Origin of the sequence: Citrobacter sp. RHB36-C18 (assembly GCF_013814485.1) — a bacterium.
Taxonomy (GTDB): Bacteria; Pseudomonadota; Gammaproteobacteria; order Enterobacterales; family Enterobacteriaceae; genus Citrobacter; species Citrobacter braakii.
The window spans coordinates 2013812-2129154 of sequence record NZ_CP057125.1 but is presented as its reverse complement, the minus strand read 5'-3'; the positions used below and the strand labels follow the sequence as shown (position 1 = coordinate 2129154).

At 52.1% G+C, this 115343-nt stretch carries 114 protein-coding genes and 1 pseudogene (1 of these 115 cut by a window edge); 71 read left to right on the top strand and 44 right to left on the bottom strand.

Features of this window, described 5'->3' with window-relative positions; all coding sequences use genetic code 11:
- Positions 1-1686 carry the 3' portion of a nitrate/nitrite two-component system sensor histidine kinase NarX gene (narX, locus tag HVZ52_RS10125; RefSeq protein ID WP_016156734.1) on the top strand. The gene continues 111 nt to the left of window position 1, outside the view, so only the last 1686 of its 1797 coding nucleotides appear in the window; its start codon lies off the left edge, out of view; the stop codon is at positions 1684-1686.
- Positions 1679-2329 (top strand): two-component system response regulator NarL, encoded by a 651-nt coding sequence (gene narL / locus HVZ52_RS10120; RefSeq protein WP_003020756.1) that lies wholly within the window; start codon positions 1679-1681, stop codon positions 2327-2329. Before narX ends, narL begins: the two co-directional genes overlap by 8 nt.
- Before the next feature lie 21 nt (positions 2330-2350).
- On the opposite strand, the gene HVZ52_RS10115 is transcribed toward narL, so the two are convergent.
- The gene (locus tag HVZ52_RS10115; RefSeq protein WP_181599197.1) at positions 2351-3736 is read right to left on the bottom strand and encodes a YchO/YchP family invasin; all 1386 of its coding nucleotides are present in this window, start codon (positions 3734-3736) and stop codon (positions 2351-2353) included.
- 176 nt (positions 3737-3912) lie between these two features.
- Between HVZ52_RS10115 and HVZ52_RS10110 the strand changes: the two genes are divergently transcribed.
- Together HVZ52_RS10110 and HVZ52_RS10105 are read left to right on the top strand one after the other, a co-directional pair.
- Positions 3913-4266 (top strand): DsrE/DsrF/TusD sulfur relay family protein, encoded by a 354-nt coding sequence (locus tag HVZ52_RS10110; RefSeq protein WP_016156736.1) that lies wholly within the window; start codon positions 3913-3915, stop codon positions 4264-4266.
- 262 nt (positions 4267-4528) lie between these two features.
- The gene (locus HVZ52_RS10105; protein ID WP_003833405.1) at positions 4529-4774 is read left to right on the top strand and encodes a DUF1883 domain-containing protein; all 246 of its coding nucleotides are present in this window, start codon (positions 4529-4531) and stop codon (positions 4772-4774) included.
- Positions 4775-4828: 54 nt separating this feature from the next.
- On the opposite strand, the gene HVZ52_RS10100 is transcribed toward HVZ52_RS10105, so the two are convergent.
- A complete protein-coding gene (locus HVZ52_RS10100; protein ID WP_016156738.1) occupies positions 4829-5524 on the bottom strand; it encodes a gamma-glutamylcyclotransferase in 696 nt (231 codons plus the stop codon).
- Positions 5525-5720: 196 nt separating this feature from the next.
- Positions 5721-5951, bottom strand: a complete 231-nt coding sequence (gene chaB, locus HVZ52_RS10095; protein ID WP_016153288.1) for a putative cation transport regulator ChaB — start codon at positions 5949-5951, stop codon at positions 5721-5723.
- A 275-nt stretch (positions 5952-6226) separates the two neighbouring features.
- Between chaB and chaA the strand changes: the two genes are divergently transcribed.
- Positions 6227-7327 (top strand): sodium-potassium/proton antiporter ChaA, encoded by a 1101-nt coding sequence (gene chaA, locus HVZ52_RS10090; RefSeq protein ID WP_016153289.1) that lies wholly within the window; start codon positions 6227-6229, stop codon positions 7325-7327.
- Positions 7328-7479: 152 nt separating this feature from the next.
- On the opposite strand, the gene kdsA is transcribed toward chaA, so the two are convergent.
- From kdsA to hemA, 6 genes are read right to left on the bottom strand one after another with little or no spacing between them, the layout of a single operon-like run.
- On the bottom strand, positions 7480-8334 hold the full coding sequence (gene kdsA / locus HVZ52_RS10085) for a 3-deoxy-8-phosphooctulonate synthase (RefSeq protein WP_016156739.1): 855 nt from the start codon (positions 8332-8334) through the stop codon (positions 7480-7482).
- A 35-nt stretch (positions 8335-8369) separates the two neighbouring features.
- Positions 8370-9179 carry an invasion regulator SirB1 gene (gene sirB1, locus HVZ52_RS10080; protein ID WP_003020775.1) on the bottom strand — a complete coding sequence of 270 codons (810 nt, stop codon included), beginning with the start codon at positions 9177-9179 and terminating at the stop codon, positions 8370-8372.
- A gap of 2 nt (positions 9180-9181) precedes the next feature.
- Positions 9182-9574 (bottom strand): invasion regulator SirB2, encoded by a 393-nt coding sequence (gene sirB2 / locus HVZ52_RS10075; protein ID WP_181599196.1) that lies wholly within the window; start codon positions 9572-9574, stop codon positions 9182-9184.
- Positions 9571-10404, bottom strand: a complete 834-nt coding sequence (gene prmC / locus HVZ52_RS10070; protein ID WP_181599195.1) for a peptide chain release factor N(5)-glutamine methyltransferase — start codon at positions 10402-10404, stop codon at positions 9571-9573. The genes sirB2 and prmC overlap by 4 nt, the downstream gene beginning before the upstream one ends.
- Positions 10404-11486, bottom strand: coding sequence for a peptide chain release factor 1 (prfA, locus tag HVZ52_RS10065; RefSeq protein ID WP_016153293.1), 1083 nt, complete (start codon positions 11484-11486; stop codon positions 10404-10406). Before prfA ends, prmC begins: the two co-directional genes overlap by 1 nt.
- Positions 11487-11527: 41 nt before the next feature.
- Positions 11528-12784: a glutamyl-tRNA reductase gene (gene hemA / locus HVZ52_RS10060; protein WP_016153294.1), complete on the bottom strand. Its 1257-nt coding sequence runs from the start codon at positions 12782-12784 to the stop codon at positions 11528-11530.
- A gap of 211 nt (positions 12785-12995) precedes the next feature.
- On the opposite strand from hemA, the gene lolB reads away from it, so the two are divergent.
- The 4 genes from lolB (at position 12996) to dauA (ending at position 17439) form a co-directional block, all read left to right on the top strand.
- On the top strand, positions 12996-13619 hold the full coding sequence (lolB, locus tag HVZ52_RS10055) for a lipoprotein insertase outer membrane protein LolB (RefSeq protein WP_181599194.1): 624 nt from the start codon (positions 12996-12998) through the stop codon (positions 13617-13619).
- Positions 13616-14467 (top strand): 4-(cytidine 5'-diphospho)-2-C-methyl-D-erythritol kinase, encoded by an 852-nt coding sequence (gene ispE / locus HVZ52_RS10050; protein WP_047498056.1) that lies wholly within the window; start codon positions 13616-13618, stop codon positions 14465-14467. Before lolB ends, ispE begins: the two co-directional genes overlap by 4 nt.
- A gap of 217 nt (positions 14468-14684) precedes the next feature.
- Positions 14685-15632 (top strand): ribose-phosphate diphosphokinase, encoded by a 948-nt coding sequence (prs, locus tag HVZ52_RS10045; RefSeq protein ID WP_001518537.1) that lies wholly within the window; start codon positions 14685-14687, stop codon positions 15630-15632.
- 151 nt (positions 15633-15783) lie between these two features.
- A complete protein-coding gene (gene dauA / locus HVZ52_RS10040; protein ID WP_233592884.1) occupies positions 15784-17439 on the top strand; it encodes a C4-dicarboxylic acid transporter DauA in 1656 nt (551 codons plus the stop codon).
- Between the two features lie 97 nt (positions 17440-17536).
- On the opposite strand, the gene HVZ52_RS10035 is transcribed toward dauA, so the two are convergent.
- Together HVZ52_RS10035 and HVZ52_RS10030 are read right to left on the bottom strand one after the other, a co-directional pair.
- Complete coding sequence (locus tag HVZ52_RS10035) at positions 17537-19000, bottom strand: aspartate aminotransferase family protein (RefSeq protein ID WP_181599192.1); 1464 nt, start codon at positions 18998-19000, stop codon at positions 17537-17539.
- 15 nt (positions 19001-19015) lie between these two features.
- Positions 19016-20401 carry a diaminobutyrate--2-oxoglutarate transaminase gene (locus HVZ52_RS10030; protein WP_019076946.1) on the bottom strand — a complete coding sequence of 462 codons (1386 nt, stop codon included), beginning with the start codon at positions 20399-20401 and terminating at the stop codon, positions 19016-19018.
- Positions 20402-21012: 611 nt separating this feature from the next.
- Here HVZ52_RS10030 and lysC point away from each other — a divergent pair.
- Positions 21013-22374 (top strand): lysine-sensitive aspartokinase 3, encoded by a 1362-nt coding sequence (gene lysC / locus HVZ52_RS10025; protein WP_181599191.1) that lies wholly within the window; start codon positions 21013-21015, stop codon positions 22372-22374.
- Positions 22375-22498: 124 nt separating this feature from the next.
- On the opposite strand, the gene ychH is transcribed toward lysC, so the two are convergent.
- On the bottom strand, positions 22499-22780 hold the full coding sequence (gene ychH / locus HVZ52_RS10020; protein ID WP_016153301.1) for a stress-induced protein YchH: 282 nt from the start codon (positions 22778-22780) through the stop codon (positions 22499-22501).
- Positions 22781-23054: 274 nt separating this feature from the next.
- Here ychH and pth point away from each other — a divergent pair, with 274 nt between their 5' ends.
- Both pth and ychF read left to right on the top strand, forming a co-directional pair.
- Positions 23055-23639 carry an aminoacyl-tRNA hydrolase gene (gene pth, locus HVZ52_RS10015; protein WP_046275292.1) on the top strand — a complete coding sequence of 195 codons (585 nt, stop codon included), beginning with the start codon at positions 23055-23057 and terminating at the stop codon, positions 23637-23639.
- A gap of 115 nt (positions 23640-23754) precedes the next feature.
- Complete coding sequence (gene ychF / locus HVZ52_RS10010) at positions 23755-24849, top strand: redox-regulated ATPase YchF (protein WP_181599190.1); 1095 nt, start codon at positions 23755-23757, stop codon at positions 24847-24849.
- 390 nt (positions 24850-25239) lie between these two features.
- On the opposite strand, the gene HVZ52_RS10005 is transcribed toward ychF, so the two are convergent.
- On the bottom strand, positions 25240-26289 hold the full coding sequence (locus tag HVZ52_RS10005; RefSeq protein WP_049042868.1) for an alpha/beta hydrolase: 1050 nt from the start codon (positions 26287-26289) through the stop codon (positions 25240-25242).
- Positions 26290-26508: 219 nt separating this feature from the next.
- Between HVZ52_RS10005 and HVZ52_RS10000 the strand changes: the two genes are divergently transcribed.
- The 12 genes from HVZ52_RS10000 (at position 26509) to HVZ52_RS09945 (ending at position 37134) form a co-directional block, all read left to right on the top strand.
- Positions 26509-27189, top strand: coding sequence for a heavy metal response regulator transcription factor (locus tag HVZ52_RS10000; protein WP_149380788.1), 681 nt, complete (start codon positions 26509-26511; stop codon positions 27187-27189).
- A 15-nt stretch (positions 27190-27204) separates the two neighbouring features.
- Positions 27205-28674, top strand: a complete 1470-nt coding sequence (locus HVZ52_RS09995; protein ID WP_181599189.1) for a heavy metal sensor histidine kinase — start codon at positions 27205-27207, stop codon at positions 28672-28674.
- A 100-nt stretch (positions 28675-28774) separates the two neighbouring features.
- Positions 28775-29395, top strand: a complete 621-nt coding sequence (locus HVZ52_RS09990) for a flavodoxin (RefSeq protein ID WP_221774855.1) — start codon at positions 28775-28777, stop codon at positions 29393-29395.
- Between the two features lie 51 nt (positions 29396-29446).
- Positions 29447-30094 carry a DUF4405 domain-containing protein gene (locus tag HVZ52_RS09985; protein WP_094761156.1) on the top strand — a complete coding sequence of 216 codons (648 nt, stop codon included), beginning with the start codon at positions 29447-29449 and terminating at the stop codon, positions 30092-30094.
- A 107-nt stretch (positions 30095-30201) separates the two neighbouring features.
- A complete protein-coding gene (locus tag HVZ52_RS09980) occupies positions 30202-30681 on the top strand; it encodes a cupin domain-containing protein (protein ID WP_047497910.1) in 480 nt (159 codons plus the stop codon).
- Positions 30659-31420: a carboxymuconolactone decarboxylase family protein gene (locus tag HVZ52_RS09975; protein WP_101700528.1), complete on the top strand. Its 762-nt coding sequence runs from the start codon at positions 30659-30661 to the stop codon at positions 31418-31420. The genes HVZ52_RS09980 and HVZ52_RS09975 overlap by 23 nt, the downstream gene beginning before the upstream one ends.
- 135 nt (positions 31421-31555) lie before the next feature.
- Positions 31556-32620, top strand: coding sequence for an alpha/beta fold hydrolase (locus tag HVZ52_RS09970; RefSeq protein WP_181599188.1), 1065 nt, complete (start codon positions 31556-31558; stop codon positions 32618-32620).
- A 365-nt stretch (positions 32621-32985) separates the two neighbouring features.
- On the top strand, positions 32986-33633 hold the full coding sequence (locus HVZ52_RS09965) for a thermostable hemolysin (protein ID WP_181599187.1): 648 nt from the start codon (positions 32986-32988) through the stop codon (positions 33631-33633).
- Positions 33623-35059, top strand: a complete 1437-nt coding sequence (locus HVZ52_RS09960) for an AMP-dependent synthetase/ligase (protein WP_080859787.1) — start codon at positions 33623-33625, stop codon at positions 35057-35059. Before HVZ52_RS09965 ends, HVZ52_RS09960 begins: the two co-directional genes overlap by 11 nt.
- 2 nt (positions 35060-35061) lie before the next feature.
- Complete coding sequence (locus tag HVZ52_RS09955) at positions 35062-35727, top strand: iron-containing redox enzyme family protein (protein WP_047389842.1); 666 nt, start codon at positions 35062-35064, stop codon at positions 35725-35727.
- Entirely contained in the window at positions 35705-36520 is an 816-nt protein-coding gene (locus HVZ52_RS09950; RefSeq protein ID WP_249417952.1) for an SDR family oxidoreductase, read from the top strand. Before HVZ52_RS09955 ends, HVZ52_RS09950 begins: the two co-directional genes overlap by 23 nt.
- Entirely contained in the window at positions 36517-37134 is a 618-nt protein-coding gene (locus tag HVZ52_RS09945; RefSeq protein WP_153646304.1) for a TRAP transporter TatT component family protein, read from the top strand. The genes HVZ52_RS09950 and HVZ52_RS09945 overlap by 4 nt, the downstream gene beginning before the upstream one ends.
- Positions 37135-37535: 401 nt before the next feature.
- Here the strand turns inward: HVZ52_RS09945 and HVZ52_RS09935 are convergent.
- Positions 37536-37748: pseudogene (locus HVZ52_RS09935) on the bottom strand (LacI family DNA-binding transcriptional regulator); the annotation flags it as partial.
- Between the two features lie 395 nt (positions 37749-38143).
- Here HVZ52_RS09935 and HVZ52_RS09930 point away from each other — a divergent pair.
- On the top strand, positions 38144-38995 hold the full coding sequence (locus HVZ52_RS09930) for an aldo/keto reductase (RefSeq protein ID WP_142417387.1): 852 nt from the start codon (positions 38144-38146) through the stop codon (positions 38993-38995).
- Between the two features lie 26 nt (positions 38996-39021).
- Positions 39022-40011 (top strand): aldo/keto reductase, encoded by a 990-nt coding sequence (locus HVZ52_RS09925; RefSeq protein ID WP_181599186.1) that lies wholly within the window; start codon positions 39022-39024, stop codon positions 40009-40011.
- Positions 40012-40035: 24 nt separating this feature from the next.
- Here HVZ52_RS09925 and HVZ52_RS09920 read toward each other — a convergent pair whose 3' ends face one another.
- Positions 40036-40929 carry a LysR family transcriptional regulator gene (locus tag HVZ52_RS09920; protein ID WP_016156764.1) on the bottom strand — a complete coding sequence of 298 codons (894 nt, stop codon included), beginning with the start codon at positions 40927-40929 and terminating at the stop codon, positions 40036-40038.
- 148 nt (positions 40930-41077) lie between these two features.
- On the opposite strand from HVZ52_RS09920, the gene HVZ52_RS09915 reads away from it, so the two are divergent.
- Positions 41078-41869: an SDR family oxidoreductase gene (locus tag HVZ52_RS09915; RefSeq protein WP_181599185.1), complete on the top strand. Its 792-nt coding sequence runs from the start codon at positions 41078-41080 to the stop codon at positions 41867-41869.
- 142 nt (positions 41870-42011) lie between these two features.
- Here the strand turns inward: HVZ52_RS09915 and HVZ52_RS09910 are convergent, their stop codons facing one another.
- The 5 genes from HVZ52_RS09910 to ycgZ all read right to left on the bottom strand — a co-directional run bounded on the left by HVZ52_RS09910 (position 42012) and on the right by ycgZ (position 43789).
- Positions 42012-42563, bottom strand: a complete 552-nt coding sequence (locus HVZ52_RS09910; RefSeq protein ID WP_047358277.1) for a LuxR C-terminal-related transcriptional regulator — start codon at positions 42561-42563, stop codon at positions 42012-42014.
- On the bottom strand, positions 42563-42808 hold the full coding sequence (locus HVZ52_RS09905) for a hypothetical protein (protein WP_016156767.1): 246 nt from the start codon (positions 42806-42808) through the stop codon (positions 42563-42565). The genes HVZ52_RS09910 and HVZ52_RS09905 overlap by 1 nt, the downstream gene beginning before the upstream one ends.
- A gap of 128 nt (positions 42809-42936) precedes the next feature.
- Positions 42937-43203 (bottom strand): biofilm development regulator YmgB/AriR family protein, encoded by a 267-nt coding sequence (locus HVZ52_RS09900; protein WP_016153343.1) that lies wholly within the window; start codon positions 43201-43203, stop codon positions 42937-42939.
- A gap of 34 nt (positions 43204-43237) precedes the next feature.
- Positions 43238-43510: a hypothetical protein gene (locus HVZ52_RS09895; RefSeq protein ID WP_053390184.1), complete on the bottom strand. Its 273-nt coding sequence runs from the start codon at positions 43508-43510 to the stop codon at positions 43238-43240.
- A 42-nt stretch (positions 43511-43552) separates the two neighbouring features.
- Positions 43553-43789 carry a regulatory protein YcgZ gene (gene ycgZ, locus HVZ52_RS09890; protein ID WP_016153345.1) on the bottom strand — a complete coding sequence of 79 codons (237 nt, stop codon included), beginning with the start codon at positions 43787-43789 and terminating at the stop codon, positions 43553-43555.
- A 318-nt stretch (positions 43790-44107) separates the two neighbouring features.
- Between ycgZ and HVZ52_RS09885 the strand changes: the two genes are divergently transcribed.
- The 17 genes from HVZ52_RS09885 to HVZ52_RS09805 all read left to right on the top strand — a co-directional run bounded on the left by HVZ52_RS09885 (position 44108) and on the right by HVZ52_RS09805 (position 64796).
- Entirely contained in the window at positions 44108-45319 is a 1212-nt protein-coding gene (locus HVZ52_RS09885) for a diguanylate phosphodiesterase (RefSeq protein WP_101700537.1), read from the top strand.
- Positions 45320-45540: 221 nt separating this feature from the next.
- Positions 45541-46272 (top strand): MerR family transcriptional regulator, encoded by a 732-nt coding sequence (locus HVZ52_RS09880; protein WP_032931597.1) that lies wholly within the window; start codon positions 45541-45543, stop codon positions 46270-46272.
- Positions 46273-46599: 327 nt separating this feature from the next.
- On the top strand, positions 46600-47130 hold the full coding sequence (locus HVZ52_RS09875) for a spore coat protein U domain-containing protein (RefSeq protein WP_016153348.1): 531 nt from the start codon (positions 46600-46602) through the stop codon (positions 47128-47130).
- 14 nt (positions 47131-47144) lie between these two features.
- A complete protein-coding gene (locus HVZ52_RS09870) occupies positions 47145-47867 on the top strand; it encodes a molecular chaperone (RefSeq protein ID WP_016156769.1) in 723 nt (240 codons plus the stop codon).
- 55 nt (positions 47868-47922) lie between these two features.
- On the top strand, positions 47923-50208 hold the full coding sequence (locus HVZ52_RS09865; RefSeq protein ID WP_181599184.1) for a fimbria/pilus outer membrane usher protein: 2286 nt from the start codon (positions 47923-47925) through the stop codon (positions 50206-50208).
- A 13-nt stretch (positions 50209-50221) separates the two neighbouring features.
- A complete protein-coding gene (locus tag HVZ52_RS09860; protein WP_016153351.1) occupies positions 50222-51190 on the top strand; it encodes a spore coat protein U domain-containing protein in 969 nt (322 codons plus the stop codon).
- Positions 51191-51511: 321 nt separating this feature from the next.
- A complete protein-coding gene (locus tag HVZ52_RS09855; protein WP_016153352.1) occupies positions 51512-52786 on the top strand; it encodes a Glu/Leu/Phe/Val dehydrogenase in 1275 nt (424 codons plus the stop codon).
- Positions 52787-53111: 325 nt separating this feature from the next.
- On the top strand, positions 53112-54182 hold the full coding sequence (gene dhaK / locus HVZ52_RS09850) for a dihydroxyacetone kinase subunit DhaK (RefSeq protein WP_016153353.1): 1071 nt from the start codon (positions 53112-53114) through the stop codon (positions 54180-54182).
- An 11-nt stretch (positions 54183-54193) separates the two neighbouring features.
- Complete coding sequence (gene dhaL / locus HVZ52_RS09845) at positions 54194-54826, top strand: dihydroxyacetone kinase subunit DhaL (protein WP_016153354.1); 633 nt, start codon at positions 54194-54196, stop codon at positions 54824-54826.
- Between the two features lie 10 nt (positions 54827-54836).
- Entirely contained in the window at positions 54837-56267 is a 1431-nt protein-coding gene (dhaM, locus tag HVZ52_RS09840; protein ID WP_016156772.1) for a dihydroxyacetone kinase phosphoryl donor subunit DhaM, read from the top strand.
- Positions 56268-56438: 171 nt separating this feature from the next.
- Positions 56439-58151, top strand: a complete 1713-nt coding sequence (locus tag HVZ52_RS09835) for an alpha,alpha-trehalase (protein WP_016153356.1) — start codon at positions 56439-56441, stop codon at positions 58149-58151.
- A gap of 208 nt (positions 58152-58359) precedes the next feature.
- A complete protein-coding gene (locus HVZ52_RS09830; protein WP_016156773.1) occupies positions 58360-59382 on the top strand; it encodes an ABC transporter substrate-binding protein in 1023 nt (340 codons plus the stop codon).
- The gene (locus HVZ52_RS09825) at positions 59382-60368 is read left to right on the top strand and encodes an iron ABC transporter permease (RefSeq protein ID WP_016156774.1); all 987 of its coding nucleotides are present in this window, start codon (positions 59382-59384) and stop codon (positions 60366-60368) included. The genes HVZ52_RS09830 and HVZ52_RS09825 overlap by 1 nt, the downstream gene beginning before the upstream one ends.
- The gene (locus HVZ52_RS09820; RefSeq protein ID WP_046275011.1) at positions 60365-61126 is read left to right on the top strand and encodes an ABC transporter ATP-binding protein; all 762 of its coding nucleotides are present in this window, start codon (positions 60365-60367) and stop codon (positions 61124-61126) included. The genes HVZ52_RS09825 and HVZ52_RS09820 overlap by 4 nt, the downstream gene beginning before the upstream one ends.
- A gap of 9 nt (positions 61127-61135) precedes the next feature.
- Positions 61136-61948 (top strand): class I SAM-dependent methyltransferase, encoded by an 813-nt coding sequence (locus HVZ52_RS09815; protein ID WP_103283751.1) that lies wholly within the window; start codon positions 61136-61138, stop codon positions 61946-61948.
- Complete coding sequence (gene modD / locus HVZ52_RS09810; RefSeq protein WP_016153361.1) at positions 61945-62802, top strand: ModD protein; 858 nt, start codon at positions 61945-61947, stop codon at positions 62800-62802. The genes HVZ52_RS09815 and modD overlap by 4 nt, the downstream gene beginning before the upstream one ends.
- A gap of 23 nt (positions 62803-62825) precedes the next feature.
- Positions 62826-64796, top strand: a complete 1971-nt coding sequence (locus HVZ52_RS09805; RefSeq protein WP_181599183.1) for a TonB-dependent receptor — start codon at positions 62826-62828, stop codon at positions 64794-64796.
- Positions 64797-64837: 41 nt separating this feature from the next.
- On the opposite strand, the gene HVZ52_RS09800 is transcribed toward HVZ52_RS09805, so the two are convergent.
- Complete coding sequence (locus HVZ52_RS09800) at positions 64838-65092, bottom strand: GlsB/YeaQ/YmgE family stress response membrane protein (RefSeq protein WP_016153363.1); 255 nt, start codon at positions 65090-65092, stop codon at positions 64838-64840.
- A gap of 200 nt (positions 65093-65292) precedes the next feature.
- Between HVZ52_RS09800 and ycgR the strand changes: the two genes are divergently transcribed.
- Positions 65293-66027 (top strand): flagellar brake protein YcgR, encoded by a 735-nt coding sequence (gene ycgR, locus HVZ52_RS09795; protein WP_016153364.1) that lies wholly within the window; start codon positions 65293-65295, stop codon positions 66025-66027.
- An 11-nt stretch (positions 66028-66038) separates the two neighbouring features.
- On the opposite strand, the gene emtA is transcribed toward ycgR, so the two are convergent.
- Positions 66039-66650 (bottom strand): membrane-bound lytic murein transglycosylase EmtA, encoded by a 612-nt coding sequence (gene emtA / locus HVZ52_RS09790; RefSeq protein ID WP_080859670.1) that lies wholly within the window; start codon positions 66648-66650, stop codon positions 66039-66041.
- A gap of 98 nt (positions 66651-66748) precedes the next feature.
- Here emtA and ldcA point away from each other — a divergent pair, with 98 nt between their 5' ends.
- A complete protein-coding gene (gene ldcA / locus HVZ52_RS09785) occupies positions 66749-67663 on the top strand; it encodes a muramoyltetrapeptide carboxypeptidase (protein ID WP_019076960.1) in 915 nt (304 codons plus the stop codon).
- A 97-nt stretch (positions 67664-67760) separates the two neighbouring features.
- A complete protein-coding gene (locus HVZ52_RS09780) occupies positions 67761-69500 on the top strand; it encodes a potassium/proton antiporter (RefSeq protein WP_181599182.1) in 1740 nt (579 codons plus the stop codon).
- A gap of 107 nt (positions 69501-69607) precedes the next feature.
- On the opposite strand, the gene dadX is transcribed toward HVZ52_RS09780, so the two are convergent.
- Positions 69608-70678, bottom strand: coding sequence for a catabolic alanine racemase DadX (dadX, locus tag HVZ52_RS09775; protein ID WP_016156782.1), 1071 nt, complete (start codon positions 70676-70678; stop codon positions 69608-69610).
- Positions 70679-70690: 12 nt separating this feature from the next.
- Positions 70691-71989, bottom strand: coding sequence for a D-amino acid dehydrogenase (locus tag HVZ52_RS09770; RefSeq protein ID WP_046275019.1), 1299 nt, complete (start codon positions 71987-71989; stop codon positions 70691-70693).
- A gap of 322 nt (positions 71990-72311) precedes the next feature.
- Here HVZ52_RS09770 and HVZ52_RS09765 point away from each other — a divergent pair, with 322 nt between their 5' ends.
- The gene (locus tag HVZ52_RS09765) at positions 72312-73844 is read left to right on the top strand and encodes a SpoVR family protein (protein ID WP_003833557.1); all 1533 of its coding nucleotides are present in this window, start codon (positions 72312-72314) and stop codon (positions 73842-73844) included.
- Positions 73845-73922: 78 nt separating this feature from the next.
- Here the strand turns inward: HVZ52_RS09765 and fadR are convergent, their stop codons facing one another.
- Positions 73923-74642 carry a fatty acid metabolism transcriptional regulator FadR gene (gene fadR, locus HVZ52_RS09760; RefSeq protein WP_016153370.1) on the bottom strand — a complete coding sequence of 240 codons (720 nt, stop codon included), beginning with the start codon at positions 74640-74642 and terminating at the stop codon, positions 73923-73925.
- A 236-nt stretch (positions 74643-74878) separates the two neighbouring features.
- Between fadR and nhaB the strand changes: the two genes are divergently transcribed.
- From nhaB to HVZ52_RS09745, 3 genes are all read left to right on the top strand, one after another.
- On the top strand, positions 74879-76423 hold the full coding sequence (gene nhaB, locus HVZ52_RS09755; RefSeq protein ID WP_029139569.1) for a Na(+)/H(+) antiporter NhaB: 1545 nt from the start codon (positions 74879-74881) through the stop codon (positions 76421-76423).
- 141 nt (positions 76424-76564) lie between these two features.
- A complete protein-coding gene (gene dsbB, locus HVZ52_RS09750; RefSeq protein ID WP_003844060.1) occupies positions 76565-77095 on the top strand; it encodes a disulfide bond formation protein DsbB in 531 nt (176 codons plus the stop codon).
- Positions 77096-77205: 110 nt separating this feature from the next.
- Complete coding sequence (locus HVZ52_RS09745; protein ID WP_016153372.1) at positions 77206-77547, top strand: DUF1971 domain-containing protein; 342 nt, start codon at positions 77206-77208, stop codon at positions 77545-77547.
- Positions 77548-77576: 29 nt separating this feature from the next.
- Here the strand turns inward: HVZ52_RS09745 and HVZ52_RS09740 are convergent, their stop codons facing one another.
- From HVZ52_RS09740 to HVZ52_RS09730, 3 genes are all read right to left on the bottom strand, one after another.
- On the bottom strand, positions 77577-78023 hold the full coding sequence (locus tag HVZ52_RS09740; RefSeq protein ID WP_016153373.1) for a YcgN family cysteine cluster protein: 447 nt from the start codon (positions 78021-78023) through the stop codon (positions 77577-77579).
- A gap of 92 nt (positions 78024-78115) precedes the next feature.
- Positions 78116-78775: a fumarylacetoacetate hydrolase family protein gene (locus HVZ52_RS09735; RefSeq protein ID WP_016156786.1), complete on the bottom strand. Its 660-nt coding sequence runs from the start codon at positions 78773-78775 to the stop codon at positions 78116-78118.
- Positions 78776-78844: 69 nt separating this feature from the next.
- Positions 78845-79138, bottom strand: coding sequence for a YcgL domain-containing protein (locus tag HVZ52_RS09730; RefSeq protein WP_016153375.1), 294 nt, complete (start codon positions 79136-79138; stop codon positions 78845-78847).
- Between the two features lie 126 nt (positions 79139-79264).
- On the opposite strand from HVZ52_RS09730, the gene minC reads away from it, so the two are divergent.
- Genes minC through minE form a run of 3 tightly spaced genes read left to right on the top strand, consistent with a single transcriptional unit; the run spans position 79265 to position 81078 of the window.
- Positions 79265-79972, top strand: a complete 708-nt coding sequence (minC, locus tag HVZ52_RS09725) for a septum site-determining protein MinC (RefSeq protein WP_016153376.1) — start codon at positions 79265-79267, stop codon at positions 79970-79972.
- A 23-nt stretch (positions 79973-79995) separates the two neighbouring features.
- Positions 79996-80808, top strand: a complete 813-nt coding sequence (gene minD, locus HVZ52_RS09720; RefSeq protein ID WP_003020956.1) for a septum site-determining protein MinD — start codon at positions 79996-79998, stop codon at positions 80806-80808.
- 3 nt (positions 80809-80811) lie between these two features.
- Positions 80812-81078 (top strand): cell division topological specificity factor MinE, encoded by a 267-nt coding sequence (gene minE, locus HVZ52_RS09715; protein ID WP_001185666.1) that lies wholly within the window; start codon positions 80812-80814, stop codon positions 81076-81078.
- Between the two features lie 85 nt (positions 81079-81163).
- Here minE and HVZ52_RS09710 read toward each other — a convergent pair whose 3' ends face one another.
- Entirely contained in the window at positions 81164-82081 is a 918-nt protein-coding gene (locus tag HVZ52_RS09710) for a LysR family transcriptional regulator (RefSeq protein WP_016153377.1), read from the bottom strand.
- Positions 82082-82184: 103 nt separating this feature from the next.
- Here HVZ52_RS09710 and HVZ52_RS09705 point away from each other — a divergent pair, with 103 nt between their 5' ends.
- The 4 genes from HVZ52_RS09705 (at position 82185) to HVZ52_RS09690 (ending at position 87330) form a co-directional block, all read left to right on the top strand.
- Complete coding sequence (locus tag HVZ52_RS09705; RefSeq protein WP_181500326.1) at positions 82185-83267, top strand: tartrate dehydrogenase; 1083 nt, start codon at positions 82185-82187, stop codon at positions 83265-83267.
- Positions 83268-83522: 255 nt separating this feature from the next.
- Positions 83523-85124, top strand: a complete 1602-nt coding sequence (locus HVZ52_RS09700) for a BCCT family transporter (RefSeq protein ID WP_049269112.1) — start codon at positions 83523-83525, stop codon at positions 85122-85124.
- Between the two features lie 45 nt (positions 85125-85169).
- Positions 85170-86294 (top strand): carnitine monooxygenase, oxygenase subunit YeaW, encoded by a 1125-nt coding sequence (gene yeaW, locus HVZ52_RS09695; protein ID WP_003833746.1) that lies wholly within the window; start codon positions 85170-85172, stop codon positions 86292-86294.
- Positions 86295-86364: 70 nt separating this feature from the next.
- Positions 86365-87330, top strand: a complete 966-nt coding sequence (locus HVZ52_RS09690; protein WP_181599181.1) for a PDR/VanB family oxidoreductase — start codon at positions 86365-86367, stop codon at positions 87328-87330.
- A 49-nt stretch (positions 87331-87379) separates the two neighbouring features.
- Here HVZ52_RS09690 and rnd read toward each other — a convergent pair whose 3' ends face one another.
- The 5 genes from rnd to HVZ52_RS09665 all read right to left on the bottom strand — a co-directional run bounded on the left by rnd (position 87380) and on the right by HVZ52_RS09665 (position 93813).
- Entirely contained in the window at positions 87380-88495 is a 1116-nt protein-coding gene (gene rnd, locus HVZ52_RS09685) for a ribonuclease D (protein ID WP_181599285.1), read from the bottom strand.
- A gap of 84 nt (positions 88496-88579) precedes the next feature.
- Positions 88580-90265 carry a long-chain-fatty-acid--CoA ligase FadD gene (fadD, locus tag HVZ52_RS09680; protein WP_131346197.1) on the bottom strand — a complete coding sequence of 562 codons (1686 nt, stop codon included), beginning with the start codon at positions 90263-90265 and terminating at the stop codon, positions 88580-88582.
- A 204-nt stretch (positions 90266-90469) separates the two neighbouring features.
- A complete protein-coding gene (locus HVZ52_RS09675; RefSeq protein ID WP_053389065.1) occupies positions 90470-91054 on the bottom strand; it encodes a Slp family lipoprotein in 585 nt (194 codons plus the stop codon).
- A gap of 94 nt (positions 91055-91148) precedes the next feature.
- The gene (tsaB, locus tag HVZ52_RS09670; protein ID WP_094761103.1) at positions 91149-91844 is read right to left on the bottom strand and encodes a tRNA (adenosine(37)-N6)-threonylcarbamoyltransferase complex dimerization subunit type 1 TsaB; all 696 of its coding nucleotides are present in this window, start codon (positions 91842-91844) and stop codon (positions 91149-91151) included.
- Positions 91845-91902: 58 nt separating this feature from the next.
- The gene (locus HVZ52_RS09665) at positions 91903-93813 is read right to left on the bottom strand and encodes an ATP-dependent DNA helicase (RefSeq protein ID WP_016153386.1); all 1911 of its coding nucleotides are present in this window, start codon (positions 93811-93813) and stop codon (positions 91903-91905) included.
- Between the two features lie 141 nt (positions 93814-93954).
- On the opposite strand from HVZ52_RS09665, the gene HVZ52_RS09660 reads away from it, so the two are divergent.
- Entirely contained in the window at positions 93955-94299 is a 345-nt protein-coding gene (locus HVZ52_RS09660; RefSeq protein ID WP_016153387.1) for a RidA family protein, read from the top strand.
- A gap of 6 nt (positions 94300-94305) precedes the next feature.
- Here HVZ52_RS09660 and HVZ52_RS09655 read toward each other — a convergent pair whose 3' ends face one another.
- Positions 94306-94485 carry a YoaH family protein gene (locus tag HVZ52_RS09655; RefSeq protein WP_016153388.1) on the bottom strand — a complete coding sequence of 60 codons (180 nt, stop codon included), beginning with the start codon at positions 94483-94485 and terminating at the stop codon, positions 94306-94308.
- 83 nt (positions 94486-94568) lie between these two features.
- On the opposite strand from HVZ52_RS09655, the gene pabB reads away from it, so the two are divergent.
- The 4 genes from pabB to HVZ52_RS09635 all read left to right on the top strand — a co-directional run bounded on the left by pabB (position 94569) and on the right by HVZ52_RS09635 (position 99792).
- On the top strand, positions 94569-95930 hold the full coding sequence (pabB, locus tag HVZ52_RS09650) for an aminodeoxychorismate synthase component 1 (protein WP_047416605.1): 1362 nt from the start codon (positions 94569-94571) through the stop codon (positions 95928-95930).
- Positions 95931-95933: 3 nt separating this feature from the next.
- A complete protein-coding gene (locus HVZ52_RS09645) occupies positions 95934-96512 on the top strand; it encodes a CoA pyrophosphatase (RefSeq protein ID WP_016153390.1) in 579 nt (192 codons plus the stop codon).
- Between the two features lie 183 nt (positions 96513-96695).
- The gene (gene sdaA / locus HVZ52_RS09640; RefSeq protein WP_016153391.1) at positions 96696-98060 is read left to right on the top strand and encodes an L-serine ammonia-lyase; all 1365 of its coding nucleotides are present in this window, start codon (positions 96696-96698) and stop codon (positions 98058-98060) included.
- Positions 98061-98190: 130 nt separating this feature from the next.
- Positions 98191-99792 (top strand): EAL domain-containing protein, encoded by a 1602-nt coding sequence (locus HVZ52_RS09635; protein ID WP_019076975.1) that lies wholly within the window; start codon positions 98191-98193, stop codon positions 99790-99792.
- Positions 99793-99798: 6 nt separating this feature from the next.
- On the opposite strand, the gene yoaE is transcribed toward HVZ52_RS09635, so the two are convergent.
- Positions 99799-101358, bottom strand: a complete 1560-nt coding sequence (gene yoaE, locus HVZ52_RS09630) for a CNNM family cation transport protein YoaE (RefSeq protein WP_016153393.1) — start codon at positions 101356-101358, stop codon at positions 99799-99801.
- Between the two features lie 459 nt (positions 101359-101817).
- Here yoaE and manX point away from each other — a divergent pair, with 459 nt between their 5' ends.
- The 5 genes from manX to mntP all read left to right on the top strand — a co-directional run bounded on the left by manX (position 101818) and on the right by mntP (position 106022).
- Entirely contained in the window at positions 101818-102780 is a 963-nt protein-coding gene (gene manX, locus HVZ52_RS09625) for a PTS mannose transporter subunit IIAB (RefSeq protein WP_019076976.1), read from the top strand.
- A 58-nt stretch (positions 102781-102838) separates the two neighbouring features.
- Positions 102839-103639 (top strand): PTS mannose transporter subunit IIC, encoded by an 801-nt coding sequence (manY, locus tag HVZ52_RS09620; RefSeq protein WP_016153395.1) that lies wholly within the window; start codon positions 102839-102841, stop codon positions 103637-103639.
- A 12-nt stretch (positions 103640-103651) separates the two neighbouring features.
- Positions 103652-104503: a PTS mannose transporter subunit IID gene (locus tag HVZ52_RS09615; RefSeq protein WP_016153396.1), complete on the top strand. Its 852-nt coding sequence runs from the start codon at positions 103652-103654 to the stop codon at positions 104501-104503.
- A gap of 60 nt (positions 104504-104563) precedes the next feature.
- The gene (locus HVZ52_RS09610) at positions 104564-105022 is read left to right on the top strand and encodes a DUF986 family protein (RefSeq protein WP_016153397.1); all 459 of its coding nucleotides are present in this window, start codon (positions 104564-104566) and stop codon (positions 105020-105022) included.
- Between the two features lie 433 nt (positions 105023-105455).
- Positions 105456-106022: a manganese efflux pump MntP gene (gene mntP, locus HVZ52_RS09605; RefSeq protein WP_047358296.1), complete on the top strand. Its 567-nt coding sequence runs from the start codon at positions 105456-105458 to the stop codon at positions 106020-106022.
- On the opposite strand, the gene rlmA is transcribed toward mntP, so the two are convergent.
- From rlmA to mgrB, 6 genes are all read right to left on the bottom strand, one after another.
- On the bottom strand, positions 106019-106828 hold the full coding sequence (gene rlmA, locus HVZ52_RS09600) for a 23S rRNA (guanine(745)-N(1))-methyltransferase (protein WP_181599180.1): 810 nt from the start codon (positions 106826-106828) through the stop codon (positions 106019-106021). The two genes, mntP and rlmA, sit on opposite strands and share 4 nt — an antisense overlap.
- Positions 106829-106891: 63 nt before the next feature.
- On the bottom strand, positions 106892-108637 hold the full coding sequence (gene ftsI, locus HVZ52_RS09595) for a peptidoglycan glycosyltransferase FtsI (RefSeq protein ID WP_065554706.1): 1746 nt from the start codon (positions 108635-108637) through the stop codon (positions 106892-106894).
- A 219-nt stretch (positions 108638-108856) separates the two neighbouring features.
- A complete protein-coding gene (gene cspE, locus HVZ52_RS09590) occupies positions 108857-109066 on the bottom strand; it encodes a transcription antiterminator/RNA stability regulator CspE (protein ID WP_001062678.1) in 210 nt (69 codons plus the stop codon).
- Between the two features lie 12 nt (positions 109067-109078).
- Positions 109079-109222, bottom strand: a complete 144-nt coding sequence (locus HVZ52_RS09585; RefSeq protein ID WP_006684179.1) for a DUF2627 domain-containing protein — start codon at positions 109220-109222, stop codon at positions 109079-109081.
- A gap of 636 nt (positions 109223-109858) precedes the next feature.
- Positions 109859-110143 (bottom strand): YebO family protein, encoded by a 285-nt coding sequence (locus tag HVZ52_RS09580; RefSeq protein ID WP_047358298.1) that lies wholly within the window; start codon positions 110141-110143, stop codon positions 109859-109861.
- Between the two features lie 74 nt (positions 110144-110217).
- Positions 110218-110361, bottom strand: coding sequence for a PhoP/PhoQ regulator MgrB (mgrB, locus tag HVZ52_RS09575; protein ID WP_016153402.1), 144 nt, complete (start codon positions 110359-110361; stop codon positions 110218-110220).
- 164 nt (positions 110362-110525) lie between these two features.
- Here mgrB and HVZ52_RS09570 point away from each other — a divergent pair, with 164 nt between their 5' ends.
- Positions 110526-110765 (top strand): YobH family protein, encoded by a 240-nt coding sequence (locus HVZ52_RS09570; protein ID WP_016153403.1) that lies wholly within the window; start codon positions 110526-110528, stop codon positions 110763-110765.
- A 112-nt stretch (positions 110766-110877) separates the two neighbouring features.
- On the opposite strand, the gene kdgR is transcribed toward HVZ52_RS09570, so the two are convergent.
- Positions 110878-111669, bottom strand: coding sequence for a DNA-binding transcriptional regulator KdgR (gene kdgR / locus HVZ52_RS09565; RefSeq protein ID WP_016156798.1), 792 nt, complete (start codon positions 111667-111669; stop codon positions 110878-110880).
- Between the two features lie 174 nt (positions 111670-111843).
- Between kdgR and HVZ52_RS09560 the strand changes: the two genes are divergently transcribed.
- The gene (locus HVZ52_RS09560) at positions 111844-113217 is read left to right on the top strand and encodes an MFS transporter (RefSeq protein ID WP_181599179.1); all 1374 of its coding nucleotides are present in this window, start codon (positions 111844-111846) and stop codon (positions 113215-113217) included.
- A 49-nt stretch (positions 113218-113266) separates the two neighbouring features.
- Here the strand turns inward: HVZ52_RS09560 and icd are convergent, their stop codons facing one another.
- Complete coding sequence (gene icd / locus HVZ52_RS09555) at positions 113267-114517, bottom strand: NADP-dependent isocitrate dehydrogenase (RefSeq protein ID WP_003841892.1); 1251 nt, start codon at positions 114515-114517, stop codon at positions 113267-113269.
- Positions 114518-114719: 202 nt separating this feature from the next.
- On the opposite strand from icd, the gene rluE reads away from it, so the two are divergent.
- Positions 114720-115343 (top strand): 23S rRNA pseudouridine(2457) synthase RluE, encoded by a 624-nt coding sequence (rluE, locus tag HVZ52_RS09550; RefSeq protein WP_016153406.1) that lies wholly within the window; start codon positions 114720-114722, stop codon positions 115341-115343.

The window sequence follows — 115343 nt, the reverse complement described above, 5'->3', positions numbered from 1 at the left end:
CAGGGCGTTCAGGGTAGCGCGCATGCAATCAACAAAGCGGGATCGCTACGCATGCAAAGCTATCGCCTGCTGGCGGCCATACCGCTGGACGCCAACGATCAACCACTGCTGGATGAAATGGAGCAAACGGCGTTTAGCCCGGAATTGACGCGTGCCGCGCAGCGTGACGGACAACAGGCGCAGTTAAAAGCCTTACAGGATTACTGGCACACCAAACTGGCACCGGGGCTTGCGCATGCGCAAACGCCCGATGCGGTAGCGCAGGATGTCAGGCGCTTTGTGGGCGGACTGGATAAGCTGGTCACCGCCTTTGACCATACCACCGAGTTACGCATTGAACGCGTCGTCTTGCTGCATCGCCTGATGGCCGTATTTATGGCGTTGCTGCTGGTCTTCACCATTATCTGGCTGCGCGTGCGCCTGTTACAGCCGTGGAAACAACTGCTGGCGATGGCGCGAGCCGTCAGTCAACGTGATTTTACCCAACGCGCACATATCAGTGGGCGTAATGAGATGGCAGCTCTGGGCTCGGCGCTGAATAATATGTCGGAAGAACTGGCCGAAAGTTACGCGGTGCTGGAACAGCGGGTACAGGAGAAAACGGCGGGTCTGGAGCACAAAAATCAGATCCTCTCTTTCCTGTGGCAAGCCAACCGCCGTCTGCACTCTCAGGTGCCGTTGTGCGAACGCCTCTCTCCGGTACTGAACGGTCTGCAAAATTTGACCCTGCTGCATGATATTGAACTGCGGGTCTATGACCTGGAAGATGAAGATAATCATCAGGAATTTACCTGCCAGTCCAATGTCAGCTGTGATGAGAAAGGCTGCCATTTGTGTCCGCGCGGTACGCTACCCGCCATTGACGGCGGTATCACACTGAAATGGCGGCTAACCGACGCCCATACTCAGTATGGTATCCTGCTCGCGACTTTGCCGTACGGACGCCATCTCAGCCACGATCAGCAGCAACTGGTTGATACCCTGGTTGAGCAACTGACCGCAACGCTTGCACTCGACAGGCATCAGGAGCGTCAGCAGCAGTTGATCGTGATGGAAGAGCGTGCCACCATTGCGCGCGAACTTCATGATTCTATTGCACAATCGCTCTCCTGTATGAAGATGCAGGTGAGCTGTTTGCAGATGCAGGGCGATGCGCTTTCAGATAACTGCCGCGAGCTGCTCAGTCAGATTCGTAACGAGCTAAACGCCTCCTGGGCGCAACTGCGCGAGCTGTTAACGACCTTCCGTTTACAGCTGACGGAACCTGGATTGAGACCGGCGCTGGAAGCCAGCTGTCAGGAATACAGCGCACGTTTTGGCTTTACGGTTAAGCTGGATTATCAGTTGCCACCGCGTCTGGTCCCTTCGCATCAGGCGATTCACCTGCTACAAATTGCGCGCGAAGCCCTGAGCAACGCCCTCAAACACTCTCAGGCCGATGAAGTGGTCGTGACGGTGGTGCAAAATGGTAAGCAGGTCAAACTTACAGTGCAAGATAACGGCTGCGGCGTACCGGAAAACGCCGAACGCAGTAACCACTACGGCATGATAATCATGCGCGACCGTGCGCAGAGCTTGCGCGGCGATTGCCGTGTACGCCGTCGCGAGACAGGCGGTACTGAAGTTGCTGTCACTTTTATTCCCGAAACAAACTTCACAGAAGTCCAAGGAGATACCCATGAGTAATCTGGAACCGGCAACCATCCTGTTGATCGACGATCATCCGATGCTGCGAACCGGTGTAAAACAGCTTGTCAGCATGGCGCCCGATATCACCGTTGTCGGCGAAGCCAGCAATGGTGAGCAGGGTATCGAGCTGGCAGAATCCCTTGATCCCGATCTGATCCTTCTTGATCTCAACATGCCCGGCATGAACGGTCTGGAAACACTCGACAAGCTGCGTGAGAAATCACTGTCAGGCCGTATCGTCGTGTTTAGCGTATCCAATCATGAAGAAGACGTGGTTACTGCACTGAAGCGCGGTGCCGACGGTTATCTGCTGAAAGATATGGAGCCGGAAGATTTGCTGAAAGCATTGCAGCAAGCGGCTGCCGGTGAAATGGTGCTGAGCGAAGCCTTAACGCCGGTTCTGGCCGCCAGCCTACGCGCCAATCGTGCAACGTCCGACCGTGATGTTACCCAACTGACGCCGCGCGAACGCGATATTCTTAAGCTCATCGCCCAGGGCCTGCCTAACAAGATGATCGCTCGCCGCCTTGACATCACCGAAAGCACGGTAAAAGTTCACGTGAAGCATATGCTGAAGAAAATGAAGCTCAAATCACGTGTTGAAGCCGCGGTATGGGTGCACCAGGAACGTATTTTCTGATAACGCGCGTATGCGTCATTGTTAACGAGGATCATTTTCCGAAACGGTAGTAAACGGTTCGGTCAGTGATAGCGTGATCTCATTGGAAGAGACACGCTGGCCCTGCTCATCTTCTACCACCACAGACAACCGCCAGCGGTTCGTCGCACCTTCTCTGCTGTCCCACTTCGGCATAATAATCGTCCAGCCCTGCGCGCTTCGGTTATTGCTGCCAGCCGTTAAGCTCAACGCCTGAGTATCGCCCTGCCACGTCAGGTGGCGGATCCCATGCAAACTACGCACCTGCAGCTTCAGCGCCACCGTCTCTCCCGGTTTGAGATCCCAGGGTGGCGTGGCCAAAAATACCGACAGCGTTTTACGCTGGCGATACTCCAACGTCGGCAAATTGTTACGCTGCGGATCGTCATAACGACTGCCGCGCAGTGAACGGCTGTTCACCACCTCACTGACCATCAACTGTTTTTTTAACGGCACGCCAAAACGGTAACTAAGCGTTAAGCCGAGGTTATTCTGGCTAATGCCGCTTTCACCCTGCTTATGCTGCGCTGTCACCGTGATCAGCGGCACCGGTGTATAGCTCAGCCCGAGGTTCACCGCCACCGGATTGTGATACCCGGTTCCCGAATGAAATAGATCCACCCGGTCGCCAAAATACTGTTCCACGCTGACGCTGGTATTGAGGTGTTGATAGAACGGCATCCGCATTTGCGCGGTCAGATCGTAGCCGCGGGCCATCCGTTGTTGCTGGGTTGCAAAACGATCCTGCCAGGAAGACAACGGTTGATAATAGTTAGCGGATAAGCGCAAATATTCGCCCCACGCCTCCGCGCCGAGGCCTCCCCGGGGCAGATTTTCATCCAGTAAGTTGTCATAAAAGGTGTTGTAACCCAGTAACCAACCGTCGCGTACCCAACGTTGCCCAATCCCCGCATTACTGACTAAGCCATCGTCCTGTTGCGTCACTCCTAGCTGGCTCCAGGTAAGATAACGTTGGTTATCCTGCCACGGCACAAACCAGCTTCCCCGACTCCCGGTAAAACTGCCTTCGTTATCCACCTGCAACCCGATGCTGGCGTTTCCCCAGGGAGAAAGCCAGGATTCCAGTTGCTGATTCACCTGTTCGCTGACCGTATCTCGCACCTGGCCAAACGCGAACTGCTTCGCCTGTTCACCGGTATCAAGCCCGTTATCAGTCATGCTGGCTTCACCAAACGCTTTGACCATTTCGGCAAAATGCTTTTCGCCTGCCCGCGACTCCGGGGCCATACCAAGATCGGGCAAGCCATCACTATTGTTATCGAAAGGGTTTTCAGCCTGGTGCACAAAGGACGACTGCGCGTTAGCAGTACCGCCTGCCAGCGGCAAGAGTGCGAATACAGCAAGAGAAGAACAGATAATACGGCTCAAATCGTTAGTGGTTTCTTACATCAATTAGCCACAGTGGCATACTTATCTTAAACCATAACGTTTTTCAGCGTTGATTTTCAGCCCCTCCCCCTTTTTTCGGCATTATCCTGGCATTGAGAAATAGGTGTAACATACGTGTCGGTTATTAACGCTCACATGCAGTAACAGGAGTAAAAATGCAAAAGATAGTGATCGTCGCGAACGGAGCGGCTTATGGAAGCGAATCGTTATTTAACAGCCTGCGTCTGGCTATCGCCCTACGCGAACAGGAAGCCGGTCTCGACCTGCGTCTGTTTTTAATGTCTGACGCCGTAACCGCAGGATTACGTGGTCAGAAACCCGCGGAGGGCTACAATATTCAGCAAATGCTGGAGATCCTGACAGCGCAAAATGTTCCGGTAAAACTATGCAAAACCTGCACCGATGGTCGTGGGATCACGGCGCTGCCGTTAATTGATGGAGTGGCCGTCGGCACGCTGGTAGAACTGGCTCAATGGACGCTGGCTGCAGATAAAGTGTTGACCTTCTGATACACCGTTTTCAGGCAAGCGCACTGAAAGTGTCGATAATTTCCGGATTTAATATTTGATGGGCGCGGTTTCGTTGAACGTTAGCACGCCCGTTCAACCCTTTTGAGGTGTTTTGTCACTTTTGTTTAATCGTTATGCCATTTTTTGATCAAAATCAGCATCCTGTTGCTCCCCCTTTGGTGTTATGCAATGAGTGAAATGTGAACAACATCACGCAGCACTTTCGACAGAAAGTACGTTGTTTTCAAGAACGGGGTGAAAAATGGCATTAGTGAAGGCAAGTTTAAAGTTATTTGGTGGCGATACGGTGGTTGTGCGCTGTTCCGAGCGCTGTCACATCCATCTGATGAGCGAAAAAAATCACGTCAAAGACACGCAGTCCGACATCTTAAGCGTGCAGGATCGTGATAACGCATGGTTGACCGTGCCCTATACCGGCGTCTGGAACGTGCTGATCGACAGCCACAGTCAGTCGCTTGAGCATTCGATAAGTTATATTGCAGCCTAAGCGTGACATGCCCGAAAAGCACCTGGCTTTCGGGCATATAATTCCACGCCGGGTTCAGGCAAACCCTGGCCGCATAACGCCTTCCGGCAGGTTCTCTCCCAACAATCGTTTGACCGTGATCACCAGATCATTAAGACAATCATCCTGCATCCCCAGCTTGACCAGCTCTTGTTCCAGCGAGAACAGATACTGGGCATTAGTGCCTAAAGGTCCGCTGGCCGCGGCAATAAGCGGCGCGATCACCTGCGCGCGCGTGTCTGACTCAAACAGCGGATGGCGCGGATCCATAATAAACACCAGCGCGTTCACCGTACGGCCGTCATCAAGCGCCAGCTGGCACCAGGTCGGCAGATAGCATCCGGTGATCATTTCTCGCTTCCACAACAGAGAAAGCTCTTGTTCCAGCGACGCGTCCGGCAAGCGGTAGGCCACACCGGTGGTGCGTCCGCCCTCTTTCAGGGCCAGCATGCGTCCTGGCTGACACGCCGTTCCTCGCCCCGCCGTCAGGCGCAGACAAAATGCACGGTGCCAGCCGACTAATGTCCCGGTACAGGACTCTTCAAACTCTAAGGCCGGGTTCCACATCAACGATCCATAACCGAAGATCCACACCGGTCCATCATCTGGTCGACAAGCGAGCGTGGCGGCCAGTGAGGCTGCACGTTGTTCCGCTGACCAGAGTAGTGATTCTTCAATAGCACCAAATGCCGTCTTACAGTCGGCATTCAATAAAAAATCACGCGTTAACACCTTACACCTCCGCCACTGCTGCTTCCCTGCGACAACTTTTTTGACGCCTTCCGGGCTTTTTTACTGCTCATTTTGAAACCAATAGCTGGACAATAGGCAATTCACCGCTCGCTTGCAAGCCAGTAACCGCGCGGCGTAGCACGATTCGCTAACGCCTGATGCAAGCGAGTTTATAAAGGCATTATAATTGATACTGTTACGTCTTTTTATGCCATTTACCATCATCACCTTTTTGGTAATCATTTTTAACCGCGGCCCACGCCACCTTATGTGCAGTCTCTTCTCGGGTGGCATCGTCACGGCGGTCAGATTTGTCTTTATACTGTTCCCAGGCGCTGTTGAAAGCTTCTTTATAAATGTCCTGAGCATGGGCTGGCAGAACGTGCTGCACGCTGTCAGGCAGATCGCTTTTAGATTTATAGGGCATTGTGAACTCCTCTTTTTAGGCTAAACCTTAAGTGTGGTTAACAATGCGGCGAGACGCCAATAATGGACATTTTTAGAAATTTTCTTTACCTAACCTTCTGTTAATTAAACAGTCTATAAACAAGAAATTGGTTTTTGGCCGCTTTAAGAGGGAAAACAGGTGATGTAGTAAAATTTCGTAAAATGTCACCTATAAAACCACGTTTTCTGTTATTTTTTACATTCTTTAATACTTTTTATAATTATAAATACCTGCAGAGATGGAGAATTAATTCAATGACACAAGCACATGAGGCGGTAAAAACCCGCCACAAGGAGACCTCTCTCGTCTTCCCGATTTTGGCGCTGGTAGTACTGTTCTTCTGGGGGAGCAGTCAGTCACTACCAGTGGTCATCGGTATTAATGCGCTGGCCCTTATTGGTATATTAAGCAGCGCATTCAGCGTTGTCCGTCATGCGGACGTATTAGCGCATCGACTTGGCGAACCCTACGGGTCGCTGATCCTCAGTTTGTCCGTTGTTATTCTTGAAGTCAGCTTAATCTCCGCATTAATGGCAACCGGCGATGCCGCACCTACGCTCATGCGCGATACGCTGTATTCAATCATTATGATCGTAACCGGGGGTCTGGTCGGTTTTTCATTACTGTTAGGTGGCCGTAAATTTGCCACTCAGTATATGAACCTATTTGGTATTAAGCAGTATTTAATCGCCCTGTTCCCACTGGCCATTATTGTACTGGTATTCCCGATGGCGTTGCCGGGGGCAAATTTCACTACCGCGCAGGCGCTGTTGGTGGCGTTAATTTCTGCGGCGATGTACGGCGTATTTTTGCTGATTCAAACTAAAACGCACCAAAGTCTGTTCATTTACGAGCATGAAGACGAGGGTGACGACGATGACCCGCATCACGGTAAGCCGTCAGCGCACAGCAATCTGTGGCACGCCGCCTGGCTTATCATTCATCTGATCGCTGTTATCGCCGTGACCAAGATGAACGCCAGCCCGCTTGAGACCTTGCTGACTGAACTGAATGCGCCAGTCGCATTTACGGGTTTCCTGGTCGCGTTACTGATCCTCTCGCCTGAAGGACTGGGCGCACTGAAAGCGGTTCTGAGCAATCAGGTACAGCGGGCAATGAATTTATTCTTCGGTTCGGTGTTAGCCACAATTTCGCTGACCGTACCGGTGGTGACGCTGATTGCATGGGCAACCGGGAATGATTTGATGTTTGCGCTGGGGGCGCCAGAGATGATTGTGATGGTTTCATCACTGGTTCTGTGTCAGATCTCTTTCTCCACCGGACGCACCAATGTGCTTAACGGTGCAGCGCATCTGGCACTGTTTATCGCCTATCTGATGACAATATTTGCCTGAGTATTATTTTAGACGTACCCCACGGTCCTCTTCAGGGCCGTTTTCTTTTCTGTCGATATAACACAATCGATGGCGCGTCTGGTGCCTGACGACGACCTTGACACCCTTTTCAAATAGCAGGCCGGAGGGAAATTCCGGCCTGTCACACTCTCTTAGTTCTCGGTATCCAGCTCGTCGAAGCTTTTCACCAGGTCATCAATCGCTTTAATCTGCGTCAGGAACTGTTCAAGCTTCGCCAGCGGCAGCGCGGATGGGCCATCGCATTTCGCATTGGCTGGATCCGGATGCGCTTCAATAAACAGACCTGCCAGACCAACGGCCATACCGGCACGCGCCAGTTCGGTAACCTGCGCACGACGACCGCCGCTTGCTGCGCCAAACGGATCGCGGCACTGCAGCGCATGAGTAACGTCAAAAATCACCGGTGAGTTGCCGGAGACTTTCTTCATCACGCTGAAGCCCAGCATGTCCACAACCAGGTTGTCATAACCAAAGTTCGCACCACGGTCACACAGAATAACCTTATCGTTGCCGCCTTCATGGAATTTATCCACGATGTTGCCCATCTGAGCCGGGCTGATGAACTGCGGTTTCTTCACGTTGATAACGGCACCGGTTTTCGCCATTGCTTCCACCAGATCGGTCTGACGAGCAAGGAATGCCGGAAGCTGAATCACATCCACCACATCAGCAACAGGCTGTGCCTGGCTGGCTTCGTGAACGTCGGTGATCACTTTTACGCCAAAAGTCTGTTTCAGTTCCTGGAAGATTTTCATCCCTTCTTCAAGGCCCGGTCCACGGTAAGAGTGGATGGAAGAACGGTTGGCTTTATCAAAGGAGGCTTTAAACACGTAAGGGATACCCAGCTTTTGAGTAACGGTTACGTAGTGCTCACAAATGCGCATCGCCAGATCGCGGGATTCCAGCACGTTCATTCCGCCAAACAGCACGAACGGCAGGTCATTTGCCACGTTGATGTCGCCAATGCTAACCACTTTTTGTTTCATAGGATCGCCTTAAACGGTAGGTAAAGTGTGATTAATCAATGCAATACAATTTGTTTGTGCGAAATAGTATTAATTTGCGCACGAATCATTTCGCTGATCGGGTCTTCCGGACACTGTTCAACGAAATAACTTAAATCTGTCAGCGCAACATGTTCGCACTCGAGCTGCGCGTATATTAAACCACGATCGCGAATTTCATACGGATCTTCAGGATTAAACTGCAATAGTGCTTCACTGGCACGCAGCGCCAGCTCCATTTGCCGCTCTTCCATCAGTGATGATTTCAGCGTGTCGAGCAGTTTGCGGATCACTTCCGCGTTATCCGCCTCATCCAGGTCTTCGTTAAACAGCTCCGCGACCGGGCTGATATTCCCCTTCAACCACACTTCCAGCGTGTGCTCATTTAACGTTTCGCCATTGAATGGATTGATTAGCCACATTTCGCCATCGAGCGACTCAATACGAAGGATCAGTTGCGTCGGGAAAATCACCGGTACCAGCGGCAGCTCCAGTCTGTTGGCAATCCACAATAAGATTGCCCCCAGAGACACGGCGCTGCCCTGCCGATTTTTCAGTACCTGGTCAAGCCAGAGTGCATCAGAAAGACGATAGACGCCGTGGGTATCCGTAAATCCCCATTCGCCGTAAAAAAGTGCCAGCAGTTTTTCCAGTTGCTCATCCTGAGACAGGAGCTGGCTAATTTCTTCTTGCGCCAGACTGACCAGACGTTCCAGTTCGTCGTAGACAGTTTGTGTTGGAAAATCCAGACGGATAGACTCCGACGCCAGGATCATCCCATCACACAATGGCGCTTTATTAAATTCGAAATCAGCTAACGACCTCATGCTTACCCCAGTAACGGTATTTTTGTGGTGGCGAGTTTAATGATGATGTACAGCACCACCAGCGCCGGCGGAAATGCGACTAATCGCGCCTGCTGACTGCGCGCCCGACGATAATCGAGCGCAATAAAACCCAAAACGATGTAAATGATAACCCCAAACAGCTTTTCAGTCAGCCATGTCCCGTGCTCAGTGAATGGCAGGATGTGCGCTTTAACCATTAGCGCCACGCCGCTGAGTAATAAAACGGTATCCACAACCGGTGGCACAATGCGCGTCCAGCGTGCGCAGGCAAGACGCGAGTCGGTGTAACGCCACCAAAAACGCAGCGTCAGCAAGCCAACGGAAAGCGCAATACTGATGAGATGAATGTTGAGTAACACACTGAAGGTACTCATGATGGGGTGCGTCCAAGCGTAATTCGCTCGTTGCCGCCATAATCACGGCAGGTTTCAACCGTCTGGTAACCCGCACGAGTAAAGACGTCCCGGACGGCCTGCCCCTGCTGCCAGCCATGTTCCAGCAACAGATAGCCGCCGGGCGTTAACACGCGCTGAGACTGGTCAATGATATGCACAATATCCGCCAGCCCCCGATCGCCCGCCACCAGTGCCGACAGAGGTTCAAAGCGTACATCGCCTTGCGCCAGGTGCGGATCCTGTTCGTCGATATACGGCGGATTACTGACAATCATGTCAAACTGCTGTCCCTGCAAAGCGCTGAACCAGTTGCTTTGCAGCACGCAAACATTGTCGATGCCCAGATGCTGTTTGTTGCGAGTGGCCAGCGCAACAGCATCCGGCATGCGGTCAACCGCCGTTACCGCGCAATCCGGACGTTCGGTTGCCAATGCCAGCGCAATGGCGCCCGTGCCGGTTCCCAAATCGAGAATGCGGCACGCTGACGCCGGCAGGCGAGCCAGCGCCTGTTCCACCAGACACTCAGTATCCGGACGAGGGATAAGCGTAGCCGGAGACACAAACAGCGGCAGCGACCAGAACTCCCGCACGCCGGTTAAATGCGCCACCGGCTCACCCCGCTGACGGCGCTCCAGTAATGTGTCGAGCTGTTGACGCTGCGCCTCGGTTAATACCGTTTCACCAAAAGCCAAAATAAAGGTGCGTCCCTTACCGGTAACAAACTCGAGCAAAATCTCGGCGTCACGGCGCGGGCTTTCACTTGCCTGTAATTGGCTTATCGCTTCACGCAGCCAGTGCTGATAATCCATTAATCCTGCTCGGACAACGCCGCCAGTTGGTCGGCCTGGTATTCCTGGACAATTGGCTCAATGAGCATATCCAGTTTGCCTTCCATCGCTTCATCCAGACGGTAGAGCGTCAGGTTAATGCGGTGATCGGTCACGCGACCCTGCGGGAAGTTATAGGTACGGTTGCGATCGCTGCGATCGCCACTGCCCAACAGATTGCGACGCTCAGAGGCTTCGGCCTGTTGACGTCTTGCCACTTCGGCGGCACGAATTCGCGCCCCCAGCACCGACATCGCTTTCGCTTTGTTTTTATGCTGCGAACGTTCGTCCTGGCATTCCACTACGATACCGGTCGGCAAGTGGGTAATACGGATTGCGGAGTCGGTGGTGTTAACGTGCTGCCCCCCTGCGCCTGATGAGCGGAAGGTATCAATACGCAGATCGGCCGGGTTGATGTCCGGCAGTTCGGCATCTGGTAGTTCCGGCATGACCGCGACCGTACAGGCAGAAGTGTGAATACGGCCCTGTGACTCCGTCGCAGGTACGCGCTGCACACGATGCCCACCGGACTCAAATTTCAGTCGACCGTACACGCCTTCGCCGCTAATTTTGGCAATGACTTCTTTAAACCCGCCATGTTCGCCTTCGCTGGCGCTCATGATCTCTACCCGCCAGCGACGCGATTCAGCGTAACGGCTGTACATGCGGAACAGATCGCCGGCAAACAGCGCGGCCTCATCACCACCGGTTCCCGCACGCACTTCGAGGAAGGCGTTACGTTCGTCATCAGGATCTTTAGGCAACAGCAGAACCTGCAGATGTTGCTCCAGCTGCTCGCATTTATCTTTTGCTTCACGCAGTTCATCCTGCGCCATTTCACGCATTTCAGGATCGTCGAGCATCATCTGAGCCGTCTCGATATCTTCCTGAACCTGTTGCCAGTCCGTAAAACAGCGAGATACATCGCTTAATTGCGCATATTCGCGCGACAGTGCACGAAAGCGTTCCTGGTCTGCGATAGTACCCGCATCCCCGAGCAGCGCCTGAACTTCTTCATGGCGTTCATGCAGGGCTTCCAGTTTGGCAACGATAGAAGGCTTCATAGGCGTAAATGCACCCTGTAAAAAATAAGATTGGTGTGCTGCTACTCCAGCCCGAGGCTGTCGCGCAGAATATTCAGGCGTTCACTATCCCCGTCACGGGCGGCCTGTTGAAGTGATTTGGTTGGTGCATGGATCAAGCGGTTGGTCAGTTTCCAGGCCAGATCCTGCATAATGGCTTGCGCATCACCACCCTGTTGAAGAGCGGCCAACGCTTTGGCAGTCAGTTCATCACGGATCTGTTCTGACTGACTGCGATACTCGCGGATAGTTTCACTTGCGCCCTGAGCGCGTAGCCAGGCCATAAATTCGCTGGTTTCCTGCGCCACAATGGTTTCGGCTTCCACGGCCGCCGCTTTGCGCTGGGCCAGGTTATGCGAAATGATGCTTTGCAGGTCGTCAACGCTGTACAGATAGGCGTTGGACAACTTACCCACTTCCGGCTCGACATCGCGCGGTACGGCGATATCCACCAGCAGCATAGGTTGATTACGGCGATTTTTAAGCGCGCGCTCCACCATTCCTTTGCCGATAATCGGCAGCGGGCTGGCGGTAGAACTGATAATAATATCGGCATCCTGTAAACGCGCGTCGATATCACTCAGCGAAATCACTTCGGCGCCGACTTCATCCGCCAGCACCTGCGCACGCTCGCGGGTACGGTTGGCGATGATCATCTTCTTCACTTGATGCTCACGCAGGTGGCGCGCCACCAGCTCAATGGTTTCGCCTGCGCCCACTAACAGCACGGTCACCGTGGAGAGCGATTCAAATATTTGCCGCGCCAGCGTACAGGCGGCAAAAGCCACGGACACGGCGCTGGCACCGATGTCTGTTTCTGTACGTACACGTTTAGCGACAGAGAATGATTTCTGGAACATGCGCTCCAGCGCACTGGCGTTCAGGTGACCTTTTTGCGAATCCGCAAAAGCTTTTTTCACCTGCCCCAGAATCTGCGGTTCACCAAGCACCAGCGAATCCAGACCGCTGGCAACACGCATCAAATGACTGACGGCGTCGTTGTCCTGGTGCCAGTACAGGCTATTGCGCAAGTCTTCTTCATTAAGATTATGGTAATCGCACAGCCAGCGAACCAGCGCTTCTTGCAGGTTATCCTGCTCTTCAACGCTGAGATACAGTTCCGTACGGTTACACGTCGACAGCACCACCCCGCCCTGCACCATTGGCTGCGCAAGCAGGCTGTCCAGCGCCTGATCGAGCGTATCCGGCGAAAACGTTACGCGTTCTCGCAGCGATACAGGTGCCGTTTTATGGTTAATACCAAGCGCTAAAAGGGTCATGTGTGCGGGAATAGTACCAGCGTTGATAAGGTTAGACTGGGTGCATCATACAGGATGCGTGCGGTCAATAAAAGAGACTGCCCCCTTTTGGAGTAATAGCTTACTGCACAAATTTGAGCGATTTAAGATAACTTGAACGTAGACGATGTATGATGGCGGCGCTAGCATTAAGAGTTATAACTGCAACGTATCTCAAGGATTTGTCATCATTATGACCCTGCCTGATTTTCGCCTGATTCGCCTGCTGCCGCTCGCGGCCCTGGCTCTTACCGCCTGTACGCTCAATGCGCCGAAAGGTCCCGGCAAAAGCCCTGACTCTCCACAGTGGCGCCAGCACCAGCAGGAAGTACGCGCCCTGAACCAATATCAGACGCGCGGTGCGTTTGCGTATATTTCCGATCAACAGAAAGTCTATGCCCGCTTTTTCTGGCAACAAACCGGACAGGATCGCTACCGTCTCCTGCTGACCAATCCCCTGGGCAGCACTGAACTGGAACTCAATGCCCAGCCGGGCAACGTCGAACTTGTCGATAACAAAGGCAAGCACTACACCGCTGACGACGCCGAAGAGATGATTGGTAAGCTGACCGGCATGCCTATTCCATTGAACAGCCTGCGCCAGTGGATCCTTGGCCTGCCGGGAGACGCCAGCGATTACAAACTCGACGACCAGTATCGTCTGAGTGAAGTGAACTACAGCAAAGACGGTAAAAACTGGAAAGTGGTCTATAGCGCCTACGACAGCAAAATTAAGCCTGCGATGCCGGCAAACATGGAACTGTCCGACGGCGATCAGCGTATTAAGCTGAAAATGGATAACTGGGCTGTGAAATGATGACCCACTGGCCCTCTCCGGCAAAACTGAATCTGTTTTTATACATCACCGGGCAGCGTGCGGACGGTTATCACACTTTGCAAACGCTATTCCAGTTTCTTGATTATGGCGACACGTTAGGTATTGCGCTGCGTGGCGACGGCGAAATCCGCCTGTTAACGCCGGTGGAAGGCGTTGCACATGAAGACAATCTCATTGTCCGTGCGGCGCGCTTGCTGATGAAGGCGGCGTCTGAAAGCGATCGCCTTCCCAAAGGGAGTGGCGCCGATATCAGTATCGAAAAACGCCTGCCGATGGGCGGCGGTCTTGGCGGAGGTTCGTCTAATGCAGCTACCGTCCTGGTGGCGCTGAATCACCTTTGGCAGTGCGGACTTTCGGTTGATGAACTGGCAGGACTCGGCTTAACGCTGGGGGCGGACGTTCCCGTATTCGTGCGCGGCCATGCGGCCTTTGCCGAAGGCGTAGGTGAAATTCTGACGCCGGTCGAGCCAGAGGAAAAATGGTATCTGGTCGCCCACCCGGGAGTCAGTATTCCGACGCCGGTGATTTTTAAAGATCCCGACCTCCCGCGCAACACGCCAAAAAGGTCAATAAAAACGTTACTAAAATGTGAATTCAGCAATGATTGCGAGGTTATCGCAAGAAAACGTTTTCGCGAGGTTGATGCGGCGCTTTCCTGGCTGTTAGAATACGCGCCGTCGCGCCTGACTGGTACAGGGGCTTGTGTCTTTGCTGAATTTGACACTGAGTCTCGTGCTCGCCAGGTTCTTGAGCAAGCCCCGGAATGGCTCAAAGGCTTTGTGGCGAAAGGTGTCAACCTCTCCCCATTGCACAGAGCGTTACTCTAAATCGTTCGGGTTTCAGGAAGATGGCGAAATATGCCAGCACACATGAAACGTGAAAGATGACGAGTAAGCCGGGCAAGCTGAGTTGCGGTGACAACGTCACCCTGTTCCAGACGTTGCATCGCGCTCTTTAATACACCGCATGGAGAGGATACTGCCTGGCCCGCACAGTTTTCGGCAGATTCTTTCCACCAATGGACGCATGCCTGAGGTTCTTCTCGTGCCTGATATGAAGCTTTTTGCTGGTAACGCCACCCCGGAACTAGCACAACGTATTGCCAACCGCCTGTACACTTCACTCGGCGACGCCGCTGTAGGTCGCTTTAGCGACGGCGAAGTCAGCGTACAAATTAATGAAAATGTACGCGGTGGTGATATTTTCATCATCCAGTCCACTTGTGCCCCTACTAACGACAACCTGATGGAATTGGTCGTTATGGTTGATGCGCTGCGCCGTGCTTCCGCAGGCCGTATCACCGCCGTTATTCCTTACTTCGGCTATGCACGTCAGGATCGTCGCGTACGTTCCGCTCGTGTACCGATTACTGCTAAAGTCGTCGCTGATTTCCTGTCCAGCGTTGGCGTTGACCGCGTCCTCACCGTTGACCTGCATGCTGAACAGATCCAGGGCTTCTTTGACGTACCGGTTGATAACGTATTCGGTAGCCCGATCCTGTTAGAAGACATGCTGCAGCTGAATCTGGACAACCCGATTGTGGTTTCTCCGGACATCGGTGGCGTCGTGCGTGCCCGCGCTATCGCTAAACTGCTGAACGATACCGACATGGCTATCATCGACAAACGACGCCCGCGCGCGAACGTTTCTCAGGTGATGCACATTATTGGTGACGTTGCAGGTCGTGACTGCGTGCTGGTTGATGATATGATCGATACCGGCGGTACGCTGTGTAAAGCAGCAGAAGCACTGAAAGAACGTGGTGCAAAACGCGTATTTGCTTACGCTACCCACCCGATCTTCTCAGGTAATGCGGCAAACAACCTGCGCAATTCAGTGATTGATGAAGTCGTTGTCTGTGACACTATTCCACTGACTGACGAAATCAAAGCACTGCCAAACGTGCGTACATTGACCCTGTCGGGTATGCTGGCCGAAGCGATTCGTCGTATCAGCAACGAAGAATCCATCTCTGCTATGTTCGAGCATTAATCGAGCCCGGCTCAAAAACCCGCTGCGGCGGGTTTTTTTATCTGCAACATCTATTTGTATGACTTATGCCTCCTTCACCTGCCATTTAGTTGACAGATGATGCGCTCATGGATGAAACATTATTGTGAACAGATTATTTTCCTCACATGTGATGCCTTTCCGCGCCCTCATCGACGCTTGTTGGAAAGAAAAATATACCGCTTCTCGCTTTACCCGCGACCTGATCGCCGGGATAACCGTTGGGATCATTGCCATTCCGCTGGCGATGGCCCTGGCAATAGGCAGTGGCGTGGCGCCGCAGTACGGCTTGTATACCTCAGCCGTGGCTGGGATTGTTATCGCCCTTACCGGGGGTTCACGTTTTAGCGTATCTGGACCAACCGCCGCCTTCGTGGTGATTCTGTATCCGGTGTCGCAACAGTTTGGGCTGGCAGGCCTGCTGGTCGCAACGCTAATGTCCGGGATATTCCTGATCCTTTTCGGCCTCGCCCGTTTTGGTCGCCTGATCGAATATATCCCGGTATCCGTTACGTTAGGTTTTACATCGGGTATTGGTATCACCATCGGTACCATGCAGATTAAAGATTTTCTCGGTCTGCAAATGGCCCATGTCCCGGAGCACTACCTGCAAAAGGTCGGCGCGCTGTTTATGGCCCTGCCAACCCTCAACGTTGGCGATGCCGCAATTGGCGTGGTGACGCTGGGGATCCTGATTTTCTGGCCGCGTCTGGGGATCCGACTGCCGGGCCACCTTCCTGCGCTGCTGGCAGGCTGTGCGGTAATGGGGATTGTGAACCTGACCGGCGGCCATGTCGCCACCATCGGTTCTCAGTTCCACTACATTCTGGCTGATGGCTCGCAGGGTAACGGTATCCCGCAGTTGCTGCCGCAACTGGTATTACCGTGGGACATGCCGGAGTCAAACTTTACCCTAAGCTGGAGTTCGTTACAGGCGCTGTTACCGGCCGCCTTCTCCATGGCGATGCTCGGGGCGATTGAATCTCTACTGTGCGCCGTCGTGCTCGATGGGATGACCGGCACCAAGCATAAAGCCAACAGTGAGCTGATTGGCCAGGGCCTGGGTAACATCGTGGCACCGTTCTTCGGTGGTATCACCGCCACGGCGGCAATTGCCCGTTCTGCGGCAAACGTCCGCGCCGGGGCGACCTCACCAATTTCAGCGGTCATCCACGCGATTCTGGTGATCCTTGCCCTGCTGGTGCTTGCGCCGCTGCTTTCCTGGTTACCGCTTTCCGCCATGGCCGCCCTGCTGCTGATGGTGGCATGGAACATGAGTGAAGCGCATAAAGTGGTGGATCTGCTGCGTCATGCGCCAAAAGACGACATCATTGTCATGCTTATGTGTATGTCGCTGACGGTGCTATTCGACATGGTGATCGCCATCAGCGTCGGTATCGTTCTCGCCTCCCTGCTGTTTATGCGTCGTATCGCGCGCATGACGCGTCTGGCGCCGGTCAACGTAGACGTACCTGACGATGTGTTGGTGCTGCGCGTTATTGGCCCACTTTTCTTTGCCGCTGCGGAGGGATTATTTACCGATCTCGAATCGCGTATTGCAGGTAAACGTATTGTGGTCTTGAAGTGGGACGCGGTCCCGGTACTGGATGCCGGTGGTCTGGACGCTTTCCAGCGTTTTGTAAAACGCCTCCCGGAAGGGTGTGAACTGCGGATCAGTAATCTGGAATTCCAGCCGTTACGTACCATGGCGCGCGCGGGCATTCAGCCGATTGCCGGACGCCTGACGTTCTTCCCGAATAAAGACGCCGCACTGGCAGATATCAACTGACGTGTAGCCCAGCCAGGCGAAGCGCCGCCGGACTACAAATGACAGGCAAAAAAATGGCTCCCGTGTGTGGGAGCCATTTTTATAATCAGCTTATTGCTTACGCGTTCAGCAGTTGCTCAGCTGTCGCTTTCACGCTTGCCAGCAGGACTTTGACATCCTCCAGACACACCGTTGGGTTCAGTAGCGTCAGCTTCAGGCAGGTTACGCCATCTGCTTCGGTCACGCCCACATTGGCGCTACCAGAAGCCAGCAGAACGTCGCCAATACGCTGGTTCAACAGCGCAACGAACGCCATGTCGTCACTGTGCGGACGGAAACGGAACAGCACGCTTGCCAGCTGCGGCTCCATCACCAGTTCCAGATGCGGCTGAGTTTTCACAAACGCAGCCACATCACGCGCCAGCGTTACGCCGTTATCAATGATTTCGGCATACTGCTTTTTGCCCAGCGCTTCGAGCCCCATCCACAGCTTCAGTGCGTCAAAACGGCGCGTGGTCTGCAGCGATTTCGACACCAGATTCGGTACGCCCGCCTCTTCATCAAAATCAGAGTTCAGGTACGCCGCCTGGTAACGCATCAGCTCGTAATGACGCGCGTCTTTCAGCAGGAACGCGCCGCAGCTGATGGTCTGGAAGAACTGTTTGTGGAAGTCCAGCGTCACGGAATCCGCCAGTTCAAGGCCGTTCAGGAAGTGACGATACTGCTCAGAAAGCAGTAACGCCCCGCCCCATGCTGCATCCACATGCATCCAGATCTGGTGTTCTGCCGCCAGCGCCGCAATGTCCGCTAACGGATCGATTGCGCCCGCATCGGTAGTACCAGCAGTGGCGACAATCGCCATCACCTGTTCGCCGTTGGCTTTCGCCTGGGCCAGCTTGTCTTTCAGGTCAGCCAGCTCCATGCGTGAGAACGCATCGGTCTTCACCTGGGTGACGGAACGGTAACCCAGCCCCATCAGCGCCATGTTCTTCTGCACAGAGAAGTGCGCGCTTTCAGAGCAAAATACTTTGATTTTGCTCAGGTCGCCGGTCAGACCATTCTGCTGAATGGAATGCCCCTGGCGGGCAAAGAAGGCGTCGCGCGCCAGCATCAGGCCCATCAGGTTGCTTTGGGTGCCGCCGCTAGTGAACACGCCCGCGTCGCCTGCCGCATAGCCCACCTGCTCACGCAACCATTCGATCAGTTTGATCTCAATGATGGTCGCCGACGGGCTCTGATCCCAGGAGTCCATACTCTGGTTGGTGGCGTTGATCAACACTTCTGCCGCCTGGCTAATCACCAGGCTCGGGCAGTGCAGGTGCGCCACGCACTGCGCATGGTGAACCAACAAGCTGTCTTTCAGAAAGTATTCAACCGCACGCTCAATAGCGGCCTGGTTGCCCAGGCCCTGAGACGTAAAATTCAGGTTGATACGTTCGCGCAGTTGCTCAACGGTTTTGCCCTGATACATCTCAGGCTGCTTCAACCATTCAACGACCGCTTGCGTACTCTGCTCGATCGCGTCCTGGTAGGCAGCAATGCTTTGTGCCGAGCCGGACAGAATCGGATTTACGTCTGACATTCGATCCAACTCCGTTTAAACCGGCTTCACGCCAGCGCCCAGTAGGGCATTTTCGAATTTATCGAGGAAAATCTCCAGCTCTGCGTTGGTGATCAACAGAGACGGCAGCAGACGCAGTACACAACCGTTACGGCCGCCACGCTCAAGAATCAGGCCGTTTTCGAAACATTTTTTCTGCAGCAGCGCGGAAAGCTCGCCATCGGCCGGGTAGCAGCCCATGTGATCCTGCGCTTCGTTCGGCTTAACGATTTCCAGACCAATCATCAGGCCCAGACCACGTACCTGGCCGATAACCGGGTAACGTTTCTGCAGGTCAGTCAGTTTGCCTTTCAGCCACTCGCCCTGGGCAGCAACTTTATCGGCAATCTTGTCGTCTTTGAGGATTTTCAGCGTTGTCAGACCGGTCGCCATCGCCAGTTGGTTGCCGCGGAAGGTGCCAGTGTGATGGCCCGGAGCCCACGCATCGAACTGCTTTTTAATGCCCAGTACCGCCAGTGGCAGACCGCCGCCAACCGCTTTGGACATCACGATGATATCCGGCTCAATACCGGCGTGTTCGAAGGCGAACAGTTTACCCGTGCGCGCGAAGCCAGCCTGCACTTCATCGATAATCAGCAGAATGCCGTGTTCCTGGGTCACTTTACGAATACGCTGCAGCCACTCGATCGGAGCCGGGTTTACCCCGCCTTCGCCCTGCACCGCTTCGAGGATCACGGCAGCCGGTTTACGCACGCCGCTCTCAACGTCGTTGATCAGGTTTTCGAAGTAGTAGGTCAATGCTTTGACGCCAGCGTCACCGCCGATACCCAGCGGGCAACGGTACTGATGCGGATACGGCATAAACTGCACTTCCGCCATCATGTTGCTGACGGCTTCTTTCGGCGACAGGTTGCCGGTCACGGACAGCGCGCCGTGGGTCATCCCGTGGTAGCCACCGGAGAAGCTGATGATGCTGGAACGGCCGGTAACTTTCTTCGCCAGCTTCAGCGCCGCTTCAACGGCATCGGCACCGGACGGCCCGGTGAACTGCAGGCAATACTCTTTGCCCTGGCCCGGTAATAAAGAAAGTAAATACGATGAGAATTCATCTTTTAACGGTGTGGTAAGGTCAAGCGTATGTAACGGTAAGCCGCTTGTGATGACACTTTGAATGCTCTGCAGCACTTCAGGATGATTATGACCAAGCGCCAGGGTTCCGGCACCTGCCAGGCAATCAAGATATTGATTATTTTCTACGTCAGTAATCCAGACGCCCTGCGCTTTAGCAATCGCTAATGGCAGTTTACGTGGATAGCTGCGGACATTAGATTCAAACTCAGCCTGTCTTGCTAAAAAGGTATCATTGCTCTGTGGTAATGAATTAGCACTTAAAGTATCAATACGGACTTTATCCGTCATCATATCACTCCTACAACCAGGTGTAGATTAACGCCTGATTGAATAAATGGTTATAAGGGTTACCTGTAAAAAAGCGCGGCTAATATATGTTGTTTTAGCCCTGGACTCAATCATTTATTTTTCAACACATTTAGCGGGTGTTTTTTCTTTATAATTCAAAGTGTAACAGCCACCCTTCATTACGAAATCCTAAAGAAATATATCTATTTAATTAACAATTACCGTAGCCAATTGCAACGCATACGATGTTATAAAAACCATGTAATTTTCATGTTTTTATTATTTTTTTACACGTTTTTACCATTAATAATGTACGCGTTTTCTTGTTACGACATGATTTTTCACTTATTTGTCGATAAATCGAATAAAAAAGTCGATCCCTAAATATAAATCACTTAGTATGGCGCGCTTATTTGCAGGCTATGTAAATAAAATTAATGCGCAGCACCCGGTAACGCGTACAGGCGACACGCGTTTTCGACAACAGGAATTCCCTGGGTTGTCAGCAGAAATGTTCGCGGGCGGACATTTCGTAAGGCGAACACCGTTTCCCCTTATGCCGAGAATGAAAATTTTCTAGCCATACTTTTATGGCGCCCTGATATGAGATTGTTATGACTCGCATTTATCCACCATCCGTCGTTGCCAAATTTGGCGGCACCAGCGTCGCTGATTTTGATGCGATGAACCGAAGCGCCAGCATTGTCCTTGCTGATCAAGATGTCCGTTTAGTCGTACTGTCTGCTTCAGCAGGCGTTACAAACTTACTGGTCGAGCTTTCTGAAGGTCTGGAAACGCATCAACAATTAGATAAGCTTGAGACCTTACGCGCCATCCAATACAACATTATTTCCCGCCTGAAGCAGCCGTCCGTTATCAGCACGGAAATCGATAATCTTCTCAACAACATCCGCCATCTTGCACAAACGGCGACCGTTTCACCGTCTGATGCGCTAAGCGATGAATTGGTCAGTCACGGCGAGCTGATGTCCTCTTTACTGTTTACTGAAGTCTTACGTGAACGGCATGCCGAGGCCGGGTGGTTTGACGCCCGCAGCGTGATGCGTACCAACTCGAGTTTCGGCTGCGCCGAACCCGAACTCAGTACCCTGCACCACCTGGTGGAGACTCACCTGCGCCCTCGTCTTGAGCAAGCGATTATGGTGACCCAGGGGTTTATCGGCCGGGATGCCGCAGGGCATACCACTACGCTGGGACGCGGTGGTAGTGATTACACGGCGACGCTTCTCGGTGAGGCGCTTCACGCCGCACGCGTGGACATCTGGACCGATGTCGCAGGGATCTACACCACCGATCCGCGCATTGCGCCGCGGGCCAAACGGATTGACCACATCTCATTTTCCGAGGCCAGCGATATGGCCGCCTTCGGTGCGAAGGTCCTCCACCCGGCTGCGCTGCTTCCGGCAATGCGTAAAAGCATTCCGGTCTTTGTTGGCTCAAGTAAGGATACGGCTGCCGGTGGTACGCTGGTGCATAACACCACCGACAACCCACCTCGCTATCGTGCGCTTGCCGTGCGCCGTAAACAGACGCTGTTGCGATTACATAGTCTGGAGACACAACCGTCCGGTTCTTTCCTGGCGCAGTCCTTCGCCATTTTAGCTCGCCACGCGGTCACGGTGGATTTGGTTACAACTTCAGAGAACAGTATTGCGCTGGCGCTGGACGCGACTCACGCAACCTCAGGTGAAGATCATATACTGACCAGCGCATTGTTTACCGCATTGTCCTCCCACTGTCGTGTGGAAGTGGAAACCGGACTGGCATTGGTGACTTTGGTGGGGAATCGGCTGACTCAGGCGGCGGGAGTTTGCAAAGACGTTTTTGCCTGGCTTGAAGGGCAAACGGTGCGAATGATTTGCCACGGAGCGTCAAATGACAACCTGTGTTTCCTGTTGCCCGCTGAAGACGCGGATAGCGCGGTTAAAACGTTACATTATCGGTTATTCGAATAACGTTTCTTATATTCCGCAGCGAATATAAAAGTGCGTTCTATGCAAGGATAATGAACAAGCAGAGTCCTGGTTTTTCAACCAGGACTTTGTATTCAAACCGCAGCCCTCTCTGCCGGGAAACGATTTAGTTATGACGATGAGTGGTATCACCGCGACGACAGCGTTTGTCATAATGGCGTACCCACCAGTAACGGTCACTGATTTGCTCGTGCCCGCCCACTCTGGCTCCCGCCAACCACAGAACACCACCTACAAAAATACTGAGCACGGCACCATGTGCGAAAAACTGTGGCAGATTAAATTGCGGCAATTGGTTTAAAATAGAGTAACCAACCCCCCCCACCATCACCACCAACCCTAAAGCCATGAGCACGTTACCGAGTAACGAAGCGTTTTTGCGTTTCATGTGTCACCTCCGGAACTTTGGGTTGCTACAGGGAATACCCCTAATCCTTATGTGTAAAGTATAGACAACACTGCCGTTCGCAAGTGCGGGAGCGATCACAATTACAAACACTCGCGCAACAAAACTTTACAAATAAGCTACTGAACATACTCAATTTCTAATAGTCCATTTGTGCAATTATTCAGTTTTTGGCGATTAGAACGCAGTTTTTTGTCAAGAGCAGCGTCAGACAGTAAACTACACGTCGTTTATGGAAACACTCAGGACAAAACACGTGACGATTAAATTGATTGTCGGCCTGGCGAACCCCGGCGCAGAGTATGCGGCAACGCGACATAACGCAGGCGCATGGTATGTCGATTTACTGGCAGAGAGATTACGCGCGCCCCTGCGTGATGAGCCGAAATTCTTCGGCTACACCTCCAGAGTAACGCTCGAAGGGGAAGATGTCCGTTTGCTGGTACCGACCACATTTATGAATCTCAGCGGCAAGGCAGTGAGTGCGATGGCCAGTTTTTATCGTATCAACCCCGATGAAATTTTGGTCGCGCACGACGAATTAGACCTGCCGCCTGGCGTGGCAAAATTTAAGCTCGGTGGCGGTCATGGCGGACATAATGGCCTGAAAGACATCATCAGCAAGTTGGGCAATAACCCCAACTTTCATCGTTTACGCGTGGGAATTGGTCATCCGGGTGATAAAAACAAAGTTGTCGGATTTGTTTTAGGCAAACCGCCTGTTTCAGAACAGAAGTTAATTGATGAAGCAATTGACGAAGCGGCACGTTGTACCGAGATTTTATTCAAAGATGGCCTGACCAAGGCAACGAGCCGGTTACACACCTTTAAAGCGCAATAAGCAGCGATGTGCGGCATTTTTCTCGCGTGCTGTGTATAATAGGCAGAGTTATTTACTTTTCTACAATCTGTTTTCCATAACAGGTTGAATATCAAAAGATTAAGGTGATTTAAACATGGGATTCAAATGCGGTATCGTCGGTTTGCCAAACGTAGGCAAATCCACCCTGTTCAACGCGCTCACAAAAGCGGGTATTGAAGCGGCAAACTTCCCGTTCTGTACTATCGAGCCGAACACAGGTGTTGTCCCGATGCCCGATCCGCGTCTGGATCAGTTGGCCGAAATCGTCAAACCGCAGCGTATCCTGCCAACAACGATGGAATTCGTCGACATTGCCGGTCTGGTAAAAGGCGCGTCCAAAGGCGAAGGTCTGGGTAACCAGTTCCTGACGAACATCCGTGAAACCGAAGCTATCGGCCACGTGGTTCGCTGCTTTGAAAACGACAACATCATCCACGTTAATAACAAAGTGGATCCGGCTGACGACATTGAGGTCATCAATACCGAACTGGCGCTGTCTGACCTGGATACCTGTGAGCGCGCTATCCATCGCGTACAGAAGAAGGCCAAAGGCGGCGATAAAGACGCTAAAGCGGAACTGGCTGCACTGGAAAAATGCCTGCCACAGCTGGAAAACGCTGGCATGCTGCGTGCGTTGAAAACGCTGACCGATGAAGACAAAGCGGCTATCAAATACCTGAGCTTCCTGACGCTGAAGCCAACCATGTATATCGCCAACGTTAACGAAGACGGTTTTGAAAACAACCCATACCTCGATAAAGTGCGTGAAATCGCCGCAGTTGAAGGCTCCGTGGTTGTTGCAGTTTGCGCTGCCGTTGAAGCTGACATCGCAGAACTCGATGATGCTGACCGTGAAGAATTCATGGCTGAAATGGGTCTGGAAGAACCGGGTCTGAACCGCGTAATCCGCGCTGGTTACGAACTGCTGAACCTGCAGACCTACTTCACCGCTGGCGTGAAAGAAGTTCGTGCATGGACAATTCCTGTTGGCGCAACGGCTCCGCAGGCCGCGGGTAAAATTCATACTGACTTCGAGAAAGGCTTTATCCGCGCACAAACCATCGCTTTTGAAGATTTCATCACCTATAAAGGTGAACAAGGCGCGAAAGAAGCCGGTAAGATGCGTGCAGAAGGTAAAGATTACATCGTTAAAGATGGCGATGTGATGAACTTCCTGTTCAACGTCTAAATAAAACTTCTCGTCTCATGAGGTTTCATCAAATCTCATGAATATCGAAAAAGTCTATAAAATCCACGCAATTGCGTGGATTTTTTCATTTCATAGAGTGTGAATCCATCTCGTAACGAGACAGTACAAACAAGAGCTCGTTATGCTCACCGGAATTCAATGCGGTAATGCTAAACCTAAAGTTGGCCTGGACCACGAAGTAAAACCTTACAGGCAAAAAATAATCCTCAGATGTCCCTGCCGTTTTATGAATTTCATTCATAGCGGCTATTTAATGTGCGTAATTATCTTTCCTCCCGACTTCGTTAGTCTTGGTCACATGCGGACACACTCATTATGTCCTGATATGACCAGCCTGAGTGGCTGGCCAAAGGTATCGTCTGATAGGGGTTAAATACTCTTATCGAAGAAGACGTCCAGCTTTTGCAAAGCCTTGTCGACGTACTCAGGAACCCAATACGTCTCGATATGGGTAGCGCCATCGATCAGGAAGAGTTCTTTGTCTTTTGTACCGGTGGCTTTCGCAAACGCATCTTCCGTCATATAGAGCGTGTCGGCTTTTGTACCAGCAATCATCAGCAGCGGTTTATTGATGAGATTGATATGGTCCGTAACGTCAAAACTCATCAAATCTAACAGGCTACTTGTCGTGTATTTAAACGTAGAGTTCGGGTGCGCGTGAGTTTTCCAGTAGTACTCATAGCCCTGTCGATATAAGGCAAAAGGCAACTTAGCGATCTGTTCATCAGTCAGATTGGCATCACCGGAGTACAGGACTTCGCCTCCGGAAGCTTCCTGAGCACGTGCGTCAGAAGCCTGCTGAAGACGCTGCTGAATAGTATCCAGCTGTGAGTCCTGAAAACCGTTGCGGCGCACCAGGCCTGAATTAAACATGCTGATGGTTGCAATCGATTTAAACCGTTGATCCGTTTCGGCCGCAACAAGTGAATAACCGCCACCTCCGCAAATACCCAGCAGACCGAGGCGGGAAGTATCCACTCCCGGATACTGGCTGATGTAGTCAGCCATGCCGTGGATATCCTCGATGCGATTAGCGGGTTTATCCACGCTGCGAGGCATCCCACCGCTCGCGCCCTGATAAGCCGCGTCGGCAGTAATCGTGATGTAGCCCTGCTCGGCGAGACGCTGGGCATACAAGCCTGCGACCTGCTCTTTTACGCCGCCATTCGGATGTGCAACCACCACGGCAGGGTATTTTTTGGCGGGATCGTAGTTAGCAGGGGTATAGACATTCGCAGCTATCTGAATGCCATGCAGATCGTACTTCACCGGATGAATGTTGACCTTGCCTTTGACGTTCTCAGTGATGGCACCGTCATAGGCCAGGGTGAATGGATTTTTTTTGTAATCAGCCGCATTGACTGAGGCGGCCCCGGTTATTGCCGTGAGCAGTATTGCAGTTAACAGATTGAATTTCATGGTCTCTCCCGATGAGTTTCAGGCTTGCGGATTTAAATGTGCAGACTCAGGTTAAAGAGAGAGGCCTGTCAGCATCGTGACAGGTAAATAACATTTTTGTCAGCAAGCAGGCTGAGATGGCTTCATGTTTCTGACAATGCTGTCAGGTAAGCGTCAGCTTTATGTTGGCAATCAAGAGGCAGAATAAGCCCGATTGAACAGTTAAGAGGAAATCCCGTTATGCGCCTGTTGCTAGTCGAAGATGAAGAAAAAACGTCAACCTATCTCAACCGTGCGTTGAGTGAATCCGGATTTACGGTAGATGTCTCTGCAGATGGCGCTGAAGGTCTTCATTACGCGCTGGAGCTTGACTACGACGCGATAATCCTTGATGTGATGCTGCCGGGGATGGATGGCTACCGGGTACTCGAGGGGCTGCGAGCCGTCAAACAAACGCCGGTACTAATGCTCTCGGCCCGCGGTTCGGTCGACGAGCGCGTCAAAGGGCTTCGGCTTGGCGCGGATGATTATCTCCCCAAGCCCTTCTCTCTTATCGAACTAGTGGCGCGCATTCAGGCTCTGGTGCGTCGCCGCTCCACGGATGGCGCAGACATCACTCAACTGCAAATTCACGATCTGCATCTCGACCTGCTGGCCCGCCGCGTATTTCGCGCCGGAACGCGACTGGAGTTGACCGCAAAAGAGTTTTCCCTGTTGAGTCTTCTCGCCCGGCATCAGGGGGAGATTCTGTCAAAAATGATGATTGCTGAGCAGATATGGGACATGAATTTTGACAGCGATGCCAATGTGGTTGAAGTCGCCATTAAACGTCTGCGAGCCAAAGTGGATACCCCGTTCGACGTCAAACTGTTACATACCGTTCGTGGCATGGGGTATGTCCTCGAAGTCCGGTCGGAATAAATGAAGAGGCTCAGCATGCCTAAACGTTCCATCTCCGTTCACCTGGCGCTGATGTTTGCCTTATCCGCGCTGCTGATTGTGTCCATTATCGGTATCTTGCTCAGAAGCTCCTTACATGACTCTTTGCAAAAGCAGATGCACAACGAACTGTTGTTCCGGGAATCATTAATGAGTCCGTGGATCGCCGCACGAACCTCGGCTGACGGCTGGTCGACGTTGGCTAATAAATTTACTCTGCTAACCAATTCTGAAGGTGAGCGCGTTCGCTACTGGATAGTGAGCGATAACCCGCGCTTTAGCATGGGGGGAATACCACCGGTGGGCGTTCAGTGGTCTTCTTTGCAGGAGGGATTTAATAAAGTGCCCGGCGCATCGGAAGGTGCATGCTCACTGTTCCTGTTAGTGAAAACCATCCCCGCCAACGGTGAAAGGCCTGAGCTGCGCTATGTGGTTGCCATCGACTCTACGCCGTATATGGGCACACTTGATGCGTTCACACGAACGCTGCTGATTATTGCCGCGCTGGGCGTACTGATTGTCGCCTTACTGGGATACGTTGTTTCACGGATTGGCCTGCGTCCGGTGGGCATGCTCAGTCAGCAGGCACAACACCTTGCACCAGGTGACCATGGCCAGCGCCTGAATACCTGCGCGTTGCCCGAAGAACTGCAGCAACTGGCATCATCATTTAACGGTGTGTTAGAGCGTCAGGAAATCGCCTGGCGACAGCTCGAGAGCTTTAATGCCGATGTTGCGCATGAACTTCGTACCCCGCTGACTAACCTGATCGGTCAGACGCAACTCGGGCTATCACGCCGACGTTCACAAGATGAACTGGAAGAGTTATTGGGTTCCAATCTGGAAGAGCTTGAACGCATGACGTCGATAGTTAACGACATGCTGTTCCTGTCTCATGCGCACGCAGGTGAACATGCTTCCCAGCTTACGCAGGTGTCCCTGCGAGAAGAAACCCTGAAAACAGCGGAATATGTTGAACCCTCTTTTGCTGAAAAACAGCTTTCGCTGGAGGTTGAGGGCGACGTCACGGCGCATATCGACAGGCGGCTGTTTCACCGTTCACTGGCTAATTTGCTGGAAAATAGCGCCAGGCATTCCCCCTCCAATAGCACGGTTACGGTGCGCTTAAGCGAAAAAGGCAATCAAGCTTGTGTAGACGTTTCTAACCCTGGCGACCCGATAGCGCCTGAGCACTTACACCGGCTTTTCGAACGGTTCTATCGTGTTGACACCTCCCGAGCCAGGAGTGATACCCATCATGGGCTGGGCCTGTCGATTGTCCGTGCCGTCGCCATTATGCACCGGGGAGATGTCTTTGCCCGTAGCGAGAACGGTATCAATACCTTTGGCCTGACGTTTGCTAAACAGCCTGACGCTATCCGAACCGGGAGACTGATTTCAGAGACAAAATCGGGATCTCCGCGCGCAAAGACTTCTGACAAAATTGTCAGAGAGTCGTCAGTCTGATGTCAGGCTATCTGCGCCAGAATCACTGCTGATACTCACCACGGCTGATTGAAGGAATGAAACAGTGAGAATGAAAAAGGTATTTAGCGGGTTTCTGGCGATGATGGTCATGGGGCTTCTGGGGCAGCCCGCGTTCGCATCAGAGGATTCATCCGCACACGCCCGCACGCTGATTATCTACTTTTCACAGCCAGAGGAGATGAAACCTGGTGCCGTGGATGGTTTTTCCGGGGCCAGCGTATTACAAAAAAATACGCCGGAGACCGGCAGCACGCAGTTTATTGCGCAACTGATTCAGAAGCAGACTCACGGCGACCTGTTTCGCATTGAAACCGCCACTCCCTACCCTCGCCAGCATGATGCACTTTTGCGCGTTGCCGAAAAGGAACAGCAAACGAAAGCCAGACCCTCGCTAAAAACGCCGCTCCCTGACCTGAGCGATTACGACACCATTTACGTCGGCTACCCCATCTGGTGGTATACCATGCCAATGGTGATATACAGCCTCTTTGAGCAAAATGACTTTGCAGGCAAAACGGTCGTTCCCTTTACCACCCATGGTGGCAGCAGGTTAGCCGACTCCCTGCGAGAAATTGCTCGCATGCAGCCACAGGCCAAATTAGTCACTCGTGCGCTCGCGATCTCGCGCAACGATATTTCAGCTCCTGACGTACCCGCGCAGGTTGAGCAATGGGTAAAACAAGTCCAGCCACAGCGTTAATCCCTCGACATGAAGAAAATTTATATTTTCCAGGTCATGCAGGATGCGCTGATGACGTTACTTCTGTTGGTATTGATGGGATTTCACCTTCACGGTGAAATCGTGCATGAATGGGCGGGTATTATTTTTACGCTGCTCATCATGCTGCATTTATATCTTAACCGGCATCGCTTGTGGTCACTGTCGCCCAATATTCCGTTAACCATGCTGGTAGTTAACAGAATCATTAATGCAGTGACATTCGTTGTCATTCTGACCGCGATTGTCTCGGGCATGATGCTGTCCCGACATATCCTTCTGGACCAGGCGTTCCACAACCCGGCGAGTTGGGTCAGGAAAGTACACATGACGTCGGTCCACTGGGGAATGCTCATTCTGGCGCTGCATATCGGGTTGCACTGGAAAATGCTGGCAACCTTTTTCTGCCGGGTCCTGAACATCTCCAGCAATTCATTCTTTGCAAATGTCATGATGCCAGGAGTTTTTTCGCTAATCGCACTACTGGGATTGTACGAATTACTGAACCAGGACTATCTCGATTATTTGTTGATAAAGGTCGATTTCTCCTTTTTCGATTACGATGAATCTGCCCTACTTTTTTATCTACGCTACCTGGCCATCATTGTTTTATTTTCATTAATGACACGGTTTTCGCTTTGGTGCCTTATTTTTAGAAAAGACAAAGCAGCGTCACCATAATAAGGGTTAACTGACAGAATTGTCAGGCTGGCGTCAGTCTGACGACATCTCCCCCTGATTAGAATCATTGCAGACCCTCTCCATCATTGTAGATAAGGACGCTTTGCATGATCAGACATTTACGTTACCTCGGGCTGTTACTGCCCCTCTTTACGTTTTCATCCTGGGCGGCGGAGCAAAATCCCGCTGTCCATATCGCCACCGCCGGAAGCCAGAATGCGGTGTACGGGCCAGCAGAGAACTTTACCGGTCGCGTCCGGGTTGATCCTCTCTTCAAACCAGATAACGAAATTAGCGTTTCCGGGGCTTATGTCACCTTTGAGCCAGGTGCTCGTTCCGCCTGGCATACGCATCCGGCAGGCCAGCGGCTGATTGTGACCTCGGGAGTTGGGCTTACCCAACAAGAAGGCCAGCCGGTGCAGGTCATCCGCGCTGGCGACGTTGTCTCTTGCCCGGCGGGCGTCAAACACTGGCACGGGGCGGCACCCGGCAGCGCAATGACGCACCTGGCGATAACCGGGATTGTGGATGGCAAAAGCGTTAACTGGATGGAGAAAGTGACAGATGAACAATACCACGCCCATTAAGGCATTAACGGCAGCGGTACTGCTGACCTTTGGTTTGGGTCTCACGGCACATGCTGCGCCCGTCAATAAAGGAGCCTCAGAAATGAACCACGAACAAACGGTTTCAGATACGCTGTCAGCTCGCCAGCAAGCCATCCCGTTGATTGCGGCATCAATGGCCAGCAGTCAGATGGATAAGCTGAATGCGGCACTGAATCAGGGGCTTGATGCAGGACTCACGATAAACGAGACCAAAGAGATTCTCGTCCAGCTCTATGCCTATACGGGATTTCCCCGTAGCCTGAACGCGCTGAATGAACTGATGAAAGTCGTCGAAGCACGTAAACAACGTGGCGTTGAAGACGTTGAAGGTAAAGAGCCGGTCGCCGCCATCCCTGTCGGAGATGAGCTTCGCCGTGTCGGTACCGCAAACCAGACTAAAATCTCCGGCGCCCCCGTCCAGGGACCTCTGTTTGATTTTGCCCCGGTCATTAATCAATTCCTACAAACGCATCTGTTCGGCGACATTTTCGCCCGCGATAACCTCGACTGGCAAAGCCGCGAGCTGGCAACGGTTGGCGCATTAGCCGCCACGCCGGGCGTTGAAGCTCAGCTGTTATCGCATACGCGAGCCAGCATGCGAGTCGGCCTGACGGCAGCGCAACTGCGCCAACTGGCACAGGTTCTGCGTGAACATGGCGAAGAAGATGCAGCTACGCGGGCGGAACAGGCGCTGCAACAAGCGTTAGCAAACAGTTAGGCGTTGGTTTGAGACGATACGGTGCTAATCCTCCGCATTCATGAGTCTGCCAAATAAGGGCAATCAAAGGTGCTTAATAATTCACGCTGACAACTCAGATATGATCGAACGGCAAACATAACAGAGGATGTAATCTTGAAAACTGTCTTAAAAACGCTGGCCATCTGCGCGATGGCGGGTGGCATGGTGGCTCAGTCGGTATACGCCGAGCCGCTGGTCATTCAGGAACAGGGTAGCTTTTCTGCTGGTGGTACTATCATCACCGCACCAGGGAAATTTGACGCGAAAACGCCGCTGGATTCTGCGGGTCAAACCTGGCATGGCGATCATGCGTATGTGTTCTACCAAATTCCGGAGAATCCGCATAAATACCCTATCGTCATGCTGCACGGCGCAGGTCAGTTCTCCCGCACCTGGGAAACCACCCCGGATGGTCGCGAAGGGTTCCAGAACATATTCCTGCGTCGTGGATTCTCAACTTATCTTGTCGATCAGCCACGTCGGGGCAGCGCCGGGCGCACGACGGTAGAAGGTACGGTTACGCCTAAACCGGATGAACAGATGTGGTTTAACCAGTTCCGCGTTGGCGTGTGGCCGGAGTATTTTCAGGGCGTTCAGTTTTCTCACGACAAAGAAGCCCTGAATCAGTATTTCCGTCAGATGACCCCAAATACCGGGCCGTTTGATATCAATGTTATCTCCGATGCGATGTCCGCCGTCGTGGATAAATCCGGCCCGGCTATCCTTTTCACCCACTCCCAGGGTGGCGGACCAGGCTGGTACACGGCGATGAAAAATGACAAGGTCAAAGCCATTGTCGCCTTCGAGCCTGGTAGCAGCTTTGTCTTCCCGGAGAAAGAGCTCCCTGCCCCAATGCCAAGCGCGTTCGACACGCTGAAGGGTGAACCGGTGCCGATGGAGCAGTTAATGGCACTGACTAAAATTCCGATTCTGATTATTTACGGCGATAACATCCCTGATAAACCTGTCGCCATGCCCGCGCAAGACAGCTGGCGCGTGCGTCTGGCAATGGCTCGCGAGTGGCGTGACGTGGTGAACAAGCATGGCGGGGATGTCACTGTGACGCATCTGCCTGAGGAAGGAATCAAAGGGAATACCCACTTCCCGTTCTCGGATCTGAATAACGTGCAGATTGCTGATATGGTGAGTAAATTCCTGGAGGAAAAAGATCTACAATAGGAAGAGCTAGTATTGAGCCTTCATTATTGAGGGCTCAATACAATCATCTGTTATATCAAAAAAAAATAAAATGGGGGAGCGAAAGTCTGCTATAAGGGAGAGGCGGAATTTTGCTTCCCGCTAATTTCACATTATATTAAGGATAGCATCCCAGTTGGTGTTCTTTCACCATATACCCGAGCATAAATACCGGTATTTACTTCTAAAAAAGGGGCATGTCGTAAAGCCGTTAACGAAAGTGATGAATTATAGATAGAAAACCTTAAAGTTTTATTAAATTTGGAAAATTTAAATAATCAGTCATCTTAAGGTTAACATAATAATATCTCCCCATTATTGATAGGACATCTGTGAGAGGTCTTATCATGCGAATAATCTCGCCTTACACATTAAAATGGCTACATGGCGGAAGCGAACATAATGATATTTCTGCATTAATACGCGAAAACTATCATCAGGTTTACCATGCTTCACTTTCCCGCTGTATGCCCTGGCTTCTTGGTATGTATGACGCCAACGGTGAACTTAAAGCCGCATGCGGCGTCCAGGTGGCATCTCATGGAACGTTATACCTGGAACAATACCTTGATACTCCAATTGAAACGACATTATCGTCGCGGCTGGAACTGCCTGTTCCGCGTGAAGCAATTGTCGAAATCGGCAATTTCAGCGCGCGTGATGGTGCCAGCGCGCGGATTATGTATGCCGCCCTCTGTCTGTTGCTTAATCAATATCACTACGGATGGATCGTGTTTACTGGTACGAAGAAAATCCGCAACACCTTCTACCGTCTGAATCTACATCCCATTCAGTTGATGTCTGCTGATCCTGGCAGACTGGGCGATGCGGCCCTGGAATGGGGTGAGTACTACCAATATGATCCACAAATAATGGCAGGAGAACTGACTGGCGGATACACAGCGCTGAGTCAGAACACCATGCTGTTAGCCCTGTTTACGCCATTACCAGATGCCCCATGGACTGATCTTTCAGGAGGACGCCATGTTTCTTAACGCGCTTGAGCAGCAGGCTCGTCTACATCCCGATAGCGTAGCCCTGCAAGGAGAAACCCGGTTCTGGAGCTGGCGGCAATATCATGAAACCGTGATTGACACCGCAACACGATTACAGTCACTCGGAGTTAAATGTCTGGCGCTGGAAGCCGACAACAGCCCGGAGTGGGCGATCATCGATCTCGCCTGTCTGGCTTGTGGGATCATTATTATCCCTGTCCCCGCCTTCTTCACCGACGCACAAAAAGAGTGGGTACGCGCATCGGCATCGGTTGATGCGCAAATCGGCGGCGAGTTGATGGTCGGCTGGCTGAGGCATGATTTCCCATTCGGCAGACTGCAAACTCGCCAGATTACTGCTCCAACGCCCCTGCCTGCCGGGACGGCCAAAATAACGTATACCTCTGGCACTACAGGTGAACCTAAAGGCGTCTGTCTGAGCCAGGAAGGGATGTTCTGGACTGCACAAACGCTGGCCAGGGCCCTGCAGAATATCAATTCGCAAAAGCATCTGGTCACACTACCGCTCAGCATTCTGCTGGAGAATTTGTGCGGAATCTATATCCCTATGTTGCTGGGCGCACAGACAGTGGTACTGCCCTCTGCACAGATTGGATTCGCAGGTTCCAGCCAGTTTAATCCCTCTCAGTTTTTCCACGTGTTGATGAAATGGCATCCACAAAGTCTGGTGTTGGTGCCAGAACTGTTACGGGCGCTGCTCCACCTGCACCAGCAGATCCCCGAAAGCACGCAATCCTTGCGCTTTATCGCCGTCGGCGGTGGAAAAATCTCAACCCAGTTGTTGGCATTGGCGGGACAAAGCGGTCTACCGGTATTTGAAGGGTACGGCCTTTCGGAATGTGGTTCCGTTGTGGCACTGAATCTGCCTGATGCGGCAAAAGCGGGCAGCGTCGGCAAACCGTTACCGGGTATCAAGGTATCGGTTGATGCCAGTCAGCAACTGTATGTAAACAGCCCGGCCAATGCGCTGGGCTATCTGGGGACTGAACCAGCCTCGCAGAATGTTGCGACTGGCGATCTCGGCAAAGTGGATGAAGAAGGATTTATATATCTTCATGGGCGTCTAAAAAATATTCAGATAAATGCTTTTGGTCGCAATTTCTCGCCAGAATGGCCGGAAGCTGAAGCAATGGCATGTTCGGCGGTCCGACGTATTGTGATCTTCGGCGAGGGATTGCGACGCAATGTTGCCCTGGTTGATGTCTTTGACGGTCAACAGGAACTGGCCCGTGAGCAACTTCAGGCCCTCTCCGCTCGCTTGCCTGACTATGCCCGGTTCCATCGACTGCTTTTTACTTCAGTCCTGTCATCTCCCGATATGTTTACCGCCAATGGGCGTCCCCGGCGGAGCGCCATCTGGCACTCCCTGAAACAAGATATTCTCACCTGCAGTGAGGAGGAATAATCATGAGTTTTTATCAGGAACTGCAAAAACAAACCGCTGAGGACCGTCAGCGGTTACTGGCATCGCCAATCATCGCCCGCTGCCAGCAAGGCGATATTTCCCGCGCAATGTATATCCACTTTCTGACACAGGCATATTACCACGTCAGCCATACCGTGCCGCTGCTGATGTGCGCCGGCAGTCGTCTTGCTGCTTCACGTGAAGCAGTGCGAGGAGCCATTGCCGAATATATTGATGAAGAGTACGGACATCAGGAATGGATCCTCAATGATATTCGCACCTGTGGTGGCGACGCGGAAAAAGTCAGAAATGGAACGCCTGGGCTACCAATCGAAATGATGATCGCTTACCTCTACTATCGTATTGAACGAATCAATCCAATGAGCCTCTTTGGCATGGTCCAGGTACTGGAAGGTACCAGCGTGTCGATAGCATCAGCCGTTGCCGCACAAGTTGAGCATACGCTGGCGCTACCTGAGCAGGCTACCACTTATCTGCGTTCACATGGCGAGCTTGATCAGGGACATTTGCGATTTTTTGCATCTCTGATGGATACCATCACCGATAAGGACGATCAGACTGCCATTATCCACACCGCCCGTCGTGTTTATAACTTGTATGGGCAGATGCTTGAGCAACTGGGAAATGACGCAAATGAACCTGCATGACAAGACGGTTTTACTCACCGGCGCAAGCGGGGGTATCGGTCAATCGCTGGCACTGTCGCTGGCGAAAAAAGGGGCACGGCTTTGCCTTGTCGGGCGCAACGAACAGGCAATGAAGCTTCTGCAACAGACACTTCCCTATGCGGAGCGGCACAGCATTGCGCTAATGCGTAATTATTCTGATGATGAAATCAACGCGCTGGCCGCACGATTTAGCCAGGATGTTGGGCTGGATATCCTGATAAACAATGCGGGAAGTAGTCGCTTTGCGTTGTTTGAACAGCAATCTTTTGACGATATTCGTGAGCAGATCCGCGCCAACATTGAGATCCCGGCCTTACTCACCCGTGCTTTAATGCAAAAGATGAATACACCAGGGATCGTGCTCAATATAGGGTCTATCTTTGGGGAAATTGGTCATCCAGCCTGGAGCGTTTACAGTGCGACCAAAGCAGCGACACACCGTTTTTCTGAAGCATTAGGGCGTGAATTACAGGGTAGCGGCATCACGGTACTGTATGCCGCTCCGCGTTCAACAGAAACCTTGCTGAACAACGAACATGTGTATGCCCTGAATCAGAAACTCGGCAACAGTAGCGATTCCCCCGACTTTGTTGCCGCGCGACTCACCCGTCTACTTGAAACTGAACAGAAACGCTACCGCTTTGGCGTGATGGAACGCCTGTTTGTCAAAATCAATGCCTGGTTTCCCACCGTCATCGATGGGGCATTAGGAAAGAAATTACCTGTGATTCAGTTATTTGCCAGAAAACCGCTCAAGGGAGAACATAAATGAGAATTCTACATGTACTCATTATTGCGACAGTGATACCTGTCTCTGCAATGGCGAATACGACGCTGGAAGATTTACAGCATGAGTGGTCCATTTGCCAATATCAGACGTTAGCCGCGAAAAAAGAGAGTTGTTTCAGTGCGCTCAGCCAAAAGACCCACAATGCTATTCAAGCTCACAATACCGATGCACCGTTGTTAATCTGGTCAGGTATCATTGACAGCAGTTGGGCTGGCGCCAAAGGCGGTCTTGGCGCGCTGAGCCTTGTTAAACAGGCGCGCAGTAATCTGGAAAAAGCCATTGAGATTGATCCAGGCGCATTGCAGGGGTCAGCCTGGACTAGCCTCGGTGCGCTGTATTATCAGGTACCAGGCTGGCCGATTGGTTTTGGTGATAAAGAAAAAGCCGAAGAAATGTTAAAGAAAGCGCTGGCGATCAATCCTGACGGTATTGACCCTAACTATTTTTATGGTGACTTTCTATTGCAGGAGAAAAAAAACCAGGACGCGAAGCGCTATCTGGATAAAGCACTGAAAGCTCCGGCGCGCCCAGGACGAGAGATTGCTGATAATGGACGCCGTCGTGATATTGCGAAGGATCTGGCCAGTATTAAGTAAAAAACCAGTACCCGCAGAATATACTGTGCCGCCCACTGTTCCCTGTGAACGGTACAGATATTCCCTTTTTCCTTTGACGAGAATAGCCATCACTGTGGTGATGCCTTCGTCTTTTTCAGGCTTGTCATCCACACCCAGCCCACCTATTGTAGGCGTCATTTCAGCACCGTCTGGCAGACTCTCAATTTTCTGACAGCATAGCGGACACCAAATATGATGGGCGCTATCCATGAAATTGTTAACTACAGTGCGTAAAAAAGCCCTAATTATCTCGTTGAGTTCAAAATCAAAATGGTTGAACGCTCAGATCGACCAGAGATCTCCGTGGCGAAACTCGCTCGTGAGCATGGAATCAACGATAATCGGCTGTTCAAGTGGCCAAATGAACTGTGCCACTACAGATTGACCAGGTTCGGCAACACGACGGCGATGAGGCCTGAACATTTGCCGCTCAGTTGAATCGCGCTTTTACTGGGCACATAACACAGGAAATCCATTGCATCACGTACCGCCTGACGCGTTTCAGGCACTACGCTGGGATGATTGTTAAGCACCCGCGATACAGTAGCCGTTGATACTCCTGCTTTTTTTGCAACATCTTTAATGGAAGCCATGATGATGAAATGTGTCCTCTAAAAAGTAATGTCACTATAAAGTGTGATAGAGGTCAAAGATGTAAGCCAGTTCACATGTTGTTGCGTTACATGAAACCCAGTTCGCGCTCTCACTTCCATTGGCGTTAGCGCCGCAAAAAATTCAATCCCCGCGAGTTTGCTGATTTACGAGGTATTATAGGGTCTGAGGTGCGACGGGCAGCTGCATGGACTGTCTCCCGACGGATAAATGCCTTTCCTTAGTGTTTAAAACGTTCATTTCTTACACAAAGCCGCCCATCAGCCCTCCTCAAAATTAATGAACACATCTAATAAACCCTAGTTAATTACCCCATCTAATCGAATAAATAACTTTGCGTTATGCTTTTCCTCGACAACAGCCAAAGGATAACGTCATGCAAACTGTAAAACTGAACAACGGTATTGAAATGCCCCTGCTGGGCTTTGGTGTGTTTCAAATGTCTGATGCCGCTGAATGCGAAAGAGCCGTGATTGATGCGATCGATACGGGATACCGCCTGATCGATACCGCCGCGTCTTACCAGAATGAAACCCAGGTCGGGAACGCTCTGAAACAAAGCGGTATCGACCGTAACGAACTCTTTGTAACGACCAAGCTGTGGCTGCAGGATACTAATTACGAAGGCGCTAAAGCCCAGTTCGAACGCTCCCTGAATCGTCTGCAACTTGATTATGTTGACCTGTATCTGATTCACCAGCCTTACGGTGATGTTCATGGGGCATGGCGTGCCATGGAAGAATTACAACAGGAAGGAAAAATTCGCGCCATTGGCGTCAGCAACTTCCATCCTGACAGACTGGCCGACCTTATCGCCTTCAACAACGTTGCCCCTGCGGTAAACCAGATTGAAGTTAACCCCTTCAACCAGCAACTGCATGCCGTTCCCTGGAATCAAAGCCGTGGCATTCAGCCGGAAGCCTGGGCTCCGTTTGCTGAAGGGAAAAATGGTCTGTTCCAGCATCCCGTATTAACGGCAATTGGTCAGAAGTACGGCAAAAGCGTGGGTCAGGTTGTTCTGCGTTGGATCTTCCAGCGAGGCATCATTTCACTGGCGAAATCGGTGCGCAAAGAACGCATGGCAGAGAACATTAACATTCTCGATTTTGAACTCAGTTCTGAAGATATGCTGCAGATTGCTGCCCTCGACACTGCAACCAGCGCCTTCTTCTCTCACCGCGATCCGGCGATGGTGGAATGGCTGACCGGCCGCAAACTTGATGTTTAAGTCGCGATAAAAGAGGTATTCATTCAATGCAAAAACGTTATCTGGGTAAATCCCGACTCGAAGTATCCGCGCTTGGGCTCGGCTGCATGGGCTTAAGCCATGGCTACGGTCCGGCGACCGATACCCGTCAGGCTATCGAGCTCATTCGCGCTGCGGTTGAACGTGGCGTCACCTTCTTCGATACCGCTGAAGTGTATGGCCCCTTTCTTAATGAAGAGGTTGTAGGCGAAGCCTTAAAACCGTTTCGTGACCGTGTGGTTATTGCCACCAAGTTTGGTTTTACCTTCGGTGCGGACAACAAGCAGCAGATTTTAAACAGCCGTCCGGAGCATATCCGTGAAGCCGTGGAAGGATCATTACGCCGCCTTAAGACTGATGTCATTGATCTGCTGTATCAACACCGTGTCGACCCGGATGTCCCCATTGAAGATGTCGCGGGAACTGTGAAAGACCTGATAGCGGAAGGCAAAGTCAAACATTTCGGTCTGTCCGAAGCGGGCGCACAAACCATTCGTCGTGCACATGCCGTACAACCGGTCACTGCGCTGCAAAGCGAATACTCTCTGTGGTGGCGCGAACCTGAGCAGGAAATCCTGCCGTTACTGGAGGAACTGGGTATTGGTTTCGTTCCCTTCAGCCCATTAGGCAAAGGCTTCCTGACGGGATCGATTAAGCCAGGAACCACTTTTGGCAAGGATGATTATCGCAGCACCGTGCCGCGTTTCGCCGAGCAGGCGATTGAAGCCAATGAAAAGCTGGTCACCTTGCTGGGTGAACTGGCGGCAGAGAAAGGCGTGACGTCTGCGCAAATCGCGCTGGCATGGCTGCTGGCACAAAAGCCGTGGATTGTTCCTATCCCTGGTACCACCAAACTACACCGGCTGGAGGAAAACCTGGGGGCTGCCGACATCATTCTTTCGCAGAAGGATACGCAGCAGATAACCCAGGCGCTGGAAACGATTAACATCGTCGGTGAACGTTACTCTCCTGAGCACCTGGCCCGCGTAGGCCGTTAATACCCGAACGGGTCTACGGACCCGTTATTGGGCGTAGCGAAGTGCATCGATCATCAGCGCAAATGCGGGCGGGTGCTGCTTACGGCTCGGGTAGTAGAGATAATAGCCGGGAAAAGATGGACACCAGTCCTGCAGAACCTGAATAAGCTCTCCTGACTTGATATAATCCTGCACTCTGTCTTCAGGCATACAGGCAATGCCAAAACCGGATAAAGCAGCATCAATCCTTTCTGCCTGCTGGTTAAACGTTACCTGCCCTTCCACTCTGACCCGTAACGGTTTCCCTTCCTTCTCAAACTCCCAGTGATAAAGCCCACCGGCAGTCGGCAGGCGCATATTGATGCACCGATGATTTTGTAGCTCGTGCGGCGTTTCAGGTGCAGGGTTTGCCGCGAAGTAAGACGGTGCTCCCACCACGGCCATGCGCATGTCCGGGCCAATTCTTACAGCAACCATATCCTTATCCACGCTTTCGCCCAGGCGGATCCCGGCATCAAAACGGCCCTCAACAATATCGACAAAGCCGTTATCAACCACCAGTTCGAGATTAATTTCCGGATATTCCCTGAGGAAAGGTTTTAACTTTGGCCATACCAGACTTCGCGCGGCATGCTCCCCAGCAGATAAGCGGATATTGCCGGAGGCAGTGCCGTTCAGTTGAACCAGCGATTCCAGCTCCTGTTCAAGATCGGCAATACGCGGTTCAAGGCAGGCAATAATTCGCTCACCGGCTTCCGTAGGGGCAACGCTTCGGGTCGTACGGGTCAGAAGGCGGATATTGAGCCTTTCCTCCAGCGCCTTCATCGCATGGCTGAGTGCAGACTGAGAAACACCCAGTTTGCCCGCTGCTTTGGTAAAACTTCGCTCCCTTGCCACCACCAGAAAGATTTGCAGTTCGTTGAAGTTTTCTTTAAGCATCGGCGATTTCCTTATGGTGGCATTCCCTTCATCGCGCACTCATGAAGGGTGTTCATAGACACAATCATTTTAGCCCTATTACTGACAATAATGATAATTGATATTCTGACTGTAGAGAAAATAAGTCTGAATTATCAGAAGGTTTATCATGAAAATACTCATTGCAGGCGCGACCGGAAGTATTGGTCTTCATGTCGTGAATACCGCTATCGAAATGGGTCATCAGCCCGTGGCGCTGGTCAGAAATAAACGGAAAGTAAAATTACTTCCGCGTGGAACGGATGTTTTTTACGGCGATGTTTCAATGCCTGAAACACTTACCGATTTGCCGAAAGATATTGATGCCATCATCTTCACTCTCGGTTCCGATGGCCAGGGGCGTATTGGCGCCAGAGCGATAGATTACGGCGGTGTGCGTAACATTTTACGACTCTTCAGGGATAAACCTGTACGCATCGGTTTAATGACCACGATTGGCGTGACTGAACGACTCAGTACCTGGAATCAACGCACTGAGGTTCATGACTGGAAAAGACGTGCCGAACGTCTGGTCAGAGCGAGTGGTCACCCGTATACCATCGTCAGACCCGGCTGGTTTGATTACAACAATGATGATGAACACAGAATCGTTTTGCTCCAGGGGGATCGTCGCCATGCAGGAACACCAGAAGATGGTGTGATATCAAGGCAGCAAATCGCCCAGATTCTGGTCAGTGCCCTGACTATCGAGGCGGCAAAAAATAAAACGTTTGAGCTGGTGGCCGAACGAGGCGAAGCACCGCGGGATCTTACTCCACTGTTTGCAGACCTGCAGGCTGATGATCCACAAAAAAATGATGGCGTTTTAGATATAGACAATATGCCTCTGTGTGAAGAACCTGAGTGCATTATTAACGAGCTGAACCGCACGGGGTTGCTGAAATCTATAAATAAATCATAAGCATCTCGACAAGGCTGTATCATCGCCCTCTTATAATGCGCGTTAATTTATGTTCACAACAGAAGACATCATCGATAAGATAACCCGAGCGATTGATTTAAACTTACACAAATCGCTGAAGGTAAGTTTAGCGTATCGATGATCAGGCATGCTTCAGCCAGTTCCGGAATATTTGCGCTTGCAGTATTCCCTGAAAATCAATCAGCCCTGAGCAACCAAGTTTCTTGATCAGATTCTGCCTGGCCTGGTAAATGGTTTTTAAGTGTAGATTTAACATGGCAGATATCTCAAAAACAGTTCGCCCCTCCCCTAGCTGCGTTAAAATATATTTATCTCGCGCAGTCAAGGAGATATTGAGTTCCGATTGATGCTCGTGCTTTCCACCAGCACGAGTAATATCAATAATAAATTGCTTGATTGAGGCAACATCGCTATCTACTGGCAGTCTGTAAAGTGAGATGTCATTGAGATACTGATACAGATGGCCATCAATCAGCAGCACCAGGCGATATGTATTCAGATCGTAATTTTGCTTTTTTACCGCGTCAAAGTGATTAGCGGTGAAGAAAACAAGTCGCGCCTTGTCATCTTCAAAAACGATATCTGCAAGGATATTCTTTAACCCTTGCCTGATATAGATATCATCAATCCATAAAACTGCGTTTCCAGCATGTTCCTGCATGATGTTCATCATTATGACCTCAACGAAAAATCACCATTGACCTCACCGGGCTGCGAAGTTTTATCGAGTTGAAGATGTGCCAGAATCTGTGAATAGAGATCGGTCAGTATCACATTCTTCTCATTCTTCAACTGCGTGCTGAATGCCTGAATAAGAACATCATTACTGATACAACCCTGTTTTAACATGACATTACGCTCTATATCCTTATACAAAGCGCAGCGGAAAATAAAATCTTCCGGAATTGAATTAGCCATATCAACTCCATAATATGCAGTCATAAAAATAAGAGGATGCTATGTATAGTCTTAATCCAAACAGCGAAGCGACAGAACTTACATCATACAATAATTGTGCTGTGTATTTATATTAATGTGCTATCTCATTAGACGTCATCAGCCGTATAACGTAACACTATTTCCAGGGTTTTTCTGATAATGTCTGCCTTGACAACGTCAGTTGTTGACTCCAGAGAACTAATCAGGCTTAAAATGATGTTTTTATTATTAACATTATCACCTGCCAGAATTACATTTGTCACCGCCTGCCCCAATACCACTGACTCATCTGCTAATAGTTCACCTGCATTATGGAAGTAACTTGATAAAGCTTTATCCGTCATTACACTGTGGACATTAATTTCATGAAGCATGGTAACCTCGCTTGTATAGTCTGGAGAATTATCTTTAATGTAATTTAGGGTTTTTGCTGGCACTGAAAGCACTCTCATCTCTCGTTTTTTCCGGTTTTCTGTTTATCTTCCCCGGATTAACATTTGTAAAATCATTGATAACGCTGTCAATTAATTGTTTACGTGTACCATCCATTTCACTGGCATGCATAAGCCGCAATTGCTTAATCAGTGCAGCTAACGAAACGTCTTTATGCATTCGCAAAATTTCTAGCACAGCCAAACCTGTAATTTCATGTTTCAAGCGTTCACTGTCAGGTTTCTTCATAACTCCTTCACTACTTACCCATTATCATAGTAGGGCTTTATTTTATTCGAAAAGCAGGCCGATTAACGCATTGTAATGTTTCTGTTCATTCTCACCTGATGCATTTTCAAGACGGTGCAGAAGTTTGGTACACAGTGATTTGCGACTGAGATTGCGCCCATCTTTTAGTATCTCAGTCACGATTTCGCCCAACGTTTCCTGTTGGGTTGGCAGATGCGCTTTAGCAAAGTAACGAGAAATCGCGCTTGCAGAATCAGTGCGAACGGTATGCTGCTGCATGGAGTGCTCCTGTAACAAAATGCTGGTGAATATTAAGTTTTATAACAGTAGCAAAGCTGTACCGAAAATGTGTACAACATAGCACGCTAATTTTTAGCAAAAAATGCTAAATTAATTAAATCATGTAATTACGATAGTTTATATCTATATGAAATCCAATTTCTTTGTACAAATCACTTTGTGTTATCAATGAAATTGATCTGTATTAGCCCGCTTGCTTGTAAAGACAAAGTTAGAATTATGTATTAAAATCAGGGCGTAACTTGGTTTGTCTGATACTGACCAGACCTCTTCTCCTTCCTTGATCCCGGACTGTCCATGCTCACGACCATTATTTACCGTAGCCATCTACGTGAAGACACCCCTCTCAAAGCGCTTGAGGATATGGTGACAGCCGCAAATATCAAAAACAGGCGATCAGATGTTACGGGGATCTTACTCTTTAACGGCCATCACTTTTTCCAACTGCTTGAAGGCCCAGAGGAGCAGGTAAAAGAGATCTATCGTTGTATTTGTAACGACCCCCGGCACCACAATATCGTTGAACTGATGTGTGATTACGCGCCTGCGAGAAGATTCGGAAATGTAGGGATGGAGTTATTTGATTTACAAAAACATGAACGGAATGACGTCCTGCAAGCTGTACTCAATAAGGGTACGTCCAAATTTCAGCTCACGTATGATGACAGAGCATTACAGTTTTTCCGCACATTTGTCCTCGCCACGGAAAAATCGAGCTATTTTGAAATACCTGCGCCTGATTACTGGAGTTTTATAACCGACAATACCTGTACCATCCTGGATGAAAGCACACTCCCGTCAGATACAGATTTCAGCTTTGCTTTTCAACCAATTATCGATCCTATGTCACAGCGCGTCATTGCGCTTGAAGCCCTTATTCGCGGTAAAGACGGTGAAACGCCCGCAACGTATTTTGACAAATTCAAACCTGAAGATGTGTATACCGCGGATCTGCAGAGCAAAAAGACTGCATTTGCAATGGCAAGCGCACTGGGTCTTAATCACAAAATGCTGTCGGTTAATCTGTTACCCATGACCCTGGTAAACAGACCCGATGCAGTCAGCTTTCTTATAAACGAAATCGCGGCGCATGGACTGGTGCCTGAACAAATCATTGTAGAGTTTACCGAAAGTGAAGTTATTTCGCGTTTTGATACGTTCGCGCAGGCCGTGAAGTCACTCAAGGCTGCGGGAATATGTGTGGCGATAGATCATTTCGGGGCAGGTTTTGCCGGGCTTCAGCTTTTGTCTCGCTTTCAACCGGACCGAATTAAGATAAGCCGCGAACTCATCACTGATGTGCATAAAAGTGGACCACGGCAGGCCATCATTCAGGCCATAATCAAATGCTGCGCTTCACTGGAGATAATGATTTCTGCGGTCGGCGTCGAAAAACCTGAAGAGTGGATGTGGCTTGAATCCGCGGGTATTGAGATCTTTCAGGGTAACCTGTTTGCAAGAGCCTGCCTGAATGGTACTCCGTCTGTCGCTTGGCCAGAGAAAAAATGATTTCTCAGCGTTATAATAATTAACGTATTGTTATTACACAATAATCCCGCCACCTCTTTTATGCTGAACATAAAAATTCAGCATTTACTCCCTACGTGATAGTAAAGTAAATCTTAATTTTGCTAGAATCCTATGTATGTTTTGTACAATTTGATGCATGTTGTACAAAGTAGCAGGAACCGCATATCGGTGACGGAGAATCATGAGTGTCTGGGGGAATTATGGCTTATTACAGCATTGGGGATGTCGCAGAACGTTGCGGGATAAATCCTGTCACCCTTCGGGCATGGCAACGACGTTACGGTTTACTCAAACCTCAACGCAGCGAAGGTGGCCACCGACTCTTTGATGAAGAGGATATTCAACGTATTGAAGAAATAAAACGTTGGATTAGCAGTGGCACACCCGTTGGCAAAGTTAAAGCATTGCTGGAAACCAGTACTCGTGAAACTGACGACGACTGGAATCAATTGCAAGAAGAGATGATGGGCATTCTTCGTATGGCGTATCCCCCGAAGCTGCGAGCCAAAATTATCGCACTCGGTCGCGCCTACCCCGTAGATGCGTTGATTGATCGCGTTTATCTTCCTGTGCGTCAGCGGTTGATACTTGACCATAATACATCCCGCATCATGAACAGTATGCTTGATGGCGCATTGATTGAATATGTAGCAACCCTGCTGTCTGAAACGCGCCGCAAATCAGGGAAAGATGCCATCCTGATGGCCTGGGATGTTGAAGACCGAACCCGTTTATGGCTCGAAGCCTGGCGTTTATCGCAATCGGGCTGGCATATTGCCGTGCTTGCTGAACCCATTGAATCGCCAAGACCTGAACTTTTCCCCGGGCAAACGCTTTTTGTCTGGACTGGTATTACGCCAACCCGCAGACAAAATGAACTTCTACAACACTGGAACGAACAAGGTTATAAAGTCATTTTTCACAGCCCGTAACCAACATGTATCGCAGTAATGAGCTGAGTGAGATAAATCTTACTAATTCTCATTTTTTGGGTGGTTATTTTGAATGCCATCCAATGAATCTGTGTTCACCACCAGCCTGACTTAATACCCGCAGTAGCATAAAAACAAAACAATATACTCACCCGTGGGTATTATTTTTTTGCAAACGACATCACCTTTTTCCTAAGTAAAATTTATTAGATCAACTGGCGCACGCCTAATACTTATTCTAGGGTTAAACCATGTCTTCTTGTACCACATTATTGTTTATTGTTTTTCTAAAGTAATAAATGTGGTTATTTGAAAAAGGTAAAGGATATGGCTCTAGTCTTAGACAAACGCTTAATTCTTTGTTGCTGCGCCTTTTCCATTATTCCCGTGGCAAATGCAGCAACCGTTAACGGAACATTTCAGGTACTGATGACGATTCAAAAGGCCTGTACCGTGACTGCCGGTTCGGCTTCAAATATCACGCTTGGGCCGGTGAATACCACGGCAACAAATACCAATGCAAGCAACACGATTTCGATTAATTGCTCAAAAACCACGCCCTATTTTATCGGCCTGGCGCCGTCGGCCGCCAATGGGGGGACGACGACGGGCTCAGGCGCCATGTCCTCCGTGGCTAACGCTGCCACCAATACCGATAAAGTGCCCTACCAGCTAAATCGAACATCAGCAACAGGTCCGGTGTGGGGGAACACCGCCACCGACACCGCGCCTGGAAACGGCGTAGCGGCGACGGGGACCGGGCTGGTGCAAACGTTTACGGTTTATGCCACCGCACCGAGCGCCAACTTCACTCCTGACGACTATGCCGACACGGTAACGGTTAACGTTAACTACTAACTTCAGGAAGCCACATGAGAGTAAAACTGCCTGTTCAGCAGTGTGCCTGCGCATGCCTGTTAGGGATGGTTGCGAGCCTCACCCCTGCTGCCGCCAGCGGGCTGCAAATCGCCCCGGTCACGTTAACTTTGCTCGCGACGCAAAATGCCGATGGTATCTGGCTTAGTAATGCGGGTGAAAACGCGCTCAATGCCCAGGTTCGGGTTTTTCGCTGGAGCCAGAGCGCTTACGGCGACAAACTTTCCCCCTCTCAGGGGCTGGTCATTAGCCCGCCGATGCTGGCATTAGCCCCCGGAGAACGTCAGTTGATTCGCGTTATTCGGACCGGCCCACCTTCGGCACATGCTGAAGACGCTTATCGGTTATCGATAGATGAGTTACCGCCTGCAAAAGTAGAAAAAAATAAGCTTCAGTTTGTGCTGCATTATTCCGTCCCCGTTTTCATTCAACCAACATCAGCGGCGCAAACGCAGGCAAAATTGCAATGGAAATTACAACAGCTTGATGGCAAAAAATTTATTGAAGTGAGTAACCAGGGAAATGGGCATGCACAATTATCTGCTGCAACATTTATAAGCCCTGACGGTGCTAAAAAAGTTATTACGCCCGGACTGTTAGGCTACGTTTTACCCGGCTCAACAATGCGCTGGATAGTCTCCCCGTCGGCCAGTAATACTCATGATGGCGGGAAAGTTGAAGTCACAATCAATGGCCAAAAAACAGTACAAGATCTGTAACAGATCCTGGCTTCTGGTGAAATATTGCTTTCTCAATGGAGTATTAATATCGGGAATGGTTTGCGCACAAACGCTGAATAATAACCAGAACGAAGATGGTGTTATTAATGGCGCAGCGCAGCTCGTGGGGGTCAATTTGTATCTCGACGTCACCTTAAATGGGAATCCCGTTGGGCTGGTGCATTTGGGTTACGATAATGGAAAGCTCTATGCTGGGGCAGATACCCTGCGAAAAATGGGCTTTCGCTTTGCGCCTGACGCCACTCACGCCGTCTGCCTGAACGATATCCCCGAGCTAACGATTGACTATAACGTTCAGTTGCAAACGCTTTCGCTTACTGCGCCACTCAGTTCACTCGATCTTGCGACCACGCAGCTTAACTCCCCCGTAGAGACCGCGCCGACGGCGACAACATCACGCGGAGGGCTGCTCAATTACGATATCTATACCCAACAGGGGGATGAAAGCGCAATAAATACCTTCAGCGAACTACGCGCTTTCAATGCTGCAGGCGTGCTCAGCACCACCCAGTTGACGCAGTATTCCACCGAGGAAAATGCGGATAACAGCGTTGAGCGACTCGATACCAGCTGGCGTACGTCATTTCCCGAAACGATGCTGGCGGTAACCGTTGGCGATACCCTGACCAGTTCACTTATCTGGTCCCGGCCGACGCGTATCGGCGGCATTCAGATAGGAACCGATTTTGGTTTGCGGCCCTATATGCCAACCACCCCGCTCCCTGCATATCTTGGCTCCGCGACGTTGCCGTCAAACGTTGAGCTGTACGTCGACGGCGTCAGGTACTACAACGGAGAAGTCCCCGCGGGTAGCTTTCAGATCAACACAATGCCGAACATCAGCGGCGCGGGAACGGGTCAGGTAATGATGACGGATGCGCTGGGCAGAACGAGCGTACAAAATTTTTCGTTCTACAACGATCAGCAACTCCTGCGGGAAGGATTAACTGCCTGGTCTGCAGAACTGGGTACAGTGCGCGAAAACTATGGTTACTCCTCTTTTGATTATGCCAGCGCACCGGTACTGAGCAGTACATGGCGTCGGGGGTTTAGCAATACGTTCACCGCCGGGACTCACGCTGAAACCAGCGATGGACTGATTAACGCGGGCTTCAGTAACGACTGGATCCCAGGCACCCGCAGCGGCACGTTTTCGACCTCAGTTGCCGCAAGTTCCGACTCAGGAAAGAACGGTTTTCTGTACAGTTTTGGTTATCGTTGGTCCGGCGAACGGTTTAATTTCAGTACCAGTACGACGGCCACTTCCGGCGATTATCGTGATGTCGCCACCCATTATGGCGAGCCGCCACCGACGCTTAACAGCAATACGGTCATTGGCTATTCGCTGGAAGCTGCCGGTAATGTCAGCCTGAGTTACCTGCAGTTTCGTTATCCGCACGAAAATGCGGTGCGCTACGCCAACGCCATCTGGTTCAAATCGATTACCGACAACATTTCACTGAATGCCGGATTCAACCAAAACATCGACGATAACCGCGATCGCAGTCTCTATTTGATGGTGACAATGACCACTGATAATAATCTAAGTGCCAGCAGCACCCTACAACACACCAATGATGAGACCGGCTACCAGCTCAACGCCAGCCTGACGCCTCCTGCCGACGGCGGCTGGGGCTGGAATCTGGCCGCCAGTCAGCAGGCTTCCCGGCAAAGCGGTCAGGGAGAAGTGGGATATCTGGGGCGTTATGGTAAAGCGTACGCGGGATTCAGCCGTTTACCGGATAACCATTACGGCTACGCAGGCGCCACCGGATCGCTTGTTACCATGGGAGGCGGCCTGTTTGCAGCACGTGAAATCAACAATGGCTTTGCCGTCGTATCAACTGACGGCGTTCCTGACGTCCCGATTAAATTACAAAATAACCTGATTGGTCGCAGCGACGACCAGGGGCTATTGCTGGTCACGCCGCTGAACAGTTATCAAAAAAACCTGATCAGTATTGACCCAATGGATCTCCCCGCCAATATGCGGATCGCGCGCGTTGAGGCGAATGCAACGCCTGCCGATCGTTCCGGTACATTGGTTAGCTTTGGCATTACCCCGGTACGCGCTGCGCAGGTCATCCTCGTCGACAATCAGGGTAAACCCATTCCCGAAGGCAGCATGGCATACGCTATCAACGAAACAGGACAATCGTCTGTCGTTGGTTTTGATGGGATGACCTGGTTCGACACGCTGGAACAGCACAACGCGCTACGCGTTGAGACAGACACCGGCAGTTGTCGCGTGCAATTTGACTATCCCGCTTCCGCAAAAGGGATTGTGCAAATAGGTCCACTGGTTTGCCGGCCACACTAACAGGAGTGCGCTCATGAGGTTAAGGCATCTGTTACTCATCGCAGCCGTACTCTTTTGTCCGGCGATTAGCCATGCCGTAACCTGTTCGGTGAGTAATGTGCAACCCATAAATTTGGGCTCAGTCAATCCGCTGTCTGCAACAGGCGCAACGTCATCAATGACGTTCAACTACACCTGCACCAAAGAGCTTGGCGACGCGCTGGCAGGGATCAACCTCTGTTTTAATATTGGCGCCTCAGCCGTCAGTGGCCAGGTGACACCTCGAAATATGTCATTAAACGGAACACCTGCCAGAACGCTGGCATACCAGCTTTACCAGGATGCCGGACACACCAAAGTCTGGGGGAGTCAGTATCAGTCGGGAACAACTTTTCCAATGGTACAGCTTAACCTGCTGAATCTGACGCCAGTGACGGGCTCACTCACGGTATCAGCGCAGATTGTCACGCCACAAACCTCAGCGGTCCCCGGAAGCTATCAGGATAGCTATACGGCGGCGACAGCCCTTGTCACCCTCAATCCTGGATTGCTTTTCCCGCCGACCACCTGTGGCGATACCGTTGCCGCCAGACTTCCCTTCACCGTATCGGCGACGGTCAGCAAACAGTGCAATATCACCTCTGCAACCAATATTAGCTTTGCGCCCGCCGGGGCGACCGGGCGTAACCTAACGGCTTCAAATACCGTGGGCGTAGCATGTTCCAATAACACGCCTTACACCATCGGACTTCAGCCCTCTAACGGCAATACGGCAGGCAGCGGCGTGATGGCCGGCACGGGGTCAAATACGGACAAGGTCCCCTACCAGCTTAGCTCGACGCCGGGGCCGTCCGGTACGGTTTGGGGCAATTCATCGCTCAATACCGTCGCGGGCAACGGTACGGGAACCACCACCACCTACCCGGTTTACGCCACCGTTCCCAGCGCGAACTACACGCCTGACAATTATGCTGATACCGTTACCATCGCCGTGACCTACTGACCCCAGCTTAATCGCAATAAAGCAAATACATTTTATTATCATATTATTTACTTTTAGAGGTGCGTCATAAATCTGACAAATTGCGATTTTTATAAATCATGCATATTAAATTATCCAGTCAGCAAAATAACCGAAATATCCGCACAATCAAAGAATAACTATTCACTTCTCAGCTAAAGCCCACACGCTTCATGCCGATAAACCGTGTTAGCCGGACAGGCCATTCCATGAAATAAATGTTAAATTTAGGTTCATATGGTGTGATTCACTGTATACCACGGCCAAATTAAGAACATATTACTTTTATAACTAAGGTTTATCATGGATAAGTTATCTTACGCTTCAGATAGCAGCACATCTGCCTGGAATACCTACCTGCAACAAATCGAGCGTGTGGCCCCTTACCTGGGCGAACTTTCCCATTGGGTGGATACCCTGCGCCACCCAAAACGCGCGCTGATTGTCGATATCCCGGTGCAGATGGATGACGGTACTATCCGTCATTTTGAAGGGTATCGCGTGCAACATAACCTCTCCCGCGGGCCAGGCAAAGGCGGTGTGCGTTATCATCCTGATGTTGATCTTAATGAAGTGATGGCCCTGTCCGCATGGATGACCATCAAATGCGCAGCGTTGAACCTGCCGTACGGCGGTGCGAAAGGTGGCGTGCGCGTCGATCCGTTCTCGCTTTCCGAAGGTGAACTGGAGCGTTTAACCCGCCGTTATACCAGCGAAATCGGCATTATCATCGGGCCGCAGAAAGACATTCCTGCGCCGGATGTGGGGACTAACGGAAAAGTAATGGCCTGGATGATGGATACCTACTCCATGAACCACGGCACCACCGTGACCAGCGTGGTCACCGGTAAACCTATTCACCTCGGCGGCTCGTTAGGCCGTGATAAAGCCACCGGTCGTGGTGTTTTCGTCAGCGGTCTGGAAGTGGCGCGTCGTGCCAACATCGACGTTGAAGGCGCTCGCGTAGCGGTGCAAGGTTTTGGTAACGTCGGCAGCGAAGCCGCCCGCCTGTTCGCGGCAGCAGGAGCACGCGTGGTCGCGATTCAGGATCACACCGCAACGCTGTTTAACTCAACGGGTATCGACATGGCCGCGTTGTCTGCCTGGCAACTGGAGCACAAACAGATTGCCGGTTTTCCGGGCGCTGAAACCATTGCCAGCGAAGCCTTCTGGAGCCTGGAGATGGATATTCTGATCCCGGCCGCGCTCGAAGGCCAGATCACCCGTCACCGCGCGGAAACGCTTACCTGTAAACTGGTACTCGAAGGCGCTAACGGCCCAACCTATCCGGATGCCGACGACGTTCTGGCAAGCCGCGGTATCGTGGTTGTCCCAGACGTTGTTTGTAACGCCGGCGGCGTAACCGTCAGCTACTTCGAATGGGTTCAGGACATGGCTAGCTTCTTCTGGAGCGAAGAAGAGATTAACAATCGCATGGACAAAATAATGACCGATGCGATGGTACACGTGTGGGAAAAAGCGGCAGAGAAATCCTGCTCACTGCGTACGGCAGCCTACATTGTTGCCTGCGAACGCATTCTGTTGGCACGTAAAGATCGCGGAATTTATCCGGGCTAACGCCGAAATCGACCTTGCCTACAAACCACCTGCTCTGCAGGTGGTTTGTTTTCCCTAAACACCCGTGAATCAGCTTCCCGGCCAAATACGGCCCAACCTCTCATTTTCGCTGTTTTATGCACCATGACGTTCCAATACGGAACATTATTATGTTGCTACGTTTCGTATTGAAACGCCCATTACAGCAATTTTCTTTTGCCAACCCGTGTGCAAAATTACCTTATCGGCAGCGAGCAGTCGCCGTGGCGTTGTATAACCCGATACCCTACATCAGATGCCTGCCCGAATCTGGCAGCCATCCAGGACTGTCTGCGGAGCATAAATAATGAAAAAATTGATTAACCGTGTTGAAGACGTACTGACTGAACAACTCGCCGGACTGGCGAAAGCGTATCCTTCCCTGGCACTGCATCAGGATCCGGTATATGTCACCCGCGCAGATGCGCCGGTAATGGGCAAAGTGGCGCTGCTTTCCGGCGGCGGCAGCGGACACGAGCCTATGCACTGCGGCTATATTGGTCAGGGCATGCTCTCTGGTGCCTGCCCGGGTGAAATTTTTACCTCACCCACGCCGGATAAAATGTTCGAATGCGCCATGCAAATTGATGGCGGCGAAGGCGTACTGCTGATCATCAAAAATTACACCGGCGATATTCTTAATTTCGAAACCGCCACCGAGCTGTTGCATGAAAGCGGCGTCAAAGTCACCACCATGGTAGTGGATGACGACGTGGCGGTGAAAGACAGTCTGTATACCGCCGGTCGTCGTGGTGTGGCGAATACCGTATTGATCGAAAAACTGGTCGGCGCTGCCGCCGAACGCGGTGACTCACTGGAAGTCTGTGCGGCGCTGGGTCGTAAACTGAATAACCAGGGCCACTCCATTGGGATAGCCATTGGCGCCTGTACCGTTCCGGCCGCCGGACAACCGTCGTTCACGTTGCAGGATAACGAAATGGAGTTTGGCGTGGGTATCCACGGGGAACCGGGCATTGACCGCCGCACCTTCACTTCCCTCGATCAGACCGTTGATGAAATGTTCGATACCCTGCTGGAAAACGGCAACTACAGCCGTACGCTCCGCCACTGGGACAACGTTCAGGGCGCGTGGCAGGAAGGCAAAGAAAGCAAACGCGCGTTGCAAAGCGGCGATCGCGTCATTGCGCTGGTCAATAATCTCGGTGCGACGCCGCTGTCAGAACTCTTCGGCGTGTATAACCGCCTCGAAAGCCGTTGCCAGGACGCCGGCATCGTCATTGAGCGCAATCTGATCGGTTCTTACTGTACCTCTCTGGATATGACCGGCTTCTCAATCACCCTGTTACAGGTGGATGACGACACGCTGAGCTTATGGGATGCACCGGTTCACACCCCTGCTCTCAACTGGGGTAAATAAGGAGATACATGATGTCCCTCAACAGAACACAAATTGTTAACTGGCTCTATCGCTGCGGTGAGATCTTCACCACCGAAAGTGATTTTCTCACCGGTCTTGATCGGGAAATTGGTGATGCCGACCACGGTCTGAACATGCACCGCGGCTTTAGCAAAGTCGTCGAAAAGCTGCCGTCCATCGCCGATAAAGACATTGGTTTTATTTTGAAAAACACCGGCATGGTGCTGCTCTCAAGCGTCGGGGGGGCCAGCGGTCCACTGTTTGGTACCTTTTTTATCCGCGCCGCCCAGGTGACCCAGGCTCATCAAAGCCTGACGCTTGAGGAGTTGTATCAAATGATTCGTGATGGCGCAGAAGGTGTGATTAGCCGCGGTAAAGCTGAACCTGGCGACAAAACCATGTGCGATGTCTGGCTGCCGGTAGTGGAATCTTTACGCCAATCCTGCGAGCAAAAGCTGAGCGTACAGGCGGCGCTGGAAGCGGCAAGCCAACAAGCGGAAGCAGCAGCGCAAAGCACCATCACCATGCAGGCCCGCAAAGGCCGCGCCAGCTATCTCGGTGAGCGCAGCATTGGGCATCAGGATCCCGGCGCAACGTCCGTAATGTTTATGATGCAAATGCTGGCTCAGGCGTCCAGAGAGTAAGGATAAAGCGATGGTAAACCTGGTTATTGTTTCTCACAGCGCCCAGTTGGGCGAAGGCGTCGGCGCGCTAGCCCGGCAGATGTTAATGGGTGATGGATGCAAAATCGCTATTGCCGCAGGCATTGACGATCCTGAGAATCCGATTGGTACCGATCCTATCAAGGTGATGGAAGCCATTGAGTCCGTGGCCGATACGGATCACGTGCTGGTGATGATGGATATCGGTAGTGCGCTACTGAGTGCGGAAACCGCGCTGGAACTGCTCGATCCGGCCATTGCCGCCAAAGTACGTTTGTGCGCCGCGCCGCTGGTCGAAGGCACGCTCGCCGCAACGGTTAGCGCTGCCGCAGGTGCTGACATCGAGCGGGTCATCTGTGATGCCATGAATGCCCTCGACGCCAAATGTGAGCAACTGGGTTTACCTTCGCCATCTGCAGCAAAGCCGACATCTGCCGAATTCGCGCCCGATGCAGATGCTCATTCAGTGGCCATTGTGGTGAAAAACCCAAACGGCATTCATGTGCGTCCGGCTTCACGGCTGGTTTCCGCGCTGTCTGGCTTTAACGCCGATATGTGGCTGGAGAAAAATGGCAAGTGCGTCGTCCCTGATAGCCTGAATCAGATTGCCCTGCTGCAGGTACGCTGTAACGACACGCTGCGCCTGATTGCCAAGGGCGAACAGGCAGAGGATGCACTGGCCGCATTCAAACAGCTGGCGGCTGAGAATTTTGGTGAATCGCTCGAGCCCGCGCATGCTGATACCGTGGTGACGAAGGTTCCCTCACAGGTCACGGGGACGGCATTCTGTTACACACCGTTCTCACCACAGGTAAGCCAGCAGCCTGTAGCCTCACTCCAGATTGAGCAGCAACGGTTACGGGTCGCTATCCAAAGCACGCTGAACGACTTAAGCGAGCTAACCGCGCTTGCAGAAGAGAGATATTCCGCAGATATCGCCGCTATTTTCTCCGGTCACCACACGCTGTTGGACGATCCGGATCTGTTCGATATGGCTTGTGATCTAATGCGTGAAACGCAGTGCAGCGCGGCCTGGGCCTGGCATCAGGTGCTGAGCGATCTCAGCCAGCAGTATTTACAGCTCGACGATCCTTACCTGCAGGCGCGATACATCGATATTGAAGATTTGTTGTCTCGTTCACTGCAGTATTTAACGGGAGAGACTGCACAAATTCCCGCGTTCATCCGCCCCACTATTTTGGTCGCGGAGGTCATCTATCCATCTACGGTGCTGCAACTCGATCCGAAGACCATCAAAGGCATCTGCCTGCGGGACGGGAGCGAAGCGTCCCACCCGGCGATTATCGCCCGTGCAATGGGGTTATGTTGGTTATGTCAGCAAGGCGAGGCCATCGAGAGTATCACGATGGGTGATACCCTGACCCTTGACAGCGTGGCCCAGCGGATAACCCGCGCGGACTGATGTCGGTTGCACGCCCTTTGCCGACAAAGGGTGTGCATCTTTTCGATTCGCGTCGGGAAATGTCTGTTTATTCGCAAAATGGGGCGTCGATCACGCGCAACGGTCGATCCTGAACTAAGGTTTTCTCATGGTAAATGCCGCTGCTTCGGCACACCCTAAGGAGATTAACCGATGATAACGCCTGCAACTCGCCATCCAGGCCTGCTCTCTGTTGCAATAAAACTGACGCTCGCAAGCACCTTTTTTGCCCTTTCCTCTTTTGCCGTCAACGCCGAGGACGCGCCAACCGCAACGCCTCAGCCGCCTGATATTTTGCTTGGCCCACTGTTTAACGATGTACAAACGGCCAAACTGTTTCCTGACCAGAAAACCTTTGCTGACGCCGTCCCTAACAGCGATCCATTAATGATCCTTGCCGATTACCGGATGCAGAAAAATCAGTCCGGATTCGACTTACGTCATTTTGTGGAAGTGAATTTCACCTTGCCGAAAGCTGGCGAGAAATACGTCCCTCCAGCCGGGCAATCGCTGCGCGAGCATATTGACGGACTGTGGCCGGTACTCACTCGTTCGACAACCGACGCTGAAAAATGGGACTCTCTGCTGCCGCTCCCGGAACCGTATGTCGTGCCTGGCGGGCGTTTTCGCGAAATATATTATTGGGACAGCTATTTCACCATGCTGGGGCTTGCCGAGAGCAATCACTGGGATAAGGTCTCCGACATGGTGGCAAACTTCGCTTACGAGATTGATTCCTGGGGGCACATTCCTAACGGCAACCGCACCTACTATCTGAGCCGTTCTCAACCGCCATTCTTTGCCTTTATGGTGGAACTGCTGGCGCAGCATGACGGGGATGACGCGCTGAAAAAATACCTCCCGCAGATGCTCAAAGAATACACCTACTGGATGGAAGGCGTCGAAACGCTCCAGCCCGGTCAGCAGAATAAGCGCGTGGTTAAACTGGATGACGGCACCATTTTGAATCGCTACTGGGATGACCGCGATACGCCGCGGCCAGAGTCTTGGGTGGAGGATATCGCCACAGCGAAAAGCAATCCGAACCGACCGGCCACAGAAATCTACCGCGACCTGCGTTCTGCCGCCGCGTCGGGTTGGGACTTTAGTTCCCGCTGGATGGATAACCCCAATCAACTAGGCACCCTACGCACCACCAGCATTGTTCCAGTCGATCTCAATGCGTTGATGTACAAAATGGAAAAGATGATCGCCCTCGCCAGCAAGGCCGCCGGGGATAATGCCAAAGCTGCACAATATGAAGGCTTCGCTAATGCCCGACAAAAAGGGATCGAAAAGCACCTGTGGAACGACAAAGAAGGCTGGTATGCCGATTACGATCTGAAGAGCCACAAAGTACGTAACCAACTCACGGCCGCCGCCTTGTTCCCGTTGTATGTCAATGCAGCAGCAAAAGATCGCGCCAGTAAAGTGGCCGCGGCAACCCAGGCGCATTTGCTGCAACCCGGCGGCCTGGCCACCACGTCAGTGAAAAGCGGCCAGCAGTGGGATGCTCCCAACGGCTGGGCCCCGCTCCAGTGGGTCGCCGCATCGGGATTACAGAATTACGGTCAGGATAACGTCGCCATGGACGTGACCTGGCGATTCCTCACCAACGTGCAGCACACCTACGATCGTGAGAAAAAGCTGGTTGAAAAGTATGACGTGAGTAGCACAGGCACTGGCGGAGGCGGCGGCGAATATCCGTTGCAGGATGGTTTTGGCTGGACCAACGGCGTAACGCTAAAAATGCTCGACCTGATCTGCGCCAAAGAAAAGCCCTGTGACAGCGTGCCCGCATCGCGCCCGGCCCCGGCAAGTACCACGCCAGTCGAGCCTAAAAAACAGGCTCAGCCGACGTCTTAATGCCGTTACCTGAAGCGTTTTACTCCCCGAATCCGCGCTGCGTCGCGGATTTTTTCAGGCTTATATTTCGCCATTCCTGTTGTCTCTACGCCATCTAGCCCTTATGGGGTATTCCGGGTTTTCATCCGTGAGAAATTGATTCTGAACATGTTTTTATTCGCTGTATATGTAAATATATAGCGATTTTATCACCTTCAGGATAACAATTATGCCACTGACAAGACGGATGTTTGCCCAGCTTGTGGCATCTGCACTGCTGCTACGCCATCTTCCCGCCTTGGCTCAAACGCCGCTAACCGTTGCCGTTGGAGGCCACCCAGCGCCAGAGGCGACCCAACGCGTGGTCAGCGCAGGCGCACCCGCCGACATGCTGCTGCTGGCCGTCGCGCCGGAAAAACTGGTTGGTTTTTCATCCTTTGATTTTTCTCGTCAGACCGCCATCCCGTTTCACGAAGACATTCGGGCTTTACCGAAACTGGGCAAGCTGGCGGGGCGCGCCAGCACACTCTCGCTTGAAGCGCTACTGGCGCTTAAACCCGACCTGGTGATTGACTGCGGCAATGCCGATGAAACCTGGCTTTCTCAGGCCAGACAAGTGAATGCGCAAACGCAAATTCCCTGGCTGCTGATTAATGGCGAACTGCGGCTCAGCCCGCAACAGCTACTCGCGGCAGGTGAAGCGCTGGGAGTCGCAACACGGGCCAGGACTCAGGCCAAACTGGCCCAGCGTTTTATTGATGAAGCCCTCGCGTTTTCACACTCTCCCGCAGCAAAGCTGCGTTTTTATGCCGCGCGCGGCGCCCGCGGACTTGAAACAGGATTACAAGGTTCATTGCATACCGAAGCGGCAGAACTACTGGGATTACACAATGTGGCGCAAATTCCTGGGCTGCACGGGCTGGCGCAGGTTTCAATGGAAAACCTGTTGAGCTGGCAGCCCGATATTATTCTGGTACAGGATGCGATTACGGCACAGTACCTGCGAGAAGATCCCGTCTGGCAAGGAGTCAAAGCGGTTGCCGATCGGCGCATTCTGTTTCTCAGCGGCCTGCCGTTTGGCTGGCTGGACGCGCCTCCCGGCATCAATCGTTTGCTGGGGTTACGCCGTCTGCATGCCTGGCTTGATCCACAGGTTGAAGCGGGCTTTAAAACCGATATGCAGCGCTACAGTGAACTGTTCTGGCACACCACGTTAAGCGACGCACAGTATCAACAACTGGTGAGCGTCTGATGAAAACATCTACCCTCGGTTTTCTGATGATTACGACGGTGGTGCTTTGCGCGAGCATCGCCGCGGTGTCGGGTGCTTATCGCCTCGATGCACAACAGGTCGTGGATCTTATTGCGGGCAGGGATGGCGTCCCGATGCAGGACAAAATCGTCTTCTGGCAAATCCGACTGCCGCGCATTCTGGCTGCATTGTTACTCGGCGCAGCGCTGGCTGGCGCAGGAACCACTTATCAGGGAATGTTCCGTAACCCACTGGTTTCGCCGGATATCCTCGGCGTGGCGGCCGGTGCCGGTTTGGGCGCCTGTACGGCAATCCTGCTGGGGCTACCAATCCTGTTTATTCAGCTGTATGCGTTCACTGGCGGTTTGTTAGTGGTCGCCGGTGTCTGGCTGATTACCCGGCGAGTCAAGCGTCACGATCCGGTGTTAACACTGGTGCTGGTCGGGATTGCGCTGGGTACGGTCTGCGGCGCGGGAATTTCGCTCATCAAAACGCTGGCCGACCCGTATACCCAACTCCCGTCGATCACCTTCTGGCTGCTCGGCGGTTTATCGACAATTACTCTGCACGATCTGTGGTTCTCAGCACCGCTGATCCTTGCTGGACTGGTCCCGTTATTGCTGCTGCGCTGGCGCATGAACCTGCTCACTCTGTCGGATGATGAAGCCCGATCGCTTGGGATCAACGTCTCCCGACTGCGGCTGGGACTGATCGTCTGCGCAACGTTAGTCACCGCCTGTACCGTCGCCATTGCCGGCATTATCGGCTGGATTGGACTGGTGGTGCCGCACATCGGCAGACTCCTCAGCGGGAATAACCACCAGCAGTTACTGCCGGTGTCCATGGGGATCGGCGCCATTCTACTCCTGCTCACCGACACCCTCGCCCGCACGCTGAGCCGCACGGAAATCCCGCTGGGGATCCTGACTGCATTTATTGGCGCACCGTTCTTTTTGCTGCTTTTGCTGCGGGGAAACCGCCCATGACGCTATTACTCGTGCGCCACGCGTCGCTGGGATACCACAGTAAACAACCCGTGTTACGTGATATCTCCTTTCAGGTTTCGCCCGGTTCTGTCTGTTGTCTGATTGGTGCTAACGGCAGCGGTAAAACCACCCTGATGCGCACCATTCTCGGCGTTCTTCCGCCGCTTCGCGGTGACATTCTGCTTGATGGCGTCGCAGTGAATCATCTCAGCGATCGGGAACGCGCCGCAGCCATCGCCTGGGTTCCTCAGGCGCACGACGGCGCGTTTGCCTTCACCGCCCTGGACATGGTGATGATGGGACTGGCCCCGCAACTGGCGGCATTTGCGGTTCCCGGCGCTAAAGAGCGTGAAATTGCGCATCAGCAACTGGCGATGCTGGAGATTTCTCACCTGGCACTTCGACGCTGGAACACCCTGAGCGGCGGCGAACGGCAACTGGTGTTGATCGCTCGCGCGCTGGCGCAACGTCCGCGTCTTTTATTGCTGGATGAACCCGCATCCAGCCTTGATTTTGGGCATCAAATCCGTCTGCTCGACACGCTGGTGACGCTGAAAAATTCCGGTATGGCCCTGCTGATGTCGACCCATCACCCGTTGCACGCCCGGGCAATCGCCGACAGCGTGGTACGGGTTGAACCAAACGGCGAGGTGTCGCAGGGTCTGCCTGAACATCAGCTCGCCGCCGACCGCCTGGCCGCGCTGTATCGCGTTACACCGTCACAAATTACCCACCATCTTTATGGTTCACTCAATTAAGGAATATTCATGCTCATTGACGACATTGATTTTGCCGATCTTTACCGTAAGCAATTACAGCTGGCGAACAGAACCGAAAAAAAGCCGGAGCACTGGGACAAACGTGCGGAAAAAATGGCGGAGAATTGCGCTTCATTAACCGACAGCTATCTGCTGCAACTGCTGGGGAAAATCGACCTGCAAGGTGCAGAGTCGCTGTTTGATATGGGTTGCGGCCCCGGTACAGTCTCGCTGGCGCTGGCTAAAAAAATGCCAATAATTTACGGCGTAGATTACAGCCAGGGAATGCTGAGCGTAGCTGCCCGCCGCGCCGCACAAATGAACGCCCGTCACGTACAATGGGTGCAACGAGCCTGGGAAGAGCACTGGGATGATTTACCCCAGTGCGATATCGCCGTCGCCTCGCGCTCCACGCTGGTTGCCGATATGCGTCAGGCAATGAGCAAGCTGAATAATCAGGCCCGGCTGCGGGTTTATACCACCCACCTCGTCAGTTCATCTTTCGTTTCTCCCACCATTCAGCGCGCACTGGGCCGCGAAGTGATTGAACTGCCCAACTATATCTATGCGCTTAATGTTCTGTATCAGATGGGGATCCACGCGCACGTTGATTTTATCCGCGGTCCCAACTGTCAGCAGGACAACAGCACCTGGACGCGTTTTCTGGAAAACGTGCGCTGGAGTATGGGTGAACTGAGCGCCGACGAGGTCGAACGTCTGGAAAACTGGTACCAACAGCAGGATCCACGCGCTATTGCCCCCGCCAGCCGTGACTGGGCGCTTATCTGGTGGGACAGCATCCCGCTGGAGGCGCTGCGATGATCTACTTTTCGCAGGCGCAAACTGACGCGCTGCTGCTGGAAGATATTCAGGGCGGCGATCTGACCACCCGCGCGCTGGGTATCGGCGCCCAACCAGGCGTCATCGAGTTTAGCCATCGCCAGGGCGGATGCGTTAGCGGTACCGCTGTTGCCAGACAAATGCTGACGTCATTGGGATTAACCGTCACCGATATTTTGTCCGATGGCGAACGGGCGAACGCCGGACAGCGACTGATTCGCGCACACGGACCAGCGGCGGCGCTGCACCAGGGCTGGAAAGCGGTACAAAATGTACTGGAGTGGAGCTGCGGCGTGTCGGGCTATCTCGTCGAGATGCTGAGCATGCTGCATCAACGCTATCCCGATGGGCAGATTGCCTGCACCCGCAAAGCCATTCCCGGTACGCGTTTACTGGCGACTCAGGCAATACTTGCCGCCGGGGGCATTATCCATCGGGGAGGATGCGCCGAAACGGTACTGCTGTTTGCTAATCACCGCCGTTTCCTTACCAACCCAAACGACTGGACAGGCGCGATTGCGCGCTTACGCAGCCATGCGCCAGAAAAAAAGATCGTGGTCGAAGCGGATACGCCAGATGAGGCATTGGCCGCCCTACGCGCCGCCCCAGATGTCCTACAACTCGACAAATTTACCCCCGAGCAAGCGGCAGAAATTGCCCGTCAGGCCCCTGCTCTGGCCCCCCATTGCACGCTGGCGCTGACCGGCGGCATTACCCTCGCCTCGCTGGCGGGTTATCTCGACTGCGGTATCAGACTCTTTATCACTTCCGCGCCTTACTACGCTCCACCTGCGGATATCAAAGTGAGCCTGAGCCCGGACGCACGTGGCCTATAACATCAAAAAATGGACTAAAAATAATGAATTTCAACAAAAGTTGTCTTTACACAGCCCTGTCGTTTGCTTTCGCGCACAGTGCTTTTGCTGGGCAGGAAAGCGAAACCATGACCGTCTGGTCTAGTCCGGTCTCCGCGGCCACCACCACGGTTCTCGGCCAGGAAACGATACAACAGCTGGATAAACAGAACGTGGCGCAGGCGCTGAGCGTCGTCCCTGGCGTCGTGCTGCAAAAGTCAGGCAACCGCAACGAGCAACAGGTAAAAGTGCGCGGATTTGACAGCCGTCAGGTTCCCGTCTTTTTCGACGGCGTGCCGGTATACATCCCCTATGACGGCAACCTCGATTTAGGCCGTTTTCTGACATCCGATATCGCTTCGGTTGAAGTCTCCAAAGGCTACTCGTCTCTGTTACAGGGGCCAAACCAGATGGGCGGTGCCATCAATATCACTACAAAAAAACCGACCAAACCGCTTGAAGGCAGCATTGGCTATCGCCAGGGCTGGAGTCACAGCAAAGACAACGCCCACGATATGCACGCTTCATTTGGCGCCAGTAACGATCTCGGCTATATCCAGCTCAGCGGCAGTCAACTGAAGCAGGATTTCCTTGGGTTACCACATGGCGTGGACAACCCGGTTGCAGGCAGTCACGGCAAGATGATCAACTCTTCCGCTGATGACAAGCGTGGCATCGTGAAGCTGGGCTTTACCCCTCGTGGAGATGATGAATATGTGCTGACCTATATAAATCAGGACGGTGAAAAAGATAATCCACCGTACGCCGGAACCAGTAGCCAGAAATCACGCTACTGGCAATGGCCACAATACGATAAAGAGAGCTATTACTATCAGGGAACCACGCATTTGGGCGACCGTTTTACCCTGAAAAGCCGTCTGTATCGCGACACCTTTGAAAATACGTTGATGATGTACAACTCGCTGGCCGATCTGAAAAATAAGAAAGGCAGCTACAGCCATTATTCGGACTATAGCGATGGGGCTGGCCTGCAGCTCGCTGCGGATATGCGAGAAAACGATCTGCTCTCTTTCGCCGTGAACTGGAAGGACGATGTTCACCGCGAGAAAGGCGCACCGAATGCGGCTTACGACCGCTACGAAGACCGCACCTGGTCCGTAGCCAGTGAATACCAGTGGGCTGCGGCGGATAATGTCGATGTGGTTGCGGGAATAAGCTATGACTGGCGAGACAGTCTGGAAGGTATGAAGCACGAGAAAAACGGCAGCGTCACGCACTACGATGACAACAATCAGTCGGCCTTTAACTGGCAGGTGATGACCAAATACCACTTTGAAAATTCAGACACATTAGCGCTGTCTTACTCTGACAGAACGCGTTTCCCAACGTTAAAAGAACGCTACACGACCTCGAAACCGGCCTATAACCAGGTGGCCCTGGTCAATCCACAGCTTAAACCGGAGCGCGCCCGCAGCGTCGACCTGACATGGAATGGTTCACTTAGCCAGAACTGGGGATTCGAAGCCAGCGTGTATTACAACCGCATCAGCGACGCGATTCTTTCGCACAATATTGATGCCGATACCATCCAGAATCAGAACAGTGGTCGGGTGGATTACACCGGCCTGGATGCAGGCGTTAAAGGTAAAGTTTTTGATATGCTGGACGTCGGGCTGAGCTACGGCCTTATTCATGCGGACGCCAAACGCAGCGATATCGGTAAGATTACCGATCTGCCGACGCAAACCCTGACAGCCTGGATGACGCTGAAACCGTGGGAGCCACTCAGCATTACGCTGTCCGAAGAGGCCCGTTCGTCAAGCTATAGCAATACCGACGGCTCGCAGAAAGCCGCTGGTTTCGCCATTACCCATTTGCGCGCTGATTACGCCATTGGTCACGGGTTTAGCGTTAACGCTTCGGTCAATAACCTGTTCGATACGCAGTACGTTTACAGTGAAGGATTTATTGAAGAGGGGCGTAATTACTGGGCGGGTATTGAGTATCAGTTCTGACTTAACAATGCAGAAAAACGGCCCCGTCAGGGGCCGTTCGATTAATCTCGTCGTACAAGCCGAAAGACACCCAGCACAACAATCGCGCCGACCACGGCCACCAGGAAGCTGTGGAGATTAAACCCGCTGATATCGCCGCCGATACCGAACATCGTAGCCAGCCATCCACCGACCACCGCACCGATAATACCGAGAATGCAGGTCAGGATAAATCCACCGCCATCGCGCCCCGGCATAATCAGTTTGGCGATAACCCCCGCAATCAGACCAAAAATAATCCAGGTAATAATTCCCATTTCCAGGCCCTCTTTCCAGTGAACGCACGCGCAAGACATTCTTGCGCCAGCACGTTAAGTATAGGCAAGCCATCGCTACGTGCTTTTTCCCTCAGACTTAATTCATTGGGTTTGGTAAAAAATTTCATCCATTTGTATTAAGTTCCGTTGATTGATGCCGATAATCCAACGATAAACCAGGCATCCAGGAGTCATTAGGTGTGAGTAACTACAATGAGCAGTTCCTGAAGCAAAATCCGTTAGCGGTGTTAGGCGTACTCCGGGACTTAAATTCGCAGCAGGTTCCGCTGCGTATCTCCTGGTCAGGTGGCCAGTTCATCAGCAAAATACTGGCGGTCAGCCCGGACGAACTGATCATGGATTTTGGTAGTCAGGAATATGAAAACCAGGCCGTGCAGCGAGCCAATCAAATTACGATTATCGCCGAAACGCAGGGAGCCAAAGTGGAGTTCACCCTGCCACAGCTGAAAAAAGGCGAATACCAGCGGCTACCCGCATTTATCTCATCATTGCCGCCATCTCTGTGGTTCGTCCAGCGTCGGGAATATTTCCGTATCGGTGCTCCACTGCATCCCCCCTATCGCTGCACGGTAAAAATGCCGGATAACAGCACGCTGTGTTTTCGCTTATTCGATTTGTCTCTTGGCGGTATGGGCGGGCTGTTAGAAACAGCAAAACCAGAGGGACTGGTAGAAGGCATGCGCTTTTCACAGGTTGAACTGAACATGGAGCAATGGGGAGTGTATCAGGTGGACGCCCAGCTAATTTCCATTAGCGAACGCAAAGTTATCGACGGGAAAAACGAAACAATTACCACTCCCCGCCTGAGCTTTCGTTTTCTCAACGTCGGCCCGGCGGTGGAGCGTAACCTACAGCGGATTATTTTTTCCCTCGAGCGCGAGGCCCGGGAAAAGTCGAATAAGGTGCGCGATTAGCATCACCTGAATTACATCACATCCAGCGCTTGTTGAAGCTTCCAGATATAGCGCGGAGCCTGCGGCGCCGGATGATTATCCGCAACATGTTCAATAAATTCATCCGGGCTGAGATCGTTTATCTTATTAATGGCTTTTTTCCTGTCGGAGGAGAACGTTCGCAGCAGCGCGCCCGCACCGTTGGCGTACGATACCACCAGCGCATATTGCATCACCTGCGGATCTTTGATCCCGGCCAGCGGCCCGGTCTCAAGAATGCTCAGGTATGCGGCCCCCATCGAGATATTGCGCTCAGGATTTTTCAGCTCGCTGGTTGACGGCTCGCCACTCCACCCCATGCGACGATAAACATCACGCCCTGACGTCGAGGCTTTTAACTGCATCAGGCCAATCGCATTAGACTTACTGACCGCATTCGGGTTTCCACCTGATTCAATGGCGATGATCGCGGTAATCAATTGTGGACTGACACCCCAGGCCGCACCGGCTTTTTCGCTGATCGGCATCCATTGCATTGCGCGTTTAACCGGAACTTCAGCATTCCACGGCGGATTTTTGTAATCCTGTTTTGAACTACAGCCCGCAAGTAATACAACCAAAAAAGCAAACCATCTCAATTTCACGTCATCTATCCTTATAGCCGGAACCTGTCGCTGAGGTGACAACGACATACCTACGCGGCATGATATACATTTGGTTTTAGTTGTAGCAAGGAAATGCCATGTCCCGGTTTCACTTAATTGCCCCGTCGGGCTACTGTATCAACCAGCAGGCTGCCTTACGCGGGCTGGCGCGTCTTACTGAGGCCGGTCATCAGGTCGACAATTCAGCGGTCATTGCGCGCCGCTGCCAGCGTTTTGCGGGTACAGAAGCAGAACGGCTTGCTGATGTGAACGCGCTCGTAAATCTGAACACGCCCGATACCATTGTGATGGCAGTACGCGGCGGCTATGGCGCGAGCCGTTTACTGGCAGATATTGACTGGCAGGCGCTGGCGAACCGTCAGCAACACAACCCACTGCTGCTGTGCGGACACAGCGATTTTACCGCAATCCAGTGTGGTCTGCTGGCGCAGGGGAATGTGATTAGCTTCAGCGGCCCGATGCTGGCGGCTAACTTTGGCGCCGAGGAGATGAACGCATTTACCGAGCACCATTTCTGGCAGGCTGTTCGCAATGCCCAATTTACCCTCGAGTGGCAAGGTAACGGTCCGGCATGTGCGACCGAAGGTACGCTATGGGGCGGAAATCTGGCGATGCTCATTTCTCTGATGGGCACGCCGTGGATGCCCGCTATCGAAAACGGCATTTTGGTGCTGGAAGACATTAACGAGCATCCTTTTCGCATTGAACGCATGCTGCTGCAACTGTATCACGCAGGAATACTGGCCCGACAAAACGCCATTATCCTCGGCAGTTTTAGCGGCAGCGCACCTAATGATTACGACGCGGGTTACAGTCTTGACTCAGTTTGTGATTTTCTACGCGCCAGGTTATCGGTTCCGGTGATCGACGGCCTCGATTTTGGTCATGAACAACGCACCGTCACCTTGCCGTTGGGGGCAAGAGCGGTACTGAAAAATGATAAAAACGGCGCTCAGCTCACCTTAAGTGGGCATCCGGTACTTAAATCGTAAAAAAAGCGGTTAACAGGGCTAAGTAAAACGCTGTTTCTGTCGTTATTATGTTAGGGTTTATAAATACGAAACAGCGTAATTCAGGAGTAACCGAACGTTGGATGCCGCAGCAATAATTAGCCTTTTTATTTTGGGTTCCGTACTCGTCACCTGCAGTATCTTACTCAGTTCATTCTCATCACGTCTTGGTATCCCTATTCTGGTGATATTTCTCGCTATCGGTATGTTAGCGGGAGTCGACGGCGTGGGCGGTATTCCTTTCGATAACTACCCTTTCGCCTATATGGTGAGTAACCTGGCGCTGGCGGTTATCCTGCTCGACGGCGGGATGCGCACCCAGGCCAGCTCATTTCGTGTCGCGTTAGGCCCGGCGCTGTCGCTGGCGACCGTCGGGGTGCTGATTACCTCCGGACTCACCGGCATGATGGCCGCGTGGCTGTTTCATCTGGATCTTATTGAAGGACTCCTGATTGGCGCGATTGTCGGTTCAACCGATGCCGCGGCGGTTTTTTCCCTGCTTGGCGGCAAGGGGCTTAACGAGCGTGTTGGCTCTACGCTGGAAATTGAATCCGGGAGTAATGACCCGATGGCGGTGTTTTTAACCATCACGCTTATCGCCATGATTCAAAATCACGAGACCGGTTTAAGCTGGATGTTTGCAGTGCATATTATCCAGCAGTTCGGCTTAGGGATCATACTGGGTCTCGGTGGTGGCTACCTGCTTCAGCAAATGATTAACCGCATTTCACTGCCTGCCGGGCTTTATCCGCTACTGGCCTTAAGCGGTGGGATCCTGATTTTTGCCCTGACCACTGCACTGGAAGGCAGCGGTATTCTGGCGGTCTATCTGTGTGGTTTCCTGCTGGGTAATCGCCCCATCCGCAACCGATTTGGCATTCTGCAAAACTTCGACGGTCTGGCCTGGCTGGCGCAAATCGCCATGTTCCTGGTGCTGGGGCTGCTGGTTACGCCGTCCGACCTGCTGCCTATCGCGATCCCTGCGCTGATTTTGTCTGCATGGATGATATTCATTGCCCGTCCGCTGTCGGTCTTCGCCGGACTGCTGCCGTTTCGTGGCTTCAATCTGCGCGAGCGCATTTTCATCAGTTGGGTGGGCCTGCGCGGTGCAGTCCCCATCATCCTCGCCGTGTTCCCAATGATGGCGGGTCTGGAGAATGCGCGCCTGTTCTTTAACGTCGCGTTCTTCGTGGTTCTGATCTCGCTGCTGTTTCAGGGAACGTCGCTTTCCTGGGCCGCCAAAAAAGCCAAAGTGGTGGTTCCTCCCGTCGGCAGGCCCGTTTCGCGCATTGGTCTGGATATTCATCCGGAAAACCCCTGGGAGCAGTTTGTTTATCAGCTCAGCGCGGATAAGTGGTGTGTAGGAGCCGCACTGCGCGACTTGCATATGCCGGAAGAGACGCGAATTGCCGCCCTGTTTCGTGACAACGTGCTGTTTCACCCATCCGGCAGTACGCGGCTGCGTGAAGGCGATGTTCTGTGCGTCATTGGCCGCGAGCGCGATCTCCCTGCTCTCGGCAAGCTGTTTAGCCAGTCGCCGCCGGTATCGTTAGACCAGCGCTTCTTCGGTGATTTCATTCTCGAGGCCAGCGCAAAATACGCCGATGTGGCACTGATTTATGGCCTGGAAGATGGCACAGAGTATCGTGATAAACAGCAAACGCTGGGTGAAATTGTCCAGCATCTGCTTGGCGCCGCGCCGGTCGTCGGTGACCAGGTTGAATTTGCTGGCATGATCTGGACGGTTGCTGAGAAAGAAGATAATGCGGTGCTGAAAGTCGGTGTTCGCGTTGCTGAAGATGAGGATGAGGCGCGTTGATGCTTTTTGCCGGGCGGCGGCAGCGCTTTGCCCGGTTTGCGCTCTGCGTCGCATAAACGGTGTAGCCGGATGAAACGCATCAGCGTCGACATCCGGCTTCAGATACGTTACACCGTCACAACCGGCACGCGCAGCGCCAGAGAACACATCAACTCGTAGCCCACCGTACCCGCGGCGCTGGCCACATCGTCAATTTTAATCTCTTTGCCCCACAGCTCTACCGGCGTCCCGATCCCCGCCTGCGGACACGGTGTCAGATCTACCGCCAGCATATCCATTGAGACCGTCCCCACCGTTGTCGTGCGTACGCCGTCCACCAGCACCGGCGTTCCGCTTGGCGCATGGCGCGGGTAACCGTCTGCATACCCGGTCGCCACAATGCCAATACGCTGCTCGCCGCTGGCGGTATAGCGTCCCCCGTAGCCCACCCGATCTCCAGCTTTCAGCGTCTGTATGCCGATTATCTCGCTGCTCAGGGTCATGACCGGTTTCAGGCCGGTATTGGCGATGTCCCGCCACTGTCCCGAAGGTGATGCGCCATACAAAATAATGCCCGGGCGCACCCAGTCATAATGTGCTTCAGGGTGCCACAGTGTGGCGGCCGAATTGGACAGCGACCGTCTGCACTCCAGCCCTTCTGTCGCCTGTGCAATCCGCGCCATAGCTTCCTGAATACCTTCCGGGTGCTCCGCATCTGCAAAGTGGGACATCAGCGTCATTTCACCGACGTTGGGCATTGCCCGCAGCTGTTGCCAGACCGTTGATACTCTTTCCGGTAAAAAACCCAGTCGGTTCATGCCGCTGTTCACCTTCAGGTAAACATCCAGCGGCGCGTTGAGGCGCGCATTCTGCAGCGCTTTTAATTGCCAGTTACTGTGTACACAGGTGGTTAGACGATATTTGTCATACACCATCAGGTCTTCGGCGTGGAAAAATCCCTCCAGCATGAGTATCGGGCCTTTCCACCCGCGCTCACGCAGGGTTATCGCTTCTTCAAGATTGAGCATGGCAAAACCGTCGGTTGTGCCCAGCGCATTCCAGACACGTTCAATGCCGTGTCCGTATGCATTGGCTTTTACCACCGACCAGACGCGGGCGTCCGGCGCGGCCTGGCGGGTAATGGTCAGGTTTTGTTTCAACGCCTGCAGGTCAATGCTGGCCAGTATCGGGCGAGTCATCTCACGTCCTTATCAGTTATGTGCGCCATGTAAATGCCGTGGACGAGATGGGGTAAACCCCGGGCTGTAACGCGCCACGCTCAGATCGTCGTAAGGAATGGCTGGTGTGCGGCCAGACAGAATGTCGCTCAGCAACTGACCCGAACCGCAGGCCATGGTCCAGCCCAGCGTGCCGTGGCCGGTATTAAGCAGTAGATTCTTAAAGCGTGTTCGCCCGATCACTGGCGTACCGTCCGGCGTCATCGGACGCAGCCCGGTCCAGAAGGTTGCCTGCTCCACATGCCCACCGCGTGGGAAGAGATCGCGGACGACCATCTCCAGCGTCTCACGACGGGGTTGCAGCAATTCCGTATTGAAGCCGACAATCTCCGCCATGCCGCCAACGCGAATACGGTTATCAAAGCGGGTAATGGCGATTTTGTAGGTTTCATCAAGGATCGTTGAAACCGGCGCGCCGTCATCTTGCGCCACCGGAATGGTCAATGAATAGCCTTTGAGCGGATAGACCGGAATATCAACGATCCCCTTCAGCATCGCCGTAGAGTACGAGCCGAACGCCATTACATAGGCATCGGCTTTGACTATCTCCTCGCCACACTGAACGCCATAAATCTGCTCACCATCGCTCAACAGCTTATCGACCGGAGTATTAAAGCGAAATTTCACACCCGCCTGCTCCGCCATCAGCGCCAGACGCTGGGTAAACAGCTGGCAGTCACCCGTTTCGTCATTCGGTAAACGCAGACCGCCGGTCAGCTTGTGTGCCACTTCCGCCAGCGCCGGTTCAACTTCCGCCAGACGGCTTGCTTCCAGGAGCTGATACGGCACGCCGGCGTCTTCGAGGACGGCGATGTCGCGGGTCGCGTTCTCATACTGTTGAGCGGTACGGAACAGTTGTAACGTTCCGCCCTGGCGTCCTTCATACTCGATACCGGTAGAGGCGCGTAGCGCTTTCAGGCAATCACGGCTGTATTCCGCCAGTCGCACCATCCGGCCCTTGTTTTCCATGTAATGGCTGGTGTCGCAGTTGCGTAGCATCTGCCACATCCATTTCAACTGGAACTGCGTCCCGTCGAGGCGAACGGCCAGCGGCGCATGGCGCTGAAACATCCATTTAATTGCTTTAAGCGGAACGCCTGGCGCCGCCCAGGGTGCTGCATAACCTGGAGAGATTTGCCCCGCGTTCGCCGCACTGGTTTCCAGTGCCGGACCGGGCTCACGATCAATGACGGTGACATCGTGTCCAGCCTGACTTAAGTACCAGGCGCTGGTCACGCCAACGACACCACTTCCCAGTATGACAACTCGCATAGCCACTCCGTTAACAGTAAAAGAACAATCATCTAATTACATCTTGATAACTCAGTTGAAAATATTATTCAACATATGGCTTTTTTATGGTGACTTATCTCACATATGGCGGTGATGGCGGGGAACTCCCTGCTTTGGTATCTCCTGCTGTGCGTTATTTTTATCCAGCATAAAATTTTGCGGCCATACCGTTTTTCGACGCCTCGCTAACAAGAAATCGCAAAGAAAAAAATTCAGCCGCAGCACGTTTTTTAACACCATGATCTATGCTTGAAATGAGGTACTCCAGACAGAGAGTGCCGCCAACAATGAGGGTGCGCGAATGGCTACGATTGATTCCATGAACAAGGACAGCACACGGTTAAGCGATGGACCCGACTGGACGTTTGATCTGCTGGATGTCTATCTGGCGGAAATAGACCGCGTGGCGAAACTCTACAGACTGGATACCTACCCGCACCAAATCGAGGTGATCACCTCCGAACAAATGATGGACGCTTACTCCAGCGTCGGGATGCCAATCAACTATCCGCACTGGTCGTTTGGTAAAAAATTTATTGAAACCGAGCGTTTGTATAAGCATGGTCAGCAGGGGCTGGCCTATGAGATTGTTATCAACTCCAATCCGTGTATCGCGTATCTGATGGAGGAGAACACCATCACCATGCAGGCGTTGGTGATGGCGCATGCCTGCTACGGACATAACTCCTTCTTTAAAAACAACTATCTGTTCCGTAGCTGGACGGATGCCAGCTCCATCGTCGATTACCTGATCTTCGCGCGAAACTATATTACCCAGTGTGAAGAGCGTTACGGCGTGGATGAAGTCGAAAAGCTCCTCGACTCCTGTCACGCGCTGATGAACTACGGCGTGGATCGTTACAAACGCCCGCAAAAAATCTCCCTACAGGAAGAGAAAGCCCGACAGAAAAGCCGTGAAGAGTATCTGCAAAGCCAGGTAAATATGTTGTGGCGTACGCTGCCGAAGAAAGAGGAAGAGAAAACCGTTGCGGAAGCCCGACGTTATCCTTCTGAACCGCAGGAGAATCTGCTGTATTTCATGGAGAAGAACGCCCCGCTGCTGGAATCCTGGCAACGCGAAGTACTGCGCATTGTGCGCAAGGTCAGCCAGTATTTTTATCCGCAGAAACAGACGCAGGTGATGAACGAAGGGTGGGCCACTTTCTGGCATTACACCATCCTTAATCACCTTTATGACGAAGGTAAAGTCACCGAACGGTTTATGCTGGAGTTTTTACATAGCCATACCAACGTGGTGTTCCAGCCGCCGTACAACAGCCCGTGGTATAGCGGCATAAACCCCTATGCCCTGGGTTTTGCCATGTTCCAGGATATTAAACGAATTTGTCAGTCGCCTACCGAAGAGGACAAATACTGGTTCCCGGATATAGCGGGTTCTGACTGGCTGGAAACCCTGCATTTCGCGATGCGCGATTTCAAAGATGAGAGCTTTATCAGCCAGTTCCTGTCACCGAAGGTTATGCGTGATTTCCGCCTGTTCACCGTGCTGGATGACGATCGTCATAATTATCTGGAGATTTCCGCGATTCACAACGAGGAAGGATATCGTGAGATCCGCAACAGGCTGTCGTCGCAATATAACCTGAGCAACCTTGAGCCGAATATTCAAATCTGGAATGTCGATCTGCGCGGCGACCGCTCGCTCACCTTGCGCTATATTCCGCATAATCGCGCTCCGCTGGATAAAGGACGCAAAGAGGTGCTCAAGCATGTGCACCGGCTCTGGGGTTTTGACGTGATGCTGGAGCAGCAGAATGAAGACGGCAGTGTGGAACTGCTGGAGCGTTGCCCGCCGAGGATGAACGGTCTGTAAATCTTATTGCCGGATGGCGACGCGAAAACGTCTTATCCGGCCTACAATCGTGCAGTTCGTAGGCCGGATAAGGTGCGATTAGCGCCCCTGAATAGCTAAATCGCCCGGCAGGTTTTTCTGCATACGATGCCAAATCTCGCCGCTGTCGTGACCATAGCGACGCACCGTTTCATATACCTGCTCATGAGCACCCTGATCACAAAGTTCTGACAGCTTACGGTAAAAGCTCAGCGCCAGCGCGCGGGCTTCCGGATTGGCGAAATAATGGCGGCCAATGCGGGTATATAATCCCTTCATTCCATTGAGGATCAAACCGTAAATCGGATTGCCAGAGGCAAATGCCAGACCGCGGAAAATGTTATAGTCCAGATCGGCGAACGCATCAGCATGGTCGGCCACCTGATTTGCCGTTGCCAGAACCTCCTGTGCTTTATCAGGATGCTGGCGAAACGCGGTACGAACAAAGATCGTCGAGATGTTGGTACGCACGGACAGCAGATTATCAATAAGCTGCGGCACGCTCTCGTGATCGAGACGCGCCAGCGTTTCAAGGATATTTAGCCCGGAGGTTTCCCAGAAGTTATTCACCTTCGTCGGCTTGCCGTGTTGAATGGTCAACCAGCCGTCCCGCGCCAGACGCTGTAATACCTCGCGTAACGTGGTACGTGTCACTCCAATCAGTTCAGAGAGTTCACGTTCAGCAGGCAAAATAGTGCCAGGTGGGAAGCGGTTATTCCAGATACTTTCAATGATGTACTCTTCCGCGAACCCAGCCGGGCTTTGCGCCTTAATGACCATAGTGATAATTCCATTACACAGCAAAACATAGTTACAGTTATCATACCAGACGGGCTACATGGCTGATAGCTGACGCAATGAAGAAAAAGTGGATCAAGGCTTCATTTTCCAGATTACGCTGAAGCACAGCCAGCCTTGTCCGTCGCGTGAATAGCTTGCCTGTACTCCCTCCTCCCGCTAAGCTTTGCGGTCAAACATAAAAACATGATTTCATTTTTAAAGGTAGGGAAATCACCATGGAGCTATCATGGGGCCGCGCTATGTGGCGCAATTTTTTAGGTCAATCACCTGACTGGTACAAACTTGCACTACTCGTATTCTTAGTCGTTAACCCGGTAATATTTTTCATCAATCCCTTTATTGCGGGCTGGCTGTTGGTAGCCGAGTTCATTTTTACGCTGGCGATGGCGTTAAAATGTTACCCGCTGCTACCAGGCGGGCTGCTAGCCATCGAGGCGGTCATCATCGGCATGACCAGCGCCACACATGTGCGTGAAGAGGTTGCCGCTAACCTTGAGGTGCTGTTGCTGCTGATGTTTATGGTGGCTGGCATCTACTTTATGAAGCAGTTGCTGCTGTTTATTTTCACCCGCCTACTGCTTACGATTCGCTCCAAGATGCTGCTGTCGCTGGCATTTTGCGTTGCCGCAGCCTTCCTTTCTGCATTCCTGGATGCGCTGACCGTCGTTGCCGTGGTAATCAGCGTAGCGGTTGGTTTTTATGGTATTTACCATCGCTTCGCCTCTTCCCGCACGGAAGACAACAATATGCTCGATGATAGCCATATCGATCAGCACAATAAGGTCGTACTGGAGCAGTTCCGTGGTTTTCTGCGCAGCCTGATGATGCATGCGGGTGTCGGTACAGCGTTAGGCGGCGTAATGACTATGGTCGGCGAACCGCAAAACCTGATTATCGCCAAAGCGGCTGGCTGGCATTTTGGTGACTTTTTCCTGCGCATGTCGCCGGTCACCGTCCCGGTGCTGATTTGCGGCCTGTTAACCTGCATGCTGGTTGAGAAATTGCGCTGGTTTGGCTATGGCGAAACGCTGCCGGAGACCGTCCGCGATGTCCTGCAACAGTTTGACGATCAAAGCCGTCAGCAGCGTACTCGTCAGGAAAAAATCAAACTGATTGTTCAGGCGATTATCGGTATCTGGCTAGTGGTTGCCCTGGCCCTGCATCTGGCGGAAGTCGGATTAATCGGTCTGTCCGTCATTATCCTGGCCACGTCGTTGACCGGCGTTACTGACGAACACGCGATTGGTAAAGCGTTTACCGAGTCGCTGCCTTTCACCGCCCTGCTGACCGTGTTCTTCTCTATCGTTGCGGTGATTATCGATCAACAGCTCTTTTCACCGATTATTCAGTTTGTTTTGCAGTCCTCTGAACATGCTCAATTGACGCTGTTCTATCTCTTTAACGGCCTGCTGTCTTCTATCTCTGATAACGTGTTTGTCGGCACCATCTACATTAACGAAGCCAAAGCCGCGTTGGAACATGGGACCATCAGCCTTAACCAATTTGAGCTGTTAGCGGTGGCGATCAATACCGGGACTAACCTGCCTTCCGTTGCTACACCAAACGGCCAGGCGGCATTCCTGTTCCTGCTGACCTCTGCGCTGGCACCATTGATTCGACTCTCTTATGGCCGCATGGTGTGGATGGCTCTGCCTTATACTCTCGTCCTGACGCTGGTTGGTCTGCTTTGCGTCGAGTTCACGCTTGTTCCGGTGACTGAGTGGATGACCCAGGCGGGCTGGTTAGCTACACTTTCATAACAATTTACCGGGCAAATCACTGCCCGGTTTGACTTTTTGCATGATAATTATCCGATTACTCAAATTTTCAATTCCTGCTAGTGGCGCATAAATTGAATTGGTTTAAACTGCGCTCTCTACGCGTGTTGCAGGGAAATTATTATGTTGCGATTTTTAAACCAGTGCTCCCGAGGTCGTGGTGCATGGTTATTGTTGGCGTTAACCGCCTTTGCGCTGGAGCTTGTCGCGCTGTGGTTCCAGCACGTCATGCTGCTAAAACCTTGCGTGTTGTGTATTTACGAACGTAGCGCATTATTTGGCGTGATGGGCGCGGGGCTGGTGGGGGCTATCGCACCAAAAACGCCGCTGCGCTATGTGGCGATGATTATCTGGATTTACAGTGCCTGGCGCGGACTGCAGTTAGCTTATGAGCACACCATGATTCAGTTGCACCCATCACCGTTTATGACCTGTGATTTTGCAGCACGCTTCCCGAGCTGGCTGCCGCTGGACAAATGGCTGCCGCAGGTGTTTTTAGCATCCGGTGACTGTGCTGAACGCCAGTGGTCTTTTTTAACCCTGGAAATGCCACAGTGGCTGTTGGGGATCTTCGCCGCTTACCTGGTGGTCGCCGTGCTGGTAGTCATAGCACAGCCGTTTAAACCGAAAAAACGTGACCTCTTCGGTCGCTAACAGAGACGCTCCTTCGGGAGCGTTTTTTTTGCCTTAAATTCATTGCCTGCTGGCATCTATAAGATATATATTAAATGCATCTTATAGATGCCACACCAAGGAGATGTCTGATGTCCCATTTACGCATCCCGGCAAACTGGAAAGTAAAACGCTCTACTCCCTTCTTTACCAAAGACAACGTCCCGGCAGCACTTCTTTCTCACCATAACACCGCAGCAGGCGTGTTTGGACAGCTCTGCGTAATGGAAGGTACGGTAACGTATTATGGCTTTGCCAATGAAGACGCAAAAGAACCTGAAGTGAAAGTGGTGATTAATGCCGGTCAGTTCGCGACCAGCCCACCGCAGTACTGGCATCGCGTTGAATTAAGCGACGATGCGCAATTCAACATTAACTTCTGGGTGGAAGATGACAACCACTCCGATGAAATGTATCAGGCGAAAAAGTCTTAACCCTTAACGCCTGCTAATCGATGGGCGGGTCAGTCCGCCCATGAAGGTTTGTTCAGGATATGATCCTGCCAGTCACGTACTTCCGATTCTTTCACCGCAATATGACGAACGGAGATACGTTCACCGTGCATCGCCGCTTTTGATCCTGTCAGCAACGGGTGCCACTCCGGCAGCCCTTTTCCTTCTGCGAGCAGACGATAGGCGCAGGTCATCGGCAACCATTCAAAAGTCGGCAGATTATCACGCGTCAGTTTGATGCAGTCAGGCTCGTACTCGAATCGACGTTCGTAATTACGACACTGGCAGGTTTTAATGTTGAGCTGACGACAGGCGACGTTGGTAAAGTAGATTTCGTCAGTGTCTTCATCCATCAGCTTATGCAGGCAGCATTGACCGCACCCGTCACATAATGACTCCCACTCGGCATCGGTCATTTCATCAAGGGTTTTACTTTGCCAGAAAGGTATGTCGCTCATCAGGGTTTCCGCTATTGCAATAAAGCTGCACCTTATAACCAGTCTGGCACGCTGATGCAAGTTTTGCCGCCCGAAAAGGCGGCAAGCAGAGATTACAGCACGCGGGTTGTTAGCGTTTGACCGTGAAAACTGATGGCCAGTTCGTCGCCGCTGCTTAAAGGTCCCACGCCTGCTGGCGTTCCCGTTAGCACCACATCGCCCGCTTTGAGGGTAAAGAAACGGCTCATATAAGCAATCAAGGGAACGATGTGATGGATCATGTCCGCCGTGGAGCCGTGCTGGCGAGTTTCACCGTTGACCGTTAATCCAAGCATCGTATCCTGCGGATCACCGTTAAACTCCGCCACCGGAATAAATCCAGACAGCGGGCAAGAGTTATCAAAACCCTTCGCTTTTTCCCATGGCTGCCCCGCCTTCTTCATTTTGCCCTGAATATCGCGCAGAGTCAGATCCAGCGCGACACCATAACCGGCAATGGCTTTACGCACATGATCTTCTGTCGCTTGCCGCAGGGTCGCGCCAATCAGCACAGCCAGCTCAACTTCATGGTGGACAGACCCCATATCAGATGGGATCACCAGCGGCTGGCGCAAATCGCACAGCGCGGTTTCCGGTTTAATAAACAGAACCGGTTCTTCCGGGGTGGTTCCGCCCATCTCTTTAATATGGTTAGCATAGTTACTCCCTACGCAAACCACCTTACTCACCGGATAATCCAGCAGAGCACCATGCCAGTTGTGATGTTGATACATTACTTTCCCCTAACGTAGTCATAGATTTCAGGTACTGCATCGATGGAACGTGCTGCTGCCGGATGCAGTTTAACGTTTAGCGTCTGGTGTATTTTGTTTTGCCGCTGCCAGATGCTGTTTAAGTAAATCTTCTGGCGGCGGGGGTATTTGTAAATAATAGCCCTGCTCGGTCAGGGCCTGTTTTACTTTTTCAAGATCGGCATTAACTAATTTTTTTCGCCCATCAAGCGGTAACATCATTGCCAGCGTCGGCTGACCAAATCCTCTCATCAGTTCTTCAGGAACGCGCGAGAAATCGTCTTTTTTTTCGACATATAAATAGGTCTGGTCACGTTTGCTGCTTCGGTAGATCACACAAAACATATCTTTTACTCTGAATTCACGGAATGGTGGCTTGCCTCAATATAATACTGACTATAACATGCCTTATAGTCTTCGGAATATCACCCCGCGCTGGGGATGATAAATAGCAAATTGAGTAAGGCCAGGATGTCAAACACGCCAATCGAGCTTAAAGGCAGTAGCTTCACCTTATCAGTGGTTCATTTACATGAAGCAGAACCCGAGGTTATTCGTCAGGCGTTGGAAGACAAAATCGCGCAGGCACCGGCTTTTTTAAAACATGCTCCCGTGGTGGTTAACGTGAGTGGTCTTGAAAGCCCGGTAAACTGGTCAGCGCTGCAGAAAGTGGTCGCGTCTACCGGATTGCGCATTATTGGCGTTAGCGGATGCAAAGACGCCAGACTAAAGGCAGAAATCGACGAAATGGGTCTTCCTTTACTGACTGAAGGTAAAGAAAAAGCTATTCGTCCTGCGCCTGTTGAGGTCCCGGCTCCCGTCGCTCCGCCGCAAAACGTTACTCCCATCACAAAAACACGATTAATAAATGTGCCGGTTCGTTCCGGTCAGCGCATTTATGCTCCACAATGTGATCTGATTGTTACAAGCCACGTCAGTGCGGGCGCAGAGCTTATCGCTGATGGCAATATTCATGTTTATGGAATGATGAGAGGCCGTGCGCTGGCAGGTGCAAGCGGCGATCGTGAAGCGCAAATTTTTTGTACCCATCTGACGGCAGAACTGGTGTCTATCGCAGGTGTTTATTGGCTGAGTGATAAAATCCCAGCAGAATTTTATGGCAAAGCGGCCCGTCTGCAATTAGCAGAGAACGCTTTGACAGTTCAACCGTTGAATTGATCCCTTTTTAACAAGGAATTTCTATGGCACGCATTATTGTTGTTACTTCGGGTAAAGGGGGCGTTGGCAAAACCACCTCCAGCGCGGCCATCGCTACAGGTTTGGCCCAGAAGGGAAAGAAAACTGTCGTTATTGATTTTGATATCGGCCTGCGTAACCTCGATCTGATTATGGGTTGTGAACGCCGCGTCGTTTACGACTTCGTCAACGTTATTCAGGGCGATGCGTCGTTAAATCAGGCGTTAATCAAAGATAAGCGTACCGAAAATCTCTTTATTCTTCCGGCCTCACAGACTCGCGATAAAGACGCGCTGACGCGTGAAGGCGTCGCGAAAGTTCTGGACGACCTGAAAACGATGGAATTCGATTTCATCGTCTGCGACTCCCCGGCGGGTATTGAAACCGGCGCGCTGATGGCCCTGTATTTTGCCGATGAAGCGATTATCACCACTAACCCGGAAGTCTCCTCTGTACGTGACTCTGACCGTATTCTGGGTATTCTGGCGTCGAAATCTCGTCGTGCGGAAAACGGTGAAGATCCGATTAAAGAGCATTTGTTGCTGACGCGCTACAACCCTGGCCGCGTAAATAAAGGTGACATGCTGAGCATGGAAGACGTACTGGAAATTCTGCGAATCAAGCTGGTTGGCGTGATTCCTGAAGATCAGTCAGTCCTGCGCGCGTCTAACCAGGGTGAGCCGGTTATTCTCGACATCAATGCTGATGCCGGTAAAGCCTATGCTGATACCGTAGACCGTCTGTTGGGAGAAGAACGTCCTTTCCGCTTCATTGAAGAAGAGAAGAAAGGTTTCCTCAAACGCCTGTTCGGAGGATAAGTTATGGCATTACTGGATTTTTTTCTCTCGCGGAAAAAGAGCACAGCGAACATCGCTAAAGAGCGACTGCAGATTATTGTTGCGGAACGTCGTCGTAGTGACGCCGAGCCACATTATTTACCGCAACTGAGGAAAGATATTCTCGAGGTTATCTGCAAGTATGTACAAATTGATCCCGAAATGGTCACCGTACAGCTTGAACAAAAAGACGGCGATATTTCTATCCTCGAACTTAACGTGACATTACCTGAAGCTGAAGAGTCTAAATAACGGCTTTGCTCAGTGAGTTATAGTTGCAAAAAAGGCAGATTATTCTGCCTTTTTTATTTTCAGTTTCTTGCCAGCTGTTGCGGATTTATTCCAAAGTAAACTTTGGATAGTTTTCGGCAAAATAGCGGCGCAAATACTCAACCGTAATACGGATTTTTGCCGACGTCGCCAGCCGAGAAACATAAACCGCCCATATATTTGCTGGTTGATAATACTCGGGTAATACGTGTACCAAATGTCCACCGGCAATGTTGTCGCAAACGTCCCACCACGAACGCAGGGCAATTCCCTGCCCATCAAGACACCACTGATGTACCACTTCGCCATGATTAGACGACAGAGGCCCCGTAACTTTAATTGAGTGAGCGCCCTCTTTATTACGCATTTGCCAGATGCCAAACGGATGGTCGCGCTCTTTGATAACCAGACAAGGAAAAGTGGAGAGATCGTTGAGTTGCTTCGGCGTCCCGTGCTGCGCCACAAATTCCGGCGAGGCGCACAGAATACGGTAGTTAGTCGCCAGCTTGCGGGCAATCAGGTTCGGCGCGATATCATCCCCGATACGAATATCAAGATCGACGCCCTCATTCACCATATCCACCAGGCGGTCTTCAACATCGAACCTCAGTTCTAACTGCGGGTACGCTTTTGCCAGCGCAGACAGCGCCGGAGCCACCACCCGGCGGCCAAAACCAAAGCTACTAATAATGCGTAGCATCCCCTGCGGGATCTGCCTGGCATCAGACAACTCGTCCATCATCTGATCGACATCCTGCAGGATCCGCTGCGCCCATTCGTAGATCCGCTCCCCCTCTTCCGTGATGGTTACACGCCGCGTTGTCCGGTGCAGCAGCACCACGTTCAGCGTCTGCTCCAGCAGGGCTACTCGCTTACTGATAAAAGCCGGTGATACACCCAGTTCCTCGGCAACGGCGGCAAATCCTGCCCGACGGGCAACCAGCATAAAGACGCGTAAATCATTTAGCAGCGGCAGATTATTCATGATCTGTGTTTTATGTTTCACCAGTTAGGGGGATTAACTCTTAATCAGTCAATTATAGGATAAGGGGAAAGTCAATTTTGATGGCGTACAAGTGAGAGCTGCTATGAAGAAAACCTGTCGTATTGCCGCTATCCCCGGAGATGGCATTGGTAAAGAAGTGCTGCCTGAAGGCATTCATGTGTTACAGGCAGCCGCCGAGCGTTGGGGGTTGTCGCTCAGCTTTGAGCAAATGGAATGGGCGAGCTGCGAGTACTACGCCCATCACGGTAAAATGATGCCGGATGACTGGCATGAGCAGTTGCAATCCTTTGATGCTATCTATTTTGGCGCCGTTGGCTGGCCGGATACCGTACCGGACCACATCTCTTTATGGGGCTCGCTGCTTAAGTTTCGCCGCGAATTCGACCAGTACGTCAACCTGCGTCCGGTACGCCTGTTCCCGGGAGTTCCTTGCCCACTGGCGGGCAAGCAGCCAGGCGACATTGATTTCTACGTCGTACGCGAGAACACCGAGGGAGAATACTCTTCTCTCGGCGGACGCGTGAGTGAAGGGACGGAACACGAGGTGGTTATCCAGGAGTCGGTCTTCACCCGTCGCGGCGTGGATCGTATATTGCGTTACGCTTTCGAGCTGGCGCAAAACCGCCCGCGCAAAACCCTGACCTCGGCGACCAAATCCAATGGTCTGGCCATCAGCATGCCTTACTGGGACGAGCGTGTTGAAGCAATGGCGGCTAACTATCCTGAGATCCGTTGGGATAAACAGCATATCGATATACTGTGCGCCCGCTTTGTGATGCAGCCGGAGCGTTTTGACGTTGTGGTTGCTTCCAACCTGTTCGGCGACATCCTCTCCGATCTGGGTCCGGCCTGTACCGGGACGATTGGCATCGCGCCTTCTGCCAACTTAAACCCGGAACGCACCTTCCCGTCCCTGTTCGAGCCAGTACATGGTTCGGCCCCCGATATTTACGGAAAAAACATCGCCAACCCGATTGCCACTATCTGGGCTGGCGCCATGATGCTGGACTTCCTTGGTAAGGGGGATGCCAACTATAAGGCTGCCCACGACGGTATTCTGGCGGCAATTGAGCACGTTATTGCCTGTGGCCCGAAAACGCCGGATATGAAAGGCAGCGCCACCACGCAACAGGTGGGTGAAGCCATCTGTCAGGCACTACGTTAGAGGTCAAACCACGAATTATGAGCCGCGTCACTGACGCGGCTTTTTTATGCGTTTTGTGGAGCCAATAACCTGCGCTAATTCACCTTTTATTATTTCCGTTCCGTGTTTTATTGCTTCACGCATCGGGCAATTGTTTAATTCATGTAAAGAACAAATAATAAAATTGTTAAATATAAAGTAACTCATTCTACCCCTACAGCATGATAACAACGACAGGCTAATGCCATACGCGGGCAACTGTGCCCAGGAGATCCCATGTTGAGCAACGTCAAGAAAAAAGACATGCCGCTGATAGCCATCAGCCTGGTGGCTATTCTTTTCATCGCCGCCACACTTAGTCTCTTCCCTCAGCAGTCTGCACAAGTCGCAAATACTCTTTTCAACGGCGTTACCCGGATGCTGGGTTCCGCCGTGCAGATCCTCGTTCTGATGGCTATGGGTCTGGTCGTCTGGCTGGCTACCAGCAAATACGGCAACATCCGTCTGGGAGAAGGTAAAGCGGAATACAGCACGCTCTCCTGGCTGTTTATGTTTATATGCGCCGGATTAGGCTCCTCCACGCTCTACTGGGGCGTTGCTGAGTGGGCCTATTATTACCAGACCCCGGGTCTGAATATCGCGCCGCACTCGCAAAAAGCGCTGGAATACAGCCTGCCCTATTCCTTTTTCCATTGGGGGATCAGCGCATGGGCGACCTACACGTTGGCCTCATTAACCATGGCCTACCACTTCCATGTGCGTAAAAACAAAGGACTGAGCCTGTCCGGGATTATCGCCGCTATTACCGGCGTGCATCCGCAGGGCGTCTGGGGTCGCCTGGTTGACCTGATGTTCCTGATCGCGACAGTTGGCGCGTTAACCATCTCTCTGGTCGTCACCGCCGCCACCTTTACCCGCGGTTTGTCTGCCCTGACGGGGTTACCGGATAACTTCACGGTGCAGGCGTTTGTGATCCTGTTCTCTGGCGGCATTTTCTGCCTGAGCTCCTGGATTGGCATCAATAACGGTTTGCAACGTCTGAGCAAAATGGTCGGCTGGGGGGCGTTTTTACTGCCGCTGCTGGTGCTGATCGTCGGCCCGACCGAGTTCATCACCAATAACATCATCAACGCCATCGGCCTGACGACACAAAACTTTTTGCAAATGAGCCTCTTCACCGACCCGCTTGGCAACGGTGAGTTCACCCGTAACTGGACAGTGTTCTACTGGCTGTGGTGGATCTCCTACACGCCGGGCGTGGCAATGTTTGTCACTCGCGTATCCCGTGGTCGCAAAATCAAAGAGGTTATCTGGGCATTAATCCTCGGTAGCACTGTTGGCTGCTGGTTCTTCTTTGGCGTGATGGAAAGCTACTCCATTCACCAGTTTGTGAACGGTGTGATCGACGTACCGCAGGTTATGGCGACGCTGGGCGGTGAGACAGCCGTACAGCAAGTATTGATGTCGTTGCCTGCCGGGAAACTGTTTCTGGTGGCGTATCTGGCGATCATGATTATATTCCTCGCCTCACACATGGATGCTGTGGCCTACACCATGGCGGCCACCAGCACGCGCAACCTGCAGGAAGGGGAAGATCCGCAGCGCAGTCTTCGTCTGTTCTGGTGCGTGGTCATCACCCTGATCCCATTATCGATTTTGTTCACCGGCGCGTCCCTGGAAACCATGAAGACCACGGTGGTTCTGACCGCTCTTCCATTCCTCGCCATCCTGTTGGTGAAGGTTGGCGGTTTTCTGCGCTGGGTACGGCAAGACTATGCCCACGTTCCTGCGCATCAAATTGAAGGTCATCTTCCCGAAGCGCCAGTTGACGTCCCGGTCGCGCCACCGGCCGGGACACTACTCAAAGGCGACAATTAAGCGCCAGTACAAAAATCCTCTTACTCACAAATTAAAGGTATTCCAATGAGCAATCTGAGCCCTGAGTTTATTCTGCCGCAAAATTTCTGTGCCAACCCGCAGGATGCCTGGACTATTCCGGCCCGGTTTTATACCGACCACCAGGCTTTCGAACACGAACAAGAAAAGGTGTTCGCTAAAAGCTGGATTTGCGTCGCCCACAGTAGCGAACTGGCGAAACCCAATGATTATGTTACCCGAGAAGTGATTGGCGAGAATATCGTGCTGGTACGTGGGCGCGATAACGTGCTGCGGGCCTTCTACAACGTCTGCCCGCATCGCGGTCATCAGTTGTTGAGCGGCGAGGGGAAAGCGAAAAATGTGATTACCTGCCCTTACCACGCATGGGCGTTCAAACTTGACGGCAATCTGGCGCATGCGCGTAACTGCGAAAACGTCGCCAACTTCGACAGCGAAAAAGCGCACCTTACACCGGTACGCCTGGAAGAATATGCCGGATTCGTGTTTATTAACATGGATCCGAACGCGGGCAGCGTGGAAGAACAACTCCCTGGACTTGCGGACAAAGTTATCGAAGCCTGCCCAGACGTGCATGACCTGAAACTTGCTGCACGTTTTACTACCCGTACCCCAGCCAACTGGAAGAATATCGTCGATAACTATCTGGAGTGCTACCACTGCGGTCCGGCCCATCCAGGTTTTTCCGACTCGGTCCAGGTTGACCGTTACTGGCATACCATGCACGGCAACTGGACGCTGCAATACGGTTTCGCCAAACCTTCAGAGCAGTCATTTAAGTTCGAAGAAGGAGTTGATGCCGCCTTCCACGGTTTCTGGCTGTGGCCGTGCACCATGCTCAACGTGACGCCAATCAAAGGCATGATGACCGTTATCTACGAATTCCCGGTAGATGCGGAAACCACGCTGCAAAACTATGACATCTACTTCACCAACGAAGAGCTGACCGAAGAGCAGAAACAACTGATCGAATGGTATCGCAACGTCTTTCGTCCTGAAGATTTACGTCTGGTTGAAAGCGTACAAAAAGGGCTGAAATCGCGCGGGTATCGTGGCCAGGGACGCATTATGGCGGACACCAGCGGCAGCGGCATCTCCGAGCATGGCATTGCCCATTTTCATAATCTGGTCGCCCAGGTTTTTCAGGAATAACCCGGGGCTGTTACGACAGGTTCCGGCGCGTCGCTGAGGCGCGTCGGACAGATTTTTTAGGGAGGCCGCAATGTCTGATTATCAAATGCAAGAAGTCCGGGTCAGCCGGATTGAGACGATTACCGCGCAGGTAAAATGCTTCACCTTAACGGCGACCTCAGGCCAGCCGTTACCTGCGTTTCAGGGTGGCAGCCATATTATCGTGCAGATGCGCGATGGCGAGAACCTGTACAGCAATGCGTACTCGCTGATGAGTTCACCACGCGATACGCGCGCCTATAAAATCGCCGTACGCCTGGAGGAAGCGTCCAAAGGCGGCTCACGATACCTGCATCAAAACGTGAAGCCCGGCGACACGCTCACGATCTCCACACCAAACAATCTCTTCGCCCTCGCCCTTCAGGCACAAAAACATCTGTTGATTGCCGGAGGTATCGGCATCACACCGTTTTTATCGCAACTCCCGGAGCTGGAACAATCTCAGACGCAATGGCAACTGCACTATTGCTCTCCCAGCCAGGAGACCTGCGCGTTTCATGACGAACTCATGCAACACCCCAGCGCCGATCGCATTCATCTGCACCTGTCGAACGCAGGCACCCGCCTCGATTTAGCCCGTCTGCTGGCAGATGTTGAACCCGGCACGCATATCTACACCTGTGGCCCTGCGGTGCTCAACGATGCTGTCAGAGAAGCGGCTTCCCGCCTTGGGCTGGACAGCAATACGCTACATTTCGAACAATTTGCCGCGGAAAAGAAAGGCGGCGACGCCTTCACCCTGGTGCTGGCGCGTTCCGGGCGCGAGTTTGTGGTCCCGGAAGAGATGACCATTTTGCAGGTTATCGAAAATAACAAAGCCGCCCGGGTTGAGTGCCTGTGCCGGGAAGGTGTTTGCGGCACCTGCGAAACGACGATTCTCGAAGGGGAAGCGGATCACCGCGATCAGTATTTCAGCGACGACGAAAAAGCCAGCCAGCAAAGCATGCTCATCTGCTGCTCGCGCGCCAAAGGTAAGCGCCTGGTGCTCGATCTGTAGCGTTGCGCAGGCCGGGTCAGCAAACGCGCGACCCGGCGAGCCTGGTGACTTACTGCGGGTATTCCTGCAGCAGCGCGTTGAGGCGATCGGACATCAATTCGCCACGCCAGCCGGAAACCAGCTCTGGCAGGGATTGCTGCGGCTTTAATTTCCAGTGCCAGTTGAGCAACTGGTTGATCTGGCGACGCGAAGCAAGCAGTTCGACGCTGAGATTATGTTCCGCACTCACCTCGGCAACCAGCGCTTTGATGGCTTTGAACGCCTTGCGATACCCTGGCATATCCATCAAATTCAGCAGCGGCTGCGGTAGCGACTCTTCCGGTAAAGCCTGGGCCTTTTCTACCAGGGCGATCAGCGTTTTACCGTGGAAACGAATTTCGCTCCCGGAAAGACCCAGGCTATCCAGTTCACCCAGGCTGCCCGGCATATAACGCGCCACCGCCCACAGGTGCTCTTCACGCACCACGAAGTTTACCGCCAGATCGCGCTCGCGTGCTTTACGCAGTCGCCAGTCGGCAAGCAATTGCAGGCAGGCTAGCTGACGGGTGCGCAGTTGCCACGCGTTGGTGATGTCACGCCAGGCGTCTTCTGGCGCCAGAATCTCCTGGCGACGCTGCTGCATTAAGCGGCATTCGTCCAGCGCGGCTGACAGCCAGCCGCTGGCTTCGGTTTCAGCCATCAGTTCTGTGGTGATCGGTAACAGATACCAGACGTCAGCCGCCGCGTATTCGCACTGACGCTCGGTCAGCGGTCTGGCCAGCCAGTCGGTACGCGATTCACTTTTGTCGAGCGCCACCCCCGTAAACTCTTCCACCATCGAGGCGAAGCCCCACGACAGCGGACGACCGCAAAACGCAGCCAGGATTTGTGTGTCAATTAACGGCTGCGGAAGTTCGCCAAAAGCGTTGAGAAACACTTCCAGGTCTTCACTTCCCGCATGCAGGAATTTGGTGATGGTGGTATCACGCAGAATATCGCGCAGGGGCGACCAGTCGGTGATCCCTAGCGGATCAATCAGAGCAACGTGTTTGCCATCAAACAGCTGGATCAGCCCCAACTGCGGATAATAGGTACGTGTGCGAACAAATTCGGTATCCAGGGCTATCGCCGGAAATTCACGGACGGCTTCGCACAGCGTGGCTAACGCGTCGTCCGTGGTGATCATTTGATAATTCAAATCGTGCTCTCTTAGGTTTGCGCCAAAAAAAACGCCGGATTACCCGGCGTTTTCTGCTGGCTGACTTAACGCTCAGCCTTTATTGTCCACTTTGGCGCGCGCTTCGTCACGTAATTCTCGTCGCAAAATTTTACCGACGTTAGATTTCGGCAACTCGTCGCGAAACTCCACCAGCTTCGGTACTTTATAGCCCGTCAGGTGACGACGGCAGAAAGTGATAAGCGCCTCATCAGTTAACGAGGCATCTTTCTTCACCACGAAAATTTTCACCGCTTCACCGCTGCTGCCCGACGGAACACCGACCGCAGCCACTTCCTGTACGCCAGGATGTTGCATAACCACGTCTTCAATTTCGTTTGGATAGACGTTAAAGCCGGACACAAGGATCATATCTTTCTTACGATCGACTATACGCAGGAAGCCTTCATTATCCATCACCGCAATATCGCCGGTGTGCAGCCAGCCGTCTTTAACGATTTCGTCGGTGGCGTCTGGTCGCTGCCAGTAGCCCAGCATCACTTGCGGACCTTTCACGCACAGTTCGCCCGGTTCTCCCGGCGGCACTTCGTTATCGTCGTCATCCACCAGTTTGACCTCGGTGGAAGGAACCGGTAACCCGATACTGCCGCTGTGGTAGTCGATATCATGAGGGTTGACGCTCACCAGAGGGGCACACTCCGTCAGGCCATAGCCTTCCAGCAGATACTGACCCGTCAGCTTCACCCATCGTTCAGCTACCGCCTGTTGAACCGGCATCCCGCCGCCTGCCGAAAGGTGCAGTGACGAGAAGTCCAGTTGTTGGAACTCTTTGTTATTCAGCAGCGCGTTAAACAGCGTGTTGACGCCGGTCATAGCGGTGAACGGATACTTCGCCAGCTCTTTTACCAGTCCCGGAATATCACGCGGGTTGGTAATCAGCAGGTTTTGACCGCCCAGCTCAATAAACAGCAGACAGTTCATCGTCAGCGCAAAAATGTGATACAGCGGTAGGGCCGTCACCACCAGTTCTTTACCCGGATGCAGCAACGGGCCATAAGTGGCATTAACCTGCTCAAGGTTAGCCAGCATGTTACGGTGCGTAAGCATCGCGCCCTTCGCCACACCGGTAGTCCCCCCGGTATATTGCAGGAACGCCAGATCTTCCGACACTACTTCGGGTTTCACATACTGCATGCGATAACCGTTTTGCAGCGCACTACGAAATGAGATGGCATCCGGCAGGTGATATTTCGGCACCAGACGCTTGATATACTTGACGACGAAGTTAACCAACGTCCCTTTGGCGGTCGACAGCTGATCGCCCATACGCGTCAGAATCACGTGTTGCACCGACGTTTTGTCGACGACTTTTTCCAGCGTGTGGGCAAAGTTAGACACGATGACAATCGCCGACGCGCCGCTGTCGTTGAGCTGATGTTCCAGCTCGCGAGGCGTGTACAGCGGGTTCACGTTCACGACGATCATGCCAGCACGTAAAATCCCAAACAGTGCGACCGGATATTGCAGCAGGTTCGGCATCATCAATGCGACGCGATCGCCCTTCTTCAGCCCGAGTCCCTGTTGCAAATAGGCCGCAAATGCCCGGCTACGCTCTTCAAGCTTGCGGAAGGTCATCACCTCCCCCATGTTTACAAACGCGGGCTGATCGGCATACCGTCTTACTGAGTGTTCAAAGAGTTCCACCAGGGATTGATAACGGTCAGGATTGATCTCCGCAGGAACACCAGCGGGATAACGGTTAAGCCAAACCTTTTTCAATACATCACCTCTAAAATGCGTATTCGTCGTCATCACAACCCCAGGCAATAAACAAACTGTTAACATAATATTAACTCAGCGTACCAGTTTGTTTATTACACAACGACAAGGTTGCGAAGCACGTCACTATTTATTTTTCTTATATCCACGTTAATGCAGAAACAGCGGACGAGCCGCTGTTTCTTTTACTCATAAAACAAAGAGTTACTCAGTTACTATGGTCTGAACCTGTGCCGGGCCGGGATTGTACCATCCCCATCCACCGTAGCCACCGTAAGGCCAGCCACGCGCACCGTAGAACCAGGGGTCGATCGGCTGAGGCGGCATAACAATTTGCTGAGTAATATGCCAGCGTTTATAGCCAGTTACCTGCATCAGCATGAATTTATACGGCGTATTACCGATTTTTCCATCCACAGTACCGCTAATCGGACCGACGACGGTAACCAGTTGACCGCGGAAGTCCACCGGGTCGAGGAAGCCATTTACATCAGCATAAATTCGCCCGCGGGAGGCTTCGCCCAGCACCGGTCGCGCCCCACTATCAAGAGGAACAGTGGCAATTTCCAGACGGGATTTCCCCTGCTGGTTCTGAATATCCACCACTTTACCGCCGAAACGCGCTTCCTGTCCGACATACAGCTGCGGGGCATTCATAACCCGCACCAGATCCTGCTGCGGCGTAGGGCTCGAACCTTTAATCGCGTCCGGGATGGTGACACAACCGCTAAGCATTAACGCGAATGCGCCCGCCAACAGACCTTTCAATAACTGCTTTTGCACCGCCATATTGCGACTCCCTTTTCTTAGCTTCTGCCCCGACCAATTCACCATGCTGCGCACTGACGGCTGTGCGAATTGACCAGGGATGTACTACTAAGATTCATTCTTTACCGGGAAGTTTCTTCCATGCCACGGTGTTACGTAAATAAACCGGTTCCGCATGTTCAACCGCCACGGTCTTACCGGCAGCCAGCATTTGCGTGGCAACAGGCAGCATATCTTCAGCCGCCGGAAGCAAAACGTCGCCATCGCTCAGCGTCAGACCGCTGTCTTTACCGAGCTCAGGCCAGGCAGGCCAGCCCGTTCCGACCGTTACCCACTCGCCAGACAGTTGCAGTAAACGCGCATGCACCTGCTCGGGGGTTAGCACCGCTTCGGTTTCTTCACCGTGCCAGTTGCCGTGCTCATCACGCAGGTATTCGGCCCAATAGACTTCGCCCATTCGCGCGTCGATCGCGGCCAGTACGCGGGTCGCGCCCGACTTACGCCAGGCTCCCTGCGCCATTGTTGCCAGGGTGGAGACGCCGATCATCGGTAAATTCGCGCCTAACGCCAGCCCCTGAGCAATGCCAATACCAATACGTACACCGGTGAAACTGCCAGGACCGCGACCAAACGCCAGAGCGTCGATATCGGTTAACGTGAGATCGCCAGCGGCCAGGATTTCCTCAACCATTGGTAAAATTCGTTGGGTGTGTTCTCGTGGGCAAAGCTCGAAATGAGCCTTGGTAGTACCGTCATTCCACAGGGCAACAGAGCACGCCTCTGTGGCGGTATCGATAGCCAGAATTCGCATGGGTGTTTGTGATCAGGTCAATAAATTTGGCGCGCATCTTACCACACTCCGTAACAAATTACTCAGTCGTTGGTATGGCAAGAAAACGAACAGCGCGAGCAATATCACGTGTCCGCGGCGCAGGCGGAAGGCTTGCCAGGAAAGTGGCACCGTAAGGTCGCATCACCAGACGGTTGTCGCAAATCACCAGCACCCCGCGGTCGTCAGCGTCACGAATCAGACGCCCCACGCCCTGTTTCAGGGTTATTACCGCATCCGGCAACTGAACGTCTTCAAACGGATCGCCGCCGCGCAAACGGCAGTCCTCCATCCTCGCTTTTAACAGCGGATCGTCCGGCGAGGTGAACGGCAGTTTATCAATAATCACCAGCGACAACGTATCGCCACGCACGTCCACCCCTTCCCAGAAGCTGCTGGTGGCAACCAGTAACGCATTACCTGCGCTGACAAACTGCTGTAACAGTTGCCCTTTACTGGTTTCGCCCTGCAGCAGCACGGGAAGGGTCATGGTGGCGCGGAATTGTTCCGCCAGATCGCGCATCATCGCGTGCGAGGTACACAGCATAAAGCAGCGACCGTTGTTCGCTTCGATAATAGGACGCAGCATGGATGCCAGCTGACGCGCCGCTCCCGGTTGGTTGGTTTGCGGGAGATTACGCGGCACGCACAGCAGCGCCTGGCGGGTGTAATCAAATGGACTTGGCAGCAGCATCGACTCGGCATCTTCAATACCCAGCCGCGCGGTGAAATGATGAAGGTCATCGTTTACCGACAGCGTCGCGGAGGTAAAAATCCAGCAGCCCGGCTTCTGTTCCATCACTTCTTTGAATTTATCCGCCACCGTGAGCGGCGTCAGCGCAAGGGTGAAATGGCGCGAAGTACATTCATACCAGTAGCTGAAACCTGGCTGGTTGATCTCTTTCAGGCGCTTCAGACGAGCACGGTAAAGCGTGGCACGTTCAAACGCGGCATCCAGCAAGGCGGAACGTCCGAGAGACAGTTTCGCCACGTCGTAACACAGCTCCAGCGTGTCATCGAGCAACAAAAACGCGCGCTGTACGCGCGGATCGGCCAGCAGTTCCCGCAAGTTTCCTCGATAGCCCGGCTCGCCCAGTTGCAGGCGGAAGTCCTGCGCGCTTTGCGCCAGTCGGTCGGCGCATTTTTGAAGCTGTTGAGTGTCTTTCAGCTCGGTGCGATAGGCAATGGTGATGTCTTTCGCCAGATCCAGCAGTTGGCGACTGGAGAGCGATTGACCAAAATACTGGCTGGCGATATCCGGTAACTGATGCGCTTCATCGAAGATCATCACTTCAGCTTCCGGGATCAGCTCGCCAAACCCACTCTCTTTTACCACCATATCAGCGAGAAACAGATGGTGGTTTACCACGACGACATCTGCATCCATCGCCTTTTTGCGCGCTTTCACGACAAAGCACTCTTTGTACAGCGGGCAGTCGCTCCCAAGGCAATTATCGTTTGTGCTCGTCACCAGCGGCCAGGCCTGAGAGTCTTCCGCCACGCTGACGCAGGTGCTGATGTCACCATCAAGGGTTTGATTTGACCAGGAGCGTAGCAGAATGACGTCACTTAAAGTCTGTACCGGCAGGTCACCGCCCGCCAGCGCCTGTTGTTCGAGACGCTCAAGACACAGATAGTTTGAACGCCCTTTCAGCAGCGCCAGTTTACCCGTGAATTCCAGAGCCTTCGCTACTGTGGGTAAATCGCGGCTGTATAGCTGATCCTGCAACGCCTTCGAGCCCGTGGAGACAATTACTTTCTTTCCGGCACGCAGCGCAGGGGCAAGATAAGCGTAGGTTTTACCTGTTCCTGTTCCGGCTTCGACAACAAGCGGCTGTGATTTTTCGATAGCATGGCTGACGGCGAAGGCCATCTGCCGCTGTGGTTCACGCGGTTTAAAACCGGGTATCGCTTTAGCCAACTGACCGTCTGCTGCAAAATCGTCCGTCACACTGCCCCCTGTTCATTTGAACAGGGATTATGTCAGGCCAGCGGCTCTTTCGCCAGTTGAAGAGGTGACGTGGACACAACATTATGGCAGTCTTGGCGCAACCCGAAGCCATTATGAAAAAACGTAAATGAGGAATGATTTATGACGATTGTGCGCATTGATGCCGAAGCGCGTTGGTCCGACGTGGTTATCCACAACAACACGTTGTATTACACCGGCGTACCGGAAAATCTGGATGCCGACGCCTTTGAGCAAACGGCAAATACGCTGGCGCAAATTGATGCGGTGCTGGAAAAACAGGGCAGCAGCAAGTCACGTATTCTTGATGCCACCCTGTTCCTGGCGGACAAAAATGATTTTGCCGCCATGAACAAAGCCTGGGACGCATGGGTTGTTGCTGGTCACGCGCCGGTACGTTGTACCGTTCAGGCCGGGTTAATGAACCCGAAATACAAAGTTGAAATTAAGATTATCGCTGCGGTATAAGCGGCGTTATTCGTCTTCATCTTCAAAACGCGCCACGATCCGCTCGCCGGTATGGCTGGCGCGTAATTCAGCAGCCACTTTCGTAATCGCCTCGCCACTGCTCATCCCCTGGGATATCAGTTCATGAATGCGTTCAACCGCCTGTTGCTGCTGATCGTGCGTGAGTGAAGGTAAACCTGCAATCATGGTGAACTCCTGCTAAATTATTAGCGCTAATTATTTCATGCTACCCGGCACATAGCCAGTGAAGTAGCAACGAGTCAGGACTGATGAAGACGTTATCTCCCGCTGTAATCACACTCCCCTGGCGTCTGGACGCCGCTGAGCACTATTTTGCCACATTAAGCCACCAGCCCTGGGCAATGCTTTTGCATTCAGGCCATGCCGACCATCCGCATAATCGCTTTGATATTCTGGTCGCCGACCCCATTACAACGCTGGTCACACATGCAGAAGAGACCGTTGTGCATGACCATCACGGCACTATGCAAACGGTTGATGATCCGATGACAGTTTTACGTTCGGCGCTGACATCGCTGACTATTCAGCCCGATTATAATCCCGATTTTCCCTTCCAGGGAGGCGCATTGGGTCTGTTCGGTTATGACTTAGGCCGTCGTTTTGAATCTCTGCCAACGGAAGCCGAACAGGATATCACGCTACCGGACATGGCGGTTGGCATTTACGATTGGGCGCTGATTGTCGATCATCAGTTGCAAAGGGTGTCGCTACTTAGCCACTCCGATGTACAGGCACGACACCGTTGGCTGGAAAATCAACAGATACCCGTGCGCGAACCGTTTTCGTTAACATCCTCGTGGCAGTCAAACATGACCCGCGAGCAGTATGGTGAAAGGTTCCGTCAGGTGCAGCGTTATCTGCACAGCGGCGATTGCTATCAGGTCAATCTTGCCCAGCGTTTTCAGGCGCATTATCAAGGCGATGAGTGGTTGGCGTTTGTACGTCTCAACCATGCGAACCGCGCCCCGTTCAGTGCGTTTATACGTCTTGAGGAGGGGGCGATTCTCAGCCTTTCACCTGAGCGTTTTATTCTGCTGGAAAACCAGCACATCCAGACGCGTCCGATTAAAGGCACGCTGCCCAGACTTGAAGATGCCGATGCCGATCGTCTGCAGGCTCAATCACTGGCGAACTCCCCAAAGGATCAGGCGGAAAACCTGATGATCGTCGATTTAATGCGTAATGATATCGGCCGCGTTGCCGAACCCGGTTCGGTACAGGTTCCGGAACTGTTCGTTGTCGAACCGTTCCCTGCCGTTCATCATTTGGTAAGCACCATTACCGCGCGTCTGCCAGAATCATTGCACGCCACTGACCTGCTGCGCGCCGCCTTCCCCGGCGGCTCTATTACCGGTGCGCCAAAAGTGCGGGCAATGGAAATTATTGACGAACTGGAACCGCAAAGACGCAACGCCTGGTGCGGTAGCATTGGCTATCTGAGCTTTTGCGGCAATATGGATACCAGCATCACCATTCGCACGCTGACAGCCACCAACGGACGCATTTATTGTTCCGCTGGCGGTGGCATTGTGGCGGACAGCCAGGAAGATGCGGAGTATCAGGAAACGTTTGATAAAGTGAATCGTATTTTGCACCAACTGGAGAACTGACACGTGGAATACAGCAGCCTGACGCTTGATGATTTTTTATCGCGCTTTCAACTCCTGCGCCCGCAGGTTAATCATACTGCGTTAAACCAGCGTCAGGCCGCCGTACTGATCCCTGTCGTGCGTCGTGCACAGCCGGGGTTACTGTTAACTCAGCGTTCCGTTCATCTGCGCAAGCACGCCGGACAGGTCGCCTTTCCCGGCGGCGCGGTGGATAGCAGCGATGCCTCGTTAATTGCCGCCGCCCTTCGCGAAGCGCAGGAAGAAGTGGCGATCCCACCATCCTGCGTGGAGGTGATTGGCGTTCTGCCGCCGGTCGACAGCGTGACCGGTTTCCAGGTCACGCCGGTGGTAGGCATTATCCCGCCAAATTTGCCATATCGCGCAAGTGTTGATGAAGTTTCCGCCGTGTTCGAAATGCCGCTGGCACAAGCCCTGCATTTAGGTCGTTATCATCCGCTGGATATCTACCGTCGCGGCGATTCACATCGTGTATGGCTTTCCTGGTATGAGCAATATTTCGTCTGGGGAATGACCGCAGGAATAATTCGTGAGCTGGCGCTGCAAATTGGCGTCAAGCCCTGACTATACTTATCTTTACGCACACCATAGACAACTTGAAACTCAGGTCACAACATTAGTAAAACCGCGGTTATCTATTAGTTTAATTCATGTGAATAGTTAAGCCGATCGCCGCGTTCCCTCTTACACTATGCGCAGTTATAACATCGTTACTGGAAACCCCAGTCGCCCTGTAGGAGTATTATCGTGATTAGTCTATTCGACATGTTTAAGGTGGGGATTGGTCCCTCATCTTCCCATACCGTAGGGCCTATGAAGGCGGGTAAACAGTTCGTCGATGACCTGGTCGAAAAAGGATTACTGGACAGCGTTACTCGTGTCGCCGTCGACGTGTATGGTTCACTGTCGCTCACGGGTAAAGGTCACCATACCGATATCGCCATTATTATGGGTCTGGCGGGCAATGAGCCTGCTACCGTAGATATTGACAGCATCCCCGGATTTATCCGCGACGTAGAAACGCGTGGACGCCTGCTGCTTGCGCAGGGCCAACACGAAGTGGATTTCCCGCAGAATGACGGAATGCGTTTTCACAACGGCAACCTGCCGCTGCATGAAAACGGAATGCAGATCCACGCGTACAGTGGCGAAACCGTCATTTACAGCAAAACCTACTACTCCATCGGCGGTGGATTCATCGTTGATGAAGAACATTTTGGTCAGGATGCCGCGGGCGAGGTCAGTGTGCCTTATCCGTTCAAATCCGCCACCGAAATGCTGGAATACTGCAACAGCACCGGCCTGTCTCTCTCTGGCATGGCGATGCAGAACGAACTTGCTCTGCACAGTAAAAAAGAGATTGAAGAGTACTTTGGTAACGTCTGGCAAACCATGCAGGCTTGTATCGATCGTGGTATGAACACCGAAGGCGTGCTGCCGGGTCCGCTGCGCGTTCCTCGTCGTGCTTCAGCCCTGCGTCGTATGCTGGTTTCCAGCGACAAGCTGTCCAACGATCCGATGAACGTGATCGACTGGGTGAACATGTTCGCGCTGGCCGTTAACGAAGAAAACGCCGCGGGTGGTCGCGTAGTTACTGCGCCAACCAACGGTGCTTGCGGTATCGTGCCTGCGGTACTGGCCTATTACGATCATTTCATCGAGTCCGTCAGCCCGGATATCTATACTCGTTATTTCCTGGCGGCCGGCGCGATTGGCGCGTTGTACAAAATGAATGCGTCTATCTCCGGTGCAGAAGTGGGTTGTCAGGGTGAAGTGGGCGTAGCCTGTTCCATGGCTGCCGCGGGTCTGGCTGAACTGTTAGGCGCGAGCCCTGAGCAGGTATGTGTTGCTGCTGAAATCGGCATGGAACATAACCTCGGCTTAACCTGCGATCCGGTGGCGGGACAGGTACAGGTTCCGTGCATCGAACGTAATGCCATTGCGTCAGTGAAGGCGATCAACGCTGCGCGTATGGCAATGCGCCGTACCAGCGCTCCGCGCGTCTCGCTGGATAAAGTCATTGAGACCATGTACGAAACAGGTAAAGACATGAACGCCAAATACCGTGAAACGTCACGCGGTGGTCTGGCAATCAAAGTTCAATGTGACTAATACTTATTTTTCGCCCATCTGCGACAGATGGGCGAATTTGCCCCCTCTCCCTCGTCTGGCGTAATTTTCCCCACTACACTTGCTCTGTTGCTGTTGGCTACTGTGACCAACGGCTTATCGGGCGGCCCGCATGCAAACAGCGCAAAGGATCATCAAGAACTATCGCCGGAATCGCTTAATCGTCTGCACATTATGTGCACTACTGACGCTCATTCTCACATTAACTGTCCGATTTATTTCGGAGCGTAATTTAAATCATCGCAATACCGTTACCTTTGCCAACCACGCCGTTGAAGAGTTGGATGACGTGCTTTTGCCCCTACAGACCGGACGCGATGTACTGCTACCGCTGATTGGGCTTCCCTGCTCAGTTGCGCGTTTACCTCTGAGTAAGCATGCAGCCAGACTGCAAACGGTACGTTCTATCAGCCTGATTCAGAGCGGGGTCCTTTATTGTTCCAGCATTTTTGGCTATCGCAATGTGCCTATTCGCCAACTGGAGCCTGAATTACCCAGTCGGGAACCGCAATTGCTGCTGTCTACCGACCATTCGTTGATTAAGGGCAGTCCGATTCTGACGCAATGGTATCCAGCATCTGCCGATGGCTCAGATGGCGTGCTGGAAATCGTTAACATTGATTTATTATCGTCCATGTTGCTTGAACCCCAGCCACCGCAAATTACCCATGCCAGCTTAACCGTCGGTAATCGCCATTTGCTATATGGACAGGGTGTTGTCGATACGCTACCTGAACTGGATAATGAAAAACGCTACCAGCTCTCATCGCAACATTTCCCCTTTACTATCAGCGTCACCGGTCCGGGGGCCAGCGAACTGGCTATAAAACATCTACCAACACAACTGCCGCTGGCGGTGATCCTAAGTTTTTTAGTGGGCTACCTGGCATGGCTGGCGACCGCCAGCAGAATGAGCTTCTCCTGGGAGATAAATCTGGCCCTTGCTGCACGGGAATTCGAGCTGTTTTGCCAGCCGCTACTTAATGCGCAAACCCAGCAATGTATGGGAGTGGAAATCCTTTTACGCTGGAATAACCCGCGCCAGGGTTGGATCTCTCCCGAAGTGTTTATTCCCATCGCAGAGGAGCACAACCTGATTGTGCCGCTTACCCGTCATGTCATCGCAGAAACCATTCAGCAACGGCACGTATTCCCGATGAGCAGCCAGTTTCATATTGGGATAAATGTTGCCGCCAGCCATTTTCGTAACGGTACGCTGCTAAAAGATCTCAACCAGTACTGGTTCAGCCAGCACCCTATTCAGCAGTTGGTTATCGAACTCACCGAGCGCGATGCGTTGCTGGATGTGGATTATCGGGTCGTGCGCGAGTTAAATCGGCTTGGCGTAAAGCTGGCAATTGACGATTTCGGCACCGGCAACAGCTCGCTCTCCTGGCTGGAAAAGCTTCGCCCGGATGTGCTGAAGATTGATAAATCATTTACCTCGGCAATCGGGACAGACGCCGTGAACTCAACCGTCACAGACATCATTATCGCTTTGGGGAAAAAACTGAATATCGAACTGGTGGCGGAAGGCGTTGAAACACAGGCGCAGGCACAGCATTTACGCCGACACGGCGTACATTTATTGCAAGGCTTTTTGTATGCAAAGCCGATGCCGCTGCGCGATTTTCCCAAATGGCTGGCGGGCAGCACGCCGCCGCCCGCCCGGCATAACGGGCGACACAGTATGCACGTTATGCCGTTTCGCTAACCCCGCTTACTCGTCTTCGTCGTGAGCGGGTTGTTCTTTAACAATGCGAACTAAATCCACACGATAGTCATTGGCTTCGACAATCGTAATGCTCAACGGTGCAACATCGATAACATCACCTACGCGTGGAATATGGCCGTTAGCGGCAATGACTAAACCTGCCACCGTGGCGATATCTTCATCTTCATTCACTAACGTATCCACGTCCAGCGCCTGTTGCAACGCATGCAGATCGGTACCACCTTTCACCAACCAACCGCCTGCATCAGCAATAATTTCAGGCGTTTCATCGGCATCCGGGAATTCACCGGCAATAGCTTCTAATACGTCCAGCGGCGTGACCAGACCCTGGACTACACCAAACTCGTTAGTGACGATAACAAAGCTGCCGCGGGCGCGTCGCAGAACACCTAACAGATTGATAGGATCCAGCGTTTCCGGGACAATAATAGCCGGAGACGCAGAGGCAATGGCCGCCACATCCACACCGTCTTCCAGCGCGACCAGCAGCTCTTTAGCACGCACAATACCGATGATTTCATCCAGTTCGCCACGACACACCGGGAACAGGCTGTGTGGTGACGAGAGCAATTGCTCGCGAATTTCCTCCACGCTCAGGTCTGCATCAACCCAGCTAATTTCGCCACGAGGCGTCATAATGCCGCGTAATGAACGCGACGCCAGAGAAAGGACGCCGTTGATCATATAGCGTTCTTCTTCCACAAATGCGCCTTCCGGGACGGGAACCGGCACCGGGTTGTCGGATTCCATCTGCGCGCTGGCCTGACTTTTACCCCCCATCAGACGCAGGATTGCATCGGCAGTGCGCGCACGCAGCGGCAGCGTCGACTGGTGGCGAATAAAGTTCCGACGGGCAATCTGGTTAAACAACTCAATGATGATTGAGAAGCCAATCGCCGCATACAGATAGCCTTTCGGAATATGGAAGCCAAACCCTTCGGCAACCAGGCTCAGACCGATCATTAACAGGAAGCTCAGACACAGCACCACCACCGTCGGATGTTGGTTCACAAATCGTGTCAGCGGCTTAGAAGCCAGCAGCATCACGGCCATAGCAATCACGACCGCCGCCATCATCACTGGCAGATGGTTGACCATACCGACCGCCGTAATAACGGCATCCAGCGAGAACACCGCGTCGAGTATGACAATCTGCGTCACAACAACCCAAAAACTCGCATACCCTTTTGCCTGGCCGGTATCATGTTCACGGTTTTCCAGCCGCTCATGCAGCTCTGTCGTGGCCTTGAACAAGAGGAAAATCCCCCCCAGCAGCATGATCAGATCGCGCCCCGAGAACGAGTAGTCCATTACCGTAAATAGCGGCTTAGTTAGCGTCACCATCCACGAAATCACGGACAACAAGCCGAGGCGCATAACCAGTGCCAGTGACAAACCGATTAAACGCGCTTTATCTCGCTGTTTTGGCGGCAGCTTATCAGCCAGGATCGCAATGAAGACCAGGTTATCAATACCCAGAACAATTTCGAGAACGACAAGCGTGAGCAAACCCACCCAAATCTGCGGGTCCATTAATAATTCCATGACAAGCTCCTGCTTAAGGAATGACCAAACTGCGCGCTGAGGATCTCAGGCGTTGAAGCGATATGCAGAGAAAATTTGTGGCAAAAAGTGCCAATCTGACAGGCTTGATACGGCCTGATAGTGAAATGACGTCGGTGACGATCCATATGGTGAGCTACTGCCCTATACTCCTGAGTAATTAAACCGATGCTAAACATAACAGAGACAACCGTTTTTTAGCAAAGATTTACCTTCCTTTGCAATAAGTTGTTTCGGAGATATTTTACCCTTCGAAATTTCTTTTTATCGGAAGTTAAATTACGGATCTTCATCACATAAAATATTTTTTTCGATATCTAAAATAATTCACGAAAATCATAGGTTTTTCTTTGTAACCCTTATCTGAATCGATTCGATTGCGGACGACGATTCAAATACATCTTCACGTTGATGTGTTAACGATAATAAAGGAGGTAGCAAGTGACCATTGCTATTGTAATAGGCACACATGGTTGGGCTGCAGAGCAGTTACTTAAGACAGCAGAAATGCTGTTAGGCGAGCAGGAAAACGTCGGCTGGATCGATTTCGTTCCAGGCGAAAATGCCGAAACGCTGATTGAAAAGTACAACGCTCAGTTGGCAAAACTCGATACCAGTAAAGGCGTGCTGTTTCTCGTTGACACATGGGGAGGCAGCCCGTTTAACGCTGCGAGCCGCATTGTCGTCGATAAAGAGCATTACGAAGTCATCGCCGGTGTGAACATTCCCATGCTGGTTGAAACCTTCATGGCGCGTGATGACAACCCCAGCTTCGATGAATTAGTAGCACTGGCCGTTGAAACCGGTAGCGAAGGCGTGAAAGCGCTGAAAGCAAAACCGGTGGAGAAAGCCGCTCCAACCCCAGTCGCGGCGCCAAAAGCAGCAGTTCCCGCCAAACCGATGGGTCCGAACGATTATATGCAGATCGGCCTGGCGCGTATTGATGACCGCTTAATCCATGGTCAGGTGGCAACTCGCTGGACCAAAGAAACCAACGTAACACGCATTATCGTCGTCAGTGATGAAGTTGCCGCCGATACCGTGCGTAAAACGCTGCTGACCCAGGTTGCACCTCCGGGTGTGACGGCGCATGTGGTTGATGTCGCGAAAATGATCCGCGTCTACAACAACCCGAAGTATGCAGGTGAGCGTGTGATGCTGTTGTTTACCAACCCGACCGACGTAGAACGTATCGTTGAAGGTGGTGTGAAAATTACCTCTGTAAACATTGGCGGTATGGCTTTCCGTCAGGGTAAAACGCAGGTAAACAACGCAATTTCTGTCGATGAAAAAGACATCGAAGCCTTCAAGAAACTCAACGAACGCGGTATTGAGCTCGAGGCTCGTAAGGTTTCTACCGATCAGAAACTGAAAATGATGGATTTGATTGCCAAGGTGAAATAACGCCCTGGCATTTACTTAGTTTTCACACTTAAGTCTGTATAGCAATAGGAGAAGTACAATGGAGATTACCACTCTTCAGATTGTGCTGGTGTTCATCGTCGCATGTATCGCGGGTATGGAGTCGGTACTCGATGAATTTCAGTTCCACCGTCCGTTGGTGGCCTGTACGCTGATTGGTGCCGTTCTCGGTGATATGAAAACCGGTATCATCATCGGTGGTACCCTGGAAATGATCGCCCTTGGCTGGATGAACATCGGTGCTGCGGTTGCACCTGATGCTGCACTGGCCTCAATTATCTCTACCGTTCTGGTTATCGCGGGTCACCAAAGCATTGGTGCAGGTATCGCGCTGGCTATCCCACTGGCAGCAGCAGGCCAGGTACTGACCATCATCGTTCGTACTATCACCGTAGCATTCCAGCACGCAGCGGATAAGGCGGCAGAAAACGGTAACCTAACGGCGATCTCCTGGCTGCACGTATCCTCCCTGTTCCTGCAGGCTATGCGTATCGCTATCCCGGCGGTAATCGTGGCGATTTCTGTTGGTACCAGTGAAGTTCAGAGCATGCTTAATGCCATTCCGGAAGTTGTGACCGGCGGTCTGAACATCGCAGGGGGTATGATCGTAGTGGTTGGTTATGCGATGGTCATCAACATGATGCGCGCAGGCTACCTGATGCCATTCTTCTACCTCGGCTTCGTCACCGCGGCATTTACTAACTTCAACCTGGTTGCTCTGGGTGTGATTGGCGCAGTAATGGCTATCCTCTACATTCAGCTGAGCCCGAAATATAACCGCGTAGCCGGTGCACCTGCTGCTGCGGCTGGCAATAACGATCTCGATAACGAACTGGACTAGCAGGTGAGCGAAATGGTTGATATGACTAAAACTACCACCGAGAAAAAACTCACTCCGAGTGACATTCGTGGCGTGTTCCTTCGTTCTAACCTGTTTCAGGGTTCCTGGAACTTCGAACGTATGCAGGCGCTGGGTTTCTGTTTCTCCATGGTGCCGGCTATCCGCCGCTTGTACCCGGAAAACAACGACGCACGTAAGCAGGCTATTAAGCGTCACCTGGAATTCTTTAATACCCATCCGTACGTAGCGGCCCCCGTATTGGGCGTTACGCTGGCGATGGAAGAGCAGCGTGCAAACGGCGCAGAGATTGACGATGGTGCCATCAACGGTATCAAAGTTGGTCTGATGGGACCGCTTGCAGGCGTGGGCGACCCGATCTTCTGGGGTACCGTACGTCCGGTATTCGCCGCACTTGGCGCAGGTATCGCGATGAGCGGCAGTCTGCTTGGACCACTGCTGTTCTTCATCCTGTTTAACCTGGTTCGTCTGGCAACCCGTTACTACGGTGTGGCATACGGCTACCGTAAAGGTATCGATATCGTTAAAGATATGGGCGGTGGCTTCCTGCAGAAACTGACTGAGGGGGCGTCAATCCTCGGCCTGTTTGTCATGGGGGCATTGGTTAACAAGTGGACGCACGTAAACATCCCGCTGGTGGTTTCCACCATCACCGGTCAGGATGGTCAGACTCGTGTCACCACTGTGCAGACTATCCTTGACCAGCTGATGCCGGGTCTGGTTCCTCTGCTGTTGACTTTCGCCTGTATGTGGCTGCTGCGTAAAAAAGTGAACCCGCTGTGGATCATCGTTGGCTTCTTCGTCATCGGTATCGCGGGCTACGCTGTCGGACTGCTCGGCCTGTAAGACTGTTGTACATCACCGGGGGCTTGCCCCCGGTTTTTCTATTTAGAGGGTTGAGGATTCATGACTATCACGGACCTGGTGCTGGTTCTTTTTATCTTTTCGCTGCTGGCGTATGCCATTTACGATCAGTTCATCATGCCCCGCCGTAATGGCCCTACTCTGCTGTCTGTCGCCCTGCTTCCTCGTAGCAGAGTCGACAGCGTTATCTTCCTTGGCTTGATTGCTATTCTTATCTACAACAACATCACCAGCCACGGCGCGCAATTTACTACATGGTTATTATGTGCACTGGTATTGATGGGACTGTATCTGTTTTGGATCCGTACGCCAAAAATCATCTTCAAACAGAAAGGCTTTTTTTTCGCCAATGTCTGGATTGAATATAACCGGATTAAAGAGATGAATTTATCTGAAGACGGTGTCCTGGTGATGCAATTAGAACATCGAAGATTACTGATTCGCGTACGGAATATAGACGATCTCGAAAACATATATAAACTTTTAATTTCAAATCAGTAAGTTACAAATATAGCCTGAACTATGTTTTTTATATATCCATTCAAAAATAAACATAGCTAAGGCTATATCCCACCGCTCATAATGTTATTTATTTTAACGTTTTATTTATAAACAAATCTAAATGAAAATCGTTTTCAATTAGAGGCCAAATATTATTTCTGCGTTTCTTGTTTTATATTCTCAAAATATGTTAAGGTTGCGCCCGTCGTTGGGGAGTAGCCGATTTCCAGACTCCGGAAATGTACGTGTCAACATACTCGTTGAAAAACGTGGCGCGTACGGACTGATCTTACAGGTTCAGTCAGGCGAGACCATAGGCACATCAACTGCAATGCATACCTGAATGGCGCTGTATTTACAGTGATTCCAGCCTGTATGCATGGTTACTGGGGGCAGTGATGTGTTTTATGGATACCCCGGTCAGGACGCTGTTATGAATCTCACCGCTACTGTTCTTCTTGCTTTCGGCATGTCGATGGATGCTTTCGCTGCATCAATTGGCAAAGGCGCCACCCTGCATAAACCCAAATTTTCTGAAGCACTGCGCACCGGCCTTATTTTCGGCGCCGTTGAAACGCTTACGCCGCTCATTGGCTGGGGCATGGGTATGCTCGCCAGCAAATTTGTACTGGAGTGGAACCATTGGATCGCCTTCATTCTGCTGATCTTTTTAGGCGGACGAATGATAATAGAAGGCTTTCGCGACGACAGGGATGAAGATGAAGAGCCACAGCGCCGCCATGGCTTCTGGCTGCTGGTCACCACCGCCATTGCAACCAGTCTCGACGCAATGGCCGTCGGGGTGGGTCTGGCTTTCCTGCAGGTCAACATTATTGCCACAGCGCTGGCCATCGGCTGTGCCACGTTGATTATGTCCACGCTCGGCATGATGATCGGTCGTTTCATTGGCCCGATGCTGGGCAAGCGAGCTGAAATTTTGGGCGGGGTGGTACTGATAGGTATTGGCGCCCAGATCCTCTGGGCACACTTCCACGGTTAATTCAGGCGCTGCCAGATATGAATACTAAAGTCTGTCTGGCAGTCAAACGTCGTTTTTCCGGCTAACGTTTCCCACACTTCCGGCTTTGCCCGCCAGGCGAACGGCGTCATTTGCAGTAACGCAACGGCCTCGCTACCTTTGAGCTGCATCTGATACCCCAGCGCAAGGCTCTCTTGCAGAACAAAACCGTCCAGTTGCTCAGTGTGTGGCGCATGCAAACGCACCTCATCATAAATCAGCCCTTTCAGCTCCATTAAATGACGCGGACCCGGCGTGGCGGTAATAACCCAGCCACCCGGTTTGACCACGCGAGCCAGCTCCGGCGCTTTACAGGGAGCATAGATCCGGATGATGGCATCCATTGACTCGTCGGCAAACGGCAGGCGATGGCTGGAGGCAACGCAAAAGGTCACCTGCGAATAACGTCGAGCTGCTGACTTAATCGCCACTTTAGAAACGTCAAGACCAAAGGTTGTACAGCCCGTCAGAGCATCAGCAAACGCATGGGTGTAATACCCTTCCCCACAGCCAATATCCAGGATCGCCGCAGCTTCTGAACTCAACCTCTGGGTGAGCGCATCTACAATTGCATCGCGCAGCGGCTGATAATGTCCGGCATCAAGAAATGCCCGGCGCGCCTGCATCATCTCCGCGCTATCACCCGGATCGCGCGAGCGTTTGTGCTGAACCGGCAGTAAGTTGACATACCCTTCTTTCGCCACGTCAAACTGGTGCCGCCCAAGGCAGACAAAACTGTTATTCGCTTGAGTAAGAGGCTGGTGGCAAAGAGGACAGGAAAACGACATGACAACTCCGGCAGGTGACTTAAGGGCGCAAGTGTAACGCGAATTGCGCCCTGGGAAAATAACTTACAGCGACGGCGAGGATACGTTGCTGCCGTGCATTACCAGCAGATGCTCGGAGTCGGGAGGCATACCGTCCGGCTTTACGTTTTCCAGACGCAGGACATCGCCCATTATCTGGCTGAATACAGGCGCGGAGACTGCCCCCCCATAATAAGCACCGTTTTGCGGGTTATTTATAACCACAACCAGCGCGAACTTTGGGTCGCTTGCTGGCGCAACGCCCGCCGTATAGGCCACATATTTATCGACATATTTGCCGTCATCGCCAATTTTCTTTGCCGTTCCGGTCTTAACCGCGACGCGATAATCTCTGACCGCGGCCTTGGTTCCCCCGCCGCCGGGTAGCGCGACGCTTTCCATCATATGTTCAACCTGGTGAACCAACGCCTCCGGCATCACTCGCGTACCTATTACCGGCGGATCGATACGCGTAATAGAAAGGGGTCGATAGATACCAAAACTGCCGATGGTGGCATATACATGCGCCAGCTGGAGCGGCGTCACCATTAATCCATAGCCAAATGCGAAGGTTGCCCGGTCCAGATCGCTCCAGTAGCGGCGTTGAGGCATTAATCCGCGACTTTCCCCGGTTAAACCCAGTCCGGTTGGATCGCCAAAGCCAAAGCTTTTATAGGTATTCAGTAATTTCTGTACCGGCATCGCCAGCGAAAGGTGTGACACGCCGGTATCGCTCGATTTCTGCAAAATCCCGGTCAGCGATAGCTCCGGGTAAAATCCGACGTCGCGGATGCGATGCCCATCAACAATAAAAGGATGAGTATCAATCACGCTGTCAGGCTGTACTATCCCCTGCTGCAGAGCGGTCATAATCACCAGTGGTTTTACGGTTGAACCGGGTTCAAAGGTATCGCTAATTGCACGATTACGAAAATCATCCAGTACCGCGCCATCACGGTTATTGGGATTGAAATCGGGAAAGCTTGCCATGGAGAGTATTTCGCCGGTGGCAATGTTGACCAGCACTGCGGCCCCTGATTCCGCTTTATTCCATGTCACGGCATTGTCCAGCGCGTCTTCAGTAACCGTCTGCAAGCGCTCATCAATGCTGAGCTGTAATTCATGCGCCGGCACCGGCATCACTTCCGTGATATTTTCGATGACATGGCCAAATTTGTCTTTCCGTACCAGGCGGGAGCCAGGTTTGCCCATCAACTGGCTATTGAAGCTTTTCTCCAGCCCTTCAATCCCCTGACCGTCAATGTTGGTGAAACCAATCAGATTGGCCGCAACATGTCCGGCGGGATAAAAGCGGCGGGACTCTTCACGCAGGTTGATTCCCGGCAGATCCAGTTTATCGACCCATTCTGCCTGCTGAGGAGAGATCTGGCGCGCCAGATAGATAAACCTCCCGGCTGGATTGCTGTTAACGCGTTCAGCCAGCGTGCTGAGAGAAATATGCAGCGTCTTCGCTAACGCCTGCCAACGTTCGTTATAGCCAACGCCACCCTTGCTGATAATCGTCTTCGGATCGGCCCAGACGGCGTTAACCGGAACGCTTACCGCCAGCGGTCGCCCTTCTCTGTCGGTTATCATTCCTCGTGGCGAAGCGATGGACACCTCGCGTAAGGAACGCATGTCTTCCTGTTTTACCAGATTCGTCGGCGTGACAATTTGCAACCACGCAACCCGCCCCAGCAGCAATCCAAGGCTCAATAATATTGCCACGCAAAGCAGGGCAAAACGTACGGGAGTAAAATTGCGCGCATCGCCGTCGTTTTTCTTTTTCACCCGAACTCCAACAAGATAGTTTTTCAGGTGTCTGATTTAACGGGAAATGCCGCAAGAAAGCGGGGAAAACTATGCTACGAACATCACGCCTTTGCAACAAAGCGCTAATGGATGGGCATCCAGTAATATTTTGACGTAATTTGAATTAAAAAGCCCCGCAGAAGCGAGGCTTTATATCTGAGATGGATGCGCAAAAGCGCTTCAAATCAGTGGTGTCGATCAGATAGCTGTTACGTTAACAGCAGCCGGACCTTTCTGGCCGTCCTGAATTTCGAACTCAACGTTCTGGCCTTCAGCCAGAGTTTTGAAGCCGTTACCCTGGATAGCGGAGAAGTGTACGAACACGTCTTTGCTGCCATCAGCCGGAGTAATGAAACCAAAACCTTTAGACTCGTTGAACCACTTAACTTGACCTTTAATCTTTGCCATTTGCAAAATTCCTTAGAGTATTTTCTTCGCCCGCGGGCATAACATAGATAAAACTGAGACATTACTGCTTGAGGCACTAATATAAGGTTCGGCAGAGAAGCGGTATTCAACGTCAACGTGTTTACTCAGGACTTCTTTACTGAAAATGCCACACATAAACAGAACTGTACCTCGTTTAACCCAAAACGTGTTATCACATACAACGTTAATAATGGCAAGCCATTTTTAAACGTGTCTCGATCAGTCGCACAAATCCCGTCGTCCATCAAACAGCAACTGCACAGTTATGCGCCAGATCGAGTAGAATTATATTCTCGCATCTCTCCCCTATCCCCGCCTGACTTGCGCCATAGCCGGGATATTTCTACCATAGCTCAATAGCTTCAGTTGTTCCAGGTTATCTGTTACGGGTTCTGCCAGATATCATTTTTTATGCTTAGTAATGCATAAAATGTCACAAGCGTAAAAATGAGATCCGCCTTCTGGTTTTGCACCAAAATAATGAAAGAATGATGACAAGGCACAAAAAAAGTAAGAGAAACGTTTCGCTGTTAATAAAACGATCGTTATCACAAAAATGACATAATCATATTTTTTACGTATGGAAGATTATATTTATATCAGACTGGGGATAAGATATTAATTAGTCGGAGCATCTGAAAATACTGAGAATAGATGACTGTCCGGCCGCCAATTACACGACGGGGACAGAAGAAAATAATCTGACGCGCTGACGACAGGATGAAGCAACTGAGAACAACAACAGCCGTTCCTCATCCTGCCATACCTTTTTTACCGCTCAGCTACCAGGCGGATGATGTCATCGTCTTCATCCTTAATGGGCAGTGCAGTAGGCTCTGCTGCTTTCTCGGGTTCGTTAGCTTCGCAAAGGCGACGTAACAAAGCATTCTGTCTTTTTTGCTGATCTAACAATGCCTCAAGCAGCTCAATCTGCTCGTTAGTACGCGAACTTGCCCGATTGATAAAAAACCAAAGAACAAGCCCAACAATCAGAACCACCACCGATACCGCTAAAGGCGCAAAACTCAACGCGCCAGAATTCAAAACTTCGTTCATTTTACCACCTCAATGTAGACAGTGTAGTTTACCACTGCCGCACAAGAAGGTAATCAACTGTTGCGAAAATGCGCTTACCAGGGAATAAATTTATTGAAGGCACAAATACCGCTGAAAAATTGTACGTCCTGATCGCACATGATGTTGAACACCTGCGCCCACATCAGTATGCATACCAGTACAACAACAATCAGCACTACCCAGCGAATTTTTTTCACTCCAGCTCCACTCTTCAACTCCACATCTTATGTCTATAAATTATCATGCGTTACCTAAACCCAGCGTTAACTGTATAGGCATTCAATCTTTTTAGGAATGATTGACTTGTTTCATACCGTGTACAGGCTAATCTAATAATAATGAGAAAAGATAAGAGGTTGTAATGCGTCTGATTATCCGCGCTATTGTGTTGTTAGCTCTCGTTTGGATCGGTTTATTATTGAGCGGCTATGGAATTTTGATTGGAAGTAAGGAGAATGCTGCCGGTCTGGGTCTGCAATGCCAATATCTGACTGCCCGTGGAACCAGCACGGCACAGTACGTCCACACCAGTAGCGGTATCATTGGCCTGTCGGATTGTCCCCTGTTAAGGAAAAGCACGGTCATTATCGATAACGGCTAATAATGCAACATTACATTCGATACGTTATATACGCCAGGTAACGTTATGACTGTTCATAAAAAACCCCAGGTACAAAATACCTGGGGTTTTTAACATTCGCGATTACGTCAGATTAGAACGGATAGTCGTTATAGCCCATTTGTTCTGAAATCTTGCGCGCTGCCGTATGCAGCATTGCCACATACTCGTGTAAACGCTCTTCTGAGAAACGCAGCGTTGGGAATGAAATACTCAACCCCGCAATAACCACGCCGAAACGGTCAAACACCGGTACGCCGATGCAGCGCAGGCCTTCTTCCTGTTCTTCGTTATCTTCGCCGTAACCCTGCTCACGTACTTTATCCAGCAGTAGCAGTAATTCATCAGTATTCGTAATGGTACGATCGGTGCTGCGTTTGTACTCAATGCCATCCAGAATCTGCTTCACTTCATCGCGGTCACGCCATGCCAGCAGAACTTTACCGATAGCCGTACTGTACAGCGGATTACGACGACCAACGCGGGAATACATGCGCAGATTGTACATAGAGTCGATTTTGTGAATGTAGACGATGCTGTCTTCATCCAGCGCACCGAGGTGTACTGTCTCTTTGGTCAGGCGCGAAAGTTCGCGCATCTGAATGTCAGCGCTACGGATAAGATCGACGTTTTGCAACGCGCGCGCGCCCAGCTCGAATAATTTCAGGGTCAGTGAGTATTTCTCAGACTCCCCTTCCTGTGCCACATAACCCAGCGTTTTCATGGTCTGCAAAAAGCGATAAACGGTGCTTTTCGACATCATGACGCGTTGCGACAACTCGGTAATACCAATTTCGCGCTCTTCACCCAGCGCCTGCAGAATGCCAAAAACTTTCAGCACGGAAGATACAGAATCGGGTTGCTTATCCAGATCTGCGATTGCCATTTATCACCCCTTTCGAGTGTTTTATAAAAATCAGAACCGGTTTTTATTATAATTTCACGTACCAACCCTCGCAATCGCTCTTTGCTCACTTAGTTACAAATCTGCGACCTAACACCTGAATATCAATGCTAAAATTAATACTCTCATCATAAATTCCACAAATATCGACTTTCTATGGAAAAAATTCAGGCCGATGGTCTGCCATTGCCCCAGCGATATGGCGCAATTTTAACCATTGTTATTGGCATTTCTATGGCAGTACTCGACGGTGCAATAGCGAACGTGGCCCTGCCAACTATCGCCGCCGATCTTCAGGCCTCACCTGCCAGCTCAATCTGGATTGTGAACGCCTATCAAATCGCGATCGTCGTTTCGCTCCTGTCCCTCTCTTTTTTAGGCGATATGTTCGGTTACCGGCGCATTTATAAGTGTGGCCTGGTCGTGTTCCTGCTTGCATCGCTATTTTGTGCCTTGTCAGATTCGTTGCACATGCTGACGCTGGCTCGCGTCGCCCAGGGTTTTGGCGGTGCGGCGCTAATGAGCGTGAATACGGCATTGATCCGACTTATTTATCCCCAGCGTCAGCTTGGGCGGGGGATGGGGATTAACTCTTTTATCGTCGCGGTCTCCTCGGCTGCGGGTCCGACCATTGCCGCAGCTATTCTTTCCATTGCCTCCTGGAAATGGCTGTTTCTGATTAACGTCCCGCTGGGAATAGTCGCCCTGTTGCTGGCGATGCGCTTTTTGCCAGCCAATGCGTCTCGCGGCACTAAACCACGCTTTGACCTGCCCAGTGCGGTAATGAATGCCTTAACGTTTGGCTTGTTAATTACGGCGCTCAGCGGCTTTGCACAAGGACAGTCGCTAAAACTGATTGGTGCCGAGCTTGTGGCGCTTATGATGGTAGGTTTTTTCTTTATCCGACGCCAGCTCGCGCTGGAGGTGCCGTTACTGCCGGTTGACCTGTTACGCATTCCACTGTTTTCACTCTCGATTTGTACCTCGATATGTTCATTCTGCGCACAAATGCTGGCATTGGTTTCCCTGCCCTTCTTTATGCAAACGGTGCTCGGACGAAGCGAGGTCGAAACAGGCCTGCTGTTGACGCCATGGCCGCTGGCAACCATGGTGATGGCACCGCTGGCGGGATATCTGATTGAACGCGTTCACGCCGGGCTGTTGGGCGCACTGGGCATGGCGTTGATGGCCAGCGGGTTGTTTTCGCTGGTGCTGCTGCCCGTTTCCCCCTCCGATTTTAATATCATCTGGCCGATGATTCTGTGCGGCGCGGGCTTTGGCTTGTTCCAGTCCCCAAATAATCACACCATCATCACCTCTGCGCCGCGTGAACGCAGCGGTGGGGCGAGCGGTATGCTGGGGACGGCGCGCTTGCTGGGTCAGAGTACCGGGGCCGCGCTGGTCGCGCTGATGCTAAACCAGTTTGGCGACAGTGGAACGCACGTCTCGCTGATAACCGCTGGAATTCTGGCCTCGCTGGCAGCAATTGTGAGTGGTTTACGTATTACGCAACCGCGAGTTCAGGCATAAAAAAACGGGAACCTCTCGGTTCCCGTTTTCACACAACCCAGTATCTGGATTACATGTTTTCGATGATTGCGTCACCAAACTCAGAACATTTCAGCAACTTAGCGCCATCCATCAGACGTTCGAAGTCATAGGTGACGGTCTTGGCGTTGATCGCGCCTTCCATACCTTTAACGATCAGGTCAGCCGCTTCGGTCCAACCCATGTGGCGCAGCATCATTTCAGCGGACAGAATAATGGAACCTGGGTTCACTTTATCCTGACCTGCATACTTCGGTGCAGTACCGTGGGTTGCTTCGAACAGCGCACATTCGTCACCGATGTTCGCGCCCGGTGCGATACCAATACCACCAACCTGTGCGGCCAGCGCATCGGAGATGTAGTCGCCGTTAAGGTTCATACAGGCAATCACATCATATTCAGCCGGACGCAGCAGGATCTGTTGCAGGAACGCATCGGCGATAACATCCTTAACCACGATCTCTTTGCCGGTTTTCGGGTTCTTGATTTTCACCCACGGACCGCCGTCGATCAGTTCACCACCGAATTCTTCACGCGCTAACTGGTAACCCCAGTCTTTGAACGCGCCTTCGGTGAATTTCATGATGTTACCTTTGTGTACCAGGGTAACAGAATCACGATCGTTAGCGATGGCGTATTCGATCGCCGCACGAACCAGACGTTTAGTCCCTTCTTCAGAACACGGTTTGATACCAATACCGCAATGCTCCGGGAAGCGGATTTTCTTCACGCCCATCTCTTCGCGCAGGAATTTAATCACTTTCTCGGCATCTGCAGAGTCCGCTTTCCATTCGATACCTGCGTAGATATCTTCGGAGTTTTCACGGAAGATGACCATGTCGGTCAGTTCAGGGTGCTTAACCGGGCTAGGCGTGCCCTGGTAATAACGCACCGGGCGCAGGCAGACATACAGGTCAAGTTCCTGACGCAGGGCAACGTTCAGAGAGCGAATACCGCCGCCAACTGGGGTGGTCAGTGGGCCTTTGATGGCAACACGATATTCACGAATCAGATCAAGGGTTTCAGCAGGCAGCCAGACGTCCTGGCCATAAACCTGAGTGGATTTCTCGCCGGTGTAGATTTCCATCCAGGAGATTTTACGCTCGCCTTTATAGGCTTTCTCGACAGCAGCATCGACAACTTTGATCATCGGTGGGGTTACATCAACGCCGATACCGTCGCCTTCAATGAACGGGATAATCGGATTTTCAGGAACGTTGAGTTTGCCGTTTTGCAGGGTGATCTTCTTACCTTCCGCCGGAACAACTACTTTGCTTTCCATTCACCTCTCCTTCGAGCGCTTCTGGTTCTGCTCGTCTGTCATCGCGCTGCATGTGCGTTTGCGTCCTGCTGCACGAATGCGTTAGAGCAATTTTTTGTTAATGTTTTGTAATGAGCATGTCAATACTACCCTAATGTTCGTCGCCATGAAAGACACTCGTTCTTAGGCTATAATGCGGCAATTGATATAATCTGAAAATACCATGCAAAAAACTTCTTTTAGAAATCACCGGGTTGAGCGATTCAGCTCACGACAAGTCACCAAACAGCGTAAAGAAAACCAGCCAAAACGCGTGGTTTTGTTCAATAAACCCTACGATGTTTTGCCACAATTTACTGACGAGGCGGGCAGAAGCACGTTAAAAGATTTTATTCCCGTGCCGGGAATCTATGCTGCGGGCCGACTCGACCGGGACAGCGAAGGACTTTTGGTGCTGACCAATGACGGCGCGCTGCAGGCGCGGTTAACCCAACCCGGCAAGCGTACGGGAAAAATCTATTACGTCCAGGTCGAAGGCGAGCCGACAGCAGAAGCGCTGGATGCGCTGCGTACCGGGGTGACGCTCAATGATGGTCCCACGCTACCCGCAGGTATTGAAATAGTAGAGGAACCCACCTGGCTGTGGCCGAGAAATCCGCCTATTCGGGAACGGAAAAATATCCCCACCAGTTGGCTGAAAGTTACTTTATATGAAGGCCGTAACCGCCAGGTTCGTCGTATGACAGCGCATGTTGGATTCCCGACGCTGCGCCTCATCCGCTATGCCATGGGAGATTACACGCTGGAAAATCTCGCCAACGGTCAATGGCGGGATGCAACTAACTGA

What these genes read in the sequence shown, in the direction of transcription:
- HVZ52_RS09900 (WP_016153343.1), bottom strand. Translation starts at nt 43,203, where the DNA reads ATGCTTCATGAAATTAATGTCCACAGTGTAATGACGGATAAAGCTTTA.
- HVZ52_RS09580 (WP_047358298.1), bottom strand. Translation starts at nt 110,143, where the DNA reads ATGAACGAAGTTTTGAATTCTGGCGCGTTGAGTTTTGCGCCTTTAGCG.
- cspE (WP_001062678.1), bottom strand. Translation starts at nt 109,066, where the DNA reads ATGGCAAAGATTAAAGGTCAAGTTAAGTGGTTCAACGAGTCTAAAGGT.
- HVZ52_RS09820 (WP_046275011.1), top strand. Translation starts at nt 60,365, where the DNA reads ATGACGCTATTACTCGTGCGCCACGCGTCGCTGGGATACCACAGTAAA.
- hemA (WP_016153294.1), bottom strand. Translation starts at nt 12,784, where the DNA reads ATGACCCTTTTAGCGCTTGGTATTAACCATAAAACGGCACCTGTATCG.
- HVZ52_RS09765 (WP_003833557.1), top strand. Translation starts at nt 72,312, where the DNA reads ATGGCTACGATTGATTCCATGAACAAGGACAGCACACGGTTAAGCGAT.
- HVZ52_RS10035 (WP_181599192.1), bottom strand. Translation starts at nt 19,000, where the DNA reads ATGTCAGACGTAAATCCGATTCTGTCCGGCTCGGCACAAAGCATTGCT.
- HVZ52_RS09885 (WP_101700537.1), top strand. Translation starts at nt 44,108, where the DNA reads ATGCTCACGACCATTATTTACCGTAGCCATCTACGTGAAGACACCCCT.
- minD (WP_003020956.1), top strand. Translation starts at nt 79,996, where the DNA reads ATGGCACGCATTATTGTTGTTACTTCGGGTAAAGGGGGCGTTGGCAAA.
- HVZ52_RS09905 (WP_016156767.1), bottom strand. Translation starts at nt 42,808, where the DNA reads ATGGCTAATTCAATTCCGGAAGATTTTATTTTCCGCTGCGCTTTGTAT.
- HVZ52_RS09735 (WP_016156786.1), bottom strand. Translation starts at nt 78,775, where the DNA reads ATGTATCAACATCACAACTGGCATGGTGCTCTGCTGGATTATCCGGTG.
- minC (WP_016153376.1), top strand. Translation starts at nt 79,265, where the DNA reads ATGTCAAACACGCCAATCGAGCTTAAAGGCAGTAGCTTCACCTTATCA.
- HVZ52_RS09955 (WP_047389842.1), top strand. Translation starts at nt 35,062, where the DNA reads ATGAGTTTTTATCAGGAACTGCAAAAACAAACCGCTGAGGACCGTCAG.
- HVZ52_RS09700 (WP_049269112.1), top strand. Translation starts at nt 83,523, where the DNA reads ATGTTGAGCAACGTCAAGAAAAAAGACATGCCGCTGATAGCCATCAGC.
- HVZ52_RS09990 (WP_221774855.1), top strand. Translation starts at nt 28,775, where the DNA reads ATGATGGTCATGGGGCTTCTGGGGCAGCCCGCGTTCGCATCAGAGGAT.
- dhaK (WP_016153353.1), top strand. Translation starts at nt 53,112, where the DNA reads ATGAAAAAATTGATTAACCGTGTTGAAGACGTACTGACTGAACAACTC.
- HVZ52_RS09610 (WP_016153397.1), top strand. Translation starts at nt 104,564, where the DNA reads ATGACTATCACGGACCTGGTGCTGGTTCTTTTTATCTTTTCGCTGCTG.
- HVZ52_RS10105 (WP_003833405.1), top strand. Translation starts at nt 4,529, where the DNA reads ATGGCATTAGTGAAGGCAAGTTTAAAGTTATTTGGTGGCGATACGGTG.
- rluE (WP_016153406.1), top strand. Translation starts at nt 114,720, where the DNA reads ATGCAAAAAACTTCTTTTAGAAATCACCGGGTTGAGCGATTCAGCTCA.
- chaB (WP_016153288.1), bottom strand. Translation starts at nt 5,951, where the DNA reads ATGCCCTATAAATCTAAAAGCGATCTGCCTGACAGCGTGCAGCACGTT.
- HVZ52_RS09925 (WP_181599186.1), top strand. Translation starts at nt 39,022, where the DNA reads ATGCAAAAACGTTATCTGGGTAAATCCCGACTCGAAGTATCCGCGCTT.
- dsbB (WP_003844060.1), top strand. Translation starts at nt 76,565, where the DNA reads ATGTTGCGATTTTTAAACCAGTGCTCCCGAGGTCGTGGTGCATGGTTA.
- HVZ52_RS09710 (WP_016153377.1), bottom strand. Translation starts at nt 82,081, where the DNA reads ATGAATAATCTGCCGCTGCTAAATGATTTACGCGTCTTTATGCTGGTT.
- tsaB (WP_094761103.1), bottom strand. Translation starts at nt 91,844, where the DNA reads ATGCGAATTCTGGCTATCGATACCGCCACAGAGGCGTGCTCTGTTGCC.
- HVZ52_RS09830 (WP_016156773.1), top strand. Translation starts at nt 58,360, where the DNA reads ATGCCACTGACAAGACGGATGTTTGCCCAGCTTGTGGCATCTGCACTG.
- fadR (WP_016153370.1), bottom strand. Translation starts at nt 74,642, where the DNA reads ATGGTCATTAAGGCGCAAAGCCCGGCTGGGTTCGCGGAAGAGTACATC.
- yeaW (WP_003833746.1), top strand. Translation starts at nt 85,170, where the DNA reads ATGAGCAATCTGAGCCCTGAGTTTATTCTGCCGCAAAATTTCTGTGCC.
- HVZ52_RS09860 (WP_016153351.1), top strand. Translation starts at nt 50,222, where the DNA reads ATGAGGTTAAGGCATCTGTTACTCATCGCAGCCGTACTCTTTTGTCCG.
- prfA (WP_016153293.1), bottom strand. Translation starts at nt 11,486, where the DNA reads ATGAAGCCTTCTATCGTTGCCAAACTGGAAGCCCTGCATGAACGCCAT.
- rlmA (WP_181599180.1), bottom strand. Translation starts at nt 106,828, where the DNA reads ATGTCGTTTTCCTGTCCTCTTTGCCACCAGCCTCTTACTCAAGCGAAT.
- HVZ52_RS09660 (WP_016153387.1), top strand. Translation starts at nt 93,955, where the DNA reads ATGACGATTGTGCGCATTGATGCCGAAGCGCGTTGGTCCGACGTGGTT.
- HVZ52_RS09870 (WP_016156769.1), top strand. Translation starts at nt 47,145, where the DNA reads ATGAGAGTAAAACTGCCTGTTCAGCAGTGTGCCTGCGCATGCCTGTTA.
- dhaM (WP_016156772.1), top strand. Translation starts at nt 54,837, where the DNA reads ATGGTAAACCTGGTTATTGTTTCTCACAGCGCCCAGTTGGGCGAAGGC.
- HVZ52_RS09915 (WP_181599185.1), top strand. Translation starts at nt 41,078, where the DNA reads ATGAAAATACTCATTGCAGGCGCGACCGGAAGTATTGGTCTTCATGTC.
- HVZ52_RS09995 (WP_181599189.1), top strand. Translation starts at nt 27,205, where the DNA reads ATGCCTAAACGTTCCATCTCCGTTCACCTGGCGCTGATGTTTGCCTTA.
- HVZ52_RS09615 (WP_016153396.1), top strand. Translation starts at nt 103,652, where the DNA reads ATGGTTGATATGACTAAAACTACCACCGAGAAAAAACTCACTCCGAGT.
- HVZ52_RS10005 (WP_049042868.1), bottom strand. Translation starts at nt 26,289, where the DNA reads ATGAAATTCAATCTGTTAACTGCAATACTGCTCACGGCAATAACCGGG.
- ychF (WP_181599190.1), top strand. Translation starts at nt 23,755, where the DNA reads ATGGGATTCAAATGCGGTATCGTCGGTTTGCCAAACGTAGGCAAATCC.
- HVZ52_RS09585 (WP_006684179.1), bottom strand. Translation starts at nt 109,222, where the DNA reads ATGTGTGGCATTTTCAGTAAAGAAGTCCTGAGTAAACACGTTGACGTT.
- HVZ52_RS09705 (WP_181500326.1), top strand. Translation starts at nt 82,185, where the DNA reads ATGAAGAAAACCTGTCGTATTGCCGCTATCCCCGGAGATGGCATTGGT.
- HVZ52_RS09800 (WP_016153363.1), bottom strand. Translation starts at nt 65,092, where the DNA reads ATGGGAATTATTACCTGGATTATTTTTGGTCTGATTGCGGGGGTTATC.
- HVZ52_RS09655 (WP_016153388.1), bottom strand. Translation starts at nt 94,485, where the DNA reads ATGATTGCAGGTTTACCTTCACTCACGCACGATCAGCAGCAACAGGCG.
- lysC (WP_181599191.1), top strand. Translation starts at nt 21,013, where the DNA reads ATGACTCGCATTTATCCACCATCCGTCGTTGCCAAATTTGGCGGCACC.
- HVZ52_RS09835 (WP_016153356.1), top strand. Translation starts at nt 56,439, where the DNA reads ATGATAACGCCTGCAACTCGCCATCCAGGCCTGCTCTCTGTTGCAATA.
- HVZ52_RS09950 (WP_249417952.1), top strand. Translation starts at nt 35,705, where the DNA reads ATGACGCAAATGAACCTGCATGACAAGACGGTTTTACTCACCGGCGCA.
- ispE (WP_047498056.1), top strand. Translation starts at nt 13,616, where the DNA reads ATGATGACCCACTGGCCCTCTCCGGCAAAACTGAATCTGTTTTTATAC.
- HVZ52_RS09560 (WP_181599179.1), top strand. Translation starts at nt 111,844, where the DNA reads ATGGAAAAAATTCAGGCCGATGGTCTGCCATTGCCCCAGCGATATGGC.
- HVZ52_RS09945 (WP_153646304.1), top strand. Translation starts at nt 36,517, where the DNA reads ATGAGAATTCTACATGTACTCATTATTGCGACAGTGATACCTGTCTCT.
- HVZ52_RS09635 (WP_019076975.1), top strand. Translation starts at nt 98,191, where the DNA reads ATGCAAACAGCGCAAAGGATCATCAAGAACTATCGCCGGAATCGCTTA.
- ldcA (WP_019076960.1), top strand. Translation starts at nt 66,749, where the DNA reads ATGTCCCGGTTTCACTTAATTGCCCCGTCGGGCTACTGTATCAACCAG.
- ycgZ (WP_016153345.1), bottom strand. Translation starts at nt 43,789, where the DNA reads ATGCAGCAGCATACCGTTCGCACTGATTCTGCAAGCGCGATTTCTCGT.
- HVZ52_RS09740 (WP_016153373.1), bottom strand. Translation starts at nt 78,023, where the DNA reads ATGAGCGACATACCTTTCTGGCAAAGTAAAACCCTTGATGAAATGACC.
- narL (WP_003020756.1), top strand. Translation starts at nt 1,679, where the DNA reads ATGAGTAATCTGGAACCGGCAACCATCCTGTTGATCGACGATCATCCG.
- ychH (WP_016153301.1), bottom strand. Translation starts at nt 22,780, where the DNA reads ATGAAACGCAAAAACGCTTCGTTACTCGGTAACGTGCTCATGGCTTTA.
- HVZ52_RS09745 (WP_016153372.1), top strand. Translation starts at nt 77,206, where the DNA reads ATGTCCCATTTACGCATCCCGGCAAACTGGAAAGTAAAACGCTCTACT.
- prmC (WP_181599195.1), bottom strand. Translation starts at nt 10,404, where the DNA reads ATGGATTATCAGCACTGGCTGCGTGAAGCGATAAGCCAATTACAGGCA.
- HVZ52_RS09960 (WP_080859787.1), top strand. Translation starts at nt 33,623, where the DNA reads ATGTTTCTTAACGCGCTTGAGCAGCAGGCTCGTCTACATCCCGATAGC.
- kdsA (WP_016156739.1), bottom strand. Translation starts at nt 8,334, where the DNA reads ATGAAACAAAAAGTGGTTAGCATTGGCGACATCAACGTGGCAAATGAC.
- modD (WP_016153361.1), top strand. Translation starts at nt 61,945, where the DNA reads ATGATCTACTTTTCGCAGGCGCAAACTGACGCGCTGCTGCTGGAAGAT.
- HVZ52_RS09975 (WP_101700528.1), top strand. Translation starts at nt 30,659, where the DNA reads ATGAACAATACCACGCCCATTAAGGCATTAACGGCAGCGGTACTGCTG.
- HVZ52_RS09875 (WP_016153348.1), top strand. Translation starts at nt 46,600, where the DNA reads ATGGCTCTAGTCTTAGACAAACGCTTAATTCTTTGTTGCTGCGCCTTT.
- HVZ52_RS09965 (WP_181599187.1), top strand. Translation starts at nt 32,986, where the DNA reads ATGCGAATAATCTCGCCTTACACATTAAAATGGCTACATGGCGGAAGC.
- HVZ52_RS09815 (WP_103283751.1), top strand. Translation starts at nt 61,136, where the DNA reads ATGCTCATTGACGACATTGATTTTGCCGATCTTTACCGTAAGCAATTA.
- sirB2 (WP_181599196.1), bottom strand. Translation starts at nt 9,574, where the DNA reads ATGAGTACCTTCAGTGTGTTACTCAACATTCATCTCATCAGTATTGCG.
- HVZ52_RS09855 (WP_016153352.1), top strand. Translation starts at nt 51,512, where the DNA reads ATGGATAAGTTATCTTACGCTTCAGATAGCAGCACATCTGCCTGGAAT.
- HVZ52_RS09865 (WP_181599184.1), top strand. Translation starts at nt 47,923, where the DNA reads ATGGTTTGCGCACAAACGCTGAATAATAACCAGAACGAAGATGGTGTT.
- mntP (WP_047358296.1), top strand. Translation starts at nt 105,456, where the DNA reads ATGAATCTCACCGCTACTGTTCTTCTTGCTTTCGGCATGTCGATGGAT.
- chaA (WP_016153289.1), top strand. Translation starts at nt 6,227, where the DNA reads ATGACACAAGCACATGAGGCGGTAAAAACCCGCCACAAGGAGACCTCT.
- minE (WP_001185666.1), top strand. Translation starts at nt 80,812, where the DNA reads ATGGCATTACTGGATTTTTTTCTCTCGCGGAAAAAGAGCACAGCGAAC.
- HVZ52_RS09730 (WP_016153375.1), bottom strand. Translation starts at nt 79,138, where the DNA reads ATGTTTTGTGTGATCTACCGAAGCAGCAAACGTGACCAGACCTATTTA.
- HVZ52_RS10110 (WP_016156736.1), top strand. Translation starts at nt 3,913, where the DNA reads ATGCAAAAGATAGTGATCGTCGCGAACGGAGCGGCTTATGGAAGCGAA.
- HVZ52_RS09920 (WP_016156764.1), bottom strand. Translation starts at nt 40,929, where the DNA reads ATGCTTAAAGAAAACTTCAACGAACTGCAAATCTTTCTGGTGGTGGCA.
- HVZ52_RS09690 (WP_181599181.1), top strand. Translation starts at nt 86,365, where the DNA reads ATGTCTGATTATCAAATGCAAGAAGTCCGGGTCAGCCGGATTGAGACG.
- HVZ52_RS09825 (WP_016156774.1), top strand. Translation starts at nt 59,382, where the DNA reads ATGAAAACATCTACCCTCGGTTTTCTGATGATTACGACGGTGGTGCTT.
- icd (WP_003841892.1), bottom strand. Translation starts at nt 114,517, where the DNA reads ATGGAAAGCAAAGTAGTTGTTCCGGCGGAAGGTAAGAAGATCACCCTG.
- HVZ52_RS09985 (WP_094761156.1), top strand. Translation starts at nt 29,447, where the DNA reads ATGACGTTACTTCTGTTGGTATTGATGGGATTTCACCTTCACGGTGAA.
- HVZ52_RS10030 (WP_019076946.1), bottom strand. Translation starts at nt 20,401, where the DNA reads ATGATGACGGATAAAGTCCGTATTGATACTTTAAGTGCTAATTCATTA.
- HVZ52_RS10000 (WP_149380788.1), top strand. Translation starts at nt 26,509, where the DNA reads ATGCGCCTGTTGCTAGTCGAAGATGAAGAAAAAACGTCAACCTATCTC.
- rnd (WP_181599285.1), bottom strand. Translation starts at nt 88,495, where the DNA reads ATGATCACCACGGACGACGCGTTAGCCACGCTGTGCGAAGCCGTCCGT.
- HVZ52_RS09980 (WP_047497910.1), top strand. Translation starts at nt 30,202, where the DNA reads ATGATCAGACATTTACGTTACCTCGGGCTGTTACTGCCCCTCTTTACG.
- HVZ52_RS09805 (WP_181599183.1), top strand. Translation starts at nt 62,826, where the DNA reads ATGAATTTCAACAAAAGTTGTCTTTACACAGCCCTGTCGTTTGCTTTC.
- HVZ52_RS09895 (WP_053390184.1), bottom strand. Translation starts at nt 43,510, where the DNA reads ATGAAGAAACCTGACAGTGAACGCTTGAAACATGAAATTACAGGTTTG.
- kdgR (WP_016156798.1), bottom strand. Translation starts at nt 111,669, where the DNA reads ATGGCAATCGCAGATCTGGATAAGCAACCCGATTCTGTATCTTCCGTG.
- nhaB (WP_029139569.1), top strand. Translation starts at nt 74,879, where the DNA reads ATGGAGCTATCATGGGGCCGCGCTATGTGGCGCAATTTTTTAGGTCAA.
- HVZ52_RS09910 (WP_047358277.1), bottom strand. Translation starts at nt 42,563, where the DNA reads ATGATGAACATCATGCAGGAACATGCTGGAAACGCAGTTTTATGGATT.
- manY (WP_016153395.1), top strand. Translation starts at nt 102,839, where the DNA reads ATGGAGATTACCACTCTTCAGATTGTGCTGGTGTTCATCGTCGCATGT.
- HVZ52_RS09930 (WP_142417387.1), top strand. Translation starts at nt 38,144, where the DNA reads ATGCAAACTGTAAAACTGAACAACGGTATTGAAATGCCCCTGCTGGGC.
- dadX (WP_016156782.1), bottom strand. Translation starts at nt 70,678, where the DNA reads ATGACTCGCCCGATACTGGCCAGCATTGACCTGCAGGCGTTGAAACAA.
- HVZ52_RS09770 (WP_046275019.1), bottom strand. Translation starts at nt 71,989, where the DNA reads ATGCGAGTTGTCATACTGGGAAGTGGTGTCGTTGGCGTGACCAGCGCC.
- HVZ52_RS09675 (WP_053389065.1), bottom strand. Translation starts at nt 91,054, where the DNA reads ATGGCGGTGCAAAAGCAGTTATTGAAAGGTCTGTTGGCGGGCGCATTC.
- lolB (WP_181599194.1), top strand. Translation starts at nt 12,996, where the DNA reads ATGACCCTGCCTGATTTTCGCCTGATTCGCCTGCTGCCGCTCGCGGCC.
- pabB (WP_047416605.1), top strand. Translation starts at nt 94,569, where the DNA reads ATGAAGACGTTATCTCCCGCTGTAATCACACTCCCCTGGCGTCTGGAC.
- dauA (WP_233592884.1), top strand. Translation starts at nt 15,784, where the DNA reads ATGCCTTTCCGCGCCCTCATCGACGCTTGTTGGAAAGAAAAATATACC.
- sirB1 (WP_003020775.1), bottom strand. Translation starts at nt 9,179, where the DNA reads ATGAGGTCGTTAGCTGATTTCGAATTTAATAAAGCGCCATTGTGTGAT.
- HVZ52_RS09570 (WP_016153403.1), top strand. Translation starts at nt 110,526, where the DNA reads ATGCGTCTGATTATCCGCGCTATTGTGTTGTTAGCTCTCGTTTGGATC.
- yoaE (WP_016153393.1), bottom strand. Translation starts at nt 101,358, where the DNA reads ATGGAATTATTAATGGACCCGCAGATTTGGGTGGGTTTGCTCACGCTT.
- HVZ52_RS09880 (WP_032931597.1), top strand. Translation starts at nt 45,541, where the DNA reads ATGGCTTATTACAGCATTGGGGATGTCGCAGAACGTTGCGGGATAAAT.
- dhaL (WP_016153354.1), top strand. Translation starts at nt 54,194, where the DNA reads ATGTCCCTCAACAGAACACAAATTGTTAACTGGCTCTATCGCTGCGGT.